This is a genomic window from Actinomadura sp. 21ATH (assembly GCF_041951345.1).
Taxonomy (GTDB): domain Bacteria; phylum Actinomycetota; class Actinomycetes; order Streptosporangiales; family Streptosporangiaceae; genus Spirillospora.
On the sequence record NZ_JBGNUR010000001.1, the window covers coordinates 217206 to 327011 of the forward strand.

At 74.0% G+C, this 109806-nt stretch carries 118 protein-coding genes (1 of these 118 cut by a window edge); 43 read left to right on the forward strand and 75 right to left on the reverse strand.

The features are described 5' to 3' along the window. Nucleotides 1-19: 19 nt before the first annotated feature. The 8 genes from ACA361_RS01000 to ACA361_RS01035 form a co-directional block, all read right to left on the reverse strand. The gene (locus ACA361_RS01000; RefSeq protein WP_375009811.1) at nucleotides 20-1384 is read right to left on the reverse strand and encodes an MFS transporter; all 1365 of its coding nucleotides are present in this window, start codon (nucleotides 1382-1384) and stop codon (nucleotides 20-22) included. Then, nucleotides 1371-1727, reverse strand: coding sequence for a Rieske (2Fe-2S) protein (locus ACA361_RS01005; protein ID WP_375009812.1), 357 nt, complete (start codon nucleotides 1725-1727; stop codon nucleotides 1371-1373). The genes ACA361_RS01000 and ACA361_RS01005 overlap by 14 nt, the downstream gene beginning before the upstream one ends. 33 nt (nucleotides 1728-1760) lie before the next feature. Further along, nucleotides 1761-3011 carry an NAD(P)/FAD-dependent oxidoreductase gene (locus ACA361_RS01010; RefSeq protein ID WP_375009813.1) on the reverse strand — a complete coding sequence of 417 codons (1251 nt, stop codon included), beginning with the start codon at nucleotides 3009-3011 and terminating at the stop codon, nucleotides 1761-1763. Further along, nucleotides 3011-3367: a Rieske (2Fe-2S) protein gene (locus ACA361_RS01015; protein ID WP_375009814.1), complete on the reverse strand. Its 357-nt coding sequence runs from the start codon at nucleotides 3365-3367 to the stop codon at nucleotides 3011-3013. The genes ACA361_RS01010 and ACA361_RS01015 overlap by 1 nt, the downstream gene beginning before the upstream one ends. 72 nt (nucleotides 3368-3439) lie before the next feature. Further along, nucleotides 3440-4159, reverse strand: coding sequence for a TenA family transcriptional regulator (locus tag ACA361_RS01020; protein ID WP_375009815.1), 720 nt, complete (start codon nucleotides 4157-4159; stop codon nucleotides 3440-3442). Nucleotides 4160-4285: 126 nt separating this feature from the next. Continuing rightward, complete coding sequence (locus tag ACA361_RS01025; RefSeq protein WP_375009816.1) at nucleotides 4286-5740, reverse strand: aldehyde dehydrogenase family protein; 1455 nt, start codon at nucleotides 5738-5740, stop codon at nucleotides 4286-4288. Between the two features lie 2 nt (nucleotides 5741-5742). Continuing rightward, nucleotides 5743-6210 (reverse strand): RidA family protein, encoded by a 468-nt coding sequence (locus tag ACA361_RS01030; RefSeq protein ID WP_375009817.1) that lies wholly within the window; start codon nucleotides 6208-6210, stop codon nucleotides 5743-5745. Continuing rightward, the gene (locus tag ACA361_RS01035) at nucleotides 6203-7873 is read right to left on the reverse strand and encodes a gamma-glutamyltransferase (RefSeq protein WP_375009818.1); all 1671 of its coding nucleotides are present in this window, start codon (nucleotides 7871-7873) and stop codon (nucleotides 6203-6205) included. Before ACA361_RS01035 ends, ACA361_RS01030 begins: the two co-directional genes overlap by 8 nt. A 272-nt stretch (nucleotides 7874-8145) precedes the next feature. Between ACA361_RS01035 and ACA361_RS01040 the strand changes: the two genes are divergently transcribed. Next, entirely contained in the window at nucleotides 8146-9750 is a 1605-nt protein-coding gene (locus tag ACA361_RS01040) for a hypothetical protein (RefSeq protein ID WP_375009819.1), read from the forward strand. Between the two features lie 23 nt (nucleotides 9751-9773). Next, on the forward strand, nucleotides 9774-10496 hold the full coding sequence (locus ACA361_RS01045) for a DUF1275 family protein (RefSeq protein ID WP_375009820.1): 723 nt from the start codon (nucleotides 9774-9776) through the stop codon (nucleotides 10494-10496). 64 nt (nucleotides 10497-10560) lie between these two features. Here the strand turns inward: ACA361_RS01045 and ACA361_RS01050 are convergent, their stop codons facing one another. The 7 genes from ACA361_RS01050 to ACA361_RS01080 form a co-directional block, all read right to left on the reverse strand. Beyond that, on the reverse strand, nucleotides 10561-10866 hold the full coding sequence (locus ACA361_RS01050; protein WP_375009821.1) for an MGMT family protein: 306 nt from the start codon (nucleotides 10864-10866) through the stop codon (nucleotides 10561-10563). Continuing rightward, the gene (locus ACA361_RS01055) at nucleotides 10850-12100 is read right to left on the reverse strand and encodes a S8 family serine peptidase (protein ID WP_375009822.1); all 1251 of its coding nucleotides are present in this window, start codon (nucleotides 12098-12100) and stop codon (nucleotides 10850-10852) included. The genes ACA361_RS01050 and ACA361_RS01055 overlap by 17 nt, the downstream gene beginning before the upstream one ends. Further along, nucleotides 12094-12834 (reverse strand): hypothetical protein, encoded by a 741-nt coding sequence (locus ACA361_RS01060; RefSeq protein WP_375009823.1) that lies wholly within the window; start codon nucleotides 12832-12834, stop codon nucleotides 12094-12096. The genes ACA361_RS01055 and ACA361_RS01060 overlap by 7 nt, the downstream gene beginning before the upstream one ends. A gap of 68 nt (nucleotides 12835-12902) precedes the next feature. Continuing rightward, entirely contained in the window at nucleotides 12903-14231 is a 1329-nt protein-coding gene (locus tag ACA361_RS01065; RefSeq protein ID WP_375009824.1) for a S8 family serine peptidase, read from the reverse strand. 1 nt (nucleotide 14232) lies between these two features. Continuing rightward, the gene (locus ACA361_RS01070) at nucleotides 14233-15057 is read right to left on the reverse strand and encodes a hypothetical protein (protein WP_375009825.1); all 825 of its coding nucleotides are present in this window, start codon (nucleotides 15055-15057) and stop codon (nucleotides 14233-14235) included. A gap of 117 nt (nucleotides 15058-15174) precedes the next feature. Next, nucleotides 15175-15369, reverse strand: a complete 195-nt coding sequence (locus tag ACA361_RS01075; RefSeq protein ID WP_375009826.1) for a CsbD family protein — start codon at nucleotides 15367-15369, stop codon at nucleotides 15175-15177. Between the two features lie 101 nt (nucleotides 15370-15470). Continuing rightward, on the reverse strand, nucleotides 15471-15659 hold the full coding sequence (locus ACA361_RS01080; RefSeq protein WP_375009827.1) for a hypothetical protein: 189 nt from the start codon (nucleotides 15657-15659) through the stop codon (nucleotides 15471-15473). Nucleotides 15660-15869: 210 nt separating this feature from the next. On the opposite strand from ACA361_RS01080, the gene moeZ reads away from it, so the two are divergent. Further along, on the forward strand, nucleotides 15870-17051 hold the full coding sequence (moeZ, locus tag ACA361_RS01085; RefSeq protein ID WP_375009828.1) for an adenylyltransferase/sulfurtransferase MoeZ: 1182 nt from the start codon (nucleotides 15870-15872) through the stop codon (nucleotides 17049-17051). A 10-nt stretch (nucleotides 17052-17061) separates the two neighbouring features. Here the strand turns inward: moeZ and ACA361_RS01090 are convergent, their stop codons facing one another. Further along, entirely contained in the window at nucleotides 17062-17817 is a 756-nt protein-coding gene (locus ACA361_RS01090) for a TetR/AcrR family transcriptional regulator (protein ID WP_375009829.1), read from the reverse strand. A gap of 246 nt (nucleotides 17818-18063) precedes the next feature. Here ACA361_RS01090 and ACA361_RS01095 point away from each other — a divergent pair, with 246 nt between their 5' ends. The 3 genes from ACA361_RS01095 (at nucleotide 18064) to ACA361_RS01105 (ending at nucleotide 21640) form a co-directional block, all read left to right on the forward strand. Next, on the forward strand, nucleotides 18064-20247 hold the full coding sequence (locus tag ACA361_RS01095) for an MMPL family transporter (protein ID WP_375009830.1): 2184 nt from the start codon (nucleotides 18064-18066) through the stop codon (nucleotides 20245-20247). Between the two features lie 43 nt (nucleotides 20248-20290). Further along, the gene (locus ACA361_RS01100; RefSeq protein ID WP_375009831.1) at nucleotides 20291-21052 is read left to right on the forward strand and encodes an SGNH/GDSL hydrolase family protein; all 762 of its coding nucleotides are present in this window, start codon (nucleotides 20291-20293) and stop codon (nucleotides 21050-21052) included. A gap of 63 nt (nucleotides 21053-21115) precedes the next feature. Beyond that, on the forward strand, nucleotides 21116-21640 hold the full coding sequence (locus ACA361_RS01105) for a hypothetical protein (protein WP_375009832.1): 525 nt from the start codon (nucleotides 21116-21118) through the stop codon (nucleotides 21638-21640). A 231-nt stretch (nucleotides 21641-21871) separates the two neighbouring features. Here ACA361_RS01105 and ACA361_RS01110 read toward each other — a convergent pair whose 3' ends face one another. Next, nucleotides 21872-22738 (reverse strand): Ku protein, encoded by an 867-nt coding sequence (locus tag ACA361_RS01110; RefSeq protein ID WP_375009833.1) that lies wholly within the window; start codon nucleotides 22736-22738, stop codon nucleotides 21872-21874. Nucleotides 22739-22854: 116 nt separating this feature from the next. Here ACA361_RS01110 and ligD (ACA361_RS01115) point away from each other — a divergent pair, with 116 nt between their 5' ends. The 6 genes from ligD (ACA361_RS01115) to ACA361_RS01140 all read left to right on the forward strand — a co-directional run bounded on the left by ligD (ACA361_RS01115) (nucleotide 22855) and on the right by ACA361_RS01140 (nucleotide 28050). Beyond that, nucleotides 22855-23829, forward strand: coding sequence for a non-homologous end-joining DNA ligase (gene ligD / locus ACA361_RS01115; RefSeq protein WP_375009834.1), 975 nt, complete (start codon nucleotides 22855-22857; stop codon nucleotides 23827-23829). A gap of 27 nt (nucleotides 23830-23856) precedes the next feature. Then, the gene (gene ligD / locus ACA361_RS01120; RefSeq protein WP_375009835.1) at nucleotides 23857-24756 is read left to right on the forward strand and encodes a non-homologous end-joining DNA ligase; all 900 of its coding nucleotides are present in this window, start codon (nucleotides 23857-23859) and stop codon (nucleotides 24754-24756) included. A 79-nt stretch (nucleotides 24757-24835) separates the two neighbouring features. Then, nucleotides 24836-26476: an FAD-dependent oxidoreductase gene (locus ACA361_RS01125; protein WP_375009836.1), complete on the forward strand. Its 1641-nt coding sequence runs from the start codon at nucleotides 24836-24838 to the stop codon at nucleotides 26474-26476. 146 nt (nucleotides 26477-26622) lie between these two features. Beyond that, the gene (locus tag ACA361_RS01130) at nucleotides 26623-27243 is read left to right on the forward strand and encodes a TetR/AcrR family transcriptional regulator (RefSeq protein WP_366620732.1); all 621 of its coding nucleotides are present in this window, start codon (nucleotides 26623-26625) and stop codon (nucleotides 27241-27243) included. A 156-nt stretch (nucleotides 27244-27399) separates the two neighbouring features. Beyond that, complete coding sequence (locus ACA361_RS01135) at nucleotides 27400-27636, forward strand: DUF3107 domain-containing protein (RefSeq protein WP_375009837.1); 237 nt, start codon at nucleotides 27400-27402, stop codon at nucleotides 27634-27636. A 129-nt stretch (nucleotides 27637-27765) separates the two neighbouring features. Further along, nucleotides 27766-28050, forward strand: coding sequence for a GlsB/YeaQ/YmgE family stress response membrane protein (locus ACA361_RS01140; protein ID WP_375009838.1), 285 nt, complete (start codon nucleotides 27766-27768; stop codon nucleotides 28048-28050). Nucleotides 28051-28136: 86 nt separating this feature from the next. Here the strand turns inward: ACA361_RS01140 and ACA361_RS01145 are convergent, their stop codons facing one another. Both ACA361_RS01145 and ACA361_RS01150 read right to left on the reverse strand, forming a co-directional pair. Then, nucleotides 28137-30092, reverse strand: a complete 1956-nt coding sequence (locus ACA361_RS01145) for a protein kinase (RefSeq protein ID WP_375009839.1) — start codon at nucleotides 30090-30092, stop codon at nucleotides 28137-28139. After that, nucleotides 30089-31957, reverse strand: coding sequence for a serine/threonine-protein kinase (locus ACA361_RS01150; RefSeq protein ID WP_375009840.1), 1869 nt, complete (start codon nucleotides 31955-31957; stop codon nucleotides 30089-30091). The genes ACA361_RS01145 and ACA361_RS01150 overlap by 4 nt, the downstream gene beginning before the upstream one ends. 558 nt (nucleotides 31958-32515) lie before the next feature. Between ACA361_RS01150 and ACA361_RS01155 the strand changes: the two genes are divergently transcribed. Then, entirely contained in the window at nucleotides 32516-34021 is a 1506-nt protein-coding gene (locus tag ACA361_RS01155) for a DEAD/DEAH box helicase (RefSeq protein WP_375009841.1), read from the forward strand. A 94-nt stretch (nucleotides 34022-34115) separates the two neighbouring features. Here ACA361_RS01155 and ACA361_RS01160 read toward each other — a convergent pair whose 3' ends face one another. Then, nucleotides 34116-34796 carry a glycerophosphodiester phosphodiesterase gene (locus ACA361_RS01160; RefSeq protein ID WP_375009842.1) on the reverse strand — a complete coding sequence of 227 codons (681 nt, stop codon included), beginning with the start codon at nucleotides 34794-34796 and terminating at the stop codon, nucleotides 34116-34118. A 70-nt stretch (nucleotides 34797-34866) separates the two neighbouring features. On the opposite strand from ACA361_RS01160, the gene ACA361_RS01165 reads away from it, so the two are divergent. Together ACA361_RS01165 and ACA361_RS01170 are read left to right on the forward strand one after the other, a co-directional pair. Further along, a complete protein-coding gene (locus ACA361_RS01165) occupies nucleotides 34867-35745 on the forward strand; it encodes an alpha/beta fold hydrolase (RefSeq protein ID WP_375009843.1) in 879 nt (292 codons plus the stop codon). A gap of 169 nt (nucleotides 35746-35914) precedes the next feature. Beyond that, nucleotides 35915-36826: an oxygenase MpaB family protein gene (locus tag ACA361_RS01170; protein WP_375009844.1), complete on the forward strand. Its 912-nt coding sequence runs from the start codon at nucleotides 35915-35917 to the stop codon at nucleotides 36824-36826. A gap of 66 nt (nucleotides 36827-36892) precedes the next feature. Here the strand turns inward: ACA361_RS01170 and ACA361_RS01175 are convergent, their stop codons facing one another. From ACA361_RS01175 to ACA361_RS01195, 5 genes are all read right to left on the reverse strand, one after another. Continuing rightward, nucleotides 36893-37783, reverse strand: coding sequence for a RecB family exonuclease (locus ACA361_RS01175; protein ID WP_375009845.1), 891 nt, complete (start codon nucleotides 37781-37783; stop codon nucleotides 36893-36895). Between the two features lie 3 nt (nucleotides 37784-37786). Further along, a complete protein-coding gene (locus tag ACA361_RS01180) occupies nucleotides 37787-38497 on the reverse strand; it encodes an MBL fold metallo-hydrolase (protein WP_375009846.1) in 711 nt (236 codons plus the stop codon). A 53-nt stretch (nucleotides 38498-38550) separates the two neighbouring features. After that, complete coding sequence (locus ACA361_RS01185) at nucleotides 38551-39957, reverse strand: protein kinase (protein ID WP_375009847.1); 1407 nt, start codon at nucleotides 39955-39957, stop codon at nucleotides 38551-38553. A 63-nt stretch (nucleotides 39958-40020) separates the two neighbouring features. Further along, complete coding sequence (locus ACA361_RS01190; RefSeq protein WP_375009848.1) at nucleotides 40021-40863, reverse strand: PHP domain-containing protein; 843 nt, start codon at nucleotides 40861-40863, stop codon at nucleotides 40021-40023. A 36-nt stretch (nucleotides 40864-40899) separates the two neighbouring features. Beyond that, nucleotides 40900-41547, reverse strand: a complete 648-nt coding sequence (locus ACA361_RS01195; RefSeq protein WP_375009849.1) for a DUF6758 family protein — start codon at nucleotides 41545-41547, stop codon at nucleotides 40900-40902. 89 nt (nucleotides 41548-41636) lie between these two features. On the opposite strand from ACA361_RS01195, the gene ACA361_RS01200 reads away from it, so the two are divergent. Together ACA361_RS01200 and ACA361_RS01205 are read left to right on the forward strand one after the other, a co-directional pair. Next, a complete protein-coding gene (locus tag ACA361_RS01200; RefSeq protein ID WP_375010874.1) occupies nucleotides 41637-42029 on the forward strand; it encodes an NUDIX hydrolase in 393 nt (130 codons plus the stop codon). A gap of 542 nt (nucleotides 42030-42571) precedes the next feature. Further along, the gene (locus tag ACA361_RS01205; RefSeq protein WP_375009850.1) at nucleotides 42572-44179 is read left to right on the forward strand and encodes a protein kinase; all 1608 of its coding nucleotides are present in this window, start codon (nucleotides 42572-42574) and stop codon (nucleotides 44177-44179) included. Here ACA361_RS01205 and ACA361_RS01210 read toward each other — a convergent pair. Beyond that, nucleotides 44148-45572, reverse strand: a complete 1425-nt coding sequence (locus ACA361_RS01210; protein WP_375009851.1) for a lysostaphin resistance A-like protein — start codon at nucleotides 45570-45572, stop codon at nucleotides 44148-44150. The two genes, ACA361_RS01205 and ACA361_RS01210, sit on opposite strands and share 32 nt — an antisense overlap. A gap of 94 nt (nucleotides 45573-45666) precedes the next feature. Then, on the reverse strand, nucleotides 45667-46608 hold the full coding sequence (locus tag ACA361_RS01215) for an HpcH/HpaI aldolase/citrate lyase family protein (protein WP_375009852.1): 942 nt from the start codon (nucleotides 46606-46608) through the stop codon (nucleotides 45667-45669). A 44-nt stretch (nucleotides 46609-46652) separates the two neighbouring features. On the opposite strand from ACA361_RS01215, the gene ACA361_RS01220 reads away from it, so the two are divergent. After that, complete coding sequence (locus tag ACA361_RS01220; RefSeq protein ID WP_375009853.1) at nucleotides 46653-47165, forward strand: hypothetical protein; 513 nt, start codon at nucleotides 46653-46655, stop codon at nucleotides 47163-47165. Between the two features lie 7 nt (nucleotides 47166-47172). On the opposite strand, the gene ACA361_RS01225 is transcribed toward ACA361_RS01220, so the two are convergent. After that, on the reverse strand, nucleotides 47173-48099 hold the full coding sequence (locus tag ACA361_RS01225) for an RNA polymerase sigma-70 factor (RefSeq protein WP_375009854.1): 927 nt from the start codon (nucleotides 48097-48099) through the stop codon (nucleotides 47173-47175). A gap of 22 nt (nucleotides 48100-48121) precedes the next feature. Beyond that, nucleotides 48122-48697 (reverse strand): carboxymuconolactone decarboxylase family protein, encoded by a 576-nt coding sequence (locus ACA361_RS01230; protein WP_375009855.1) that lies wholly within the window; start codon nucleotides 48695-48697, stop codon nucleotides 48122-48124. A 120-nt stretch (nucleotides 48698-48817) separates the two neighbouring features. Between ACA361_RS01230 and ACA361_RS01235 the strand changes: the two genes are divergently transcribed. After that, the gene (locus ACA361_RS01235) at nucleotides 48818-50200 is read left to right on the forward strand and encodes a magnesium transporter MgtE N-terminal domain-containing protein (RefSeq protein ID WP_375009856.1); all 1383 of its coding nucleotides are present in this window, start codon (nucleotides 48818-48820) and stop codon (nucleotides 50198-50200) included. Beyond that, nucleotides 50197-50694 carry a DUF1003 domain-containing protein gene (locus ACA361_RS01240; protein WP_375009858.1) on the forward strand — a complete coding sequence of 166 codons (498 nt, stop codon included), beginning with the start codon at nucleotides 50197-50199 and terminating at the stop codon, nucleotides 50692-50694. The genes ACA361_RS01235 and ACA361_RS01240 overlap by 4 nt, the downstream gene beginning before the upstream one ends. A gap of 40 nt (nucleotides 50695-50734) precedes the next feature. Here the strand turns inward: ACA361_RS01240 and ACA361_RS01245 are convergent, their stop codons facing one another. After that, a complete protein-coding gene (locus ACA361_RS01245) occupies nucleotides 50735-51190 on the reverse strand; it encodes a MarR family winged helix-turn-helix transcriptional regulator (protein ID WP_375009859.1) in 456 nt (151 codons plus the stop codon). Between the two features lie 66 nt (nucleotides 51191-51256). Here ACA361_RS01245 and ACA361_RS01250 point away from each other — a divergent pair, with 66 nt between their 5' ends. Continuing rightward, nucleotides 51257-52396, forward strand: coding sequence for an Mrp/NBP35 family ATP-binding protein (locus ACA361_RS01250; protein ID WP_375009860.1), 1140 nt, complete (start codon nucleotides 51257-51259; stop codon nucleotides 52394-52396). Between the two features lie 139 nt (nucleotides 52397-52535). Here ACA361_RS01250 and ACA361_RS01255 read toward each other — a convergent pair whose 3' ends face one another. The 5 genes from ACA361_RS01255 to sigE all read right to left on the reverse strand — a co-directional run bounded on the left by ACA361_RS01255 (nucleotide 52536) and on the right by sigE (nucleotide 57742). Continuing rightward, on the reverse strand, nucleotides 52536-52904 hold the full coding sequence (locus ACA361_RS01255; protein WP_375009861.1) for a sec-independent translocase: 369 nt from the start codon (nucleotides 52902-52904) through the stop codon (nucleotides 52536-52538). A 96-nt stretch (nucleotides 52905-53000) separates the two neighbouring features. Beyond that, entirely contained in the window at nucleotides 53001-54965 is a 1965-nt protein-coding gene (locus ACA361_RS01260) for a trypsin-like peptidase domain-containing protein (RefSeq protein ID WP_375009862.1), read from the reverse strand. A 174-nt stretch (nucleotides 54966-55139) separates the two neighbouring features. Then, nucleotides 55140-56300 (reverse strand): sigma-E factor regulatory protein RseB domain-containing protein, encoded by a 1161-nt coding sequence (locus ACA361_RS01265; RefSeq protein WP_375009863.1) that lies wholly within the window; start codon nucleotides 56298-56300, stop codon nucleotides 55140-55142. Further along, complete coding sequence (locus ACA361_RS01270) at nucleotides 56297-56965, reverse strand: anti-sigma factor family protein (RefSeq protein ID WP_375009864.1); 669 nt, start codon at nucleotides 56963-56965, stop codon at nucleotides 56297-56299. Before ACA361_RS01270 ends, ACA361_RS01265 begins: the two co-directional genes overlap by 4 nt. Nucleotides 56966-57019: 54 nt before the next feature. Beyond that, nucleotides 57020-57742, reverse strand: coding sequence for an RNA polymerase sigma factor SigE (sigE, locus tag ACA361_RS01275; protein WP_375009865.1), 723 nt, complete (start codon nucleotides 57740-57742; stop codon nucleotides 57020-57022). A 243-nt stretch (nucleotides 57743-57985) separates the two neighbouring features. On the opposite strand from sigE, the gene ACA361_RS01280 reads away from it, so the two are divergent. Further along, a complete protein-coding gene (locus tag ACA361_RS01280; RefSeq protein WP_375009866.1) occupies nucleotides 57986-58588 on the forward strand; it encodes an O-methyltransferase in 603 nt (200 codons plus the stop codon). A 99-nt stretch (nucleotides 58589-58687) separates the two neighbouring features. Further along, complete coding sequence (locus ACA361_RS01285; RefSeq protein WP_375009868.1) at nucleotides 58688-59257, forward strand: hypothetical protein; 570 nt, start codon at nucleotides 58688-58690, stop codon at nucleotides 59255-59257. Between the two features lie 19 nt (nucleotides 59258-59276). Here ACA361_RS01285 and ACA361_RS01290 read toward each other — a convergent pair whose 3' ends face one another. Both ACA361_RS01290 and ACA361_RS01295 read right to left on the reverse strand, forming a co-directional pair. Further along, nucleotides 59277-60773, reverse strand: coding sequence for a M17 family metallopeptidase (locus tag ACA361_RS01290; protein WP_375009869.1), 1497 nt, complete (start codon nucleotides 60771-60773; stop codon nucleotides 59277-59279). Nucleotides 60774-60945: 172 nt separating this feature from the next. Further along, nucleotides 60946-61113 carry a DUF3117 domain-containing protein gene (locus ACA361_RS01295; RefSeq protein ID WP_151568744.1) on the reverse strand — a complete coding sequence of 56 codons (168 nt, stop codon included), beginning with the start codon at nucleotides 61111-61113 and terminating at the stop codon, nucleotides 60946-60948. A gap of 158 nt (nucleotides 61114-61271) precedes the next feature. On the opposite strand from ACA361_RS01295, the gene ACA361_RS01300 reads away from it, so the two are divergent. Together ACA361_RS01300 and ACA361_RS01305 are read left to right on the forward strand one after the other, a co-directional pair. Continuing rightward, a complete protein-coding gene (locus ACA361_RS01300; protein WP_375009870.1) occupies nucleotides 61272-62075 on the forward strand; it encodes a PaaX family transcriptional regulator C-terminal domain-containing protein in 804 nt (267 codons plus the stop codon). Beyond that, entirely contained in the window at nucleotides 62026-62853 is an 828-nt protein-coding gene (locus ACA361_RS01305; RefSeq protein ID WP_375009871.1) for an enoyl-CoA hydratase-related protein, read from the forward strand. Before ACA361_RS01300 ends, ACA361_RS01305 begins: the two co-directional genes overlap by 50 nt. A 12-nt stretch (nucleotides 62854-62865) precedes the next feature. Here the strand turns inward: ACA361_RS01305 and ACA361_RS01310 are convergent, their stop codons facing one another. The 4 genes from ACA361_RS01310 to ACA361_RS01325 are packed head-to-tail and all read right to left on the reverse strand — an operon-like array spanning nucleotide 62866 to nucleotide 67059. Next, the gene (locus ACA361_RS01310) at nucleotides 62866-63510 is read right to left on the reverse strand and encodes a response regulator (RefSeq protein WP_375009872.1); all 645 of its coding nucleotides are present in this window, start codon (nucleotides 63508-63510) and stop codon (nucleotides 62866-62868) included. Continuing rightward, a complete protein-coding gene (locus ACA361_RS01315) occupies nucleotides 63498-64748 on the reverse strand; it encodes a sensor domain-containing protein (RefSeq protein WP_375009873.1) in 1251 nt (416 codons plus the stop codon). Before ACA361_RS01315 ends, ACA361_RS01310 begins: the two co-directional genes overlap by 13 nt. Next, entirely contained in the window at nucleotides 64745-65863 is a 1119-nt protein-coding gene (locus tag ACA361_RS01320; protein ID WP_375009874.1) for a glycosyltransferase family 4 protein, read from the reverse strand. Before ACA361_RS01320 ends, ACA361_RS01315 begins: the two co-directional genes overlap by 4 nt. Continuing rightward, nucleotides 65848-67059, reverse strand: coding sequence for a glycosyltransferase 87 family protein (locus tag ACA361_RS01325; protein WP_375009875.1), 1212 nt, complete (start codon nucleotides 67057-67059; stop codon nucleotides 65848-65850). Before ACA361_RS01325 ends, ACA361_RS01320 begins: the two co-directional genes overlap by 16 nt. Nucleotides 67060-67280: 221 nt before the next feature. Here ACA361_RS01325 and ACA361_RS01330 point away from each other — a divergent pair, with 221 nt between their 5' ends. Then, nucleotides 67281-68048: an ABC transporter ATP-binding protein gene (locus tag ACA361_RS01330; RefSeq protein WP_375009876.1), complete on the forward strand. Its 768-nt coding sequence runs from the start codon at nucleotides 67281-67283 to the stop codon at nucleotides 68046-68048. Between the two features lie 5 nt (nucleotides 68049-68053). Next, nucleotides 68054-70621: an FtsX-like permease family protein gene (locus ACA361_RS01335; protein ID WP_375009877.1), complete on the forward strand. Its 2568-nt coding sequence runs from the start codon at nucleotides 68054-68056 to the stop codon at nucleotides 70619-70621. 6 nt (nucleotides 70622-70627) lie between these two features. Here the strand turns inward: ACA361_RS01335 and ACA361_RS01340 are convergent, their stop codons facing one another. From ACA361_RS01340 to ACA361_RS01350, 3 genes are read right to left on the reverse strand one after another with little or no spacing between them, the layout of a single operon-like run. Further along, nucleotides 70628-71206 carry a DNA-3-methyladenine glycosylase I gene (locus tag ACA361_RS01340; RefSeq protein WP_375009878.1) on the reverse strand — a complete coding sequence of 193 codons (579 nt, stop codon included), beginning with the start codon at nucleotides 71204-71206 and terminating at the stop codon, nucleotides 70628-70630. Nucleotides 71207-71215: 9 nt separating this feature from the next. Further along, on the reverse strand, nucleotides 71216-71671 hold the full coding sequence (locus tag ACA361_RS01345) for an SRPBCC family protein (protein ID WP_375009879.1): 456 nt from the start codon (nucleotides 71669-71671) through the stop codon (nucleotides 71216-71218). Next, on the reverse strand, nucleotides 71668-72126 hold the full coding sequence (locus ACA361_RS01350; RefSeq protein WP_375009880.1) for a hypothetical protein: 459 nt from the start codon (nucleotides 72124-72126) through the stop codon (nucleotides 71668-71670). Before ACA361_RS01350 ends, ACA361_RS01345 begins: the two co-directional genes overlap by 4 nt. Before the next feature lie 50 nt (nucleotides 72127-72176). Here ACA361_RS01350 and ACA361_RS01355 point away from each other — a divergent pair, with 50 nt between their 5' ends. Beyond that, the gene (locus ACA361_RS01355; RefSeq protein ID WP_375009881.1) at nucleotides 72177-72533 is read left to right on the forward strand and encodes a hypothetical protein; all 357 of its coding nucleotides are present in this window, start codon (nucleotides 72177-72179) and stop codon (nucleotides 72531-72533) included. Between the two features lie 44 nt (nucleotides 72534-72577). On the opposite strand, the gene ACA361_RS01360 is transcribed toward ACA361_RS01355, so the two are convergent. The 4 genes from ACA361_RS01360 to ACA361_RS01375 form a co-directional block, all read right to left on the reverse strand. Beyond that, nucleotides 72578-73897: an alkaline phosphatase PhoX gene (locus tag ACA361_RS01360; protein ID WP_375009882.1), complete on the reverse strand. Its 1320-nt coding sequence runs from the start codon at nucleotides 73895-73897 to the stop codon at nucleotides 72578-72580. A 172-nt stretch (nucleotides 73898-74069) separates the two neighbouring features. Then, nucleotides 74070-74669, reverse strand: coding sequence for a TIGR00730 family Rossman fold protein (locus ACA361_RS01365; RefSeq protein WP_375009883.1), 600 nt, complete (start codon nucleotides 74667-74669; stop codon nucleotides 74070-74072). A 68-nt stretch (nucleotides 74670-74737) separates the two neighbouring features. Further along, the gene (locus ACA361_RS01370; protein WP_375010875.1) at nucleotides 74738-76126 is read right to left on the reverse strand and encodes a sulfatase-like hydrolase/transferase; all 1389 of its coding nucleotides are present in this window, start codon (nucleotides 76124-76126) and stop codon (nucleotides 74738-74740) included. Further along, nucleotides 76027-76920 (reverse strand): sulfatase-like hydrolase/transferase, encoded by an 894-nt coding sequence (locus ACA361_RS01375; RefSeq protein WP_375009884.1) that lies wholly within the window; start codon nucleotides 76918-76920, stop codon nucleotides 76027-76029. The genes ACA361_RS01370 and ACA361_RS01375 overlap by 100 nt, the downstream gene beginning before the upstream one ends. Nucleotides 76921-77108: 188 nt before the next feature. Here ACA361_RS01375 and ACA361_RS01380 point away from each other — a divergent pair, with 188 nt between their 5' ends. Beyond that, nucleotides 77109-77831, forward strand: coding sequence for a TetR/AcrR family transcriptional regulator (locus ACA361_RS01380; protein ID WP_375009885.1), 723 nt, complete (start codon nucleotides 77109-77111; stop codon nucleotides 77829-77831). A 250-nt stretch (nucleotides 77832-78081) separates the two neighbouring features. Here ACA361_RS01380 and ACA361_RS01385 read toward each other — a convergent pair whose 3' ends face one another. Beyond that, nucleotides 78082-78345 (reverse strand): hypothetical protein, encoded by a 264-nt coding sequence (locus ACA361_RS01385; protein WP_375009886.1) that lies wholly within the window; start codon nucleotides 78343-78345, stop codon nucleotides 78082-78084. Nucleotides 78346-78354: 9 nt separating this feature from the next. Here ACA361_RS01385 and ACA361_RS01390 point away from each other — a divergent pair, with 9 nt between their 5' ends. Further along, on the forward strand, nucleotides 78355-78552 hold the full coding sequence (locus tag ACA361_RS01390) for a hypothetical protein (RefSeq protein ID WP_375009887.1): 198 nt from the start codon (nucleotides 78355-78357) through the stop codon (nucleotides 78550-78552). 20 nt (nucleotides 78553-78572) lie between these two features. Here the strand turns inward: ACA361_RS01390 and ACA361_RS01395 are convergent, their stop codons facing one another. Both ACA361_RS01395 and dapE read right to left on the reverse strand, forming a co-directional pair. After that, complete coding sequence (locus ACA361_RS01395; protein ID WP_375009888.1) at nucleotides 78573-79373, reverse strand: TIGR00730 family Rossman fold protein; 801 nt, start codon at nucleotides 79371-79373, stop codon at nucleotides 78573-78575. An 86-nt stretch (nucleotides 79374-79459) separates the two neighbouring features. Beyond that, nucleotides 79460-80512 (reverse strand): succinyl-diaminopimelate desuccinylase, encoded by a 1053-nt coding sequence (gene dapE, locus ACA361_RS01400; protein ID WP_375009889.1) that lies wholly within the window; start codon nucleotides 80510-80512, stop codon nucleotides 79460-79462. A gap of 156 nt (nucleotides 80513-80668) precedes the next feature. On the opposite strand from dapE, the gene ACA361_RS01405 reads away from it, so the two are divergent. Continuing rightward, a complete protein-coding gene (locus ACA361_RS01405; RefSeq protein WP_375009890.1) occupies nucleotides 80669-81031 on the forward strand; it encodes a cupin domain-containing protein in 363 nt (120 codons plus the stop codon). A 10-nt stretch (nucleotides 81032-81041) separates the two neighbouring features. On the opposite strand, the gene ACA361_RS01410 is transcribed toward ACA361_RS01405, so the two are convergent. Both ACA361_RS01410 and ACA361_RS01415 read right to left on the reverse strand, forming a co-directional pair. Then, nucleotides 81042-82358 (reverse strand): alpha/beta hydrolase, encoded by a 1317-nt coding sequence (locus tag ACA361_RS01410; RefSeq protein ID WP_375009891.1) that lies wholly within the window; start codon nucleotides 82356-82358, stop codon nucleotides 81042-81044. A gap of 172 nt (nucleotides 82359-82530) precedes the next feature. Continuing rightward, on the reverse strand, nucleotides 82531-83367 hold the full coding sequence (locus ACA361_RS01415) for a 2,3,4,5-tetrahydropyridine-2,6-dicarboxylate N-succinyltransferase (RefSeq protein WP_375009892.1): 837 nt from the start codon (nucleotides 83365-83367) through the stop codon (nucleotides 82531-82533). 44 nt (nucleotides 83368-83411) lie between these two features. Between ACA361_RS01415 and ACA361_RS01420 the strand changes: the two genes are divergently transcribed. The 4 genes from ACA361_RS01420 to ACA361_RS01435 all read left to right on the forward strand — a co-directional run bounded on the left by ACA361_RS01420 (nucleotide 83412) and on the right by ACA361_RS01435 (nucleotide 85520). Further along, complete coding sequence (locus ACA361_RS01420; RefSeq protein WP_375009893.1) at nucleotides 83412-84332, forward strand: hypothetical protein; 921 nt, start codon at nucleotides 83412-83414, stop codon at nucleotides 84330-84332. A gap of 38 nt (nucleotides 84333-84370) precedes the next feature. Further along, a complete protein-coding gene (locus tag ACA361_RS01425) occupies nucleotides 84371-84628 on the forward strand; it encodes a CopG family transcriptional regulator (RefSeq protein WP_375009894.1) in 258 nt (85 codons plus the stop codon). Continuing rightward, nucleotides 84625-85038, forward strand: coding sequence for a type II toxin-antitoxin system VapC family toxin (locus ACA361_RS01430; RefSeq protein ID WP_375009895.1), 414 nt, complete (start codon nucleotides 84625-84627; stop codon nucleotides 85036-85038). Before ACA361_RS01425 ends, ACA361_RS01430 begins: the two co-directional genes overlap by 4 nt. Before the next feature lie 116 nt (nucleotides 85039-85154). After that, nucleotides 85155-85520 (forward strand): hypothetical protein, encoded by a 366-nt coding sequence (locus ACA361_RS01435; RefSeq protein ID WP_375009896.1) that lies wholly within the window; start codon nucleotides 85155-85157, stop codon nucleotides 85518-85520. Nucleotides 85521-85821: 301 nt separating this feature from the next. Here the strand turns inward: ACA361_RS01435 and ACA361_RS01440 are convergent, their stop codons facing one another. From ACA361_RS01440 to ACA361_RS01450, 3 genes are read right to left on the reverse strand one after another with little or no spacing between them, the layout of a single operon-like run. Next, nucleotides 85822-86010 carry a DUF397 domain-containing protein gene (locus ACA361_RS01440; RefSeq protein WP_375009897.1) on the reverse strand — a complete coding sequence of 63 codons (189 nt, stop codon included), beginning with the start codon at nucleotides 86008-86010 and terminating at the stop codon, nucleotides 85822-85824. Further along, nucleotides 86007-86540 carry a DUF5753 domain-containing protein gene (locus ACA361_RS01445; protein WP_375010876.1) on the reverse strand — a complete coding sequence of 178 codons (534 nt, stop codon included), beginning with the start codon at nucleotides 86538-86540 and terminating at the stop codon, nucleotides 86007-86009. Before ACA361_RS01445 ends, ACA361_RS01440 begins: the two co-directional genes overlap by 4 nt. Continuing rightward, on the reverse strand, nucleotides 86468-86830 hold the full coding sequence (locus ACA361_RS01450; RefSeq protein WP_375009898.1) for an MmcQ/YjbR family DNA-binding protein: 363 nt from the start codon (nucleotides 86828-86830) through the stop codon (nucleotides 86468-86470). The genes ACA361_RS01445 and ACA361_RS01450 overlap by 73 nt, the downstream gene beginning before the upstream one ends. Before the next feature lie 51 nt (nucleotides 86831-86881). Between ACA361_RS01450 and ACA361_RS01455 the strand changes: the two genes are divergently transcribed. Continuing rightward, on the forward strand, nucleotides 86882-87514 hold the full coding sequence (locus ACA361_RS01455) for a uridine kinase (RefSeq protein ID WP_375009899.1): 633 nt from the start codon (nucleotides 86882-86884) through the stop codon (nucleotides 87512-87514). A 15-nt stretch (nucleotides 87515-87529) separates the two neighbouring features. Here ACA361_RS01455 and ACA361_RS01460 read toward each other — a convergent pair whose 3' ends face one another. Then, a complete protein-coding gene (locus ACA361_RS01460) occupies nucleotides 87530-88009 on the reverse strand; it encodes a carboxymuconolactone decarboxylase family protein (protein WP_375009900.1) in 480 nt (159 codons plus the stop codon). Continuing rightward, nucleotides 88006-89097 (reverse strand): dihydrodipicolinate reductase, encoded by a 1092-nt coding sequence (locus ACA361_RS01465; protein WP_375009902.1) that lies wholly within the window; start codon nucleotides 89095-89097, stop codon nucleotides 88006-88008. Before ACA361_RS01465 ends, ACA361_RS01460 begins: the two co-directional genes overlap by 4 nt. Before the next feature lie 267 nt (nucleotides 89098-89364). Here ACA361_RS01465 and ACA361_RS01470 point away from each other — a divergent pair, with 267 nt between their 5' ends. After that, a complete protein-coding gene (locus tag ACA361_RS01470) occupies nucleotides 89365-90897 on the forward strand; it encodes a GMC oxidoreductase (protein WP_375009903.1) in 1533 nt (510 codons plus the stop codon). An 83-nt stretch (nucleotides 90898-90980) separates the two neighbouring features. Here ACA361_RS01470 and ACA361_RS01475 read toward each other — a convergent pair whose 3' ends face one another. Both ACA361_RS01475 and ACA361_RS01480 read right to left on the reverse strand, forming a co-directional pair. Beyond that, a complete protein-coding gene (locus ACA361_RS01475) occupies nucleotides 90981-91649 on the reverse strand; it encodes a hypothetical protein (protein WP_375009904.1) in 669 nt (222 codons plus the stop codon). 156 nt (nucleotides 91650-91805) lie between these two features. Further along, on the reverse strand, nucleotides 91806-92534 hold the full coding sequence (locus ACA361_RS01480) for a Crp/Fnr family transcriptional regulator (protein WP_375009905.1): 729 nt from the start codon (nucleotides 92532-92534) through the stop codon (nucleotides 91806-91808). A gap of 166 nt (nucleotides 92535-92700) precedes the next feature. Here ACA361_RS01480 and ACA361_RS01485 point away from each other — a divergent pair, with 166 nt between their 5' ends. The 4 genes from ACA361_RS01485 (at nucleotide 92701) to ACA361_RS01500 (ending at nucleotide 96236) form a co-directional block, all read left to right on the forward strand. After that, nucleotides 92701-93075, forward strand: a complete 375-nt coding sequence (locus tag ACA361_RS01485; protein ID WP_375009906.1) for a hypothetical protein — start codon at nucleotides 92701-92703, stop codon at nucleotides 93073-93075. A gap of 74 nt (nucleotides 93076-93149) precedes the next feature. Further along, nucleotides 93150-93884 (forward strand): hypothetical protein, encoded by a 735-nt coding sequence (locus ACA361_RS01490; RefSeq protein WP_375009907.1) that lies wholly within the window; start codon nucleotides 93150-93152, stop codon nucleotides 93882-93884. Nucleotides 93885-94218: 334 nt separating this feature from the next. Continuing rightward, nucleotides 94219-95334 (forward strand): DUF5753 domain-containing protein, encoded by a 1116-nt coding sequence (locus ACA361_RS01495; RefSeq protein WP_375009908.1) that lies wholly within the window; start codon nucleotides 94219-94221, stop codon nucleotides 95332-95334. Nucleotides 95335-95408: 74 nt separating this feature from the next. Beyond that, nucleotides 95409-96236, forward strand: coding sequence for an SAM-dependent methyltransferase (locus tag ACA361_RS01500; protein WP_375009909.1), 828 nt, complete (start codon nucleotides 95409-95411; stop codon nucleotides 96234-96236). A gap of 2 nt (nucleotides 96237-96238) precedes the next feature. Here the strand turns inward: ACA361_RS01500 and ACA361_RS01505 are convergent, their stop codons facing one another. Next, a complete protein-coding gene (locus ACA361_RS01505) occupies nucleotides 96239-97381 on the reverse strand; it encodes an acyl-CoA dehydrogenase family protein (protein ID WP_375009910.1) in 1143 nt (380 codons plus the stop codon). 80 nt (nucleotides 97382-97461) lie between these two features. Here ACA361_RS01505 and ACA361_RS01510 point away from each other — a divergent pair, with 80 nt between their 5' ends. Then, complete coding sequence (locus ACA361_RS01510) at nucleotides 97462-98166, forward strand: MerR family transcriptional regulator (RefSeq protein ID WP_375009911.1); 705 nt, start codon at nucleotides 97462-97464, stop codon at nucleotides 98164-98166. A gap of 26 nt (nucleotides 98167-98192) precedes the next feature. On the opposite strand, the gene ACA361_RS01515 is transcribed toward ACA361_RS01510, so the two are convergent. The 11 genes from ACA361_RS01515 to fdxA all read right to left on the reverse strand — a co-directional run bounded on the left by ACA361_RS01515 (nucleotide 98193) and on the right by fdxA (nucleotide 107232). After that, nucleotides 98193-99554 carry an FtsX-like permease family protein gene (locus ACA361_RS01515; RefSeq protein WP_375009912.1) on the reverse strand — a complete coding sequence of 454 codons (1362 nt, stop codon included), beginning with the start codon at nucleotides 99552-99554 and terminating at the stop codon, nucleotides 98193-98195. Then, nucleotides 99551-100231 carry an ABC transporter ATP-binding protein gene (locus ACA361_RS01520; RefSeq protein WP_375009913.1) on the reverse strand — a complete coding sequence of 227 codons (681 nt, stop codon included), beginning with the start codon at nucleotides 100229-100231 and terminating at the stop codon, nucleotides 99551-99553. The genes ACA361_RS01515 and ACA361_RS01520 overlap by 4 nt, the downstream gene beginning before the upstream one ends. Beyond that, nucleotides 100215-100757 (reverse strand): PadR family transcriptional regulator, encoded by a 543-nt coding sequence (locus ACA361_RS01525; RefSeq protein WP_375009914.1) that lies wholly within the window; start codon nucleotides 100755-100757, stop codon nucleotides 100215-100217. The genes ACA361_RS01520 and ACA361_RS01525 overlap by 17 nt, the downstream gene beginning before the upstream one ends. 84 nt (nucleotides 100758-100841) lie before the next feature. Continuing rightward, the gene (locus ACA361_RS01530) at nucleotides 100842-102461 is read right to left on the reverse strand and encodes a polyamine aminopropyltransferase (RefSeq protein WP_375009915.1); all 1620 of its coding nucleotides are present in this window, start codon (nucleotides 102459-102461) and stop codon (nucleotides 100842-100844) included. 34 nt (nucleotides 102462-102495) lie between these two features. Beyond that, the gene (locus tag ACA361_RS01535; RefSeq protein ID WP_375009916.1) at nucleotides 102496-102924 is read right to left on the reverse strand and encodes a DUF350 domain-containing protein; all 429 of its coding nucleotides are present in this window, start codon (nucleotides 102922-102924) and stop codon (nucleotides 102496-102498) included. Further along, nucleotides 102921-104057, reverse strand: a complete 1137-nt coding sequence (locus tag ACA361_RS01540; RefSeq protein ID WP_375009917.1) for a hypothetical protein — start codon at nucleotides 104055-104057, stop codon at nucleotides 102921-102923. The genes ACA361_RS01535 and ACA361_RS01540 overlap by 4 nt, the downstream gene beginning before the upstream one ends. Next, the gene (locus tag ACA361_RS01545; protein ID WP_375009918.1) at nucleotides 104054-104458 is read right to left on the reverse strand and encodes a DUF4247 domain-containing protein; all 405 of its coding nucleotides are present in this window, start codon (nucleotides 104456-104458) and stop codon (nucleotides 104054-104056) included. The genes ACA361_RS01540 and ACA361_RS01545 overlap by 4 nt, the downstream gene beginning before the upstream one ends. 20 nt (nucleotides 104459-104478) lie before the next feature. Continuing rightward, nucleotides 104479-104988, reverse strand: coding sequence for a DUF2617 family protein (locus tag ACA361_RS01550; protein ID WP_375009919.1), 510 nt, complete (start codon nucleotides 104986-104988; stop codon nucleotides 104479-104481). Between the two features lie 3 nt (nucleotides 104989-104991). Beyond that, the gene (locus ACA361_RS01555; protein WP_375009920.1) at nucleotides 104992-105606 is read right to left on the reverse strand and encodes a DUF4178 domain-containing protein; all 615 of its coding nucleotides are present in this window, start codon (nucleotides 105604-105606) and stop codon (nucleotides 104992-104994) included. Between the two features lie 109 nt (nucleotides 105607-105715). Beyond that, nucleotides 105716-106801 (reverse strand): succinyldiaminopimelate transaminase, encoded by a 1086-nt coding sequence (gene dapC / locus ACA361_RS01560; RefSeq protein WP_375009921.1) that lies wholly within the window; start codon nucleotides 106799-106801, stop codon nucleotides 105716-105718. Between the two features lie 104 nt (nucleotides 106802-106905). Then, complete coding sequence (gene fdxA, locus ACA361_RS01565) at nucleotides 106906-107232, reverse strand: ferredoxin (RefSeq protein WP_366613636.1); 327 nt, start codon at nucleotides 107230-107232, stop codon at nucleotides 106906-106908. 113 nt (nucleotides 107233-107345) lie between these two features. On the opposite strand from fdxA, the gene ACA361_RS01570 reads away from it, so the two are divergent. Continuing rightward, a complete protein-coding gene (locus ACA361_RS01570; RefSeq protein ID WP_375009922.1) occupies nucleotides 107346-107600 on the forward strand; it encodes a hypothetical protein in 255 nt (84 codons plus the stop codon). A 3-nt stretch (nucleotides 107601-107603) separates the two neighbouring features. Here the strand turns inward: ACA361_RS01570 and ACA361_RS01575 are convergent, their stop codons facing one another. From ACA361_RS01575 to ACA361_RS01585, 3 genes are all read right to left on the reverse strand, one after another. Continuing rightward, nucleotides 107604-108389: a polysaccharide deacetylase family protein gene (locus ACA361_RS01575; protein ID WP_375009923.1), complete on the reverse strand. Its 786-nt coding sequence runs from the start codon at nucleotides 108387-108389 to the stop codon at nucleotides 107604-107606. A 123-nt stretch (nucleotides 108390-108512) separates the two neighbouring features. Next, nucleotides 108513-109385: an enoyl-CoA hydratase-related protein gene (locus tag ACA361_RS01580; protein WP_375009924.1), complete on the reverse strand. Its 873-nt coding sequence runs from the start codon at nucleotides 109383-109385 to the stop codon at nucleotides 108513-108515. Nucleotides 109386-109497: 112 nt separating this feature from the next. Continuing rightward, nucleotides 109498-109806 carry the 3' portion of a hypothetical protein gene (locus tag ACA361_RS01585; protein ID WP_375009925.1) on the reverse strand. 42 nt of this gene lie beyond the right edge of the window, so the window shows 309 of its 351 coding nt (coding positions 43-351); the start codon falls outside the window, past its right edge — the gene reads right to left on this strand; its stop codon occupies nucleotides 109498-109500.

Consider the following 109806-nt stretch of genomic DNA (forward strand, 5'->3'; position numbering starts at 1 on the left):
CCCCCCCCCCCCCCACGAGTCAACCGGGGGCGGGGTCCGGGCCGGCGAAGGAGGACAGGAGGCCCAGGGCGGCGATCGCGGCGCAGCCGGCGAAGATCGCGCCGTACGCGAGGGCCGCGTCCGGGACGGCGGCGTCCAGGACGGCGGCGACCCACGCGGCGCCGAGGGCGGAGCCGCCGAAGCGCAGCAGGTTGAACAGGCCGAGCCCGGCCCCGTACCGCCCGGCCCGGGAACGGGTCGCGCCCGCCGCGGCCGGGGTCTGCACGAGGGCCACGCCCGCGCCGGTCAGGAACATCGCGGCGAGCAGCCCGGGGACGCCGCCGCCGTACCCGACGAGGACGGCCGCCACCAGCGACTGCCCGGCCACCAGCAGGAGCAGCCCGCACCGCAGTACGGGCCGCGCCCCGAGCCTCTCCATGAGCACGCCGACGACCGGCGCCAGCACGGACATCGCGATCGGCAGCAGGAGCAGCAGCGCGCCCGCCATGAGCGTCTCGGCGTGCTTCTGCGTGGTGAGGTAGAGGGGGACGCCGAGCAGCGTCGCGCCCAGGCAGAACATCTGCGCCAGCACGGTCAGGCACGACCGCAGGTAGCGCGTCTCCAGCAGCATCCGCGGCGGCAGGAACGCGTCGGGGCGGCCGCGCTCGATCAGGAGGAACGCGCCGGCCGCCACGACGCCCGCGACCGCGGACAGCCACACGACCGGCGACGCCGGGCCGAGCGGCGCGACGGCGGACGCGGCGCCGAGGCCGAGCCCGGCGGCGAGGGTGAGCAGGACCGCGCCGCGCCATTCGAGCGGCACGGCGCGGGGCCGGTCGCGCGGGACGAGCCGCAGCGCGACGAGCGCGGCGGCCACGCCCAGCGGCAGCATCGGCCAGAACACCGACCGCCAGCCGAACCAGGTCGCCAGCCCGCCGCCGAGGGTCGGCCCGGCGGCCTGGCCGATGCCGTTCGCGGCGGCCCAGAAGCCCAGCGCCCGGCCGCGCCGCCCGCCCTCGAACAGGAGGGAGATCAGCGACATGACGGTCGGCAGCATCGCCGCCGTCGCCGCGCCCTGGACGGCGCGCAGCACCGCCAGGGTCGCCAGGTCGGGGGCCAGCGCGGCGCCGGCCGACGCCGTGCCGAGCAGGGCCGTCGCGGCGGCGAACACGCGGCGGTGGCCGTACCGGTCGCCGAGCCAGCCGGACACCGGCAGCAGCACCGCGAACGTCACGGTGAACGCGATGACCAGCAGCGACCCGGCCGAGACCGGGACGCCGAGGTCGTCGAGGATGAGGCTCAGCGGCACGTTCACGATCGTGTTGGCGAGCGTGCCGGTGAACGTGCCGAGCAGCAGCGGGACGAGCGCCACCCAGGCGCCGCGGCTCTCCCTACTGGCCGACACGCCGCCGCCGTCGGGGGCCGGGCTGCTCGACGCCCGGCGGGATCGCCACGAAGATCTGCCCGTCCTCCTCCTTCACCGGGTAGACGTCGACCGGCCGGGTGGCGGGCGGGGTGATCGGCTCGCCGTCGGCGAAGTCGAACACGCTGCCGTGGCACGAGCACAGCAGCCCGTCCTCGGTGACCTTCCCGGACGACAGCAGGCAGTCCAGGTGGGTGCAGTAGTTCGACATGGCGTGCACCTCGCCGTCCCAGCGGGCGACGGCCACCTCGGCCTCCCCGATGAAGAAGCGGCGGACCACCCCGTCGGGCACCTGGCCCGAGCGGGCCACGTACTGGAACTCCATCCGATGCTCCTCAGCTCAGCAGGCCGCCACGTCTCAGGCCAGCAGGTCGGTCAGGTCGGCGTCCTCGTCGCGCAGGACGTCCGGGTCGGGAACGGCGCGGGCGGCGACCAGCTCCCGGGCGGCGGCCACGTCGCCGCCGCGGTCCATGCCGAACGCCGCCCGCAGCACGCCGTCCGCCAGGTAGAACGCGGTGAAGTCGAAGTCCTCGATCCGGCCGCGCACGACGAGCCGGTCGGTGCCGCCCGCGTGCCCGGTGAACTGGAGGTTCCGGTCGAACTGGTCGGACCAGAACCAGGGCGCCGCGGCGTGCGCGGCGGGCCGGCCGGCGATGGTCTTGGCGGCGGCCATGCCCTGCGCGTTGGCGTTGTCGAAGTGCTCGGCGCGGATGCGGCGGCCGAAGACCGGGTGGTGGAAGCTGGCCACGTCGCCCGCGGCGTAGACGCCCTCCGCACTCGTGCGGCAGAACTCGTCCACGGCGATGCCGCCGTCCGGGGCCAGCTCGACGAGCCCGGCGGCGGGCTCGCTGTTGGGGACCATGCCCGCGCCGACCACGACGAGGTCGCCCTCGATCGCGGCGCCGCCGCTGGTGGTGACCACGGCGGCGGAGCCGGTCTCGCGGTACGACTCGACCTTCTCGCCCGTCCGCAGGTTCACCCCCGCGCCGCGGTGGAGTGCGGCGAGGGCGTCGCCCATCAGCTCGCCGAGGGCGGCGCCGAGCGGCTGCCCGGCCTGCTCGACCACGGTGACCTCGGCGCCCAGCCCGCGGGCGGTGGAGGCGATCTCCGAGCCGATGAACCCGGCCCCGATGACGATCACGTGCGCGCCGGGCCGCAGCTCAGCGCGCAGCCGGTCGGCGTCGGCCAGCGTGCGCAGGTACCGGACGCGGTCGCCCTCCACGCCGGGCAGCCGCCGCGGCCGCCCGCCGGTCGCGACCAGCACGGCCCCGGCCGGCTCGGCGGACCCGTCCGCCAGCTCCACGGCGCGGCCGGCGGCGCGGATCGCGGTGACGCGGGTGCCGAGCCGCAGGTCGACGCCGTTCTTCGCGCACCAGGCCGGGGTGAGCAGGCACAGCTCGTCCCGCTCCTGGTCGCCGGTCAGGTACTCCTTGGACAGCGGCGGCCGCTGGTACGGGGCCTCGGTCTCCTCCCCGAAGAGCGTGATCGTGCCCTCGAAGCCGCGGCGGCGCAGCGTGCGGGCGGCGACGGCGGCCGTCTGCCCGGCCCCCACGATCGCGACCGATTCGGGTACGGGCCCGGGCGCGGGCCGGAACGCGGGCTCGGGCATCACGACTCCTGCTCGTTCGACGTGCCGCCGGCGGTCAGCACGCGCGGCCGCGGATCGACGTACACGACGCCGTCCTCGACCCGCACCGCGTACACGGGCTGGCACTCCTCGCGGTCCTCGATCTCCCCGGTGGACGGGTCGATCTTCCACTGGTGGCCGGGGCAGATCACCCGGCCGTACAGCAGCGTCCCCTTGGTCAGGCGGCGCTCCTTGTGCACGCACACGTCGTCGAGCGCGTACACGTCGGCGCCGACCAGGAACAGCGCGATCTCCCGCCCGGCGACGGTGACGGCCAGCCGCTTGCGGCGGCGCACGTCCGCCAGGGAGGCGGCCTCCACCCAGTGCTCCGTCGTCATGTCCCTCTCCTCGTTCTTCTGGGACCGGCGGGCGGCGGCGGCACGGTCCCGCCGCCGCCCGCGCGGGCCTCGTCAGGCCGGGGAACCGACCAGGTCGGGCTTGACGTAGGTGTCGTACAGGCCCTGGGTGTAGGAGAAGCGCATCTCCGCGCCCCACCGGCACAGCTGGAGGCAGCGCTGCTGGAGCTGCGGGGTGTCGGCGTGGTCGAGCACGATCTGGTACCCGCGCTCGCCGTGCACCACGTCCGAGGTGATGTGCAGGTCGAAGAACTCGATCTCGTCCTCGGTGAAGCCGTACACCTCGCGGAGCGGCACGATCTGCTTCTTGTAGATGCTCGGCACCTGCGACTCCAGGCCGACGACCAGCGCGGCGGTGGCGACGACGAAGTGCTCGCGCATCGCGACCGAGTAGCACCACGCCTGGAGGCCGCGGGTGATGGCGTTCATGTTGGACGGGTCCTCGACCCGCTCCCGGGTCGTCCCGCACGCCTCCGCGAACTTGATGAGGAGGTCGGTGTGCCGGATGTCGGCCAGCTCCTCCTCGTACATGTTCTGGAGGGTGAAGTCCTTGGCCCCGGTGAACTCGTCGGGGGTGTTGGCGTAGACGTAGGCCAGGTAGTCCGCGAACGGGCCCACGTAGTGGTAATGGTTCTCCGCCCAGCGGGCGAAGTGCTCGCGCTTGAGCTCGCCGTTCGCCCATGCGAGGCTGAACGACGCGTTCTTCGCCTCCCGCCCCTTGATGGCATTCTGGAGTGCGGCCCGGAATTCGTCCTTGGAAAGCAGTTCCGCCATTTCCGGCTCCTTTCTTTGGTCTCAAGCTAAGAGGGGTCCGTACGGGACGGCCATGGCCGGTCAGCACACGGCTCGCGCCGATCGGTGTGCAGAGTGCCGCACCCGCGGCACCGCCGGGTGCCGAGGTCAGGGGGTGATGTAGACGCTCTTCTCCTGCGTGTAGAAGAGCATCATCGAGTCGCCCGCCTGCTCCTTGAATGTCTGCGTGCTGGATTCCTTGAGCCCGCCGAACGGCACCGTCATCGCCATTCCGCTGGTCGGTTGGTTGATCTTGACGAGGCCGCTGCGGACGCGGCGCGCGAACGCGAACGCGCGGTCGAGGTCGCGGGTCACGATTCCGGCGGACAGGCCGTACTCGGTGCCGTCGGCCAGCTCGATCGCCTCGTCCAGGTCGCCGGCGCTCTGGAACGCCAGCACCGGCCCGAAGATCTCCTCGCGGGCGATCCGGTCGCCGGCCGAGACGCCCGCGAAGACGGCCGGGGTGACGAAGAAGCCCGCCTCGTCCTCCAGGCGGCGGCCGCCGGTGAGGAGCTTGGCGCCCTCCTCCTCGCCGATCCGCACGTACTCCAGCACCTTCTCCAGCTGGAAGTCCGCGGCGAGCGGGCCCATGTCGACGCCCTCGCGCAGGCCGTTGCCGACCGTCCGGGACTCGGCGAGCCGGACGACCCGCTCCAGCAGCGCGTCGTGGACGGCCTCGTGCGCGATGACGCGGCTGGTGCCGGTGCACGCCTGGCCGCTCAGCCCGTACGCGCCCTTGGCGATGATCCCCGCGGCGCGGTCGAGGTCGGCGTCCTCCAGGACGATCACCGCGTTCTTGCCGCCCATCTCCAGCTGGCAGCGCCGGGACGGCCCCACGGACGCGTGGATCTTCCGCCCGGCCGCCGTGGAGCCGGTGAACGTCACCGCGCCCACCCGCGCGTCGGCGGCCAGCGCCGCGCCCGGCTCGGCGCCGCCCTGCACCAGCGCGATCGCCGTCGGCGGCAGCCCGCCCGCCAGGAGCGCCTCGACGAGCCGCTGCGCGAGCAGCGGGGTCACCGGGGACGGCTTGAAGACCACGCCGTTCCCGGCGGCCAGCGCGGGGCCGAGCTTGCGGGACGGGATGTTGAGCGGGAAGTTCCACGGCGTGATGGCGCCGACCACGCCGACCGGCTCGCGGCGCGTGTACACGAGGCCGCCGTCGTCGGCGGGGTAGCTGGTGCCGGTGATGCGGAGGGCCTCGGCGGCGTAGAAGCGCAGGTTCTTGGGCGTGCGGCCGGTCTCGACGGCCGCCTCGGCGCGGGTCTTGCCCTCCTCGCGGACGAGTTCGACCGTGAGCTCGTCCCGCCGCTCCTCCAGCCAGTCCGCGGCCTTCTCCAGGACGGCGGCGCGGCGCTCGGCGGGGGCCGCGGCCCACTCGGCGGCGCCCTCCGCCACCCCGGCGACCGCGGCGGCCATGTCCGCGGCCGTCGAGTCGGGGAACGTTCCGACGAGGTCGGCGCGGTCGGCCGGGTTGCGGCGCTCGAAGGTGCGCCCGCCCGCGGCCGGCGCCCACTCCCCCGCGATCAGGTTGAGTCCGGTGTGCTGCTGTGGTCCGGTGGGCATGGTCAGCGGTCCTCCTGGGCTGCTGCGAGGGCGGTGAGCTCCACTTCGACGGGGGCGCCGCCGGGGAGCGCCCGCACGCCGATGGCGCTGCGGGCGGGGAGCCGCGCGTCCGGGGTCAGGACGGCGAGCGCGGCGGAGGCGCCGTCGGCGACGGCCGACAGCTCGGTGACGCCGTCGGCGCAGGCGACGTAGACGGTCATCCGCAGCCAGGTGCGGACGCGTTCCACGCCTCCGGCGGCGGCGGCGACGGCGGCGACCGCGTTGCCGGCGGCCAGGCCGGCGGCCTCGTGCGCCGCGGCGATGTCCACCTCGCGGCCGACCAGCCCGGTCACGGTCAGCACGCCGTCGCGGCGCGGCGTCATGCCGGCGCTGGTGACGAGGCTCAGGCCGGGCGCGTACGGCGCGGCGACGGCGGGCACGTACGCGCCCTGCGGCGCCGGGGCGGCGGGAAGGTTCGGCGGGTCAGACACTGAGAGCGACTCCGTCCTGGCGCGGGTCGGCGGCTCCGAGCAGCGCGCCCGTCGCGCCGTCGACCGAGATGACCTGTGCGCTGCCGCCCGCGCCCCACGGGGACTGGACGGTGACCGCGTGCCCCATGCCGCGCAGCGCGCCGATCCGTTCCGTGCCGAGGCGGGACTCGACCCGCAGCTCCGGCGGCTGCCCGAGCACGTCCGCGTCGCTGCCGGGGTGGACGGTGAAGCGCGGCGCGGCCACCGCGGCCGCGGGGTCGAGGCCGTGGTCGAGCAGGTGGGAGAGCAGCTGCGCGTTCCACTGCACCTGGCCGTCGCCGCCCGGGGTGTTGCCGACGTGCAGCAGCTTCCCGGCCGCGCCGGTGACGAGCCAGGCGTTGAGGGTGTGCAGCGGGCGGCGGCGCGGCCGCACCTCGTTGGGGTGCCCGTCGATCAGGTACGCGCCGCGGCCGAGCCGGTTGTTGAGGACGACGCCGGTCCCGGGCACGGTGATCCGGGCGCCGAACGTGAACGCCAGCGAGTGGATCAGGCTCACCGCCATTCCCTCGCCGTCCACCACGACCATCGACGTCGTGTCGCCGTCCACCGGGACGGCCGGGACGGCGGGGGCCGGGAGGTCGCCGGCGGCGACGCGGCCGCGGGCGGCGGCGAGCGCGGCCGGGGCCAGCAGGCCCGCCCAGTGGTCGTTGTCGGCGCCGCAGCCCGCGTACCGGTCGGCGAACGCCAGCCGCGCCGCGCTCGCCGCCAGGTGCACGGCCTCCGCCGACATCCACGGCAGCTCCGACAGCCGCCCGTCGTTCAGGCCGGCCTGCTGGAGCACCATCCAGCCGGGCGTGGGCGGCGGCGTCTGGTGGACGGTCGCGCCCTGGTAGCGGCCCGCGAGCGCGGCGCTCACCAGCGGCTCGCCGGTCGCGGCCCACTCGTCCCCGCTGAACGGCGCGCCCGCGGCGGCCAGCGCGGACACGGCCCGCTCGGCGAGCTCGCCCGAGTAGAAGGAGGCCGGGTCGGCGGCCACGCGGCGCAGCGTCGCCGCGAGGTCGGCCTGCGGCAGCGGCGTGCCGACCGCCGGAACGCTCCCGCCGGGGAGGTAGACGGCGGCCGTGCCCGGGTCGCGGGACAGCGCGTCCCGGCGCTCCGCGATGTCGTCGCGCGTCTTGTACGTGCAGGGCATCCCGCGCTCCGCGGCCGCGGCGGCGGGCTCCCAGAGGCGCGGCAGGTCCCAGGACGCCGCGCCGGCGTGCAGCGCCGCCAGCGCCGCGACCGCGCCCGGCACGGCGACCGCCAGCGGCCCCTCCAGCGGCACGGCGGCCAGGCCGCGGCCGTCCCGGTAGAAGCCCGGCTCGCCGCCGTCCGGCCCGAAGCCGCTGCCCCCGTACGAGACGACCGTCCCGTCCGGGCGGCGCAGCAGGACGAACGCGTCGCCGCCCACCCCGCACTGGCCCGGCAGCGCGAGCCACGACATCGCGGCCATGGCCAGCGCCGCGTCCGCGGCGTTCCCGCCCGCCTCCAGGACGGCGATCCCGGCGCGGCTCACCGCCGGATGGCTGGACGAGACCATCCCGCCGTACCCGACCGTCGGCCCGCGCCCCTGGCAGCCGAGCTCGGCGACCGTTCCCGCCTCAACCCGCCCAGAAGCGAGAGATGCTGCTGAATCTGCTGGCATGCCCCCAGTCTCAGGGCCGCCACCGAGCCCCCGACATGGACGGAATGCCGAAGATCGGAGGTGAACCTTGGGCAGTGCGCACATCCGGTGCCGCGCCGGGGGCCGTCACCCGATCTTTGGGCCGGTCACCCTGCACGATGCACAAAACGACCACGTCCCGGCTGTGCACGTTCCTCATTGTTCACCCGCGGGCGATCCAGCAGATTCTCTGCATCCACCCCGTCCACTCGTGCTCGACTCGTCCCCCCGGGGTCGACGAAGGAGGTGGTGGCGTGCAGATAGGCGCCGCACACTGGGTCTTCCTGTCCGGGATCGTGGTCATCATCGCGGCCATGATCGCTCGCAAGAACGTCGTGATCCCCGCGATCGCCGCCACGTTCCTCACCGCGCTGGCCTTCGACGGCAGCCCCGTCCGGGCGCTCCAGTCCGTCTTCAACGCCAGCCTCACGGCGGCCGCCGAGCTGTTCAACATCTTCCTGATCATCGCGCTGGTGACCGCGCTGCTCGGCGCGCTGCGCGGGCTCGGCGCCGACCGCCGGATGGTGGAGCCGTTCCGGCACGTGATGCGCAGCGGCCACTCGGCGTTCTGGGTGATCGCCGGGATGACGTACCTGATCAGCCTGTTCTTCTGGCCGACGCCCGCGGTGCCGCTGATCGGCGCGATCCTGCTGCCGGCCGCGATCACCGCCGGGCTGCGCCCCATCGCCGCCGCGATGGCGATGGCGATCGCCGGCCAGGGCATGGCGCTGTCCAGCGACTACGTCATCCAGGTCGCGCCCGGCCTGTCGGCCAAGGCCGCGGGCGTCGGCACCACCGAGGTCGCCGACCGGGCCATGGTGCTGTCCCTCGTCACCGGCGGAGTCGCGCTCGCCATCGGCTACCTGATGAACCGGCGCGAGATGCGCGCGCCCGACGTCCGGCACCTGGTCGCCTGGGAGAACGGCACCGAGGAGACGGTCGTCCGGGCCCGCCGCCGCTTCCGCTCCATCCGGCGCGCGCCCGCCGAGCCGGTGCCCGTACCGGCCGGGGGCGGCGGTGCCGCGGGCGGCACCACCGTGATCGACAAGGGGCCGCCGCGGCGCGACGCGATGACCGAGCGGGCGCTCGGCGGCGGCGCGGGCACCGGCACGGACGGCGAGAGCGAGGGCGCGGTTCCCGGGGAGGACTGCGTGCGGCGCTCCAAGGCGTTCGCGGTCATCGTCCCGCTGGCGCTGGCCGGGCTGGTCCTCTACATGCTGCTCGGCAAGTTCACCGGGCTCGTCCCGGAGGTCGTCGGCGGCGACGCGGCGGCCCTGGTCGGCGGCGTCACCGTGCTGCTGCTGATCGCCGCGGCGGCGTCGCTGGACGGCCCGCGCTGCCTGGACACCTGCGCCGACCACATCGTGGACGGCCTGGTCTTCTCGGTGAAGGCGATGGGAGTGGTGATCCCGATCGCCGGCTTCTTCTTCCTCGGCAACGCCGACTTCGCCGGGAAGATCATGTCGCTGGGCGACGGGGCGCGGGCGCCCGGCTTCCTGTTCGACCTCGTCACCAAGATCCAGGGCGCGATCCCCGACAGCGGGCTCATCGTCGGCTTCGGGCTGCTGCTGATCGGCGTGATCACCGGCCTGGACGGCTCCGGCTTCTCCGGGCTGCCGCTGACCGGCTCGCTGGCCGGCACGCTCGGCCCCGCCTCCGGCACCGACCCGGCGCTGCTGGCCGCGATCGGGCAGATGGGCTCGGTCTGGGCGGGCGGCGGCGTGCTGATCGCCTGGTCGTCGCTGCTGGCGGTGGCCGGGTTCGCGCGCGTCCCCGTGCTGGAACTGGTCCGCCGCTCGTTCGTGCCCGTCGTCGCCGGCCTGGTCGTCTCGACGCTGGTCGGCATCGCGATCTTCTGAGCCCGCTAGGAGCACCGATCCCGTTGACCACCGCCACCGAACCGGCCCGGTCCCCCGAGGAGACCGGGCCGGTCCCGTCCCCCGCCCCACGCCGCGCCCGGATCGCCCTGCTGGTCGCGCTGACCTTCGGCGCCGGCGTCATCGACATCGTCGGCTTCCTGGGCATGCACCAGGTGTTCACCGCCAACATGACCGGCAACATCGTGCTGTTCGGCATGGCCGCGGGCGAGGGCGACGCCGCCGAGCTGGCCCGCTGCGGGGTGGCCACGCTCGCGTTCGCGCTCGGCCTGCTGCTCGGCTTCCGGCTGGCCGGCCGCGGCGACCCGGCCCGGCTGTGGCCCCCGGCCGTCACCCGCGCGCTGGCCGCCGACCTCGTCCTGCAGCTCGCCTTCCTGGCGGGCTGGGCCGCGACCGGCGCGCGCCCCGAGGGCGCCGTGCTGCTCGGGCTCATCGCGCTGTCGTCGGCCGCCATGGGCGTGCAGACCGCCGCCGCGCGCACGCTCGCCGCCGACGGCATCACCACCACGTTCGTGACCGGGACGCTCACCTCGATGATGGGCTCGCTCGCGATCGGCTCCGCCTCGTCCGCCGGCCTGCGCACCGCCGTCATCGGCGGCCTCGCCGCCGGCGCCGCCGCGGGCGGCGCCCTCATGCACTCCGCCCCGCTGGCCGCCGCCGCCCTGGGCCCGATCATCGTCGCCCTGGTGATCGCCGCCGCGTTCCCCCTCCACCGCCGCCCCGCTTGACTCGTGGCGAGTCGCCCGCCCGCGCCGTCCCTGAAGGGCGGACACGCCACGAGTCAACCCGGCGTCACCGGCCGTCCCAGCGGGCGCGGCGCATGTCGACGCGGCGGCCGTCGGGGCGCAGCGGGGTGCCCTCGGCGCGGTACTCCTCCAGGGCCCGGACCTCGTGGCCGTCCGGCGGGCGGCCGTCCGCGCGGATCACCCGCCACCACGGGACGCCGCCGCCGTACAGCGACATCACCCGGCCGACCTGGCGCGGCCCGCCGGTGCCCACCAGCTCGGCCACGTCGCCGTACGCGAGGACGCGGCCGGGCGGGATCCGCTCGACCGCGTCCAGGACCGCTTCGGTGTAGTCGTCAGGAGCTGTCTGCACCCGCCGATTCTGGCGCCGCCGCCCCGTCCTCCGCCACCGCGGGCGCCTCCGGCACCTCCGGCACGGCGGGCAGCCGCTTCCACCGCCGCCGCCTCACCAGCATCCACCCGGCGAACACCACCGCGCCCAGCCCCGCCAGCGCCAGCGCCCCGAACCCGCCGAGCACGGCCGGATCGTACGGGACGGCCCGGACCGTCCCCCGCCGCTCCCCGAAGTGCGCCCGGTCCTTCACCACCCCCGCCTTCGCCGCCACGGGCGGGACGGTTTCGCCGGAGAGCTTGCGCGCCGCGTTCAGCGCGCCGATCGCGTTGACGTAGCCGAAGCCCAGCTCGTGGTCGTAGCGCCCCTTGGGGTGGCGTGCCGAGGACGTGAGGGCCTGGGCGACCTGCGTCGCGGTGAGCTTCGGGTGCTCCGACCGGACAAGGGCTGCCGCGGCGGCCACCCAGGTCAGCGCGGCCGGGTTGCCCCAGAAGGTCCACGTCCTGCCGTCGGGGCCGGTCGTGGGGGTCCTGAAGCCCGGTGCGGACAGCGCGATGGCACTGCTGGAGGTGCTGTACTTCGACCGCTTCCCGTTCTCCTTCACCGCGCCGACGCCGAGGACCCCCGGCACGGCGTGCGGGTAGACGCGGGCGGCTTCGGGGGCGCCGGCCGCGACGATCAGCGCGTCCTTGCTCCGGGCGTGGGCGACCGCGGCGAGCAGCTGCTCGGCGTCGGTGCTCTCGAAGACGGAGTTGGTGCTGTACGGCTCCACCGCGATGACCTCGGCGCCCTGGTCGGCGGCGTAGCGGATGCCCTTGGCCAGGGTCTCGCTCCACTGGTTCTTCAGCTGCCAGTGGGCGCCGCCCCGCTCGTCCTCTGTGGCGTAGACCCGCACGGGCAGCAGCTTCGCCTTGGACACCACCCCGCGGACGCCGAACGGCGCGTCGGCCGTCGGGCCGCCGCCGACCAGCAGCGAGGCCATCAGCGTTCCCAGGATGCGCTCGGGCTTGGGCGTCCCGACGAGGTCGCGCCCCTTCTCCAGGGCGCCGTCGAGCGTCCCGAGGCCGGGGTCCACGCCGTCCGACAGCAGGGCGATCCGCACGCCCTTGCCGCGGGTGACCTGGTTGGCCTCCAGGAAGTCGCCCGCGAACCGGGACAGCCATTTCGGCTCGGCCGCACGCGCCGGCTCCACCGGCTGCAGGAGGGTGAGCAGCAGGGCCGCGGCGGCGAGCCCGGCACCGCTTCGCATCAGCATCGGACGCCCCGTTCCTCGCAGACGTCCGTGGTGCTCCCGAACGTCTTGATGAGCGCCTGCGTCACGTATCCCGCGAAGTCGAACGACTCCACCGTTCCGTACTTCGCCGGGCTCCCCCGGTCGGTGAGCCATCCGCTGGACCGGAAGAAGAGGTACGTCGTGCCGTTCCCCGAGTACCAGAAGTCGCTGCGGCGGGAGTCGTCGAACGACGCGGCCAGCGTCCCCTTGAACGGGACGGCGCGCACTCCCCGCGTCTTCTTGCCGCCGCGGACGCCGATCTCGCGGCTCAGTTCACCGTCGGCCTTCGCGGCACGGGCCGGATCGGGCATCGCGACGACGCTCACCGTCGTGACGAGCGTCCGGCTGCCGTCGACGTAGGTGGCGCGCAGCGCGGTACGGCACCCGTGCCGGTCCAGGATCGCGGCCACGGGCGCGTCGAAGGCGTCACGGCAGGGCGCCTCGGGTGCGATGCCGACGCGGGAGGCCGTGTGGAGCAGCTGGCCCGGGGCGGAGAACTGGCCGCGCCGGTCGACCCGGGGCGGGAAGATCTCCCCGGCGTTCAGGGCCCGCCACCGGGTGGCCGCTTCGGTGCGGCGGGCGGCCAGCAGCTCGGCCTCGGTGGGCTCGCGGATGAGGTCGTGGACGATCGCGAACCCGCCGCCCGCGATGGCGGTCAGGCCCAGCAGGGCGGTGGCGAGCACCGCGGCGAGCGGGGGTCTCGGGGGTAGGGGCACGCTGCCAGATCCAACTGGCGGCGCGTCTCATCAAGATCACGACGGCCGTCCGGAACCGGCCAGCGCGGTCAGTACGGCCCGCGCGGTGGCCGCCAGGGGTCCGGGGCGGGGCCGGCGGCGGGCGGGACGGGGCCGGGCGGGCCGGCGGTGGCGGGCGGGACGGGGCCCGCCGGCGCGAGCGCGGGCCCGGCGCGGCGCTTCGGGTTGCGGCGGTGCAGGGTGATCGTGATGATCAGCGCGATCACGGCGCCGGCGACGCCCGCGGTGGTGACGACGATGATGATCCCGTTCACCCAGGCGGGCCGCGGGATGACGCTGACCGGGCCCGGGTCCTCGGCGCCGAAGCGCTGCCGGGCGGGCTTGCCGGAGGCGCCGGCGCGGGGCTTGGTGAGGCCGTCGGCCGCGGCGAGCGCGCGGGCGGCGTTGACCTCGCCGTAGCCGACCTCGGCGTCGTAGGTGCTGCCCGGGCTGTGCCGGGTGCCCTGGATCAGCGCCTGCGCGACCAGCGTCGGCGGCATCTTGGGATGGCGGGCCCGGATCAGCGCGGCGATGCCGGAGACGAGGGCGGTGGAGTCGCTGGTGCCGTTGGTCAGGAGGTAGTCGTCGCCGGGGGCGGCGACGGGCACGCCCGCGCCGGGGGCGGACACCAGCACCGAGTAGTTGGTGTTGGAGAACGCGGCGCGCCGGTGCTCGTCGTCGGTCGCGGCGACCGCGATGACGCCGGGATAGGACGCCGGGTACGAGTACGGCGCGAAGCCGTCGTCGTCCAGCCGGGACCGCTTGTCGCCGTCGTTGCCGGCCGCCGCGACGACCACGACGCCCTTGCCGATGGCGTACCCGATGGCGTCGCGCTCCTCCGGGTTCTCGTCGTACTTGCCGAGGGAGAGGTTGATGACGTCGGCGCCGCGGTCGGCGGCGTACCGGATGCCGCGCGCCACCGCGCCCTCGGCGCGTTCGGAGGAGCGGAAGAGCGCGAAGCTGGGGTCCTCGGGCTCGGCGAGGGAGCGGATCGAGAGGATGCGCGCCTCGGGCGCGACGCCGATGACGCCGTCGCGGCGGCCGGGGCCGTGCCCGTGCCCGGCGATCAGCGACGCCATCCCGGTGCCGTGCAGCCGGGTCGGCCGGGTGCGGCCGTCGATGGCCGCCAGCATGTTGGGGCCGGTCGTGACCGAGCCCTTCAGGTCGGCCTGGTCCGCGTCCACGCCGGAGTCGACCACGGCCACGGTCACGCCCCGGCCGCGGGTGGTCTTCCAGGCGTTCTCCAGGTCCAGCGTACGGATCAGGGGCCGCTGCCGGTCGCGGACCTCGTCGGCCCCGGCCGGGGCGGCGGGCACCAGCACGGCGGCCAGCGCCAGCGCGGCCGCGGCGCCCCCGGCCGCCTTGCGCAGTAGGGGCACCTCAGCACCGCCATTCACGGCTGGAGCAGTCCGGCAGGGACTGCGTCGAGAGCGGCCTGGCGATCCCGCGCGCCACCTGCGGCGCCATCAGGAACGGCCGGGCGGGATGCTTCTTGGTGGTCACCTCGGCCGGGCGGCCGTCGGCGTACCCGGCGGTGGTGAGCATGACGTACGGCCCGCCGCGGTCGGTGCCGCGCTCCTGCCGCGCGGCGTCGGTGAACCGGGCCGCGGCCGTGCCCGGGAACGCGGCGGCGCGGACCGCGGGCCGGACCCCGCCGGAACGGTCCGGGTCCGCGTTCGGGGGCAGCTCGCGGAACGCCTTGTCGGCCTTCCACTGGTCCGGGAACGCGGCCACGCCGACCGTCACCACGACGCCCTGGAGCTGGTCGGTGTACGTGGCGCGCAGCACGCCGCGGCAGCCGTGCCGGCGCAGGACCGGCGCGTACTCCTGGTCGACGGCGGTGTCGCAGGCGGTCTGCGGCGCGATGCCCACGCGGGTGGCGAACTCGCTCTCGCCGCCGCCGCGGCTGTAGGCGACCCGCTCGGGGAAGATCCGGCCGGCCGGCCACACCTGCCAGCGGCGCGCCACCTCGGCGAGCGCGGCCTGCTGGAGTTCGGCGTTCGTCGGCTCGCGGTTCATCAGCGCCCACGAGCCGGTGAGCGCGACCCCGCTGGTCATCAGGTAGCAGCCGGCGAGGGCGGCGGCGACGGCCATCCACTGGCGCGCGCGCAGCCCGAGGACGGTCGCGGGCGCGGGGGCCGGCGGGCCGCTCGCCGAAGGGGCCGGCGGGCCCGACGGGGCCGGCGGCACGGGGGGAGGAGGCATGAACGCCACAACCGCACAGATTAGCCGTGCTTTGCCCCGTTCCGCCCTAACGTCAGGGTGATCTGTAAAGAAGGCCCCTCCGGAGAGGGGCCCTCATCGCGTACCGTTCGCGGACGATCACCGCTCGGTGCTGCGGCGCACCTCCCGGGCGGCGTCCTTGGCCTTCTCGCCGACCTGCTTGGCCCCGCCGGACATGCGGTCCTTGCGGCCCTCGGCCTCCAGGTACGGGTCCCGGGACTCGCGGCCCGCGTCCTGCTTCGCGCGCCCCTTGGCCTGCTGGGTCTTGTTCTTCAGCTTGTCGAGCAAACCCATGGGAACCTCCATCTCTCTGGTCGTCCCCTGGTCGGCGCCGGGTTTCCGGCGCTCGTCCTCCGCCTGCCCGCCATCGCGCGACTTATGCGGCGCGGCCCGCCCTAGGGGGTGTGGCGTCCGCCATGCCGGTACCGCGCGGCCTCGCGGTGGATCAGGGCCTCGGTCTCCATGAGCTTCGCCTCGGCCCGTTCGGTCCGCATCCGCGCGTGCATCTCGCGGAAGGTGGGGGTACGGCGCCCCGCCCGCCCCGTCCCGCGGCCCCGCCGCCGGAAGCGCTCCATCAGTCCCATGTTCCCGCTCCTTCCCTGGGGGTTCGCGGCCGACGGATGCCCGTTCGGGGGGCGTTCATGCGCTCGCACGTGCTGACGTGCGGCTTTCGCGGGGCGGGGCATTCGGGGAATGCGGTGCGACATGGCAAGGTTGTGCGGTGAAGGGATGAACGCGGCCGATGGCGTCCGCCCCCGTAACCCCAGCCGAGCGTCAGCACAGGAGCACTCACCGTGTCGTTGCCACCTCTGGTCGAGCCCGCAGCGGAGCTCACCCACGACGAGGTCAATCGTTACTCGCGGCATCTGATCATCCCCGACGTCGGGATGGCCGGGCAGAAGCGGCTCAAGAACGCCAAGGTCCTGTGCGTCGGCGCGGGCGGCCTCGGCTCGCCCGCCCTGATGTACCTGGCCGCGGCGGGCGTGGGCACGCTCGGCCTGATCGACTTCGATGTGGTGGACGAGTCCAACCTGCAGCGCCAGGTCATCCACCGGCAGTCGTCGCTCGGCAAGCCGAAGGTGGAGTCGGCGGCCGAGACCGTCCGTGAGATCAACCCGCTGATCGACGTCGTGGTGCACAACACGATGCTCGACCGCGACAACATCATGGACATCTTCTCCCAGTACGACCTGATCCTGGACGGCACCGACAACTTCGCCACCCGGTACATGGTGAACGACGCGGCGGTGCTGCTCGGCAAGCCGTACGTGTGGGGCTCGATCTACCGGTTCGACGGCCAGGCCTCGGTGTTCTGGGCCGAGCACGGCCCCTGCTACCGCTGCCTCTACCCGGAGCCCCCGCCGCCCGGGATGGTGCCGTCCTGCGCCGAGGGCGGCGTGCTCGGCGTGCTGTGCGCCTCGATCGGCTCCATCCAGACCACCGAGGCGATCAAGCTGCTGACCGGGATCGGCGAGCCGCTGGTCGGCCGGCTGATGATCTACGACGCGCTGGAGATGACGTACCGGCAGGTCAAGGTCCGCAAGGACCCCGAGTGCCCGCTGTGCGGCAAGAACCCGACGCAGACCGAGCTGCTGGAGGACTACGAGGCGTTCTGCGGCGCGGTGTCGGAGGAGGCCGCCGACGCGGTGAAGGACTCCACCATCACCGCCACCGACCTGAAGGCCATGCAGGACCGCGGCGACGACATCTTCCTGGTGGACGTGCGCGAGCCCAACGAGTACGAGATCGTCTCGATCCCGGGCGCCACGCTGATCCCCAAGGGCGACATCCTGGACGGCAGCGCGCTGGAGCGGCTGCCCCAGGACAAGAAGATCGTCCTGCACTGCAAGTCGGGCGTGCGCAGCGCCGAGGCCCTGGCGGTCGTGAAGAACGCCGGGTTCTCCGACGCCGTCCACGTCGGCGGCGGCGTGCTGGCCTGGGTCAAGCAGATCGACCCGAGCCTCCCGTCCTACTGAGCCGCTCCCGCTAGGGTTCTCCGCCCCCGGTCTCGTCCCGCGCGTACGAGGCCGGGGGCTCGTACTCCAGGCCGAGCACCGGCGCCAGCTCGGTCAGCATCAGCTCGAACATCGGCTCGGGGTCGTCCAGCGCGAAGTCCAGGTGCCCGAAGACCTCCAGGCTGACCGCGCCCTGGAGGCGCACCCAGCACTGCAGGAACACCTGGATGACCCCCAGCGGCAGGTCCGCGCCCGCCAGGCCCAGGTCGCGGTAGCGGCGCAGCTGCTCGCGCAGCCGCGGCTCGATGTCCTCGTCGGGGAGGACGTCGAACGGGCACTTCCCCCACAGTTCGAGGAACAGCGTCAGGAACGTCATGCCGAAGCGGCGGGCGTTCTCCTCGGCGAAGTCGGCCTGCTCGCGCTGGTCGCCGACGCCGGGCATCGGGGCGCCGAACAGCAGCCCGTACTCCGGCCGGTGCGTGAACGCCCAGCGCCGGAACGTCCGGGCCGCCGCCAGGAACTTGCCGTTCATATCGTTTTCGGGCACCTCGTGCAGCCCGGCCTTCAGCGCGGCCGTGAGGTCGGCGAAGATGTCGCCGACGACGTGCCGCAGCAGCTCCTGGTGGCTGCCGAAGTAGCGGTACAGGGCCGGCGCCGTCATCCCCATCTCGCGGGCGATGGCGCGCAGCGTCACCGCCTCGGGCCCCTGCTCGACGAGGATCCGCCGGGCGGTCTGGGTGATCTCCTGGACGGTCGCCTCGCGGAGCCGGTCGCGCCGTGACTTCACCGGCCGCCCTCTGCTTCCCGTCTCATCCCCGTCCCGTCCCCGTCTCATCCCCGCCGCATCTCCGCCTCACCTGCGTCTCACCTGCGCCCTCCCGTCACGCGCCCCGGGCCGCCATCGGCCGTTCCCGAATGATTCCCCATTCACGGCGTTGACTAAAGCTAATGCCGTATGCAAAGTTAACACCGTTCGCAAGTAAACGGCGTTCACTGACGTGACGCCATGTAGCGCAGGTGGGGAGCACAGGGCATGTTCGAGAGATGGGGAAGATGGACGTACCGGCGCCGGCGGCCCGTCCTCGCCGCCGCGCTGGTCGCGATGGTCGCCGCCGCCGTCTGGGGAACGGGCGTCTTCGGCGCGCTCGACCCGTCCGGCGGGTTCGACACCCCCGGCAGCGGCAGCGCGCGGGCCGCCGCGGTCGCCGAGCGCGAGCTGGGCCGCGACGCCGCCGACGTGGTCGTCCTGTACGACGCGCCCGGCGGCCGCACGGTCGACGACCCGGCCTACCGGACCGCCGTCGAGACCGCCCTCGCCGCGCTGCCGAAGGACAGGGTCGCCGCGGTGACGACGTACTGGAGCAGCCGGTCGCCGCAGCTGGTGAGCGCCGACCGCACCGAGACGTACGCCGCGCTCCGCCTTGCCGGGGACGAGGCGGCGCGGGCCGGCGCGTACGAGGCGATCCGCGGTGACCTGGCCGAGGTCGGCGGCGGGCTCACCGCCAAGGTCGGCGGGCAGCTCCCCACCGAGACCGCGATCAACGACCGGGTCACCTCCGACATCGGCCGCGCCGAGGGGATGGCGCTGCCGGTCCTGGTCGTGCTGCTGCTGATCATCTTCGGCGGGGTGGTGGCGGCGAGCCTGCCGCTGCTGGTCGGCGGGGTCGCGATCCTCGGCTCGTTCACCGCGCTGCACCTGCTCACGTACGTGACCGACGTGTCGATCTTCGCGATCAACATCACCACGTTCCTCGGGCTCGGGCTGGCGATCGACTACGGGCTGTTCATGGTGAGCCGCTTCCGCGAGGAGCTGCGCCGCACCCCGTCCACCGAGGACGCGCTCGCCGCCACCATGGCCACCGCCGGCCGCACCGTCGCGGTCTCCGGGATCACCGTCGCGGTGTCCCTGGCCGGGCTGCTGCTGTTCGACCAGAAGTTCCTGCTGTCCATGGGGTACGGCGGGATCGCCACCGTCTTCGTCTGCATGCTCGGCGCGCTGACCCTGCTGCCCGCGCTGCTCGGCGTGCTCGGCACCCGCGTCGACGCGCTCCGCGTCCGCCGCCGCCGGCCCGCCACCGGGGGCCGGACCGGCGCCGGCGGCGGCGAGGGCGGCTGGTGGTACCGGCTGGCGCACAGCGTGATGCGCCGCCCCGTCGTCTACGCCGTCGCGACGATCGCGCTGCTGCTCGCGCTCGGCACCCCGTTCCTGCGCGCCGACTGGGGCGGCACGGACGCCAGGGCGCTGCCCGAGGGCAACGAGCAGCGGGTCGTGGCCGAGGCCCTGGAGTCGCGGTTCCCCCGCAACGCCACCAGCCCGATCACCGTGGTCGCCGACGGCACCGCCGACCAGGCCCGGATCGCCGAGTTCACCCGGCGGCTCGGCGCCGTCCCGGGCGTCACGGGCGTCGCGCCCACCGGCGCGAAGGGCGACACCGTCCGGCTCGCGCTCCTGTACGAGGCCGAGCCCAACTCCGACGCCGCCCGCGAGCTGGTCCGCGACGTCCGGGACGTCGCGCCGCCGCCCGGCGCCGAGGTGTACGTCGGCGGCGCCACCGCCGAGGTCGTCGACCAGCTCGACAGCATGTCGGCGACGCTGCCGTGGCTCGCCCTGCTGGTCGGGGCCGCGACGTTCGTGCTGCTCTTCCTGGCGTTCGGGTCGATCCTGCTGCCGCTCAAGGCCATCGTGATGAACCTGCTGTCGCTGTCGGCCACGTTCGGCGCGATCGTGCTGATCTTCCAGGACGGCGGCCTGTCCGGCGCGCTGGCCTTCACCCCGACCGGCTCGATCGACCCGTCGATGCCGATCCTGATGCTGGCCATGCTGTTCGGGATCTCGATGGACTACGAGGTGTTCCTGCTGTCCCGCGTCCGCGAGCAGTACGACCTCACCGGCGACAACACCGCCGCCGTCGCGACCGGGCTCCAGCGCACCGGCGGCATCATCACCAGCGCCGCGCTGCTGTTCGTGGTCGTGATCGGGGCGTTCGCCACCTCCGGGATCACGTTCATCAAGCTGGTCGGCGTCGGCATGGTGATCGCCATCGTGGTGGACGCGACGGTGGTGCGGGCGCTGCTCGTCCCGGCGACCATGCGGCTGCTGGGCCGCGCCAACTGGTGGGCGCCCGGCCCGCTCGCCCGCTTCCACCGCCGGTACGGCATCCGCGAGAGCGACGCCCCGGCGGTGGAGCGGCGCCCCCTGGAGCCCGCCGGCACCTGAACCCGGTACGGAGCTCTTACCGCAGGTCAATAGCATGGTGGTCATGGCATGGACGCGATATGCAGCGATCGGCGACTCCTTCACCGAAGGGATCGGGGACCCCTATCCGGACGGCGGCTGGCGCGGCTGGGCCGACCGGGTCGCCGAAACGCTGAGCGCCCGTACCGGCGGCTTCACCTACGCCAACCTGGCGATCCGCGGCCGGCTGCTGGAGGCGATCATCGACGGGCAGCTGCCGGCCGCGCTGGCGCTGGAGCCCGACCTGGTGTCGATCTCCGGCGGCGGCAACGACCTGCTGCGCCCCGGCACGGACGTGGACGCGCTCGCCGACCGCATGGACGGCGCGGTCGAGCGGCTGCGCGCGGCGGGCGCCGACGTGGTGCTGTTCACCGGCGTGGACCCGGTCGGCTCCGCGGTGATCCGCCGCACCCGCGGCCGGGTCGCGGTCTACAACGAGCACCTGCGCGCCATCGCCGCCCGCCGCGGCGCGTACGTGGTGGACCAGTGGGCGATGGACGTGCTGAAGGACTGGCGGATGTGGGGCGTCGACCGCCTGCACATGTCGCCCGAGGGGCACCGCCGGGTCGCGCTGGCGATGCTGGAGGCGCTGGGCGTCCCCGAGCTGGAGGACTGGCGGGCACCGGAGCTGGAGCCGCTGCCGGAGCTCAGCCGGGGCGCGCGGCTGCTGTTCGACGTGCGGTGGGCGCGCGGGCATCTGGCGCCCTGGATCGGCCGCCGTCTCCGCGGCCGGTCTTCGGGAGATGAAATCTCGGCGAAGCGGCCGTCTCTCTCGCCGTTCGAGTGACGCTCCGGACACGCTCCGCAGGCATGATCGTTCCGTCCGTCAACCGACGAGAGGAACCATCGAATGCCCACGATCAGACGTGCGGCCGTCGCCTTCGCCGCGACCGGGGTCGCGCTCGGCGTCCTCGCCGCCCCGGCCGCGGCCTGCCCTGAACCGCACGGGCTCAAGGCCAAGGGGCCGACCCACGCCTACGCCAAGAAGTACAAGAAGGCGCGGACGGCCGTGCACGTCAAGAACGAGCGCGGCAAGACCACCGTCCGGTTCACGGTGACGCGGATGCCGAAGTCGGCCAAGGGCAGGACCTTCGGCGTCCACGTCCACCGCAACAAGTGCGGCCTCAAGCCGGCCGACGCGGGCCCGCACTACCAGAACCCCAACGCCAGGCCCGGCACTCCGCTGCGCGGCAAGGAGATCTGGCTGGACGTGAAGGTCGACCGCAAGGGCCGCGGGACGTCCACGGCCGTCGTGCCCTGGAAGATCGAGAAGGGGACCGCCAGGTCGGTCGTCCTGCACTCCATGCCGACGGACCGCAAGACGGGCGAAGCGGGCGACCGCCTCCTCTGCACCACGGTCCCGTTCGGCTCCTGACCGGACGGACCGCACCGGCACGCTACGCGGAAGGCGGCGAGCCAGCGGCGGCTCGCCGCCGCGTTCATCGCGGCCCCGGCCACGGCGCTCGCCTGGCGGCTCGCACCGTGGCCGTGACCGTGCGAACGCGGCATCGCTCCGCGGCCTGCCCGGTGAGGCTCGCCTCCGGCATCGCCTCACCGGGCAGGTAGCGCGGTCGCGCGACGGCTGAGGCGGTTTCGGACCGGAATGCTAAGCGGACCTGCGGCTGCGGGTTTTGGACTCGCTCTTCTTCGACGTCGACTTCGACGGGGCCTTCTTCTTGGCGGCGGGCTTCTTCGCCCCGCGGTCCTTCTTGGCGGCCTCGACGCTGGCGCGCAGCGCGCTCAGCAGGTCGGCGGCCGGCTCCTCCTCGCCCTCCGGCTCCGGCCGGGTGACCTCGCGGCCCTCGATCTTGGCGTCGATCACCGACTGGAGCGCCTCCCGGTAGGCGTCCTTGTACTCCGACGGCTCGAAGTCGCCCTGCATGCTCTCGATCAGCGAGGTGGCCATGGTGAGCTCCTGCTTGCGGACCTCGATGTCCTCCTCCAGGAACGGGAAGTCGGGGGCGCGCACCTCGTCCGGCCACAGCATCGTCTCCAGGACGAACACGCCCTCGCGCACCCGCAGGGTCGCCAGCGACTCGCGCTGGCGCAGCGCCACCTTCACGATGGCGACCTGGTCGGACTTCTCCAGCGCGTCGCGCAGCAGCACGTACGGCTTGGCGCCTTGGGCGTCCGGCTCCAGGTAGTACGACTTCGCGAAGTAGATCGGGTCCACCTCCTCCTGCTCGACGAACTGGAGCACGTCGATGCGGCGGCTGGTGGACAGCGGAAGGTCGGCGAAGTCCTCGTCGGTGAGCACGACCATCTCGCCGCTGGGCAGCTCGTAGCCCTTGGCGATGTCGGCGTACGGGACCTCCTCGCCGTCCACCGAGCAGACCCGCTTGTACTTGATGCGGCCGCCGTCCTCCCGGTGGACCTGGTGGAAGGAGACGTCCCGCTGCTCGGTCGCGGAGTAGACCTTGACCGGGATCGTCACCAGGCCGAAGGAGATCGCGCCCTTCCAGATACTGCGCATGATCCGTCCTTACCCCGGCGCCTGTGCCCCTTAGCGTCGCAAGCGGGAGCGTTTTACTCCAGAAAGACGCTCTTGATCCTTTTTTCTCCGCGCGATGGCGGGGGTAAGACGCGATTATGACCATGCCGTGGCCCGTACGCCCCATGATGGCCGCCACCGGAGACCTCCCCGACGACACCGGGCGCTGGGGACTGGAGCTCAAGTGGGACGGCGTCCGCGTGATCGCCTACGTGTCGGCCGACGGGGTGCGCGCCAGCGGGCGCCGCGTCACCGAGCTGGCCGGCCGCTACCCCGAGCTGTCCGGCCTGTCCGACCTGCTGCCGCACCACGACGTGATCCTGGACGGCGAGGTGGTCGCGTTCGAGGACGGCCGCCCGAGCTTCGAGCGGCTCCAGCGCCGGATGCACATCGCCCGCCCCGACCCCCGGCTGATCCGCGAGGTGCCGGTCCGCTACGTGGTGTTCGACATCCTGTACCTGGACGGCGAGCCGCTGCACGACGTCCCGTACACCGACCGGCGGGCGCTGCTGGCGGACCTGGACCTCGCCGGGAACGGACCGGTCGAGGTGCCGCCGTACCTGGACGGCGGCGACGCCGCCCAGGTCGCCGAGCTGATGGAGTTCACCAAGGAGCAGCGGCTCGAGGGCCTGATGGCCAAGCGGCTGGACTCGGTCTACCGGCCGGGCCGCCGGGTCGACTTCTGGCGCAAGGTCAAGAACTTCCTCACCCGCGACGTGGTCGTCTGCGGCTGGAAGCCCGGCAAGGGGCGCCGCGAGGGCGGCGTGGGGTCGCTGCTGCTCGGCGAGTACGACGGCAAGGGCCGGCTGTGCTTCGTCGGCCACGTCGGCACCGGGTTCAGCGACCGGGCGCTGGACGACCTGTACGCGACGCTGTGGCCGCTGCGCCGGCCGACGAGCCCGTACGACGAGCCGGTGCCGCGCGAGTTCGCCCGCGACGCCCAGTGGGTTGAGCCGCGGCTCGTCGGGGAGGTCGCCTACAGCGTACGGACCAGGGACGGCCGGCTGCGCTTCCCGTCATGGCGCGGCCTCCGCGACGACAAGGACCCACTCGAAGTCACCCGTGAGCACTGAGGGGATCCGTGAGTACTGAGGGGACCCGTGAGCACTGAGAAGAAGGGCGTCCGGGTGGACGGCCGCGACCTGACGCTGTCGAACCTCGGCAAGAGCCTGTATCCGGAGTTCACCAAGAGCGAGGTCATCGACTACTACGTGCGGATCGCGCCGGTGCTGCTGCCGCACCTGAAGGACCGTCCCGCGACCCGGATCCGGTGGCCGGACGGCGTCCACGGCGGGCGGTTCTTCGAGAAGAACGCGCCGTCGTACACCCCCGACTGGATCCGCACCGTGCGCGTCCCGACACCCGGCAGCTCCACCGGCCGCGAGCATCTGGACTTCGTCGTGGTGGACGACCTGCCGACGCTGGTGTGGTGCGCCAACCTCGCGGCGCTCGAACTGCACGTCCCGCAGTGGAAGGCGGGGCCCCGCGGCAAGCTGCACAGCCCGGACCTGATGGTGTTCGACCTCGACCCCGGCGAGCCCGCGACGATCGTGGACGCGTGCGAGGTCGCCCGGCTGCTGCGCGACCTGCTGGCCGCGGACGGGCTGGACTCGTACCCGAAGACGAGCGGGAAGAAGGGCCTGCACCTGTACGTGCCGGTCAAGGAGAGCGACCGGACGTCGGAGTACGCGAAGGAGGCGGCGCGGCGGCTGGAGGCCGACCACCCGGACCTGGTGGTCAGCAAGATGGAGAAGCGGCTGCGCAAGGGCAAGGTGCTCGTCGACTGGAGCCAGAACAACCCGGCGAAGACGACCGTGGCCCCGTACTCGCTGCGCGCCGCCGACTCCCCGTCGGTCTCCGCGCCGGTCACCTGGAAGGAGCTGGAGGGCTGCGACGACGCGGCGCGGCTGAGGTTCGGCCCGGACGAGGTGCTGAGCAGGGTGGACGAGCACGGCGACCTCCTCGCGCCGCTGCTGGAGAAGCACGATCGGTCCCTGTAAGTAGTCGAACGACTACATTTCCCGCCCGCTTCCGCCACCATGGGTGATCGACCGGTAGCGGAACGGGAGGGCGGGCACGGTGGGACAGGATCGTCGCTTCGACGTCATGGTGCTGGGCGGGGGCGCGGCGGGCGAGCTGGTGGCCGCGGCGGCGGCGCGCGCGGGACGCTCGGTCGCGGTCGTGGAGGAGCGCCTGGTCGGCGGGCAGCCGCCGTACTTCGCGTGCGTCCCGTCCAAGACGCTGCTGCTCTCGGCGCGGCGCAAGGAGAGCTGGGAGCTGGCCCTCGCGCGCCGCGACGCCGTCGCCCGGCGGCTGGACGACGGCGCGGCCGTGGCGGCGCTGGCCGCGGCCGGAGTGACCGTGCTGCGCGGCCGGGGCCGGATCACCGGGCCGGGAACGGCGGACGTGGGCGGCACGGGGTTCCGGTACGGCGATCTCGTCGTGTGCACCGGCAGCGCGCCCGCCGTCCCGGCGGTCGAGGGGCTCGGCCAGGTGCCCGTCTGGACCAGCGACGCGGCGCTCACCGTGCCCGACCTGCCGCGCCGGCTGGTGGTGCTGGGCGGCGGGCCGGTCGGCTGCGAGCTGGCCCAGGTGTACGCGGCGTTCGGCTCCCAGGTCACGCTGGTCGAGCCGGCCGGGCGGCTGCTGGCCGCGGAGGCGCCGTTCGCCGGTGAGATCCTCGCCGACGCGCTCCGCCGTACCGGGGTGGACCTGCGGCTCGGCGCCGAGGCGGGCAAGGTGGAGCGGGCCGGCGGGCTGCGGCTGTGGCTGTCGGACGGCGGTGTCGTCGACGCCGACCGGATCCTCGTCGCCTGCGGGCGGCGGCCCCGCGTGGAGGGGCTGGGGCTGGAGGCGCTCGGCGTCCCGGTACGCCCCGGCGAGGGCCTGGCGACCGACGCGGCGTGCCGGGTGATCGGGGCGGCGGGGCCGAGGGGGTACGGGGAGACCAGGGAGATCAGAGGGGCCGGCGGGACGGTCTGGGCGGCCGGGGACGTGACCGCGGCCGGCCGCACCGCGCACGCCGCCCGCTACCAGGCCCGCGTCGTCGCCGCCAACCTGCTGGGCGGGCGGCGCGCGGCCGACTACCGCGCGATCCCGCGCGTGGTGCACACCTCGCCCGCCGTCTACGCGGTCGGCCTGTCCCCCATTCGGGCCGCCGAGCGCGGCATAGACCTGGTCACCGCCGGGTACGACCTCGCCGCCACCGCCCGCGCGGCGGTGCGGGCCGACGACCGGGGCCGCGTGGAGCTGTACGCCGACCGTGCCCGCGGCGTGCTCGCCGGCGCCGCCGCGGCCGGGCCGTACGCGGAGGAGTGGATGGGCGAGATCGCGCTGGCCGTGCGCGCGGGGACGCCGCTGAGCGTGCTCACCGACGTCGTGCACGCGTTCCCGACGTACGGGGAGGCGCTGGAGGCGCCGCTGCGGGAGCTGGCCGCGCGCGTCCCTGCTCCGCCGGTGAGCGCCGGCGGCGCCGACCTGGGGAGGATGACGGAGATGAGCGAGATGAATCCGGCCGATCGGGACCCCGCCCCCACCGGGGACGGGCTGAGCGAGGAGGCCCCCGAAGCCGACGCGGCCGAGCAGCGGATCGCGGTCCAGGACGAGGAGGAGCGCACGGGCGACGGAGAGTGGCCGCAGCAGGTACCCTTCGACGCGGACGAGGCCGATGCGGCCGAGCAGGGCCGGGTGGTCGAACTCGACGAGGACGACTACCGCTGACCGGCCGGGCCGCCGCGCGGCCGACTCGTACCGATCCACCTCGGTGTTGTGGTTACCCGCGAGGTTACCGGCGCGTAGGATGAGGTGATCGGTTCCCAGCGGCGGGTACCCCTTTCCGTCGCGTTATTCGGTGATCGGAGAGTGTGGTGACCGCGACCCCGGACGCCCGCCCTCGTGGCACGCGACTGCCGCGACTGGCGCGCCGCAGGCAACTGCTCGGCGCGGCCCAGGAGGTGTTCGTCGCCCAGGGCTATCACGCCGCGGCGATGGACGAGATCGCCGAGCGCGCCGGCGTCAGCAAGCCCGTGCTCTACCAGCACTTCCCGGGCAAGCTGGAGCTGTACCTGGCGCTGCTGGACGAGCACGCCGAGGCCCTCGTGAAGACCGTGCGCGACGCGCTTGAGTCCACTTCGGACAACAAGCTGCGGGTGCAGGCCAGCATGCGGGCCTTCTACGACTTCGTGGCCGGTGACGGCGAGGCGTACCGGCTCGTGTTCGAGTCCGACCTGCGCAACGTGGCGCCGGTGCGGGCCCGGGTCGAGCGGGCCAACCAGCAGTGCGCCGAGATGATCGCCCGGGTGATCGCCGAGGACACCGACGCCCCCAGCGACGAGGCGCACCTGCTCGGCATGGGCCTGGTCGGCATGGCCGAGGTGAGCGCCCGGTACTGGCTGTCCCAGCACCGCGCGATCCCCAAGGACACCGCCGAGAAGATCATCGCCCGGCTCGCGTGGCGGGGCATCTCCGGCTTCCCGATGAACGCCTGACCGTTCCGCGCGCGTTCACCGGCGTACCCGGGCGGCCGGCGGCGTTCACTCGCAGCGAAGGCGCCGGGCGGCGAGCGCGGCGATCTCCGTGCGACCATCGGAGGCGGGACGCCCCGCCGCCGACGGCGGGGGCCGCCGGGACACAGGGAGCATCGCGTGCAGGTTCGCATCGGGGTCCAGTTCGTGCCCAAGGAGCTCGTCGTCGAGACGTCGCAGTCCGCCGACGAGGTGCAGCGCGCGCTGGCCGACGCGCTGGCCGAGGACCGCGGGGTCCTGGTGCTGAAGGACCAGCGCGGCGGCCGGGTGGTCGTTCCGGCCGACCGGGTCGGCTACCTGGAGATCGCCGAGGAGGAGGGCCGCACGGTCGGATTCGGCGGCAGCCAGTACGCCTGACGCCCGCGCCAGGACCCACCGTCTGACCTGCCTCGCGTTTGAATCCGACACAACGGGCATACCGATCGCCGACCACGGGTCGTTGGAAAGAAGGGAAAGCGACCCCCTGGAACGGATGGTGATCGACCAATGCTCGGGACGATCCTCTGGTTCATCGTCGTCGGGGCCGTCGTCGGGGCGCTGGCTCGTCTGATACTCCCCGGCCGCAACCCCATCGGGATCCTGCTGACGATCCTCGTCGGGATCGCCGGCGCGCTGCTCGGCGGCGTGGTGTCCGACGCGCTGGGCGCCGGCACGCTCGTCGCGATCGTCTTCGCCGTCGTCATCGCGGCGATCGGGGTGGCACTGCTCACCTCGTTCAACACCCGCGGCGGCGGGCGGCGGAGCTGGGGCGCCAGGCGGCACACGCACTGACGCCGCCGGGCACACCGCCCGACGTGAAGCCGGACCGGAAGGCCCCCGCGCCCTGCACGCGGGGGCCTTCCCCTGCCCGCGGACGATCAGGGGGTGGTGGACGGCGACGGCGTCGGCGTCGCCGCCCGCAGTTCCCCGGCCACGTCCGGGTTCAGGAACTGCGCGGCCTGGTCCGCCGCCAGCGTCGCGCTCGTGATCTGGCACGCCTGGCTGCTCATGGTCATGTCCAGCCCCTCCACGGAGATCGTGAACGCGAGGGCGCGCGGGCGCAGCGTCACCTGGATCGCCGACCCCGGCCGGTGCAGGTCCGACGCCCTGATCCGGAACGGCTTGAGCGGCTCCGTCTGGTACGCCCCGTCGGGGTTCAGGCAGTCGTTGCCCTGCTTCAGCACGCCGGCGAGCCTGGCCAGCCCGGCCGGCTGGAGCGTGGCCGCGGTGAAGATGTCGCCCACGCCGAGCGTCCGGCCGCTGGACAGGTCGACGACGACCGTGCTGTCGCTGGTGAAGTTCTTGACCCAGTTGCCGAAGCTGCCCGGCGCGGGGGTGACGCCGAAGCCGTAGGCGACCGAGAGGTACCGCTTGGTGTTGAACGTGACCTCGGCGGTCGAGTGGACCTCCTGGACGTCGTCGCGCCCCGCGTACTCCCTGCGGTAGGCCGCGAGCCCCCGGTCGGACGCCGCGCGCAGCGCCGCGTTGATCTTCTTCTCCAGGGCCGGGTCGGAGTGCCCGCTGATCGTCACGTACCGCTGGGTCGCCGCCGCCCCGCTCCCGCCGGCCGGCTGGTTCGCGGTCACCACCCTGGCCGCCACCGGGACGAGCCGGGGCGACGCCTGCGCGCGCGGCCCGTCGTCGCCGCCCTGGGTGCCCACGACGACCGCGCCGGCACCGCCCGCCGCCAGCGCGGTCGCGGCCACCGTCACCGCGATCTTCGTACCGGCCGCGGCGAAGAACCCGCCGCCGGACACGCCCGCCGCCGTGCCCGCGGCGCCCCCGCCGCCGGCGCCCACGGCCCCGGCACCGGCACCGCCGGCGCCCATACCGCCCGCGCCGAGGCCGCTCACCGCACCGGCTCCGCCGGCCGCGCCCGCGCCCGCCGCGCCCGCGCCGCCCGCGGCGGCAGTCCCGGCCGCGGCCGTCCCCGCCACGCCGGCCGAGGGGACCAGGCCCGCCGCGACCAGCGGGAAGAGGGCGGCCAGCGCCACCGCCGCGCCCGCCATCGCGCGGACGCCGCGCTGCTCCCAGCCCGGCCCGTACGCGTCGGCCGCCGCCCGCTCCAGCTCCGCGACGAACTCCGCCGCCCCGTGTGGGCGCTCCGCCGCGGCCTTGGCCATGCCCCGCGCGACGAGCCCGCGCAGCGGCCCCGGCACGGCCTCCACCGGCGGCGCCGTCCCGAGATGACCCTGGCGCAGCGTGGCCAGCTCCCCGCCCCCGAACGGGCGGCGCCCCGTCACGCACTCGAAGAACACGCACGTCGCCGCGTACACGTCGGTCGCGGGGGACGCGGGATCGCCGTTCCACTGCTCGGGCGCCATGTACGCGGGCGTCCCCGATCGCGACCCCTCGCCCCAGAAGCCCGCGATCCCGAAGTCGATCAGCTTGCTCAGCCCGTCGGCCCGCACCACCACGTTCGCGGGCTTGTAGTCGCGGTGCACGACGCCGACCTCGTGCGCCGCGGCCAGGCCCAGCAGCGAGCCCTTCAGCACGGTCAGCGCGGCCTCGGGGCCCAGCGCCCCGTGCCGGGCCAGCAGCTCCTTGAGCGAGACCCCGTCCACCGCCTCCATCACCAGCGCGGCGCCGTGCTCGCCCGCGACGAACTGGTAGAGGCGCACCACGTGCGGGTCGGTGACCCGGCCGAGCATGACCGCCTCGTCGCGGAGGCGCTCGATCTCGGTGCCGTCCCCGTCCCGCCGGCTCAGGTACTTGATCGCCACCGGCGTCCCGGCGGTGGCGTGCCGGGCCAGCACCACCCGGCCCTGCGCGCCGGCCCCCAGCTCCCGTACCTCCGTGAAGCCGTCGATCCGCCAGTTCCCGCTGTCCCTCATGTTCTCTCCGGACTCGGTGCGGACGGCAGCAGCGCCGCCACATCGGGTTTGATCAGCTCGCCGGCGCGGGCGTACGGCACGTTCCACGTACCGCCGCTCCAGCACTCGACCTGCGGTACGACGTAGTTGAGCCGCAGCGAGTTCGGGGTGAAGGTGATCTGCATCGGGGCGACGGCCGGCAGGCCGCGCGGGTCCGGCTCGAAGTGGGCGCGCGCCAGCGGGCCGTTCAGGCAGTAGCGGTTCTCCTCGGTGGACGGGGGCATGGCGCGGGCGACCGCCGCGATCCCGGCCGCGCTGTAGTCGCGGAGGATGTCGGCCGGGCCGAGCGCCCGCCCGGTGCGCAGGTCGACGGTCACGGTGTCCATCAGGCCCGGCGTCTCGTCGGCGACCGAGCAGCTCCGGGTCTGGAAGCTGTAGAAGACCGAGACCAGCCGGGGGCCGCTGTAGTGGACGGCGGCCTTGCTGCCCACGGTCGCGCACCGCGGCACGTTGGCGCCGTTGTGGGTGCCCGCGATGTACCTGCGGAACGCGGCGACCTGGCGGTCGAGCGGCGCCCGGAGCGCGGCGTTGGCCCGCTGGAGCACGGGGCCGTCCGGGAGGCCGCTCACCCGTACGATCTGGGCGTTCTGGACCTGGAGCGTGGGCCGCCCCGGGATCGGGCTGGACGACCGCACGGTGGAGACGGCCGCGACCGGCCGTACGGGCGGCGGGTCGTCGTCGCCGGCCGCGACGTACGCCGCCGTACCGCCCCCGGCCGCCACCACGGTCGCCGTCCCGACCGCGACCGCGACCTTGGCCCCGGTCGCCGCCAGCACGCCCCCGCCCGCCGCACCGGCCCCGGCCGCGCCCGCCCCGGCGCCCGCCGCACCCGCGCCACCGGCACCGGCCGCCGCGCCCGCTCCGGCCGCCCCACCGGCGCCCGCGCTCGCAGCGCTCGCCAGGCCCGCGGCGCCGCCCGCGCCGAGCGTCGCGGCGATGGGGAACAGGGCGGCGAACGCGACCGCCGCCACGGCCAGGGCGCCCACTCCGCGGCGCTCCCAGTCCGGGCCGTACGCCGCCGTCGCCGCCGACTCCAGCTCCGCGACGAACGCGGCGGCGCCCTGCGGCCGGGCGGCCGGGTCCTTGGCCATGCCGCGCTCCACCAGGCCCCGCACCGCCTCCGGCACGTCGCCGGCCGGGACCGGGTCGTTCAGGTGCCGGTTCATCAGGCCCGCCGCGGCCTCGGCAGTGTACGGGCGGCGCCCCGTCACGCACTCGAAGAACACGCACGTCGCCGCATACACGTCGGTCGCCGGCGACGCGGGATCGCCGTTCCACTGCTCGGGCGCCATGTACGCGGGCGTCCCCGACCGCGACCCCTCCCCCGCCAGCGCCGCGATCCCGAAGTCGATCAGCTTGCTCAGCCCGTCGCCCCGCACGACCACGTTCGCGGGCTTGTAGTCGCGGTGGACGACCCCGACCGCGTGCGCCGCCGCCAGGCCCAGCAGCGAGCCCTTGAGGACGGCCAGGGCCGCCTCCGGCCCGAGGGGGGCGTTCTCGGCGAGCATCCGCTTGAGCGAGACGCCGTCCACGGCCTCCATCACCAGCGCCGCCCCGCGGTCGCTGGTCACGAACCGGTAGACCCGCACGACGTGCGGGTCGCTGACGCGGGCGAGCATGGCCGCCTCGTCGCGCAGCCGCTCGACGGCCCCGGCGTCGCCCTCCGTACGGGTCAGGTACTTGATCGCGACGGGGCCGCCGCCCTCGTCGTGCCGGGCCAGCACGACGCGCCCCTGCGCGCCCGCCCCCAGCTCGCCGACCTCGGTGAAGCCACCGATCCGCCACCTGCCCGCCTTCTCGGAGTCCGCTGAGTCCTCGGACCGCATAGCTGCCCCACCTCCGCGCAACGGCCGTCACGGCAACGATTCCGGCGGATCCCAGGATGTCATGATCTTGGGCGATCATTGGCCGACTGTGGTCGCGCGGGTTTCCGGCGGCATCTCCCCCTGTACGGGCCAACCGCCACCGTGCCGCCCGCCGCATCCCTCGTCCCAGGAGCCCCGGCAGCCTCATATACACCACTTCCGCGGGCACGGGGAATAGCCGGTCCGGGCCAAAGCGTTCTCACAGGAGATCGGCCATTGGTGAACTCAGGCCCTGGTCGGTACACTGCGTTGCGGAGTGTGACCGCACGCAGCCACAGCGCGTGACTGCTTTCGACCCCTGACTGCGGTCGCCGAAGGAATCTTGATCGACGGCTGGTCCCTCCCGCGCGAGCGCGCGGCCACTCGACCCGGCGTGCCGCGAACCCCGCGGCACCGGGGCCACGAGCGCCGCCGCCCGGGAGCGAGGACCCCGCATATTGGAGGCTGAAAGCCCTGACTACCTTTCGTGAACTCGGGGTCGTCCCCGAGATAGCCGATGCACTCGAGACCGAGGGCATCGTGGAAGCGTTCCCCATCCAGGAGCTCGCCCTGCCGATCGCGCTGGGCGGCCACGACATCATCGGCCAGGCCCGTACCGGCACCGGCAAGACGCTCGCCTTCGGCGTGGCGCTGCTGCAGCGGATCGAGCACGGCGGCAAGCGGCCCCAGGCCCTGGTCGTCGCCCCGACCCGCGAGCTGGCCCTCCAGGTCACCGACGACCTGCTGGTCGCCGGCGGCAAGCTGGGCACCCGCGTGCTGTCGGTGTACGGCGGCCGCGCGTACGAGCCGCAGATCGAGGCGCTGCGCGAGGGCGTCGACGTCGTCGTCGGCACGCCCGGGCGGCTGCTCGACCTGGTCAAGCAGAAGCACCTCAACCTCTCCGAGGTCGGCGTCCTGGTGCTGGACGAGGCCGACCGGATGCTCGACCTGGGCTTCCTGCCCGACATCGAGCGGATCATCGAGCGGATCCCTGAGAAGCGGCAGACGATGCTCTTCTCGGCGACGATGCCGGGCGAGATCGTCGGGCTCTCCCGGCGCTACCTGACCCGGCCCACGAACGTGCGGGCCGAGGCGCACACCGAGTCCGAGGCGACGCCGCAGGTGGTCCAGCACGTCTGGCAGGCCCACCAGATGGACAAGCCCGAGATGGTCGCGCGGCTGCTGCAGGCCGAGGGCCGCGGGCTGACCATGGTGTTCTGCCAGACCAAGCGGGCCTGCGACCGGGTCGCCGCCGACCTGGCCGGGCGCGGCTTCGCCGCCGCGGCCGTGCACGGCGACCTCGGCCAGGGCCAGCGCGAGCGGGCGCTGCGCGCGTTCCGCAACGGCAAGATCGACGTGCTGGTGGCCACCGACGTGGCGGCCCGCGGGCTGGACGTCGACGACGTCACCCACGTGGTCAACTTCGAGTGCCCCGACAGCGCCGACACCTACGTCCACCGGATCGGCCGCACCGGCCGGGCCGGCAAGGAGGGCGTGGCGGTCACCCTGGTCGACTGGTCCGACCTGAGCCGGTGGAAGCTGATCAACGGGACGCTCGACCTGCCGTTCGCGGCGCCGGAGGAGACCTACTCCACCTCCGAGCACTTCTACGCGGCGCTCGGGATCCCGGCGGGCACCACCGGCAAGCTCCCCAAGGACCAGCGCGGCGAGCGCGCCGGGCTGGACGCGGAGGAGCTGGAGGACATCGGCGAGACCGGCAAGACCCGGACGCCCCGCGCCCGGGAGCACGACCGCGACCGTGACCACGACCACGAGCGCGAGCGCCCCCGCCAGCGGCGCAAGCGCAGCCGGACCCGCACCCGCGGGGGCAAGCCGGTCGAGGCGGGCGCCACCGCGGCCGCCGACGCCGAGCCCGCCCCGGCCGCCGCCGAGGCGGCTCCGAAGGCGGCGCCCAAGACGGCCCGGAAGACGGCGAAGGCCGTGAAGGCGGCCGAGGACGGCGGGGCCGTGGCCACCGAGCGCAAGCCCGCACGGACCCGCCGCCGCACCCGCGCCGGCCGGGCGACGGACCCCGAGAACAGCTGATCCCGACCGCACGCTGCGAGATCACGTCCGCGTGATCTCGCAGTGGACGCGAGCGGCGCCCGTTCCGGGGCCGCCCGGCGGCGCCTAGGGGCGCCTATGGGCGCAGCCGCAGCGCCGTCTCCGGCCGGTCGGTGATGAGCACCGCGACCCGCGGATCGGCCAGGAAGCGCCGCATCAGCGGCTCCGCGTTGACCGTCCAGACCAGGGCGGGGAAGCCGGCCCGCGCGCACCGGCCCAGCACGCCGGCGCGCGCCAGCCGGTGGTTGATCGCCACCATGTCCGCCCCGCACGCGCGGATCGCGCGCAGCGGGGCGTAGTCGCGGGTGGCCACGCCGCGCTCCCACAACCCGCGGCCCACCGACAGCGCGGTGGTGACGTCGGGGAAGCGCCGCTTGATCTGCGCGATCGAGGCCGGCTCGCGGGTGGTGACGACGACCCCGTCCGGCCCGGACGCCTCCAGCGCCAGCGCGACGCTCTCGTGCTCGCAGCCGTGCTCCTTGAGGTCCAGCTGCAAGCGCGCCCGGCCGCCGATGATCTCCAGCGCCTCGGTGACGAGCGGCACCGGCTGCGCCGCCAGCTCCCGCAGCCGCGGGTAGGTGCAGCGGTTGAGCGGCACGCCCGCGACCGTGCGGTCATGGTGGACGACCAGCGCCCCGTCGGCCGTCCGCCGGATGTCGATCTCCACGTACTCGGCGCCCGAGGCGACCGCGTCGCGCAGCCCGGACACGCCCGCCGAATCCCGGCGGTGCGCCGAGACCGCCACCCTTCGTCCCACGTCCCGTGACGCTATCAGCGCGGCATCGTGACCGGTGCCTTCGTCCGTATTTTCGGTAGGCTGGCCACCTGTGAGTACGCCCCGGTTCCTGACCCTGCCCCCCGGCGTCCGCCGGACGACGGTCGAGACCTCCCGCGGCCCCTTCGCCGCGCTGGAGGCCCTTCCCGGCTCGGGCGTACCCGAACGCTGTCCCGCCCTCCTCGTCCCGGGCTACACCGGCAGCAAGGAGGACTTCATCGCGGTCCTGCACCCGCTCGCCCAGGCCGGGCGCCGGGTGGTGGCGATCGACATGCGCGGCCAGTACCAGACCCCCGGCGGCGGCGACCCGGCCGAGTACACGCGGGCGGCCCTGGGCGACGACATCGTGGCGCTGGCCGAGGCCCTCGGCCCCGATCCGGTGCACGTGGTCGGGCACTCGTTCGGCGGCCTGGTCACCCGGGAGGCGGTGCTGACGGAACGGTTCCACCCCGCCTCGTACACGGCGATGAGCTCCGGCCCGGCGGGCGTCACCGGCCAGTCGGCGGCCAAGGCGCAGGCGCTGCGGGACGCGATCCCGCAGCTGGGCATGGCGCAGATCTGGACGCTGAGCCTGGAGCCGGACGCGGTGGGCCGCGGCGTCCCCCCGGAGATCGTCGACTTCCTCAAGGCCCGCACGATGGGCAACTGCGAGACCGGGCTGGTGACGATGGCGCAGGAGCTGCTGTCGGCGCCCGACCGGGTGGACGAGCTGGCCAAGCTGACCGGCGACACCGGGCTGCGGACCCTCGTCCTGTACGGCGAGGACGACGACGTGTGGGACCCGCGCGTCCAGGCGGCGATGGCCGAGCGGCTGGACGCCGCCAAGGTCGTGATCCCGAGCGCCGCGCACTCCCCCGCCGTCGACGCGCCGGAGACCGTCGCCAGCGCGCTCACCGACTTCTGGAACCACGCCGAGCGCTGCACCCGCTGACGGGGCGCGCCGCGTCCCGTACGCCTCTATACGGCCCTGTACGTCCCTGTACGTCCCTGTACGTCCCTGCGCGCCTCGCGTGACGCCGCTCACGTGGGGCCGGTGATGCGCGCGCGCCCATGTAATGACACACTTACTGAAGTTTGTCTCACGAGTGCGAGGTGCGTGCATGTCGGCGACGGTCCAGCCCCCCGAGAGTGTCACCTGGCGCGTCCACATCGACCGGTCCATGTGGGTCGGCGGCGTCCGCAGCCTGATGCTGCAGGCGCTGCACCCGGTGGCCATGTGGGGCGTCTGGCAGAACAGCAACTTCCAGGAGGACCCGTTCGGGCGGCTCCAGCGCACCTCCGACTTCGTCGGGCTCTGCACGTTCGGGAGCGCCGAGGAGGTCGAGGTCGCGTCCAGGCGGGTCCGCGACATCCACCGCAGCCTGCGCATCCTCAACCACGACACCGGCAGGCGGGAGCGGCTGGACCAGCCGGAGCTGCTCCTGTGGGTGCACTGCGCGGAGGTCTACTCGTACCTGACGGTCGCGCGCCGCGCCGGGCTCCCCCTCACCGACGCCATGGCCGACCGCTACCTGGACGAGCAGCGCGAGTCCGCGACGCACGTGGGCCTGCACGCGGAGGACGTCCCGGGCAGCGTGGCCGAGATGGAGGAGTACATGGCCGCCATGCGCCCGCGGCTGCGGGTGACGGAGGAGGCCGCCTCGACCGTGCGGTTCCTGATGTGGCCGACGATGCCGGAGAACCTGAGGTTCCTGGCACCGGGCAAGCCGGGCTGGTTCCCGTTCGGTGCGCTCTGCTACTACTCGCTGCCCGGCTGGGCCCGGCAGATGTACGGGGCGCTGCCCGAGGTGCCGCAGCCCGCCGTCACCGCCGCGCTGCGCTCGTTCCGGCTCGCGATGAACTCGGTCCCGGAGCGGCTCCACGACTTCGCGTTCGCCAAGAACACCCGCGAGATGCTGGAGCGGTCCCGCCAGCGCCTCGCCGCCGAGGGCTACGACACCCGCCACGGCCTGTACGGCCTGCGCGACCCCCGCCGCTGGCCCGCCGACCGCCGGGTCGCCCCCCGGCGTTGACTCGTGGCGTGTTCCCCTCCGGGGACGCGCGAGAAGGGCGGACACGCCACGAGTCGGCGCGGCGGGTCAGTCGGTGGGGAGGGCCGCCCAGGGGTCCTTGCGCGGGGCGGCCTGGAGGCCCTCGGGGCAGTGGCGGGCGAAGTCGCACCAGGAGCACAGGTTGCTCGTCCGCGGCGGGAAGACGTCGTCGTACGGCGCGTGGTCGACCGCCGCCGGGCCCTCGCCGGGACGCGGCCGCGGCACGCGGGGCCGGCTCCGGTACGCCTCGTCGGCCGCCGCCGCCTCCGCCGCGATCTGCTCGGCCCGCCGCAGGTGCCGCCGCAACGACTCGTCGGTGTGCTCCCACACCGCCACCTCACCGGACGGCAGGTGGTGCAGCTCGACGCGGCGGCACGGGCGGCGCAGCACCCGCGCGGCCGCCATCGCGTAGATCGCCAGCTGGAGCGAGCCGCGGGCGTCGTCGGACGTCAGCACGTGCCGCCCGGTCTTGTAGTCGACGACGACGAGCTCCGAGCCGCGCGCGTCCAGCCGGTCGATGCGGCCCGACACCGCGATCCGGTCGGTACGGGTCGCGACCGTGCGCTCGACGCCGATCGGCTCGTCGGCCGGGTCGAGGCGGGCGACGTACCGCTCGACCATCTCGCGGGCCCGCTCCCGCCACTCGGCGGACTGCTCGGCGTCCCGGAAGCCGTCGGTGAGCCAGCCGCGGACCAGCAGCGCCCCGGCCGACCCGACCGAGCGCTCCTCCTCGGGCAGCCGCCACCAGGCCGCCAGCGCGTTGTGCACGCTGGAGCCGACGCTGTTGTGCGCCCACGGCGCGCCCTTGGGCGGCGACGGCCGGTCCAGGTAGGTCATCCGGTACCGCCGCGGGCAGTCGAGCCAGGCGTTCAGCCGCGAGGGCGTGCAGGAGTAAAGCCGCTGGGGCATCCCGTCGAGGCCCAGCTGCTCGGCGACCATGGATCAGCCGTCGTCGCTCTCGCGGGCCAGCTCGCCCCAGCTCTCCCAGCGGGCGTCCTCGTCGCCGACCGTGGTCTCCTCGCCCTGGCCCGGCAGCACCCGCAGGTCCTTGGGCAGCGGGGTGAGCAGGGCCCCGATCGAGTTGAGCTGCCGGCGCAGGTCCTCGAAGACGCCGCCGATCGAGCCGGGCCGGCCGCGGTGCAGCGTGTCGCCGGAGAACAGCAGCCCGAGCTGCTCGCTGATCACGCAGACCGCGCCCGGGGTGTGCCCGGGGGTGTGCACGATCTCCAGCTGGGCGTCGGCGATCTCGAAGACGCCGCCGTCCTCCAGCCAGATATCGGGCTCCAGCGACCGCAGCGCCTTGGCGTCGTCCTCGTCCTCCTCGTCCTTGGCGAGGCGGCCGAAGTAGTCGCGCCACAGCAGCCGGTCGGCGCGGTGCAGCGCGATCGGCGCCCAGTTCTCCTCGTCCTCCTCGCCGGCGGCGGCGACCTCCAGCACCACGCCGAGGTGGTGCTCGTTGCCGTCGGTCAGGATGACGGCCATGACCTCCCGGTCACCGACCTCCTTGAGGATGGCGTCGGCGTCGTAGGCCGGGTCGATCACGATGACCTCGTCGTCGTCGCCGACGATGTAGGTGTTGCTCTCGACGTCGTACTCGGTGTCGTCCAGGGTCAGCGTCCCCGACGTCACAACCTGTTCGATGCGCGCGTCCACGCCCGCACCCTATCGCGCGCCCCGGACCGGATGGGCGCCGTCGCGCCGGGGCGTCACGCGGGCCGCATGATCACCTTCTGCTGGGGGGACCCCTCGGCCTCGAAGACCGCGGTCCCGTGGATGGCATCGCTGAGGGTGAGCTTGATCTGCTGGCTCTGGCCCGCCTGGAGCAGGCCGTTGGACCGGCTGAGGGACACGCCGTTCACGCTCGCGCGCCAGTCCACCGTGCCGCCCTCGGCGGTGAGCGTCACGGTCGCCTGCCTGTTCGCGTCCGCCCTGATGTCGCCGACCGGGCTGACCAGGAGGCGCGGGCCGGCGGGCTTGGACGACGAGGTCCCCGCCGCCGCGCTCCGCTGCGACGTGCCCGCCGCGCCGGGGCTCTCCCGCTCGGTCCCGGAATCCTTCGTGAGGGCCCAGAAGACCGCGCCGATCGCGACGAGGACGGCGACGGCGGAGATCGCCATGGGCAGCCAGCGACTCGCGCCGGACGGCGCCCGCGGGACGGTGGGCGGCGCGACCGGCGGCTCCGCGGGAGCCGTGTGAGCCCCGGGAGCCCCGGGAGCCCCGGGAGCCCCGGGAGCGAGGAGGCGGGTGCCGTCGGGGCGGGTGGCCGCGAGGGTGCGGCCCTCGGCCATGATCTCGGTGGGCTCGCCGCCGTGCCCGATCAGGCGCATCAGCAGGTCGGCCGCCGCGGGCCGGGCCTCGGGGTCCTTGCTCAGGGCGAGCCGGACGAGCTCGCGGAGCGGCTCGGGGGTGTCGCCCAGGGCGGGCTCGGCGTTCAGGATGCGGCCCATCACGGCCGGGATCGTGTCGTTGCCGAACGGCGGCCGGCCGGTGGCGGCGTACACGACCGTCGCGGCCCAGGCCCACACGTCGGCGCGCGGCCCGACGGACTCGGCGCCCACCTGCTCGGGCGCCATGTACGACGGCGTCCCCACGACCGCGCTGGAGCCGGTGGAGCCGGGGTCCAGCGCCTTGGCCACCCCGAAGTCGATCACGCGCGGGCCGTCCTGGCCGAGCAGCACGTTGGCGGGCTTGAAGTCGCGGTGCACGATGCCGGCCTGGTGGATGGCGGCGAGCGCGGTCGCGGTGCCGATGGCGAGGCGTTCCAGCTGGGCGCCGGGCAGCGGGCCCTTCGCCGCGACGACCTCGGCCAGCGAGAGCCCCTCGACGTACTCGCTGACGATGTACGGGCGGTCGCCGTCGATGTCGGCGTCCAGGACCTGGGCGGTGCAGAACCGGGCCACCCGGCGCGCCACCGACAGCTCCCGGACGAAGCGCGCGCGGGCCGGGTCGTCGCCGCGCAGCGACGCCTGCAGCAGCTTGATCGCCACGGGATCGCCGGACGCGCCGGCGCCGAGGTAGACCACGCCTTGGCCGCCCTGCCCGAGCCGGCCGCGCACCTCGTACGGGCCGATCCGCCGGGGGTCCTCGGGCAGCAGTGACGCCACGTCTGACATTCCGGTCCTTCCGCCGTCGACGGCAGGATCGTAGCCGCAGCGCCCCCGGCCGCGCCGCCGCGTTCAGGAGAACGCCGCCCGCGCGCCGGCCGCGTCGAGGAGGGCCTCGTAGTCCTCGCGGGCCGTGGTCTCGCAGCCGAGCCGGTCGCCGGTCATGGCGCCGTGGTCGTCGCTGGAGCCGGTGGTGAGCAGGCCCAGGGCGGCGGCCACCGAGCGCAGCCGGGCGCGGTCCTCGGGGGCGTGGTCGGGATGGTCGGCCTCGACGCCGGCGAGCCCGGCCGCGGCCAGCTCCTCGATCACCTCGTCGCCGAAGACGTAGCCGCGCCGGCGGGCCCGCGGATGGGCCAGCACGGCGGCGCCGCCGGCCTCCCTGAGCAGCCGTACGGCGCGTACCGGGTCCAGCGGGTACGGCCCGATGTGCGCGCGGCCGCCGGCGCCGATCCAGTCGCGGGTGAACGCCTCGTCCATGGTCGCGACCACCCCTGCCTCGACCATCGCGCGGGCGACGTGCGGCCGGCCGACCGACTCGCCGCCGGCCAGCTCCCGTACCCGCTCCCAGGTGACCTCGGCGCCCAGGTCGCGCAGCCGGTCGACCATGCCGCGCGCCCGGCCGAGCCGGTGCTCCCGGATCCGGGCCAGCTCGGCGGCCAGGCCGGGCTCGTCCGGGTCGAACAGGTAGCCGAGCAGGTGGAGGCTGCGGCCGTCGTACCGGCAGGACAGCTCGATGCCCGGGACCAGCGCCAGCCCCTCCGGGAGCGCGTCCCGGGCGGCGGCCCAGCCCGCGACCGTGTCGTGGTCGGTGAGCGCGAGGACGTCCAGGCCGGCGTCCCGGGCCCTCCGGACGACCTCGGCGGGCGGCCGGGTGCCGTCGGAGGCGGCGCTGTGGCTGTGCAGGTCGATCCGCATGCCCCGTTCCTACCAGGGAGGGGCGCGGGCGGGCGCTCAGTCCTGGAGGCGGGGGCTGAACGCGCCGTACGGCAGGTCCGGCTCCATCCCGGGTTCGCGCAGGTCGAGCAGGTGGGGGCGGTCCAGCAGGAACACCCCGGCCTCGGCGGGCCAGAGGATCATCCAGAGCCAGTCGCCCATGGCCTCGCCCACGTACGCGGCGCGGTCGGGCGCGGACGGCACCGCCCACATGGGCACCGAGTGGCCGCTGGTGGCGGTGGGGCCCCGGACGTCGAGCTTGCCGTGCGGCGGGCTGCCGTCGCACACGTCCCCGGGGTCGGTGGACTCCAGGCCGGCGTAGAACGCGCCGAGCCCGATGCCCGGCTCCTCGGCGACGATCAGCAGGTCGGCGGGGCCGCCGAGCAGGCCGGGGCCGGACAGCGCGACCGTGCAGGCGCGGGCGCCGCTGCGGTCGTCGCCGACCGCGCAGAACCCGGTGACCAGCCAGCCCTTGGGCAGCGGCCAGGGGACCCAGACCGGGACCCGGGCGTCGCGCAGGACCGCCGCGAGCCCCTCGGCGCTCGGCCGCTTGGGCGGCTGTCTCGGCAGTACGACGCCGTGCACGCCGCAGTTCCAGTCGCTCGACCAGAGGCTGGGCGCGCGCAGCCGCCCACCGCAGCGTGGGCACGTGGGCTCCGCCCTCATGGCTACCAACAGTGCGTGGTGGGGCGCCGTCCCGTCAAGATCTCCCAGCTCAACGCGGCGGAAAAGGGGCACAAAATAGTGTGGTGAGCATGCCGAGGGTGCGCTGCGTGGGCGGGATCGCCGTGGACGGGTCGGGCCGGCTGCTGATGATCAGGCGCGGGCACGCCCCGGCGGCCGGGCTGTGGTCGATCCCGGGCGGCCGGGTGGAGCCGGGCGAGAGCGACGCGGCCGCGGTGGTCCGCGAGATGCGCGAGGAGACCGGGCTGGACGTCGCGGTGGGCGCGCTCGTGGGCACCGTGGAACGGCCCGGCCCCGGCGGGGTCGTGTACGAGATCCACGACTACGCGGTCACGGCCGAGGGGGGCGTCCTGGCGGCCGGGGACGACGCCGCAGACGCCCGCTGGCTCACGCCCGGCGAGCTCCGCTCCCTTCCCACGGCTCCCGGGGTCATCACGGCCCTCACCGGCTGGGGCCTCCTCTAGGTCTGCACGCAGGGCGTTCGCCGGGGGTTCAACGCGGATACAGGATTCCGTGCCCGCTTATGGCCACTTGTCCTTCTTGTCTGTTTTCACCCTGCTTGCTGTGGTAGGGGAAAGCGACATTCGGGGACCTCATCATGCGTAAGACCGGGCCGCTCCTGGCGCTGCTCGCAGGCGTCCTGGCCCTCATCGCCAAGCCTCAAGGAGGAGGGCCTGTTCGCCTTCCGGGCGCCCGCCGTCAAGGCGCCCTCGGGCCTGTACCGGGCGACCTCGGCCGTACGGAACTCGCGGCTGGTCGGCGGCTGGATCGTCCTGCCCGGCGGGCGCCAGGTCGGCATCGTCAGCCTCGCCCGGACACCGCGCCCCGCCCCCTGCTCGATCCCGCCGCCGGAGCCGTCACCGTCGACGGCGTGCGGGTCCCGGTCGCCCCCGCCGACCCCGCCGGGCCCTGACCGGGCTGCACCGGCGTACCGGAACGGACGGAACGGAGCGGAACCCTGACCAATCTCACCGGGACCGGCGCTCACCAGGTCGGCCCGTACGAAGTGGTAAGGCGGCTCGGCGCGGGCGGGATGGGCGTGGTCTACCTCGCCCGCGGGCCGGACGGCGTCCCCGTGGCCGTGAAGGTCATGCACTCCGCCTGGGTCGCCGAGCCCGGCTTCCCGCTGCGCTTCGAGCGCGAGGTGGAGGCCATCCGGCGGGTCGCGCCGTTCTGCACGGCGCCCGTCCTGGACGCCGCCGTCACCGACGAGGCCGCCTACATCGTCACCGAGTACGTCGAGGGCCGCACGCTCTGGGACACCGTCAAGGCCGGCGGGCCGCTGGCCGGGGCGCGGCTGGAGTCGGTCGCGGTCGGCACGGCGCTCGCGCTGACCGCCGTGCACCGCGCCGGGATCGTGCACCGCGACCTCAAGCCGGGGAACGTCATCCTGTCCCCCGAGGGCACCCGGGTGATCGACTTCGGGGTGGCCAAGCTCGCCGGGTCCACCCCCATCACCGGGAACGTGGCGATAGGGACGCCCGCGTTCATGGCCCCCGAGCAGGCGCGCGGCGAGGAGGTCACCCCGGCGGCCGACGTCTTCTCCTGGGGCGCCGTGGTGGCGTTCGCCGCGACCGGGCAGCCGCCGTTCGGCCGCGTCACCGGGCCCGAGGTCTTCTACCGGCTGCTGCACGAGGAGCCCGACCTGGGCGGCGTGCCGGAGCGGCTGGCCGCGCTCGTCGCGCGGGCCATGGACAAGGACCCGGACCGGCGCCCGGCCGCCCGCGACCTCATCGACGAGCTGACCGGCCACCCCGTCGGGGACGCCGAGGCCGCCGGACTCACCCGCACCCGCCGGCCGGCGCCCGCGCCGTCAGAGGTCACGGAGGGCACGGAAGCCGCGAAGGGCGAGGGGCGCGCGCCGGAAACGGCCCGTGCGGCCGAGCCGGTGACCGAGCCGGGCCCCTCGGCGGTGCGGCGGCGCCCGTTCCGGCGCGGGACGGTCGCGCTGGCGGCGCTGGCCACGGCGGCGGGCGCGCTGACCGCGTACGCCGTCTTCCAGGTGCTGGACGCGGCCTCCCGGGCGGGCGGCGCCGCGTTCCACGACGGCTTCGGAAAGACCGGCGACTGGCCGCGGCAGGAGACCCCGCTCGGCACCGCGCGCTACCACCAGAACGGCTACCTGCTCCAGCTCCTGCCCGAGCAGGGGATGGCGGCCACCGCGCCGGTCGACGCGGTACGGATGCGCGGCGTCCGGGTCGCCACGGCCGCCCGGATGCAGACCGGCGGCGGGCAGTACGGCGTCTGGTGCGGCGGCAACCCCGTCGCCGACGCCCAGAACCGCTACTCGTTCACGATCACCACGACCGGCGAGGCCGGGATCGTCAAGGAGGCCCGCGGCGGCGCGCGGCACGACCTCGTCCCGCTCGCGGCCGTGGCGGACGTCGACGCCGGCGGTGAGAACCGGATCGAGGCCGAGTGCCGCTTCGAGAACGGCCGCACCCGCCTCCGGATGCTGGTGAACGGCCGCCAGGTCGCCGCGTACGACGACGTGGCGGCACCGTACGGGCCCGGCGCGGTCGGGGTGGCGGCGTCCGCCCAGGCGGGCTCCACCGTCGCCGCGACCGCGCGCTACGAGTGGTTCAGCGCTCGGCGGCTTCCTGCCCCGCGCTGAACGGCGGCGTCCCCGGCGGGGCGTCCACCGCGTCCGCGGGCGCCGCCCCGGCCGGGACGGCGGCGGCCGCCGGGTCCGCGACGGTCGTCCGGACCCGCAGCCGCCGGGCCAGCCAGGCCACGGCCGCCGCGTACAGGGCCATCGACACCACGTCGGCGGCCACGTACTGCCAGGCCACCGCGCCCTGCTCGATCGTCAGCTCGCCCACGGCCGCCGGGAACATGAACGCCATGATGTTGTTCAGGACGTGCAGCGCGATCGCCGCCTCCAGGCCCCCGGTGCGCACGGTCAGCCAGCCGGCGGCGGCACCGAAGAGGAAGACGTCCAGCATCCCGAAGCCGGTGTAGCCGTGCAGCGACATGAAGACCGCCGAGCCGGCCGCGATGCCCGGCCACGGCGTCCGGAACACCCTGCCGAACGCCTGCCCGACGCGGCTCCGCGCGTTCTCCAGCGTGCACGCGCCGATGCCCTGGAGCAGCCAGCCGCGGAACACGTACTCCTCGGCGGACGCCTGGAACGGCACCAGCGCGAGGATCACCGCGGCGGCGAGCAGGAACCGGCCCCAGCCGACGAAGTTCTCGTCCTCGACGACCGGCTCGTCCACGCTCGTGCTCGCCAGCAGCGACAGGCCGAACGACACCACGCAGAACAGCACCGCCACCCCGGCGCAGGCCAGCAGCCAGCGCCACCGCAGCCGCCCCGCCACCGACGACAGCGTGCCGGGCCGCCGCCGCTGGATCCACCACGGGACCAGCAGCACGATCGGCAGGAAGAGCCCCAGCGCGGCCAGGTTGAGCGCCAGGTCGGCGACCTGGTCGCCGAGGATCGTGCCGCCCTCGCCCGCCTCGGTGGGGAACTCTCCCGCGACCAGCGCCGCGACGACCATCGCGACGATTCCGGCCGCCATCACCAGCGCCATGCCGGCGGCCACGATGACCAGCGACCCGACCAGGGGCCGCCACCAGCGGTGCACGTCGGTCCGCGCCATGTGGTGGTACTTGGCGCCCGGCCGCGGCGGCACCGTCCAGGGGCGCTTGGCGGGCGGCGTGTAGCCGTACCCGGGGACGAACGGCGCGGCCCCGTACGGCTCCGGCTGCGGCTGCCCGTAGGGCTGCTGCGCCCCGTACGGCTGCCCGTACTGGTAGGAGTACGGCTGGGGCTGCGCTTGCGGGTACTGCTGCGGCTGCGGGTACTGCTGAGCCTGCGGTGCCTGCGCGTACGGCTGCGGCGCCTGCCCGTACTGCCCCGGGTCCGGCCAGCCCTGGGGAGCCGGCGGCTCCGGAGCCGGGTCGCTCCCGGGCCGCTCAAGGCCCTCGTGCCGCTCTGGCCGCTCTCGGGACGGGTCCCGCCCCGGATCGGGCGGAGCCCAGCCGTTGTCCGCCGGATCCGACACGCGCGACCTCCTGGAGCTGCTCACGGAAATTCCTGGCCCTGCGACGAATCGTACGTGCCGGGCGGCGCCGCCCGGCGCGGTCAGGCCCCGCGGCTCACTTCTCCGGCGGCTCGAACGACCTGGTCCGCGCCAGCCCGGCGGCCCGCCCCTTGGCGGCGATCACCAGCGCCATCTTCCGGGACGCCTCGTCGATCATCTCGTCGCCCAGCATCGCGGCGCCGCGCCCCTCGACCCGGGTGGAGTGGTCGTACGCGTCCAGGATCAGCTCGGCGTGGTCGTAGTCGTCCTGGGACGGGGAGAAGACCTCGTTGCCCGCGTCCACCTGCGACGGGTGCAGGACCCACTTGCCGTCGAAGCCCAGCGCCGCCGACCGCCGCGCCACCCGCGTGAACGCCTCCACGTCCCGGACGTTGAAGTACGGCCCGTCGATGGCCTGGAGGCCGTGCGCGCGGGCCGCCAGCAGGATGCGCATCAGGATGTAGTGGTAGGCGTCGCCCTCCGTGTAGCCGGGCGGCTGCTCCCCCACCACCAGCGTCCGCATGTTGATCGAGGCCATGAAGTCGCCGGGCCCGAACACCAGGGTCTCCAGCCGCGGCGACGACGCGGCGATCGCGTCGATGTTGACCATGCCGCGGGCGTCCTCGATCTGGGCCTCGATCCCGATCCGGCCCTCCTCGTACCCCATCGCCCGCTCGATCTGGGTGAGCAGCCGGTCCAGCCACTGGACGTGGGAGGCGTCCTGCGCCTTGGGCAGCATCACGCAGTCCAGGTTGCGGCCGGCGCCCTCCACGACCTCGATCACGTCGCGGTACGCCCAGCGCGTCTCCAGGTCGTTGATCCGGACGACCCGGGTCCTGCCCGTCCAGTCGCCGTCGTTCAGCGCGGCGACGACGTTCTCCCGCGCCCGCTCCTTCACGTCCGGCGCGACCGCGTCCTCCAGGTCCAGGAAGATCTCGTCGGCGGGGAGGCCCTGCGCCTTCTCGATGAAGCGGGGGTTGCTGCCGGGGACCGCAAGGGTGGTACGTCGCGAGCGCATGCTGCGGATGTTATCGACCGGCGCGTTATGGGAGTCTGGCGGCTATGACGGACTCCAGCGCGCTGATCGCGGAGGCGGCCAGGAAGTCCGGGCTGCTCTGGCTGCACCTGCCCGGCCTGCCGCAGCCGCGGGCGGCCTGGCACCTGTGGCACGACGGCGCCGCGTACGTGCTGACCGGCGGCGAGGGCGAGCAGCCGCTGCCCGGCCTGCCGGAGGCCGAGCGGCTGCGGGTCACGCTGCGCGGCAAGGACAAGGGCGGCCGGCTGGTCTCGTTCGTCGCGGCCTGCGAGCGCGTCGAGCCCGGCACCCCGCTGTGGGACGAGGTCACGCCGCTGCTGGCCAAGGACCGGCTGAACGCGGCCTCGCACGAGGGGCAGACCGAGCGGTGGGCCGAGGAGTCGTACGTCGTGCGGCTCACCCCGACCGACGAGGTCGTCGAGGGGCCCGGCGAGTACGGGGAGGACTACGCGAGCGTGCGGCCCGTGCCGACCCCGGCGACGACCGCCGGGCCGCCGCCGCGCATGATCGGCGGCAGGCGCCGGAAGGCGGACCGCTAGCCGCGGCTCACATCGGCAGCTCCCTGCGGTCGCCGATCGCACCCAGCTTGTCGGGGTTGGCCACCATGTGGACGGCGTGCACCAGGCCGTCGCCGCCGACGTCCAGGGTGATCGTGCCGATGGGGCCCGCCGGGCCGTCCACGACCACGCCGGGGACGCCGTTGATGTCGGCCCGCCGGATCCGCATGTCCTCGGGCTTGACGCCCGCGTACGACCGCTTCACCACGGCCGCCAGCCAGCGCGCCACCTTGTCCGCGCCGTGGACCGTCCGCAGCGCCGCCCTGACCTTGCCGCCGCCGTCGGTCCACAGCGTCACGTCGGGCGCCAGCGCCTCCATGAGCGCGTTGAGGTCGCCGCCCAGCGTCGCCTCCAGGAACCGCTCGGTGACGGCCCGGCGCTCGGCCCGGTCCGTCCCGAACCGGGGCCGGCGCGCCTCCACGTGCTTGCGGGCCCGGGTGCCGAGCTGCCGGACGGCCGCCTCGGACCGGTCGACCGCCGCGGCGATCTCCGCGTACGGGAAGCCGAAGACCTCCTTGAGGAGGAACACCGCGCGCTCCAGCGGGCTGAGCGTCTCCAGGACCACCAGCATCGCCATCGACACCGACTCCGACAGCTCGGCGTCCTCGGCCACGTCCGGCGAGGTCAGCATCGGCTCCGGCAGCCACGGGCCGACGTACGTCTCGCGCTGCGCGCGGGCGGAGCGCAGCCGGTCCAGCGCCAGGTTGGTGGTGATCCGCACCAGGTACGCCTGCGGGTCGTCCACGCCCGCCCGGTCCGCCGCCGACCAGCGCAGCCAGGCGTCCTGGACGGTGTCCTCGGCGTCGGCGGCGGTCCCCAGCATCCGGTACGCCACCGCGAACAGCAGCCTTCGATGCTCCTCGAAGTCCTCCAGCCGCCTCCCGGGCGCCTCCCGGGGCCCCTCCGGCTCCCTCATGATGCGCGGTCCTGCCCTGATGTCACCGTGCCACGGTTCCCTCCGCCGGGCGGGCCGGGATCTCGCAGCGGTCCTTGAAGCCCTGCCCGGTGAGGCCGGCGGCACCGTTGAAGCGCGAGCGCAGGTTCTCCAGGGCGATCATCATGGTCAGCTCGACCAGCTGCCGCTCGGACAGGAACCGGCGCAGCGCGGCCGTCAGCTCGTCGGTGACCTCGGGCGGGTCGGCGGTCATCGCCTCGGCGTACTCCATGACCAGACGCTCCTCCTCGTCGAACAGATCGCTGTCGCGCCAGTGCGGCACCGCCTCCAGCTTCTCCAGCGGCACGCCGCGGGTCGTCGACTCCCAGCTGCCGAAGTCGACGCACCAGGAGCAGCCGACCCGGACGGCGGTGGCCATGACCGCCAGGTCCTTCAGCCGGTGCGGCACCGCCTTCCAGCCCAGCGCCTGAGCCTCCAGGATGGCGTACGCGGTGGCAACCCCCATGTGGTGCCCCATGGCGCGGGCCGGGTCCAGCTCGGCGCCGAACTTGCGGCGCACCAGCCAGTTCGCGAACCGGTAACGCAGGGTACGTGGCGGGTCGAGGGAGATGCGGGACATGTCGGTCCTCCGTTCCGTCGCTGTCACCCCAAGGACGGGCGCCCCCGTACGGATGTGACATGCCCTCCGTTCACCTTCCGGTTCCGGGTGAGGTCCAAGATCGTGGGTAATGTCCCTCCCATGACCGGGACTCCGACGCGGGTGTTCGTCGCGCGGCTCGCCGGCATCGCCGTGTTCGACCCGTCCGGCGACCAGGTGGGCCGGGTCCGCGACGTCGTGGTGGCGCTGCGCCTGGGCAGCAGGCCGCCGCGGGTCCTCGGCCTGGTGGTGGAGGTGTCGCCGCGCCGCCCGGTGTTCCTGCCGATCACCCGGGTGACCGTGATCGAGGCGGACGCGATCGTCTTCGACGGCCGGCTGAACGTGCGCCGCTTCCACCAGCGCGAGTCCGAGACGCTGATCCTCGCCGAGATGCTGGACCGGACCGTGGAGCTGACCGAGACCGGCGAGGCGGTCGGCGTGGTGGACGTGGCGATGGAGCCGACCCGGACCCGCGACTGGCTGGTCTCCAAGGTGGCGGTGCGCCGGGGCCGCGGCCGGGCCGGGCGGAACGGGCGGCCCGGCCGGATGCGCGGGCCCGGCCTGCGCCGCGGCGGCGAGACGTTCGTGGTCGACTGGGACGCCGTGCACGGCTTCTCGTCCGTCGAGCACGGCCAGGGCGCCGCCGGGCTGCTCGCCGCGTTCGAGAAGATGCGCCCCGCCGACCTGGCCGGCATCGTGCACGAGCTGCCGGAGAAGCGGCGCGGGGAGGTCGCCGCGGCCCTGGACGACGAGCGGCTGGCCGACGTCCTGGAGGAGCTGCCGCAGGACGACCAGATCGAGATCCTGGGCCGGCTGGAGGCGGACCGGGCCGCCGACGTCCTGGAGGCGATGGAGGCCGACGACGCCGCCGACCTGCTGGGCGAGCTGCCCACCGAGCAGCGGGAGCGGCTGCTGACGCTGATGGAGCCGCAGGACGCGGCCCCGGTGCGGCGGCTGCTGACGTACGCCGAGAACACCGCGGGCGGCCTGATGACCACCGACCCGGTGATCGTCCCGCCGGACGCGACCGTGGCCGACGCGCTGGCCCACATCCGCAACCCGGACCTCAACCCGGCGCTGGCCGCCCAGGTGTACGTGTGCCGGCCGCCGACCGCCACGCCCACCGGCCGCTACCTGGGCACCGTGCACTTCCAGCGGCTGCTGCGCGAGCCCCCGCCGACCCTGGTCGCCGGGATCGTGGACAGCGACCTGGACCCGCTGCGGCCGACGATGCCGCTGCAGGACGTGGCGATCTACCTGGCCACCTACAACCTGGTGGCGGGCGCCGTGGTGGACGACAACGGCCACCTGCTCGGCGGCGTCACCATCGACGACGTGCTCGACCACCTGCTGCCGGGCGACTGGCGGGAGGCCGTCATGGACGCCTCCGCCGAGCTGACCGGCGATCCCGAGGAGGAGGCCCTGCGCGGCGGCCGGGCCGGCCCGGGCGAGCCGAGACCGACCGATCGGGGGACGCCACCATGACGACGCCACGCCTGGACCAGCCGCGGGAGCTGCGCCGCAGCCTGCTGCCCCGCCCGCACTACGACCCCGAGTCGTTCGGCCGGCTGTCGGAGCGGATCGCCCGGTTCCTGGGCACCGCCCGGTTCCTGGTCTACATGACGGTCTTCGTCGCGGTCTGGATCGGCTGGAACCTGCTGGCGCCGCCCGCGCTGCGCTTCGACGAGTACCCGTTCATCTTCCTGACGCTGATGCTGTCGCTCCAGGCGTCGTACGCGGCGCCGCTGATCCTGCTGGCGCAGAACCGCCAGGACGACCGCGACCGGGTGCAGTACGAGCAGGACCGGGCCCGCAACGAGCGCACGATCGCCGACACCGAGTACCTCACCCGGGAGATCGCCGGGCTGCGGCTGGCGATCAGCGAGGTGGCCACCCGGGACTTCCTGCGCTCGGAGCTCCAGCAGATGGTCAGGGAGCTGGACGGGGAGCGCAAGGAATCGCACTCGACGCTCTCCTAGTGCCGGACCCTGAGGCGGCGGGCCTTGCGGTGGCGGGGCCTCACGCCTCGTCCGACAGCTTGGCCAGGACGCCCGCCAGCGTCCGCAGGTCGGTGTCGTCCAGGCGGCTCAGCACGTACTCCCGCACGCCCCGCTGGTACGTGGGCGTCGCGGCGTCCAGGCGCTCCCGGCCCGGGCCGGTGAGGACCGCGTACAGGCCCCGCGCGTCGCTGGGGCAGGACTCGCGGACCACCAGGCCCTCGCGCTGCATCCGGTCGATCAGCCGGGTCAGCCCGCTGCGCGACAGCAGCACCCGGTCGGCGAGATCGTTCATCCGCAGCCGGCCGCCCGGCTGCTCCCCCAGGTGGACGAGCACGTCGTAGGCGGCCAGCGCCAGGTCGTGCCCCGCCAGCAGATCGGCCTGGAGGCGGCGCGAGATCCGTACCTGGCCGCGCAGCATGGCGCGCCAGACGGTCAGCTCGGCGGCCGAGACGAGGGTGCCGGACGGCGTTGTCACGACCCGAATGGTACGCGCGCGCGGGGCGGTGCGCGGGCACCCCCGCGGAGTTCATACCATGGGTACATGGCCTCCCAGTTGACGATCGAGCAGGTGACCGAGGCGCTCGCCACGGTGAACGATCCTGAGATCCGCAAGCCCATCACCGAGCTCGACATGGTCAAGAACGTCGACATCGCGCCGGACGGCGCGGTCCGCGTCGGCATCTACCTGACGGTGGCCGGGTGTCCGATGAAGGACACGCTGACCAGGACCGTCACCGAGGCCGTCGAACGGCTGGACGGCGTCGCGTCCGTCTCCGTCGAGCTGGACGTGATGAGCGAGGAGCAGCGCAAGGCGCTGCAGACCAAGCTGCGCGGCGGCGAGCCCGCCAAGGAGATCCCGTTCGCCAAGCCCAACTCGCTGACCAAGGTGTACGCCGTGGCCAGCGGCAAGGGCGGCGTCGGCAAGTCGTCGGTGACCGTCAACCTGGCCGCCGCGCTGGCCGCCCAGGGCCGCAAGGTGGGCGTGGTCGACGCCGACATCTACGGCCACTCGGTGCCGCGGATGCTGGGCGTGGACGCCCCGCCGACCAAGGTCGCCGACATGATCATGCCGCCGTCGGCGCACGACGTGAAGGTGATCTCCGTCGGCATGTTCACCGCCGGGAACCAGCCGGTCGTCTGGCGCGGCCCGATGCTGCACCGCGCCCTCCAGCAGTTCCTCGCCGACGTCTACTGGGGCGACCTGGACATCCTGCTGATGGACCTGCCGCCCGGCACCGGCGACATCGCGATCTCGGTGGCGCAGCTGCTGCCGTCCGCGGAGATCCTGGTGGTCACCACGCCGCAGCAGGCCGCCGCCGAGGTGGCCGAGCGGGCCGGCGCCATCGCGGCGCAGACGCACCAGCAGGTCGTCGGCGTGATCGAGAACATGTCGTACCTCACCTGCGCGCACTGCGGCGAGCGCCAGGACATCTTCGGCGCGGGCGGCGGCCAGACGGTCTCCGACGCGCTGACCCAGACGCTGGGCACCCGGGTGCCGCTGCTCGGCCAGGTGGCGATCGACCCGCGGCTGCGCGAGGGCGGCGACGCGGGCAGGCCGCTGGTGCTGTCGGACCCCGACGCCGAGGCGGCCAAGGAGCTGCGCAAGATCGCCGATTCGCTGGGCGGCCGCTCCCGCGGCCTGGCCGGCATGTCCCTCGGCATCTCCCCCAAGCGCCGCTAGCCGTCCCCGGCAGAACAGAGGCCGCACGCGAACGGCCCCGTCCAGGAGTCCTGGACGGGGCCGTTCGCGTCGAGTGCTCTCAGGCGACCTCAAGCGGCCGCGGGCTGCCTCGGGTGGCCACAGTGACCTCGGATCGGCCTCAGGTGGCCTCGTTGTCGAAGGGCGGGCGCTCGCCGTACTCCAGGCCGCCGGCCGCGGCCGCCGCGTACGACGGCTCGTCGTCGAACAGGCCGCCGGAACCGCTGCTGCCGTTGGCCCGCAGGTCGTCGTCGTGGTCTTCCAGCAGGTGCTTGCGGACGAACGTCTTGGGGTTGAGGTCGGCGACGTCGAAATCCTTGAACTCCGGGCCGAGCCCCTCCTGCAGATCCGCCTTGGCGCTGTTGGCCATCTGCCGCAGCTGCCGCAGCGCGCGGCCCGCCTGACCGGCCGCCTGGGGGAGCTTGTCCCCGAAGATGACCAGGGCGAGCACGACGAGTACCAGCATCTCGCCCAGTCCGACGTCGAACAACCCGACCTCCACGCGCCAAGGGGGCCGGACCCCGCGGTCCGGTCCCCCCAGCGTATCCCCGGTCCGGACGAACCGGACCCCCGCCTCGGCAGGCCGTCAGTTGGCCTGGCCCAGCGTCACCTCTACCGTCGTCTCCTTGCCGTCCCGCTGATACGTGACCTTCACCTTGTCGCCGGGACCGCGGCTGCTGATCTGGGCCGACAGGTCGGCCGGCCCCTCGATCGGCTGGTCGCCCAGCTTGGTGATCACGTCGCCGGGGCGCAGCCCGGCCTTGTCGGCCGCGCTGCCCTTGACGATCGGCTGCACGCCCTGCTGGGCCTGCGTGGCGATCTTCACGCCCGGGCCCGAGTACTGCTGGTCCATCCCGATGCCGAGCTGGGCGCGGCGGGCGCCGCCGGTGTTGATGATCTCCTGGGCGACCCGCTTGCCCTGGTTGATCGGGATCGCGAAGCCGAGCCCGATGCTGCCGCTCTGGCTCTCCCCGCCCAGCCCGCGGCCGCCGAGGGTGGCGATGGCGGTGTTGATGCCGATCACCCGGCCCCGGCCGTCGACCAGCGGGCCGCCGGAGTTGCCGGGGTTGATGGCCGCGTCCGTCTGGATGGCGTTGAGGACCGAGGCGTCCCCGCCGCCCTCGCCGCCGGTCGGCACGGCGCGGTTCATCGAGCTGACGATGCCGGTGGTCACCGAGCCCTGGAGGCCCAGCGGCGAGCCGATCGCGATCACCGGGTCGCCGACCGCCAGGTCGTCGGAGTTTCCGAGCTGCAGCGCGGGCAGCTGGTGGGCGCCCTCGGGCTTGAGCACGGCGATGTCCGAGCTGGGGTCGCGGCCCTTGATCGTGGCGGGCAGCGTCTTCTTGTCGTTGAAGACCACCTGGATCTCGCCGCCGGAGCCGCCGGCCGACACCACGTGGTTGTTGGTGATGATGTAGCCGCCGTTGACGATGAAGCCGGTGCCGCCGGAGCCCTCGCCGCCGGCCGAGGCCACCCGGATCATCACGACGCTCGGCAGCACCTTCTGCGCGATGCCGGCGACCGAGTCCGGCGGCCGGTTCTTGGCCTGGCCGCCGCTCGAACTCCCGCCCAGGCTGACGCTGCCCGGGTCGTCGCCGTCGCCGGTCGCCAGCACGCCGATCCCGGCGCCGAGGCCGCCGGCCACCAGCGCCACGACCAGCGCGACCACGGCCAGCACGCCCAGGCCGGGCCCGCCCCGCGAGGCGGACGGCAGCGAGGGCACCGGCGCCCAGTTGGGCCCGCCGGGCGGCTGCCCGGGAAGACCGGGCTGCCCCATCGGGCGGGCTCCGGGCGGGCCCATCGGCACCGCCCCGGGCGGCGCGCCGGGCGGCGGGCCGGCCAGCGGCGGGGCGCCGTGCGGCGGCCGCTGCGACTGGTGGGGCGGCCACCCGTACGGCGTGCCCTGGCCGGGCTGCCCGGGCTGCCCTGGCTGCTGGTGCGCGGCCATCCGGGGGTCCTGGTCGTACCCGTGCGGGACGAATCCGGGCCGCTGCCGGGCCGGGTCCCCGCCGGGCGGCATCGCGGCGGCGGCCGCCTCGCCGCCCGCCGCGTTCCCCGCCATGGGGTTGCCCACCGCGGGGCTCCCCATCGCGGGTCCGTCCGGAACCGGCCCGTCCGGCACGACCCCGTCCGGCACGACGCCCTGCACGGGCGCCTCGCCCGGGCCGGGGACGGCGCCGGGGTCGCCGGGGACGGACCCCTGCGGCACGGGCTGGTCCACCGCCGTCGGGGACGGCGGGGCCGGGATGTCGTCGTCGCGGCCGTACGAGTCGGGCGGGGCGAAGCCCGCCACCAGCCGGTCGGAGATCCCCGGGGACTCCTTGCCCAGCGCGACCGGCTTCTCCGTCACCGGAGCGCCCGGGTCCCGGAGCTCGTCGGCATCGTCGCGGTCGTCCGGGACCGCGGCGGCCCCGCGATCGTCCTGGGGATCGTCCACGGCCTCCTGCGCGCCACCGGCGCCGGCCGCGTCCTCCCGGGCCCGCCCGGCCTCCTGGTCCAGGTCGTCATCGTCCAGTGACGACCTGACCGGCCCGCGGCTGTCTTCCGTCATCCCCATCTCTCCTACCGAGCATGGTTCTCGTCATCGCGCTCATCGTGCCCAGCGGGGCATGTGATGAGCATAAAAGGCCCTCAACCCCGTTCGCGGGAGCCCATCTTGCTATGTATGGCGCTAAAACGGCGTACCAGGTTCCATGACATCATTCCCGGGATCGGCCCCGCGCCATCAGCCGGCCGGATCGATCCAGGAAAGCAGCCGCCGGAAGCCCCGCGCCACTCGCGTCCGGATCGCCCCCTCCCTCCCGGGCAGCGCCGCCGCGACGGCGTCGGCGGTGCCGGGCGGGGCGTCGGTGAGCACCGTGAACACGTACCCGTCGCGCGCCCGGACGGCCCAGTGCTCGATCGCGTCCCGGCGGAACACGGTACGGCCGCCGCTCCCGGTGCGCCGCCAGCCGGCGAGGCGGCTCTCGTCGAGCCGGCCGCGCTGGACGAAGACCGACACGCCGGTGAGCCCGTCGGAATAGCTGAGGTGGACGGCCTCGCCCGCCTCGCCGGTGGTGGTGCGGCGCGCGTCGTACAGCGCCAGGCGGCCCGGCAGCGCGCCCGGAACCGGCCAGCCCCGCCCGCGCAGCGCCGCCAGCTCTCGCCCGTCGAGCCGGTCCGGCCACGGCACGGCGGCCTGTGAGGCCCCGGCGGCGGTCGCGGCGGGGGTGGTCGCGGCGGGGGCGGCCGGGTCGTGGACGCGCATCTCGGTGAAGCCCGTGGCGGAGACCCGCCGGCCGGCGGCGTCGAGCAGCTCGCGGCGCATCATCAGGCCGGTCTCGGCGTCGAGCCAGAACCGGCCGGCGGCGGAGCCGTCCGCGCGCCGCGCCTCCACGATCCGGGCCGTGCGGCCGCAGACCGCGCCGTCGGGGCGCCGGACGAGCGTGTAGTTGCGGACCAGGAGCCGCAGGGTCTCCGCGGTGAAGCCGACGCCGCCGGTCCACACGGGGAGGGTGTCCGGCTCGTACGTCCGGCTCCGGGACGCGGCGCCCACCTGGACGGCCGCGCCGCCGGTGGCGCCCGCGGGCGGCTCGGGGGTGAAGTAGGTGCCGTCGCCGGGCACGTGCTCGACCCGGACGCGCCGGGACGCGGCGGCGGTGCCGGTCCAGGCCGTGACGGACTGGAGGCCCTCGTAGCGCACCCGGCGCGCCGCGTCGGCCGAGGCCCGCAGCAGCCGCTCGGCCTCGGGGTCGCCGCCGCCGCGGCGGCGGACGGGCGGCTCGGCCGCCGGCGCGAGGCCGAGCGCGAGCGCCGCGGCGAGGCCGCACGCCAGTACGGTGCGCAGCCGCCCTGGCCGGGGCGGCCGGCGGCGCCCCGGCCCGCGGGCCGGGGAGCGCCCGATCACGGCCCGGGCGCGGGCGGTACGGAGGTGCGGTCGTCGACCGGCTCGGTCATCGGCACGTCTCCGGAGGTGAGCGCGTGCTCCACGGCGAACCGGTCGAACGCCGGGGTGACCGTGGGGATCTCCCGCTGGCCGCCGGCGGCGTACGAGGCGGCGCCGAGCCCGAGGACGAGGGTCGCGGCGCCGACGGCGAGGTAGCGGCGGGAGGGCCGGTGGAGGGCCGCGGTGGCGCCGGCGCCACGGCCGCCCGGGCGGGTGGCGCGGCCGGCCGGCCGGTTGTCGCGGGGCCGGGACGCGGCGGGCCTGGCCTGCGGGGCCGCGGACCGGGCCGGCACGGTGCCCGAGGACACGGGCCCGGCCGGGACCCGTGATCGTGCGGGCCGGGCGGGCGGCGGCGGGCCGTCGGGGCCGTCCGGGCCGGCCGCGGGGCCGCCGGGCGCGCCCATGCCGCGCAGCCTGGCCATGAAGTCGGGCGTGGGAAGATCATCGGCGCCGTCGGACGCGGGCAGGCCGCCCAGCCCCCGGAGCCGGCCCTTCAGGCTGCGCAGCGCGTCGGCCTCCGAGCGGCAGCGCTCGCACAACGCGAGATGGGCCAGCGCGCGGTCGCGCTCCTCATGCCCCAGCTCACCGTCGACCAGAGCGGTCAGACGCTCCCCCAGACAACTCACGCGGCTCCCTTGTCGATCAGATGGTCTCGCGCAGTCTCTCGCGCGCCGGTCTCGCTACGCGCCCCCGGGCCCGCCCGTCACGGCCGGCCCTGCCACCGCCTCCACGGCGCCGGCGGCGGTGGCACCGGCGAGCTCGCCCGTCCCGGTGCCGGCGGCCGCGGGCCCGCGGCGGCGGAGCGGCGCCCGGTGCTCCAGGGCGGCCCGCAGCTGCGCGCGGCCCCGGTGGATACGGCTGCGCACCGTACCCAGTTTGACACCCAGCGTCGCCGAGATCTCTTCGTACGACAGGCCCTCGATGTCGCACAGCACCACGGCCGCGCGGTACTCGGGGGCCAGGGCGTCCAGCGCCGCCTGGACGTCGGCGTCGAAGTTGGCGTCGTCGAACGCCTGCGCCGGCGTGGGCTCGCGGCCCTGGAGCCGCTCGGCGGCGTCGTCGGCCAGGCCCTCGAAGCGGATGCGCTGGCGGCGGCGGGCCATGTCGAGGAACAGGTTGGTGGTGATCCGGTGCAGCCAGCCCTCGAACGTGCCGGGCGTGTAGTTGGACAGCGACCGGAACACTCGGACGAAGACCTCCTGGGTGAGGTCCTCGGCGTCGTGCTGGTTGCCGGTCAGCCGGTAGGCGAGGCGGTAGACCCGCCCCGAATGCTCGCGGACCACCTCGTCCCAGGACGGAGGCGCCCATTCCGCCTCGGGTGCGTTCTCCCGCGCCGCCGCGGCCTCCCGGCCGCGCCCGGCGGCGGCGGACAGGCCGCCGCTCTGCCGGGGGCCTACCCCCACAGCGCCCTTAAATGTAAGTGCTGCCACTCCCATGGTGCCGGGTTGTTCCTCTCTGATGGCCAACGCTGTCGCTTTGGAACGACACGGTCGCGCCTGGGCTGGGGCGGTTGTGGACCGACGTCAAGTAGAACGTCATGAAAGGCCAGTTGGTTCCCGACCAGCGATATGGTCTTTCCAGCATGAGCCAGGCGGGGGTCCCGCGAGGAGGCAGCCATCAACGCCAGTCAGGCCACCCTGGCCTACGTGGAGGAGTTCCTCCCCGAAGACGAGCCATTGCTGAACGCGCGCCGGCGCGGCCAGGAGGTCGGCGCCGCGCCGATCGGAGCGGCCGGCGGGGCGGCTTTGCGTTTCCTGGCGACCCTGATCAGCGCCCGGACGGTGGTGGAGGTCGGCTCCGGCTGCGGCGTCTCGGGGATCTGGCTGCTGCGCGGCATGGCCAAGGACGCGGTGCTGACCAGCGTGGACGTCGAGCCCGAGCACCAGCGGCTGGCCAAGCAGGCGTACGCCGAGGCCGGGCTGGGCGCCTCCCGCACCCGCATGATCACCGGCCGGGCGCTGGAGGTGCTGCCGCGCCTCACCGACGGCGCGTACGACATGGTCTTCTGCGACGCGCTCAAGCACGAGTACCCGGAGTATCTGACGGCGGCGCTGCGGCTGCTGCGGCCGGGCGGCGTGGTGGCGTTCGACAACGCGCTGTGGCACGACCGGGTCGCCGACCGTTCCGTGCGCGACCCCGACACCATGGCGATCCGCGAGGTGCACGCCACGATCCGCGAGGACGAGCGGCTGGTGCCCCTTCTCCTCCCGGTGGGCGACGGCCTATTGTGCGCGGTCAAACGCGATTGACGCCTCCCGGAGCGAGTGAGCCCCCATATGGACGGAACCAAGCCCCCCGCATCCGCGCGGGACGTGCCCGCGGATAATGGCGCGGCAACGCCTTTTCAGGTGCGGGTAAAGGCGACCTGGCGCGGGGGCGGGCAGGTGTTCGCGTTCCTGGTCCTGGTGCTGGCCTCGGCCGGTTTCGTCGCGGGCGGGCTGGCGGGATCCGGCACGGCCGCGGCGGTGTTCGTCGTGCTCGGCGCGCTCGGTGCCGCGCTTTTCGGTACGGGCCTGCTCTCCGCCGCCGGCCGCGTGTTCGGGCGGCGGCCCGTGCTGGAGCTGACCTCGGAGGGGGTCCTGCGCCCGGCCCGCTGGCCGCTCCCCCGCCGCGCCGACCGTACGCTGCCGTGGTCGGAGGTGGCGGCGATGACCGCGCTGCGCCGCGGGGTCCCGGGCACGCGCCGCGGCGAGCAGGACTACCTGGTCTTCCTGCCGTCCGCCGAGCTGGTCGAGCTGGCCCGCACGGCGGAGCGGCCGAGGCTGGTGGCGCTCACCCTCACCGACGTGCCCGCGACGGCGCCGGCGGCCGCCTGGTGCTTCGCGGTCGACGCGGCCTGGGACGCCTCCCTCAAGGAGGTCGTCTCCCAGGCCCGCCGCCGCGCCGAGATCCCGGTGATCGACCGCCGCCGCCGCTGACGGGCCGCCCCTGGGTCCGTCAGGCGGTCAGCCAGGAGAGCAGGAGGCGGGTGCCGAAGCCGGTGGCGCCCTTGCTCAGATCGCCGTCGTCGGCGGTCGAGCGGCCGGGACCGGCCACGTCGAGGTGCGCCCACGTCCGGTCGCCGACGAACTCGCGCAGGAACAGCGCGGCCATGATCGAGCCGCCGCCGAAGCCGCGCCGCTCGATGTTGGCGACGTCGGCGACCTCGGACTCGATGCCCTGCCGGTACTCCTCGACCATCGGGAGCCGCCAGACGGGCTCCCCGGCGGCGGTCCCCGCCCCGGTCAGCGCGCCGGCGAGGGCGTCGTCGTTGGCGAACAGCGCGCCGTGCCGCAGCCCGAGGGCGACCTTGGCGGCGCCGGTCAGGGTGGCGACGTCGACGACCACGTCGGGGTCGAGCTCGGCGTCGGCGTAGGCCAGCGCGTCCGCGAGGACGAGCCGTCCCTCGGCGTCGGTGTTGAGGACCTCGGAGGTGGTGCCGCCGAAGTGGGTGATCACGTCGCCGGGCCGCATGGCCGACCCGGACGGCATGTTCTCCGCGGCGGCCACCAGGCCGGTCACCCGGTCCCGGACGCCGAGGTCGCGCAGCGCGCCCAGCACCGCCATGATCACGGCACCGCCGGCCATGTCGGTCTTCATCGTCTTCATGCCCTCGTTGGGCTTGAGCGAGAGTCCGCCGGTATCGAACGTGATGCCCTTGCCGACGAGCACGACGTGCCGCCCGCTGCCGCCGCCCTCGGGCTCGTACGACATCTCGATCAGCCGGGGCGGCCGGGACGACCCGGCGCCGACCGCCAGCAGCCCGCCGAAGCCGCCCTCGACGAGGTCCTTCTCGTCCCGGACGCGGACCGTCAGACCGGACTCGGCGGCGATCTCGCCGGCCCTGGCGGCCAGCCAGGACGGGTCCTTCTCGCGGGCGGGGGTGTTGGCCAGGTCGCGGGCCAGCGCGGCGGCGCGCGCGATCCGGCCGCCGCGCCCGGCGGCCGCGTCGATCGCGGCGGTGTCGGGCCCGGCCAGCGCGAGGGTGCGCAGGGCGGGCCGCGGCGGCGCGGCGCCGATCCGGAAGCCGTACGAGCCCAGCAGCGCGCCCTCGGCGAACGCCGCCAGGTCGCCGTCCGGGACCGCCGCGACCAGCGTCTCGCGGCCCTTGCCGCGGCGGGCGAGCGCGGCGCCCGCCCGGCGCAGCGCGGCCGGGGAGGCGTCGCCGACGCCGTACAGCAGCAGCTCGCACGGCCGGTCGCCGATCCGCGCGGTGGTGGAGGTCAGCTCGCCGGGCTCGCCCTTGGCGCGGTGCAGGGCGAGCAGCTCGTCCAGCGTGCAGGGCAGCGCCTCCCCCAGCGCCCCTTCCAGGGTCCCCTTGAGCGGCCCGGCCACCGCCGGCTCGGGCGCCTGCCGGCCAGGGCGAACGGGTACGGCCACCGCCTCGGCCGCCAGCCGGCCGGCCGCCTCCAGGACGTCCGTCCCGGCGGCCTGGATCCGGGTCTCGATGGGCATGGCGGTGTTCCCCCCTGGGCTCTGGTCGTACGGAAAGGGTCCTGCGGAACGGCGGGGGTCCCGGCGCGCGTGCCGGGACCCGTGACCGTTCAGGAATCCCGGTCGGGCTCTGGCCGGGGAGCGGCCCCCGGTCCCCCGGCGAGATCGACCGGCGTTCCTGCGTGCAGCGGGCTCAGCCCACGACTTCCTTGAGCGCGTCGCCGAGTTCCTTGGCCTCGTCGGCGGAGAGCTCGACCACGAGGCGACCGCCGCCTTCGAGAGGGACCCGCATGACGATTCCGCGTCCCTCCTTGGTCACTTCGAGCGGACCGTCTCCCGTCCGCGGCTTCATCGCCGCCATGCGTGCATCCCCTTCCTGCCTAGGGCCGCGTGGGGCCTCCGGGCACCGTTGGCCGCGTGGCCGCCTGTCGCATCCGCGTCATCAGTAATGGTTCATTATCCCGTGTTCGGAGCGCGAAGTGGTAACGATCAGCGAGCGGGGGCCTGGAGACTGGCTCCATGAACGCTCGTTCGGCGCTGTTCGATCTGTACGGCGACCATCTCCGGGAGCGCGGCGGAAGGGCGCCGATCGCCGCGCTGGTCAGGCTGCTGGCCCCGCTGGGGGTGGCCGCTCCCGCCGTCCGCACGGCGGTCTCGCGGATGGTCCGGCAGGAGTGGCTGGAGCCGGTGCGGCTGCCGCGCGGGCCCGGCTACCGGCTCACCCCGCGGGCCGTCCGGCGCCTGGACGAGGCCGCTCACCGCATCTACCGCGATCTGGGGCCCTGGGACGGCCGGTGGCACCTGCTGGTGGTCGAGCGGGTCCGCGAGCGCGCCCGCCGGGACCGGCTCGCGGCGGGGCTGTCCTACCTCGGCTACGCGCGGCTGGACGAGACCACGTGGATCGGCCCGCGCGCCAACCCGGAGCTGGACCCGCTGCTGGCCGCCGAGTCCGTCCGGGCGGAGCGCTTCGGCTCCTGCTACGAGGGGGACGCGCACGGCCTGGTCGCGCGGGCCTGGGACCTGGACGGCCTGGCCCGCGCGTACGAGCGCTGGCTGGCCGACGCGGAGGAGCTGCTGGCCGAGGCGCCGGCGGAGACCGACGAGCAGGCGTTCGCGGTACGGAGCCGGCTCGTCCACGAGTGGCGCAAGTTCCTCTTCCAGGATCCGGGGCTGCCCCCGGAGCTGCTGCCGGACGGCTGGCCGGGCATGCTGGCGGCACGGTTCTTCGACGACGCGGCGGCCCGGCTCTTGCCCGCGGCCAGGCGGTTCGTCGATGGTTGCCTGGAGGATCCACGTGGAGATTGCGAGGACGACGGTGTCTGACACGGTGCTGTACGACCTGACCGACGGTGTGGCCACGATCACGCTCAACCGTCCGGACGCGATGAACTCGCTGACGGTCGAGATGAAGGAGGCCTTGGGCGAGGCGGTGCGGCGCGCGGCGGGCGACGACGCCGTGCGGGCCGTCCTGCTCACCGGCGCCGGGCGGGCCTTCTGCGCCGGCCAGGACCTGCGCGAGCACGCCGCGAACCTGGCGGCCGGCAAGGGCCTGGACGACACCGTCCGCAAGCACTACAACCCGGTCGTCGAGGGGCTGGCGGGGATGCCGAAGCCGGTGGTCGCGGCCGTGAACGGCGTCGCGGCCGGGGCGGGCGCGGCGCTGGCGTTCGCCTGCGACCTGGTGATCGCCTCGGAGAAGGCGTCGTTCGCGACGGCGTTCACGAAGATCGGGCTGGCGCCGGACAGCGGGATGTCGTGGACGCTCCAGCGGCTGGTGGGCCGCGCGAAGGCCGCCGAGCTGCTGCTGCTCGCCGAGCCCGTGAAGGCGCCCGAGGCGCTGGAACTGGGGCTGGTCTCCCGGCTCGTCCCGGCCGGCGAGCTGGCGCCGGCCGCCGTGGAGCTGGCCCGCCGGCTGGCCGCCGGCCCGACCCGCTCGTACGCCGCGGTGAAGGAGGCGCTGAGCCACGCGGCGAGCCACGACCTGACCTCGTCGCTGGAGACGGAGGCCGTCCTCCAGGACCGGTGCGAGAGGACCGAGGACCACCGCAACGCCACGGAGGCGTTCCTGAAGAAGGAGCAGCCGGTCTTCCAGGGCCGCTGAGGCCCGGCGGCGTCAGCCGGCCCGCAGGTGGGTGAGGACGGCCAGGACCCGGCGGTGGTCGTCGGGGGTCTGGTGCAGGTCGAGCTTGGTGAAGATCGAGCCGACATGCTTGATCACGGCCGCCTCGGAGACCACCAGCGCGCGGGCGATCGCCCCGTTGGAGCGGCCCTCGGCCATCAGGGCGAGGACCTCGCGCTCGCGCGCCGTGAGCCGTTCGATCGGGGCGTCCCCGGCGCGCCGGGCCAGCAGCCCGCGGACCACGTCCGGGTCGATCACCGTGCCGCCGCCGGCCACCTCGACCAGCGCCTCGACGAACTCGGCGACCTCGCCGACCCGGTCCTTGAGCAGGTAGCCGACCGCGCCGCCGGTCTGGAGCAGGTCGGCGGCGTACGACTGCTCGACGTACTGCGACAGCACCAGCACCGGCAGGCCGGGCCGCTCGCCGCGCAGCGCCAGCGCGGCGCGCAGCCCCTCGTCGCGGAAGCTGGGCGGCATCCGGACGTCGGTCACGACGATGTCCGGCTCCTGCTCGGCGACCGCGGCGGCCAGGCCGGGGGCATCGGCCACCGCCGCCACGACCTCGTGGTCGAAGCGGGCGAGGATCTGGCTCAGGCCCTCCCTGAGCAGCACCGAGTCCTCGGCGATCACGACGCGCACGGAATCTCCACTCGCAGGATCGTAGGGCCGCCGGGCGGGCTGGACACCCGCAGCGTCCCGTCATGGACGGCGACCCGGTCGGCCAGCCCTTGCAGGCCGCTTCCCTTGGCGGCGTCCGCGCCGCCCGCGCCGTCGTCGCGGACCTCGACGACCAGCGCGTTCCCGGCCGTCCGCAGGACGACCCGGGCCCGGCTCGCGCCGCTGTGCTTGGCCACGTTCGCCAGCGCCTCCGCGACCACGAAGTACGCGGCGGACTCGACGCTCTCCGGCGGCCGCGCGGGCAGGTCGGCGTCCACCTCGACCGGTACGGCCGACCGCTCGGCCAGCGACTCCACGGCCGCCGCCAGGCCGCGGTCGGTCAGCACCGAGGGGTGGATGCCGCGGACCAGGTCGCGCAGCTCCTCCAGGGCGGCCCTGGCCTCGCCGCGCGCCTTCTCGATCAGCGCGGGGTCGGCGGCGTCCAGCCTCGCCAGCCCGAGCGTCATGATCAGACCGGTCAGCCGCTGCTGGGCGCCGTCGTGCAGGTCGCGCTCGATCCGGCGGCGCTCGGCCTCGAACGCGTCCGCCATCCGGGCCCGCGACGCCCGCACCTCGACCAGCTCCTCCTCCACCGGCCGGACGAGCAGCGCCCGCGCCAGCGCGGCCCGCGCCCCCGCCAGCGCCGTCATCGCGTACAGGCCGAGGACGAGGAGCGCGACCCCGGCCACCGCGACCGTCCACGACTCCGCCGGGGTGTCCGCGGTGGCCTCCGGGCCGAACACGAGCGGGTCGCCCTTCCCGGCCATCATGGGCGCCCCGGCGGACACCGTGGACCCCACGAACACCACGAACGGGACGATGACGTCGATGACCGCCAGCAGCGTCGACAGCAGCGCGTACCCCAGCTCCCGCCAGGTCGCGGTCTCCCGCAGCCGGAAGCCGAGCCAGGGCCGGAGGCCGGGGCGCGGGGGCGGGCGGTGCGGGGAGGGCGCGGGGCGCGGGTCCACCAGGCGCAGGCGCCGCCGCTCGACCGCGGCGTACCCGGCCGCCGACGGCGGGACCAGCGCCAGCAGCACCAGCCCGACGACGAACGGCGCTGTGAGCGTCCCGACGACGACCAGGCCCGCCACCACGGCCAGCCAGCCGGCCGACAGCGGATAGCCGGCCACCAGGAAGAGGACCGAACGCCAGGGCCAGGGCGAGAACAGGAAGCGCAGCGGGTTGCCCGCCATCGCCCGCCAGACCGTCCCGTTCGTCACGTGCCGACCGTATTCGATGCGCGGAGCAGGAGATCTCGGAGGCGCTCGTACGAGGCGTCCCAGCTCCACTCCTCCCGGACCCACGCCCGGCCCCGCTCGCCCATCGCCCGGCGGGTGCCGCCGTCCTCCAGCAGCCGGATCAGGCGGCCGGCGATCTCGGGCACGGAGTCGCCGTCGACGACGTGCCCCGTCTCGCCGTCCCGCACCGCGTCCGGGGCGCCGCCCGCGTTCCCGGCGATGACCGGGAGCCCGGCCGCGGCCGCCTCCAGGTAGACGATGCCGAGCCCCTCCGTCTCCAGCCCGAGGCGGCGCGACCGGCACGGCATCGCGAACACGTCGGCGGCGGCGTAGAACGGCGGGATCTCGGTGTGCGCGTGCCCGCCGGCGAACACCACGCCCTCCCCCGCCATCCCGTGCAGCCAGAAGTCCTGCGGCCCCGACCCGACGATCAGCAGCCGGGCGTCCGGCACGGCCTCGCGCACGGCCGGCATCGCGCGGATGAGCCGGTCGTTCCCCTTGCGCGGGACGAGCCGGGCGACGCTCAGCACCACCGGTGCGTCCCCCAGCCGGTGGCGCCGCCGGATCTCCGCGCGGGCGCGCGGGTCCGGCCGGAACGCCTCGGCGTCCACGCCCGGGACGAGCCGTGCCGTGCGGGCGCGCGGCCCCAGCGCCGGCGCGATCCGCGCCCGGGTGTGCTCGGTGAGGTACGTCACCACACCGGCCCGCGACCCGATCCGCCGCAGCACCCGCCGGAACCCGGGAACGCCCGCCCACCAGATCTCGTGGCCGTGCGTCGTGGCGACCGACGGCAGCCCGATGGCGTCCGCCAGCAGCCCGAGCGGCGCGGCGGCCCCGAACCACACGCCGTCGCAGCCGTGCGCCGCCGCCAGCCGCCGCGCGTTCCGCGCCACCCGCGGCGTCGGCAGCAGGGTCCGCGACCGGTCCCGGAACACGGGGAACGGCAGCGCCGCGTCGAACGCGGCCGCGCCCGGCTCGTCCGAGGTGTAGACGACCACCTCGCCGGGCGGGAACCGGCGGGCCAGCTCGTACACGAAGGTCTCGATGCCGCCCCGCCTGGGCGGGAAGTCGTTGGTGACGATCAGGCAACCAGGCACAGCTCGTCCTCCTGCTTCTGGGTGGGTGCGGGCGCGGCCAGGTGCGCCCAGAGGGCGAGGACGGCCGGGTAGACGAGGTAGCCCCAGCGGGTGGCGGGCATCAGCGCCATGGCCAGCAGCAGCCCCAGCGACAGCCTCAGCGCGGCGGAACGGGCGTCCCGCGGCGGCCGTACGGCCAGCGAGACGGCCATCCCCAGTGCCGCCAGGCCGAGCAGCGCCAGCGCGGCGGCGTGCCCGTACGCGCCGAGGTCGGCGAGCAGCCGTCCCGGCAGCGGGCTGGCGGCCGGCGAGTCGACCCCCGCCAGCCCCAGCGGGAAGCGCACCACGTTCAGGAAGAACCCCTGCGGGTCGATCGCCGCGGGCACCAGCACCCCGGCCGCGACGACGGCCCCCGCCGCCGCCGCGAACACCGCCGGCGGCCCGGCGGAGCGGTGGCGGGCGGCGACCAGGACGAGGCAGACGGCCAGCGCGGGCCAGGCGGTGGCCTTGAGCGCGGCGGCGAAGCCCATCGCCAGGCCGGCCGCGGCCGGACGGTCCCGTACGGCCAGGGCCAGGCCGAGGCAGGCGAGGGCGATGACCGGGAGGTCGTCGCCGCCGACCGCCAGGGGCAGGGCCACCAGGGGCGAGGCGGTGATGAGGAGCAGGCGGGCGTCCCGGCGGGCGGCGCTCGCGGCCAGCAGGCCGAGGAAGAGCAGGCCGAAGACGGCGCGGGCGTCGATCCCGGCGAGCGCGTGCGGCAGGCCGAGCAGGGCCATGCCGGGCAGGTACGGGTTGAACGCCTCGTACCCGCCGTGCGCCGCCGCCTCACCGGGGCTCAGGTAGGGGGTGTCGTGCTCCAGCAGGTGCGCGGCGGAGCGGTGGACGACGTCCACCTCGGGCTGGGCCTGGCCGAGGGCGGCGAGGACGGCCAGCGGCAGGACGACCGCTCCCGCGAGGACGGCGCCCGCGACCGAGGCCGGGCGCTCCCGGCCCCGGCGGCTCAGGGCGGCGAGCGCGCCGAGGGCGTACGCGGCGGCGGCGACCGCGCCCCACGTGCGGTGCGGCGCCAGCGCGGTCACGGCCGCCGTCGCGGCGGCGAACACCGCGCACGCCAGGTAGACGGCGGGTATCGGGACGGACCGCGGCCACGGCCGCGCGGCGGCGGCACGCGCGCGGGCAGGGCCGTGGGCGGGTGCATGGGCAGGGGACAGCGGCATCGGATTCGCTCCGGCGGGTCGGTGAGCTGGGCTTTCTCGCACCACCCAGGGAACCGCCGGAGCACCCCGGAGATCATTGGACCTGACCGCCGACCTCGCGGTAGACCTGGCCCTACCCCCGCGCTCGACCTGACGGGAGCCGACGGTAGGGAAGACCCCAGGACGGGCTTTCGGGATCACGCCAATGTGCCGGGACCCCGGTCCGGGATTGGCTGTACGGCATGGCACCCACACCCTCCGCACCGCCGCTCGCGCACGTCCACGAGGACCGGGTAGCGGCCGCCGTCGACCTCGTCCGCACCTACGGCTCCGGGGACGGCGCGGTCACGGCGCTGCGCGGCGTCTCCGTGGCGTTCGCGCGCGGCCGGTTCACCGCGATCATGGGCCCGTCCGGGTCCGGCAAGTCCACGCTCCTGCACTGCCTGGCGGGGCTCGACCAGGTCACCTCGGGGCGGGTGCTGGTCGGCGACGTGGACCTCACCCGGCTGTCGCGGACCCGGCTGGCGAGGCTGCGCCGGGACCGGCTCGGCTTCGTGTTCCAGTCGTTCAACCTGCTGCCGATGCTGACCGCCGAGGAGAACATCCGGCTCACCGGCCGGCTGGCGGGCCGCCGCGCCGACCGGGAGTGGTTCGGGACGCTGGTGGACGCGCTGGGCCTGAGCGAGCGGCTCGGGCACCGGCCCGCGGAGCTGTCGGGCGGGCAGCAGCAGCGGGTCGCTGTCGCGCGGGCGCTGCTCGGCCGGCCCGAGGTGCTGTTCGCGGACGAGCCCACCGGCAACCTCGACTCCCGCTCGGGCGCCGAGGTGCTGGGCTTCCTGCGGACCGCGGTGGACGACTTCGGGCAGACGGTGATCATGGTGACGCACGATCCGGCGGCCGCCGCGCACGCCGACCGGGTGCTGTTCCTGGCCGACGGCCGCATCGTGCACGAGCTCGACGCCCCCACCACCGACGCCGTGCACGCCGCGATGCGCCGGCTGGAGGGCTGACGACGATGTGGCTCATCGCCCGCCGGTCGTTCGCCGAGGGCTGGGTACGGCTGATCGCGACCATGCTGGCGGCCGCGTTCGCCATCGGGCTGATCGCCGGGTCGATCCAGTTCGCGATGCGGGCGCAGGCGGCCGTGTCGGGCAGCGACGCCAGCGAGTACGCGCGCGCCGACGTGCTCGTGCAGGGCGGGCAGGCGGAACCCGACGACCTGTACGCGCCGCCCTCCGGCCGCGTCCGGCCCGAGCGGGTCGCGGGACGCCCCGGGGTCGCCGCCGCCACCGGGGACGCCATGGTCGAGGCGGCGGTGTCCGGCCCGGACGGGAAGCCGATCCTCGCGCCCGCCGGCGGCCGCACGCTGCTGCGCCCCTGGGTGGACGACGCGCGGCTCAGCCCGTACACGCTCGTGTCCGGGCGGGCCCCGGCGGCGGCCGGCGAGGTCGCGGTGGTCCGGCACGTGGCGCGCGCCGGCGGCCTCCGTACCGGGTCGGACCTGACGATGGCGCTGCCCCGCTCGACCGTCCGCGCCAAGATCGTCGGCGTGGTGACCGTCCAGGGCCGGGACGCGGTCGCGGCCGGGGACCTGGTGCTGGCGCCGCCCGCGGCCGTCCGGGCGGCCGCCGGGCTGCCCGCCGGCACGTGGCAGAGCGTGTGGGTGAAGGCCGCGCCCGGCACGAGCGCGGCCCGCCTCCGCGCCGACCTGGCCCGCGACCTGGGCGGCGAGGTCACCGTACGGACCGCCGCCTCGCTCCGGAACGCGCAGGCGAGCGAGATGCGGACCGTGGGAGTGTCGGTCGGCGGCGCGATCGGGATGCTGGCGTCCGTCGCGGTCTTCGTCGGGCTGTTCGTGGTGGCGAACACGTTCGGCACCCTCGTCCGGCAGCGCACCCGGCGGCTGGCGCTGCTCGGCGCGATCGGCGCCACGCCCCGCCAGATCAAGCGGCTGATCCGGTTCGAGGCGCTGGTGCTGGGCGCGGTCGGCGCGGTCGCCGGCGTCGCCGTCGGCTACCCGGTCTCGGCCCTGCTCACCCGGCTCTTCGCCGCGGACGGCTTCGACATCTCGGCGGCGGACGCGCAGTTCGGCTGGATCCCGCTCGCCGTCCCGGCCGCCGCCGGAATCGCGGTGACCCAGCTGGCCGCCTGGCGCGCGGCCCGCCAGGCCGCCCGCGTCTCCCCCATGGAGGCGATCCGGTCGTCCTCCGCCGAGTCCGCCAAGCGGCGCTGGCCGCGGCTGCTGGGCGCCCTCGCCGTCTTCGGCTGCGCCTGGATGTTCTTCGGCCCCGCGTTCGCGATCGGCAACGAGGAGCCGCCCGGGCCCGAGCGGACCATCGGGCTCGCGGCCGTCCTGACGATCGGCGCGATGGTCACGGTCGCCGCGCTGGCCGTGCTGGCGCCGTTCTTCGTCGGCCCGCTGGGCGGCCTCGTCGGCCGGGCCGGGATGCTGCTCAGCGGCGAGGCCGGGCGGCTGGCCCGCGCGACGATCACCCGCAGCCCGCGCCGGGTGTCCGCGGCGGCCTCGTCGCTGATGCTGGGCGTGGCGCTGGCCGCCGCCACCGCGCTGATCATGCTGTCGGTGCAGGACCGGTTCGACGAGGCGGGACGGCAGGTCATGAAGGCCGACCGCGCCGTCGCCGCCGCGGAGAACGTCCCGCTCCCCCGCGACGTCGCCGGCCGCGCCGGAGCCGTGCCGGGCGTGGAACGGGCCGCCGCCCTCACCCAGACGCCGGTGAACCTCGTCAGCCCGCGGCCGCGCATTTACGGCTCCGAGGACACGACCCCGGTCTCGTTCACGGTCAGCGGCATCGACCAGGCGGCGCTGCCGCACGTCCTCGACCTCGGCGGCCGGCTCCGCGCCCTGGGCCCCGGCGAGATCGGGCTCTCCTCCGGCGTCATGGAGACCGCGCGGGTGAGGCCGGGCCAGAAGATCGTCGTACGCGGCGCCCAGGGCCGCGCGGAGCTCACCGTGGCCGGCGCCTACCACGACCCGTCCCACCTGTTCGCCGACCAGGCGCTCGTGGCGCCCGCGACGATGGACCGCCTCGACCCGGCCGCGCCGGCGCAGGCCGTCCTGGTCAAGGGCGGCGACCGGGCCGCGCTCGCCGCGGCGGTGGCGGACCTGCCGGGCGTGCGGATCCTGGACCGCCCCGCCTACGTCGACCTGGCCGCCGGCGCGTACACCAGCGGGCTCACCGTCGTGTACGGCTTCATCGGCATGTCGCTGCTGCTGTCGCTGTTCGGCATGGCCACCACCGTCTCGATGAGCGTCGGCGAGCGGACGAAGGAGTTCGGCCTGCTCGGCGCGGTCGGTGCGACCGTCGCCCAGATCCGCGCGATCGTCCGATGGGAGGCGGCCACGGTCGTGCTGCTCGGCACGCTCCTCGGCCTCGGCACGGCGATCGGCACGGTCGCGCTGATCCAGGCGGCGACGGGCAGCTCGTTCCTCGACCCGGTCCCGCCCTGGTGGCTGCCGATCGCCATCGCGGCCGGCGCCGCCGCCGTCACCCTCGCCACCACGGCTTTCCCGGCCCGCCGCGCATCGGACGTCCCCGTCCTGGAGGCCGCCAAAGCGGAGTAACCGGTCTCAGGAGGTGTAGGCGCCGCGGCGGTGGCAGCCGGTCAGGTGGTCGTCGACCAGGCCGCACGCCTGCATCAGGGCGTACGCGGTGGTCGGGCCGACGAAGCGGAAGCCGTTCCGCTTCAGCTCCTTGGCCAGGGCCTTGGAGCCCTCGGTGAACGCCGGGACGTCGTCCGCGTCCGCGTGCGCGGGGGCGCCGGGGTCGGCGTACCGCCAGGCGGTGGCGGCGAGGCCGCCGGGCAGGTCGAGGGCGGCGCGGGCGTTGGCGACCGCGGCCTCGATCTTGGCCCGGTTGCGGACGATGGCCGCGTCGCCCATCAGCCGCTCCACGTCGGCGGGCCCGTACGCCGCGACCTTCTCGGGGTCGAACCCGGCGAACGCGGCGCGGAACCCCTCCCGCTTGCGCAGGATCGTCAGCCAGGACAGCCCCGACTGGAACGCCTCCAGGCACAGCCGCTCGTAGAGCCCCTGGTCGTCGCGGACCGGACGGCCCCATTCGTCGTCGTGGTAGGCGATGTAGTCGGGCGCCGACACCCCCCAGGGGCAGCGGGCCAGCCCGTCCTCGCCGAGGATCGCGGTGGTCACCGCCCCGTTCTACCTCAGCGGTACGACAGTTCCGTCCGCCTCGGCGAGCCGGGCCAGCCGGCGCAGGCCGAGGGCCATGAACGCGCGGAACGCCGGCCCGGCGGCGATCCAGCCGGCCCGGCCGAGCGGCCCGAGCGGCAGGTCGAGGCGCTCGGCCCAGCGGATCCGGCTGCCGGCGCCGGGCAGCGGCGCCACGTCGAAGAACGCCTCGCCGCGCACCAGCCGCCCGGTGTGCCGGACGGCCACCCGGCGGCCGGACCGCCAGCCGGTGATCACCATCGTGTCGGTGAAGCCGAGGGGGCCGACACCGGTCCAGCCCTCCAGCTCGGCGCCGACGCCGTGGCCGCCGCGCGCCTCGGTGAACGGCATCCACTCCGCGTGCCGCGGCCAGTCGGTGAGCAGGGCGAAGACCTTCTCGGCGGGCGCGGCGGACTCGGCGTCGGCGTGCACGGCGATGCCGCTCACGAGCGCGCCTCCCGGGCCGCGTCGTGCTCGGGCTCCTCCAGGAACGCGTCGTCGTCCCCGAACTCGTCCTCGTCGCGGCGGTCGCGCTCGTCCTTCGTCAGGTCGATGGGCGGCCAGCCGGCGTCGGGGGCCGGCGGCCCGGACCGCTCGTTCAGCCTGCGGTGCAGGTCCGCGACCTGCTCCTCCAGGGCGGCGAGCCGGGCGTCGCGCTCCCAGACCGCCTGCCGGAGCTGCCCGATCGCATGGTCGGTGACGTCGGTCTGGTAGCCGAACATCGCCCGCGGCAGCCGCGGCGGCGCGCCGCCGGGCCGCGGGAGCAGCCCGTCCTCCGCGGACGGCAGCGGCGGATGATCGGGCCGCGGCCAGGTCAGCTCGCCGCCCCGGCCCAGGGCCAGCGCCACGACGGCGCCCAGCACGGCCAGGCCGGCCAGGACGAGGACCACAACCACGATCATGCTCCGATCTGTCTACGTGTCCGTAGGACGATCGTGCCACGCTTGGACGCATGGAGTCGCATGAGCCTTGGGTCCTGCCGTACGGCGCGCCCGTTCCGGCAGGTACGGCCGATGCCGGAACCGCGCCTCCGGCCGCGCTGGTGGAGGAGCTGGTCGCCGCCGGACGCCCGGTGCTGGTGACGCTGGCCCCCGCGGACGGCGGCGGAGACGGAGACGGGAACGCGAACGGAGGCGGCGGCGAGCCCGATCCCGGGATGCTCGCCGCCGCCTCCGTGTACGCCTGGCTGGGGGTGCGGGCGTTCCGCGCGCCCGAGAGCGCGCTGCCCGCGCTGCGGCAGGTCCTGGACATGGTCGCCGCCATCCAGGGCGCCCGCCCGCCCGCGCTGGCCCGCCGCGGCCTGGCCTGATCCCGGCGGGACCGGGCCGGGCCGCGCGGGGGCGCGTGGCCGCGTCAGTAGCGGACGCGGTGCCAGGGGCCGGTGATCGCGAACGTGATGCCCGGCGTCTGCCGGTTGGCGAACAGCGTCCGCCCGTCCGGGGAGAACGTGACGCCCGTCATCTCGCTGTCGTTGAACGCGTTGCGCGCGAACGCGAACGGCTCGCCCTTGCGGGTGGTGCCGACGAGGTACTGCTCGCCGTCGCCGTCCTCGGCCAGGATCACGCCGCCGCCGTACGGGGAGACGGTGATGTTGTCGGGGCCGTCGAACCGCCCGCCCGGCTTGAAGACCAGCTCCAGCTCGATGGTCTGCCTGCGCGGGTCGTACGCCCAGACCTGGCCGGCGTGGTCGGCGGCGGCGCCGTCGCCGGTGTCGGAGAAGCTGGCGACGAAGTACGCCTTGCCGTGGCCCCACCAGGCGCCTTCGAGCTTCTGGCTGCGGGTGATCTTCTCGTCCTCGAACTGCTTGCGGATCGAGGTCCGCGCCGCCGACGGGTCGGGCACCCGCACCCACTTGACGCGGAACCGCTCGCCCGGCTCCTGCACGACCGACAGGTCCGGCAGGCCGGGCACGTACATGGCCTCCAGGCGGCCGCCGTGCAGGTACGTGCCGTACTGGCCGCGGTGCGAGCGCGGCGAGAACCGGTAGAACAGCCCGAACGGCCCGGACGCGTCCTCGGTCAGGTACGCGACGTGGCTGTGCGGGTCGATGGCGACGGCCTCGTGCGCGAAGCGGCCCATGGCGGTGATCGGCTCGGGCCGGGTCCGGCGGCCGGTCGGGTCGACCTCGAACACCCAGCCGTGCGACTTGGTCTGCGCGCCGAAGCCCTCGGTCTCCTCGCAGGTGAGCCAGGTGCCCCACGGGGTGCTGCCGCCGGCGCAGTTGGTGGCGGTGCCGGCGATGCTGACCTCCTGGTCCAGCACGTTGCCGTGCCGGTCCAGCTCCAGCGTGGTGGTGCCGCCGTACGCGGCCGGGTCGTACACCAGGCGCTCGGGCGCGGTCGGCTTGACGCCGCTGGCGGTCTGCTCGTGGTTGCGGACCATCCGGATCGTGTCGCGGCGGCCGCCGGGGAACATGGCGGTGCCGTCGTGCTTGCCGGGGACCTTGCCGCCGCCGGGCATGGCGTCGCCCTCGGCGGAGATGGCCTTGTACGAGAACCCCTTGGGCAGGTCCAGGACCCCCTTGGGGTCGGGGACCAGCGGGCCGTAACCGTAGGCCTCCCCGACCTCGGCGCCGGCCGAGGTCTGGAAGACGGTGTCGAGGCTGCCGGCCAGGGCGATGGACAGGGCGCCCGCGGCGCCGCCCTTCACGACCCCGCGACGGGACACGGACATGGAGACTCCTTCACATCATTGCGATCAGCGAGGAGCCTGGTCCGCCGCCCTGAACCGGCGGTGAACGAGCCAGGTCCCATGGACAAACCCCCAGGACACAGTTCCGCAATGCGGACATGACCCGATGGGCTCGTCACGCGGTGTGATCAGAGCCCGTGGTCAGAGCCCGTGGTCAGAGCTCGGCTTCGGCGTAGTCCTCGGGGGTCGCCTCGATGCGGGGCTGGGAGCGCTCCAGGAGGTCGAACGCCTCGGTGACCGAGTCCGTCCAGCCGATCGCGTCGAAGATCTTCGCGCGGGCGAAGCCCTGGTCGGCGAGCGAGACCATCAGCTCGCGCAGCGGGTCGTACACGCCGGTCGGGTCGAGGATGACCACCGGCTTGGTGTGCATGCCGAGGACCCGCGCCGTCCAGATCTCGAACAGCTCCTCCAATGTGCCGATGCCGCCGGGCAGCACCAGGAACGCGTCGCTGCGCTCGTCCATCTGGCCCTTGCGGGTACGCATGTCCGGGGTGACGATCAGCTCGTCGTTGGCCTCGTCGGAGATCTCCACGCTGACCAGGCCCTCGGGGATCACTCCGACGGTGCGGGCGCCGCCGGCGCGGGCGGCCCGCGCGACGGCGCCCATGCAGGAGACCTGGGCGCCGCCGCTGACCAGGCTGTGGCCGCGGCGGGCCAGCTCGGCGCCGGCCTCCGCCGCCAGCTCCACATGCCGCTTGTCGATCTTGCTGGAGGACGCGCAGAACACGCAGACCGCGAGGGACGGACGTTCCAAGGCCACAGCCACCTTCACCGGGACGAGAGCAGGGACCTCCACTCTATTGAAGGGCGCCCCGGCCCGGCTCAGTCCAGGACGATGTCGACCCGTTCGATCTCGCCGCCCGCGAAGGGGAACGCGGGCGGGTGGTCGCCCACCGGCGAGCCGGTGTTCAGGCCGATGTCGAAGGTCTCGTCGATCGAGAAGATCGCGGGCGGGGTCGCGGCGAGGTGAGCGCCCGCGACCCGCGTCCCGTCCGCGGTGAGGACGAGCGTCCCGCCGCGCCCGATGCCGTCGCTGTCAGCGGTGAAGTCCACCCGGAGCACGTGCCGCCCGGGCTCCAGCGCGAGGCCGGGCGCCAGCTCGGCGACGGCCAGCTCGAACGTCCGGTAGACGAAGACGGGCCGGGCGGCGGTGTCGACGTACAGCGACCAGCCCGCGGCCCGCCCGCCCATCGTGGCGATGACGCCGCGCGGCCGGTCGCCGGTCTCCAGCGCCGCCGTGAGCGTCCACGACCTGCCGAGCATGCGGGGCGCGTTGCTCTCCGGGATGCCGACGGCGCCGGGGTAGTACGTGAAGCTCTTGCGGCCCCGGGCGAGGTTGGGCATGCGCGTGCGGGACACGCGGGCGTCGCGGAGCGGGAGGATCCCGACCCGGCCGGCCTCGCGCTCGAAGAGCCGCTGGAGTTCGGCGAGCCGTCCGGGCTCCGCCTCGGCGAGGTCGTTCGCCTGGCTGAAGTCCGCCTCCAGGTCGTACAGCTCCCAGACGTCGTCCTCGAACGGCCGGTCCTTCCCGGGGAGGCCGACGCCCCACGGGACGCCGCCGTGGTGCGCGGAGGCCATCCAGCCCTCGTGGTACAGCGACCGGTGGCCGTACACCTCGAAGTACTGGGTGGTGTGCCGCTCCGGCGCGTCCGGGTCGTCGAAGCTGTAGACGAGGCTCGTGCCGTGCATCGGCTCCTGGACGACGCCGTTCACGGCCTCGGGCATCGCCAGCCCGGCCGCCTCCAGGATCGTCGGCGCGATGTCGTTCACGTGCGAGAACTGGGTGCGCAGGCCGCTGCCGGAGATGCCGTTCGGCCAGGTCACCGCCATCGGGTTGCGGGTGCCGCCGAGGTGCGAGGCGATCTGCTTGACCCACTGGTACGGCGCCGTCATCGCCCAGGCCCAGCCCGCCGGGTACTGCGGGTACGACTCCGCCGTGCCGATCTCGTCGAGCCGGGCGAGGGTGCCCGCCGGGGACTCGTTCATGCCCTGGAGGGCGCCCATGTAGTTGATGCTGCCGGGCAGGCCGCCCTCGGCGCTGCTGCCGTTGTCGCCGACGATGTAGACGAAGAGCGTGTCGTCGTGCAGGCCGCCGCGCCTCAGCTCGTCGATCAGCCGCCCGACCTGGACGTCGGTGTGCTCCAGGAAGCCGGCGTACACCTCCATGAGGCGCTCGGCGACGCCGCGCTCGCGTCGGGCAGGCTCTCCCAGCTCGGGATCTCCTCGGGGCGCGGGGTCGTCCGCGTCCCCTCCGGTACGACGCCGCGCTCGATCTGGCGGGCGAGGATGGCGTCCCGCTCGGCGTCCCAGCCGTGCGCGAACCTGCCCCGGTAGCGCTCGCTCCACTCGGCCGGCACGTGCAGCGGCGCGTGGGTCGCGCCGGGCGCGAGGTAGAGGAAGAAGGGGCGGTCCGGCGTCATCGCGTGCTGCATCCGGATCCAGCGGATCGACTGGTCGACCAGGTCCTCGGTCAGGTGGTAGCCGGGGGTGTCCGGCGGCTCGACGGGCGCGGTGCCCTCGTACAGCGTCGGCTGGTACTGGTGCGTCTCCCCGCCGAGGAAGCCGTAGAACTTCTCGAACCCCTGCCCGGTCGGCCAGCGGTCGAACGGCCCCGCCTGGGACGACTCCCACGGCGGCGCGAGGTGCCACTTGCCGACGCAGGCGGTGCTGTAGCCGTGCTGCCGCAGGATCTCGGCGACGGTCGCGCACTCGGGGCGCAGCACGCCCTCGTACCCGGGGTGGGCGTTGGCGCTGTTGAGGACGGTCCCGACGCCGGCCGCGTGGGCGTCCCGGCCGGTCAGCAGCGCCGCGCGGGTCGGCGAGCAGATCGCCGTGGTGTGGAAGCGGTTGTACGCCAGGCCCTCGGCGCGCATCGCGTCCAGCGTCGGGGTGCGGATGGGGCCGCCGAACGTTCCGGCCGCTCCCCAGCCGACGTCGTCCAGGAGCACGACGACCACGTTCGGCCGCCTGCGCGGGGTCCCGGCCCCGGTTCCGGTCGCGGTCATCGGCGGGCCTCCTCGCGGGCCTGGGCGACCCACATCCGGCTGATACGGAAGTTCACCTGCGCCATGAGCGACGGCTCGTCGGCGGCGCGCCGCTCCAGAACGAAGTTCCATGAAGCCTAAGACGCATGTCTTAAGTGGTCAAGGAGTGCCTCCACGATCATCGGAACGGACTGAGTAGGGTGGTCGCCGTGAGCAGGGGCGAGACGGCGCCGGCGCCGGGCGGCGAGCGGACGGCGGCCGCGCAGGACACGCGCGCCAGGCTCATCGACGTCGCCGAGCGGCTGTTCGCCGAGTACGGGATCGAGCCGGTGTCGCTGCGCCAGGTCGGCATCGAGGCGGGCCAGCGCAACAACTCCGCGGCGCAGTACCACTTCGGGTCCAAGGAGGGCCTGGTCAACGCGATCATCACCAATCGCTCGCGGGCCGTGGACGCGCGCCGCGCGGACCTGGTCGACGCGCTGCGCCGCTCCGGCACGCCCGCCACCCTCACCGAGCTGGTCAACCTGCTGGTGCTCCCCCTGATGGAGACGATCGGCAGCTCCAGCGGGCGCACCTGGTACCTGCGCTTCCTGGCCAACGTGATGGACCACCCCATGGCCGACGCGCCCTGGCACGCGGCCCGTACCGCGCCCTCCGGGCCGGGCGCCGCGCCGTCCCTGCCCGACCCGCCGGACCCGCCCGGCCTGCGCTACATGCGCAGGGAGCTGAGGCGGCTGCTGCCCGGCCTGCCGGACGAGGAGTTCGAGCGGCGGATGCGCTGGCAGGTGATGATCACGTTCCGGGTGCTCGCCGACTACGAGCGGCACCGCGCCGCGGCGGCGCCCGGCGGCGGCCCCGCCGCCGCCCAGGTCGTGTCGGACCTGAACGCGATGCTGGTCGCCCTCCTGCGCGCCCCGTACCCCGCCGCCTGACCCCACCCGGGCACACCTCAGGCCCCCGGCCGCGCCACACGGTTAAGTAACGCTTCTTAACAATGCCGTCGACCGGCCGCGCAATCTCCTTTTCCCATCGCCTGCGTGGACAATACGTCCCGTCCCCCTGAACGGGACGCGCCCTATACAGCCCGCACCGCGCATTGGTTTCAAAGAGCGCCGACCGGCTCCGAGCAATCAGCGGCCATCGAATTCCCACCCCGAACGTAGGATCCCATGGCGCTCGATCTCAATCCCCCGGCGGCGCCGGGCTGACGGCGACCGAGTACTCGCTGTGGACGGCGCCGCTCGGCCTCGTGCCGATGTTCGCCGGCCCGCTCGGCGGCTTCCTGGCCAGGCGGATCGACGCCCGGCGGGTCCCGGTCGCCGCCGCCGCGTTCTTCCTCCTGACGATGTACCTGGGCGCCGGGCTGCCCGCGGACCAGGTGGGGGTCGGCGCCATGAACTCGCTGCCGGCCGCGTCCATGGGCAGCACCCTGACCGGCGTCGTCATGCCGGCCACGTGGTCGCCACCGACCCGGAGACGCACGCCGTGGTGCACGACCCGAGCGCGTTCACCAGCGGCTACCTGTACGCGGCGATCGTGGGCACGGTCGGCCTGGCCGTCGCCCTGCTGATGAGGCACGGCCGCAGGCCCGCGCAGGGCGGCCTGGCCGAGACCGGCGGGACGGCGCCCCGGACGGCGGCCGTACCGACCTGATCGTATCTACGCCGGGGAGGTCAGTCCTGGGCCTCCTCGGCGGCGGCCGCCTGGGCGCGCCGCTCGATCAGCTCCTGCTCGGCCCGGGTGTGTCCCTCCACGATGTACCGGACGGCGTCCTCCGGGTCGTCGGTCAGGTGGAACAGGTCCGGGTCCTCCGGCGAGATCGTCCCCTTGGGCAGCAGCGTGCCCTTGATCCAGTCCAGCAGCGGGCCCCAGAACTCGGTGCCCATCAGCACGATCGGGAACCGGGTGATCTTCCCGGTCTGGACGAGCGTGATCGCCTCGAACAGCTCGTCCAGCGTCCCGAACCCGCCCGGGAGCACCACGAACGCCTGCGAGTACTTCACGAACATCGTCTTCCGCACGAAGAAGTAGCGGAACTCCATCCCGATGTCGAGGTAATCGTTCAGCTTCTGCTCGAACGGCAGCTCGATGCCCAGCCCGACCGACAGCCCGCCGGCGTCGTCGCAGCCCTTGTTCGCCGCCTCCATGATCCCGGGCCCGCCGCCGGTGATCACCGCGTACCCGGCCTCGTGCAGCCGGGCGCCGATCTCCATGCCCAGCTCGTACTCCTCCGACCCGGGCTTGGTCCGGGCGCTGCCGAACACGCTGACCGCCTTCGGCAGCTCGGCCAGCAGTCCGAACCCCTCCACGAACTCCGCCTGGATCCGCAGCACCCGCCACGGATCGGCGTGCAGCCAGTCGGACGGGCCGCGGCTGTCGAGCAGCCGCTGGTCGGTCGTGGTCGGGGGGACGGCCTGGCCGCGCAGCATCGCGGGCCCCTGGCGGCGGGCGCGCGGACTCGATTCGGATGTCATGCCCATCACCGTAGCCAAGCCCGCAGGTCACCGGCCCCGCATTTCCGCGCGCGGAACCCCGCGTTCACCCGTCCACCGGGACGGAGTCAGCCGAGCCAGGCGAGCATGCGGCGCTCGCAGTCGGTGATCAGGGGCGTCTCGACGTACTCGTCCTTGGTGTGGGCCAGGGTGGGCTCGCCGGGGCCGTAGTTGACGGCCGGGACGCCCAGTTCGGAGAAGCGGGCGACGTCCGTCCAGCCGAGCTTGGCGCGGACCTCGGCGCCCGTCGCCGCGACGAACGCGGCGGCGGCCGGGTGGTCCAGGCCCGGCCGGGCGGCGGCGGCCGCGTCGACGATCTTCACCTCGAAGCCGGCGAACGTTTCGCGGACGTACGCCTCGGCCTCGGCCAGGGACTTGTCCGGGGCGAAGCGGTAGTTGACGGTGACGACGCACTCGTCCGGGATCACGTTCCCGGCCACGCCGCCGCGGACGAACACGGCGTTGAGGCCCTCGTGGTACTCCAGGCCGTCCACGACCGGGCGGGTGGGCTCGTACGCGCGCAGGACGTCCAGGATCGCGGCCGCCGAGTGGATCGCGTTCGACCCCATCCAGGCGCGGGCGCTGTGGGCGCGCTCGCCGCGGGCGGTGATCTCGGCGCGGAGCGTCCCCTGGCAGCCGCCCTCGATCAGCGCGCCGGTCGGCTCCATCAGCACGGCGAAGTCGCCGGCGAGCAGCTCGGGCCGGGTACGGACGAGCCGCTTCAGCCCGTTCCGCTCGGCCTCGACCTCCTCGCACTCGTAGAACACGTACGTGATGTCGCGGCTCGGCGCGGTGAGCGCGGCGGCCAGCTTCAGCGCGACCGCGACGCCGCTCTTCATGTCGGTCGTCCCGCATCCGTAGAGCCGGTCGCCCTCCACGCGGGACGGCAGGTTGCCGTTCAGCGGGACGGTGTCGAGGTGGCCCGCCAGGACGACGCGCTCGGAACGGCCCAGTTCCGTCCGCGCCACCACGGTGTCACCGTCGCGCACCACGTCCAGGTGCGGCAGCGGCGCCAGCGCCTCCTCGACGGCGTCGGCGAGCGCCTTCTCGTTCCCGCTCACCGACTCGACGTCGACGATCGCCGCCGTCAGTTCCACCACGTCCGCGTACAAGTCGAGCATGGTCAGCAAGCGTACGCACCCCGGCCGCGCCCGCGGGACCCCGGCAGGACATTGCCAAAAGTATGCGCTCCGGCCGCACCGAACGGAGTTACCGTCGATCCGACGGCAAGTTACGCAAAGTCACCGAAGACCACAGTTAGTAAACGGGAGGCAAAGATGGCCACCATCGAGATCAAGAGCTTCCGGCAGCCGGACGAGACCCGGAAGTTCGAGGGGAACGGGCAGGCCGACGTGGTGACGATGGCCGGCCGGCCGGTCGCGCGCGGCACGTTCGAGCCGGGCTGGCGCTGGTCGGACAACGTCCGGCCGATCGCGGGGACCGACCTGTGCGAGGTGTCGCACCTCGGCTACTGCCTCTCCGGCCGGATGCGGGTGCGGATGTCCGACGGCGCGCAGGAGGAGGTCGGGGCCGGCGACGTCGTCGCCATCCCGCCCGGCCACGACGCCGAGGTCGTCGGCGACGAGCCCTGCGTCCTGCTCGACTTCGGGGAGATCGCCGAGTACGCCAAGCGCTCGTGAGGCCGGCGGGTCAGCGCCGCACCGGCACGTGGTCGTTCAGCTGGACGGAGATCCGGTGGACGCTCGACGGCCGCGCCGGGACGTTGAGGACGTCGGCGTGGCCCGCGCCGCCCCGCGGGCGCGACACCACCGAGATCGTCCGGCGCTCGCCCGCGGGCATGAAGAGGTCGATGCCGGTCATGAACGGCTGCGCGAAGAAGTCCGGGATCGGGGCGGTCAGATCAGTGGCGCCGTCCTTGCCCGCGTCGTACGCGAAGACGCCGATCGCCCGCTTGGCCCGCGGCGCGTTGGCGGCGTTCAGCACCTCGCGGCCGTTGACGCGGAGCGAGTCGCCCGCCGCGCCCTGGTCGCCCCACCACTCCTTCTGGCGGCTGAACGTCAGCGCGGAGTGGCCGTCACCGACCTCCATCCGGGCCGCGAGCCCCTCCCCGGGCCGGCTCGTCAGCACCCGGACGAGGTTGTCGCTGCGGAGGAACGGCTGGAAGTACGTGTGGTGGACGGACGTGCCGTTCCACACCACCGCGAACTCGTAGTGCGCGCCGCCGTGCGCCCTGAACGGCCCCCACGATCCGTCGCCGGACAGCCGGTACGCCGCGTCGGGCCGCCGGGCCAGGCGCTCGCCCGTACGCGGGTCCACCCGGTAGATCTCCAGGCGGGCGCCCGCGGCGCCGGTGTTCGCGGGGAACAGCACGGCGCGGCCGGACAGCAGCGCGTGCCTCTGCGGGACGATCGCGGTGGTGCGCGGCGCCCGCCCGCCGTTGAAGAACGCGTAGAAGTGCCGGAACGTCTCGGCCGACGTCACCACCTGCGTGTGGGCCTGGTCGGACAGGTAGACGTTGGTCGCCCCGCCGACCGCGCGCTCGGTGGACCCCTCGCCCCAGACCGCCAGCGTCGGCACGCCGCCCGGCCGGTCGGGCGAGGTGGCACCGTCCAGGTTGACGTAGTGCGCCACGGTCGCGGCGCGCTCGGGGGAACTCCGCAGGTACGCCTGCATGAGGCCGGTTCCGAGCGAGTGCGCCAGCAGGTCCACCCTGTCCGTGCGGGCCTTCGCGCGGAGCCGGGCGATGCGCCGGTCCAGGGACGCGTAGACCTCGTCGCGGGTGTTCTCCACGAACAGCGAGTCGTACTCGTGGGCCTCGATCAGCCCGGCCGGGAAGCCGTTGCTCGCCAGCCGCCGCGCCTGCGTCTCGAACTGCTGGCCCGACCCGCTGAACCCGTGCACGAAGACCACCGGCCGTACCCGGCCCGGCGGCGCGGCCGCGACGGGCGCCACCGCGGTGAGCACCAGCAGGAACGCGGACACCAGGGTGGCGAACCGTCGGAACATCGCGTGACCTCTCTCCGCAGCCGGCCCCCGATGACCCGTCCACAGCCTCCGATCACCCGCCGCCGCGGTCAAGAGATCTCCGGCTCCGCTGGGGAACCCCACAACGCCCGCCGCCGGTTCCCACAGGAAAGGCCCGCGGCGCCGTGCGCCGCGGGCCCTTCGCTCGTCCAGGTCAGGTGTTGATGCCGTGGTCGCGGAGGATGTCGTTCAGCTCCGCCTTGTCGTGCCGCCGGCCCTCTTCGAGGCGCTTGAGGATCAGCACGGCCGGCAGGCCGAACGTGCCGCCCTTGAACTCCTTGTAGCGGGTGCCGCCGACGGCCACGCACCAGTCGGGGATGCGGCCGCGGCTGATCTCCTCGCCGGTCTCCACGTCGATCACCGGCATCGAGGCGGACAGGTTCGTCCCGGAGCCCACCACGGCGCCCTTGCCCACCCGGGCACCCTCGACGATCATGGAACGGCTGCCGATCATGGCCTCGTCCTCGATGATCACGGGGACCGCGTTCGGGGGCTCCAGCACGCCGCCGATGCCGACGCCGCCGGACAGGTGGACGTTCTTGCCGATCTGCGCGCACGACCCCACGGTCGCCCACGTGTCGACCATGGTGCCGGAGTCCACGTACGCGCCGATGTTGGTGAACGAGGGCATCAGCACGACGCCCGGCGCCAGGTGCGCGCCCCAGCGGGCGATCGCGCCCGGGACCACGCGGACGCCGTCCAGCCGGGTCTTGAGCGGGATGCGGTCGTGGTACTGGAAGTCGCCGACCTGCGAGCGCGCCATGCCGAGCACCTTGAAGCTCATCAGGATGGCCCGCTTGGCCCGCTCGTCCACCACGACCTGGTCGGTCGCCGGGTCGACCTGCGCGACCCGGGCCTCGCCGGAGTCGATCTGGTCGACGGCCGCGACGATGGCCGCGCGGGCGTCGGTGTCGTCCGGCGTCAGGTCGGCGCGCCGCTCCCACAGCTCGTCGATGGTGCCGGAGATCGGGCTGGTGAACGTTTCGGTCATGGACCCTGAGCTTACCGGGGGCCATCTCCCGGTACGGTCTTCGCGTGGGTGCATGGGCGAAGTTGAAGGCACGCGCCGGGTCCGGGCGCCGCCACCCGTGGCGCTGGACCGGCGTGGCGGTGGTGATCGTCATCGCGCTGGGCGCCGGCGGCTACGCGGCGTTCCACCGCGCCCGCCCCTACCTGCACGGATCCAACTGCGAGGTACGGACCACGAACGGCAAGATGCCGCTGGACCTCGAACAGGCCGCCAACGCCTCCACCATCGCGGCCGTGGCGTTCCGCAAGCGCCTCCCCGAACGCGCCTCGGTGATCGCGTACGCGACCGCGATCCAGGAGTCGCACATCCGCAACCTGCCCGGCGGCGACCGCGACTCGGTCGGGATGTTCCAGCAGCGCCCGTCCCAGGGGTGGGGCAGCCCCGAGAAACTGCGCGATCCCGTCCAGGCCACCAGCAAGTTCTTCGACGCCCTGGTCAAGGTGAAGGACTACCTGGACCGCGACCTGCACGACGCCGCGCAGATCGTCCAGCGCAGCGCCGACGGCGACGCCTACGCCCAGCACGAGCCCCAGGGCAAGATCCTCGCCCGTGCCTTCACCGGCCGCGAGGCCGCCTCCGTCCGCTGCTGGTTCCCGCCGGGCGAGAAGACCGCCCCGCGCCGCGCCGAGGCCCTGCGGGAGATGCGCCGCGCCTTCGGTGGAAGGCTCCAAGTGGACACGCCACAAGCCTCCCTCACCCGAACCGAAAACCAGGCCATCAGCCCGGCGTCCTCCCCCGGCCACGACGCCGTGAAGGTCACCACCGCCCGTACCGGCTGGGCCGTCGCCCACTGGGCCATGACGCACGCCCAGGCGTACGGCCTCACCGAGGTCCGCCACGGCGGCAAGCGCTGGCTCGCCGCCGCCGGCCACGACGGCTGGACCCCCGACAAGACCGCCCCCACCGACCGAGTCCTCATCCGCTGACCCGGCGCATCGGTAGCCTCCGAGGTAGGATAAAGAGCATGAGCGAGCCCACCCAGAAGTACTCGATCACTCTGCCTCGCGACATCGCCGAAGCGGCGCGTGCTCGCGGTGGGCGCTCCGGCCTGTCCTCCTACGTCGCCGCAGCCGTTGCCCGCCAGCTGGAACGAGACCAGCTCAACGAGCTGATCATGGTCGCGGAGGCGGAACACGGCCCGATCGGCGACGAGGAGATCCAGGCCAAGCGGGACGCGCTCCAGCACGCCCGTGACGAGCAGAGCGGCTCCAGCGCGGCATGAACCGCGCGGGAGCCACCCCGGCGGGAACGCTCGTCCTCGACGGCGAAGGCCTGGCCAAGGCCGTCCTGCGCGACCGTGAGGTGACCGGCTGGCTGGCCCTGGCCCTGGCCGACGACCTGCGGGTCATCACCAGCGCCGCGACGCTGGTCGAGGTCATGCACCCCGGCATCAACCGCGCGGCCCTCGAATGGACGCTGTCCCGCATCGTCATCGAGCCGGTCACCGACACCATCGCACGGCAGGCCGCCGCGCTCCTGGCCGACGGAGCCCGGCACGGCCACAAGCACGCCATCGACGCCATGCTCTCGGCCACCGCCCTGGCGTCCGCGGGCCCGGTCACCGTGCTGACCTCCGATCCGGACGACATCGTCCATCTGTGCGGCCCCCGCGTCACGGTGATCAAAATCTGAGGGCGCCGGCCAAACGGTACAGCGTGGAAACAGCCTGAAGCCGATCTGACAGGGATCTGAATGCGCCGGCTGCTTGGCTCGTCCCGTCAGCAAGGCGTCAGAAGGGAGCGTCCGATATGCGCGGCAGAAAGGTCCTGCTCGCCGGTCTGGTCTTCATGGCGGCCGGCGCGAGCACGGCGACGGCCGCCCAGGCCGGCCCCATAGCGTCCGGACGAGTGACTCTGCACGGAAGCCCGGCGGTGGTGACGGTCACCTACACCACCTGCGAAGATCTGGGGCAGACCCGCACGAACGGCGTCTTCACGAGCTTCACCAACGCCCCGCCGCCGGGCTGCCAGGTGGTCCTGTCCAACCGCACCGCGTCCATGGTCCTGTGCGCGGGCCGCGGCTCCATCCCGCCCGCCTTCCGCCAGGACCCCTGGCTCCAGGTCGGCCCCGGCGAGACCCGCCCCTGCGGAATCACCACCACCTCGCCCCGCTGACCGGCCGCAGGACCACGCACACCCCGGTCCCACCGGCAACGCGCACCCCGAACCACCCCGGCCCGGCCGTAACGCCACCCCGACCGGGCCGGGGTTTCCATCAGCCCGCCCCGCCTGTGCAGCACTCCTAACACAAGACCGTCCACCGGCTGGCGCGGTGACCACTCACCCTCGCCGGGGGTCGCCTCAAGACGTTGACTCGTGGCGTGTCTCTCTCCAAGAGCGCCGCGAAAGGCGGACACGCCACGAGTCAACACGGCGGGCCGGCAGGTGAACACGGTGAACGTTCTCGGTCACCGCGCTAGGACTCAAGCTCACCGCGCTTCACTCGCACGAGCAGCCCCGCGAACGCCGGACGCCCGAACACCAGGCGATCACCGTCCGGATCCTTGGAATCCCGTACCCAGACCTCACTGGCCGCCGCCGCCAACTCCACACACGCGTCATCATGCCCACCGCCACTACGGGAGCTTTTACGCCACTCGATCACTCGTACATCCTCAAGGTCTCTTTGATCAGGGCCTTGGAATCAGCCCGAGGTAGGGCAAGTGCCCCAATCTCATCGAAACGCACTTGAAGGACGGCGCTTTCGTCACTGGCTTCGACAAGCCTTCCGGCCAGTTGGGCCGCAGCGTAGGAGACCCCCTTACCTCCCACCGTCATGACCTGGAAGTTGCCCTCATGACCGGAGTGCCAGCCGGCCGTTCGTGGTACGACCCTGATGCAGACCCGGTCTCTTTCTGCCAGTTCAAGCAGGAAGCGCAACTGGCCCGCCATGACGTCAGACCCGCCCACGACGTTCTCCAGCGCTTCTTGATCGATAAGGATCCACAGATAGGGCGGATTTCTACGCTGAGCACTCCCTGCCCGAACCGGGACGAGGGCCGCGGCCCGTGCTTCGCGCGTTCCGAGACCGCGGGCCGACCGGGCGCGGCCGGGGCGGCGGGTCAGTCGCCCGGCCCGCGTGCCGTTCCGGCGAGGTACGAGGCGGCGAGGCGTTTGGGGGCCGACAGGCGCCAGGCGTCGGTGACCAGCTCGGCCAGCTCCTCGGCGTCGACGCGGTCCAGCCGGACGGCTACCCAGCCGAAGCGGCCGGACGTCCAGGACACGGTGAAGACGTCCGGGTCCTCCGCCGTGAGGGCCGCCTGCTCCTCCCTGGTGGCCTTGAGCATGGCCGTCGCCTCGGCCTCGTTCAGGTAGGCGAACCCCTTGCCGCGCACCCGGAAGCCGCTCATCTCCTCCGACCATCCCTCGCGCTGCTCGACCTCGGGCAGCGCGAGGACGGTCTCCAGGAACGTCTCGACACCCATGCACCCGATGCAACCACCCGCCTCCGACATTCGGCGGGCAGGATGGACGGTGTGCGGGTACGTCCGATAACGCCTGAGCTGCTGGTCGCGGAGCTGAGCGACCGGCTGGCGGCCGCCTCGCCCGGGGAGTGGGTGCGGGTCGCGGTCGACGGGCCGCCGCCGGCGGCGCCCGGGGAGCTGGCGGATTCGCTGGTGGGGCCGCTGCGGGAGCGGGGGCGGGACGTCCTGCGGGTCTCGGCGCGCGACTTCCTGCGGCCGGCCTCGCTGCGCTTCGAGTTCGGCAGGGACGACCCGGACGCGTTCCACGACGACTGGCTGGACACGGGCGGCCTGCTGCGGGAGGTGCTCGCGCCGCTGGACCCGGGCGGTACGGGCAAGGTCCTGCCGAGCCTCTGGGACGCGGAACGGGACCGCGCGACGCGGGCCGACTACGTGGACGTGCCGCCCGGCGCCGTCCTGCTGCTGGACGGGGCGCTGCTGCTGGGGCGGTGGCTGCCGTTCGAGGTGACCGTTCACCTGGCGATGTCGGAGTCCGCGCTGGCCCGCCGGACGCGTGCCGCGGACGCCTGGACGCTGCCCGCGTACGCGCGGTACGAGGCGGAGGCCGATCCGAGGAGGGCGGCGGACGTGGCCGTCAAGGTGGACGACCCGCGCCGCCCCGCCCTGATCGAGGATCCCGGCTAGCGGTGGCCGGGACGGTCAGGGGCGCGGCAGCATGCACATGGTGTCGAGGCCGAGGACGCGGTTGAGGCGGCCGAAGGCCAGCCAGGAGCCGATGCTCATCGACAGTTCGACGATCTCCCGCTGGGTGTAGTGGGCCGACATCCGCGTCCAGAACCCGTCGTCGAGGTTGTGGTGGTCCTCGGCGTACCGTTCGGCGTATTCGGCGGCCAGGCGGGTGCGGTCGTCGAAGCGGTCGGTGGTGCGCCATTCGGCGACGGCGGCGGCGAACTCCTCCTCGACCTTCTCGCCGTCGCGTTCGGTGCGCCAGTCGAGGCAGAAGACGCAGCCGTTGATCTGGGCGATGCGGAGCCGGGCGGCCTCGAACTCGCGCAGGCCGAGGGTGGTGTGCTCGTACACGGCCAGGGAGAGGTGGGACGCGGCGGGGCCGATGCCGGGGACCATCTCGCCCCAGACGTAGGTGATCGGGTCCTTGCCCTCGGGGACGTCGATGTTCACGGCTTGCCTTTCCGGGTCGCGCCGAGGCGTCCGACGGCGGGGCGCAGGGGGACGTCGAGGGCGTCGTAGAGGCCGGGTTCGGCGTCCAGGAGCCAGTCGATGGCGCTCACCAGGCGGCCGACCGCGGTGGCGTTGCCGCCGGCGGCGCGGTTGCCGCCCTCGTCGGTGGCCTCGACGGAGACCTCGATGCGGGGGCGGCCCTCGATGATGACGCGGTGGGCGCCGTCGCCGCCGTCGGGGGGCGTGGGCCAGTCGGGGGCGCAGGACGGGTGGATGCGGGTGACGTGCTCGATGACGATGAGCGGCTCGCCGGCCACGATGCCCTGGACCTCGAAGCGGATGGCGCCCTGGGTGCCCTCCTCGAAGTCGCCCATGGTCGCGGTGGTGACGGTCTTCTCCAGGGGGCGGCGGTCGAGGGTCTCGCGGATCTCGTCCAGCTCGACGCCGAGGGCGCGGGCCATGAGGCGGACCTGGCCGCCCCAGACCATCGTCGGCACGGTCGGCGCGATCATGGGCGGCTCGTAGTCCATCGGCTGGCCCATGCCGACCAGGTAGCGGACGGAGTCCGGCTGGTCGTAGGTGGAGTAGTCGAAGATCTCCTGGCAGCGGATCACGTCGACGACGCTGCCGAGGCCGCTGATCAGCAGCGGCAGGACGTCGTTGCCCCAGCCGGGGTCGACGCCCGAGACGAAGAGGGAGCCGCCGCCCTCCTTGATCGCCGCCAGGACCGGCTCGCGCATCTCGGGCGGCGCGTTGCGCTGGTCGTAGAGGGCGTAGAGGGCGGGGCTGACGACGACCGCGCCGGCCCGGATCGCGCGGACGATGTCGGCGAGGGCGTCGTCGGGGCGGATGTCGCCGGACGCGGCGTACACCACGGCCTGCGGCCGGGCGGCGAGCACGGCGTCGATGTCGTCGGTGGCCGCCACGCCGAGGTCGCGGCCGAGGCCGCCGAGGTCGCCGGCGTCGCGGCCGACCTTGGCGGGGTCGTGCACGATCACGCCGGTGAGGTCCAGCGCCGGGTGGGCGTCGACGGCGCGGACGGCCAGACGGCCGACGTTGCCGGTGCCCCAGACGATCGTCGAGATCATGGGCTGGACGCTAACAGGGGCGCGCTCCGGCGTACATAGCAAGTGCTTGGTTGCTTTTGGTGGCGGCACCGTGACCAGGAGTTTTCGGACATAAGTTACTAACCAGTACATAGTGACTGTGCACTGAAAGCGATGTAGAACTCGTTTCAATCCGCCGAGAGTGAGGGACGTCACATGGGCGATTCGTCCGTGCATGGCAAGGGATCCGCGCGCATCACACGCCGCGGGTTCATGGTTGGAACCGGTTCTATCTTGGGGTTGGGGATCATGGGCGGCACCGCCCGTGCCGTCGCCGGCCCGATCGGCGACGGGGCCCGCGTCCCCGTCCTCATCATCGGTACCGGGTACGGCGGCTCCGTCGCCGCCCTCCGCCTCGCGCAGGCGGGCGTCCACGTGCACATGATCGAGATGGGCCAGGCGTGGGAAACCCCCGGGAGCGACGGCAAGATCTTCGCCAATACCCGCAGCCCGGACGTGCGCTCGTACTGGCTCCGCACCCGGACCAAGCAGCCGCTCAGCAACTTCCTCGGCTTCCCGCTCGACAAGAACGTCCCCCGCTACACCGGGATCCTGGACGCCGAGGACTTCAGCGGCATCACCGTCTACCAGGGCCGCGGCGTCGGCGGCGGATCGCTGGTGAACGGCGGCATGGCGGTCACGCCCCTCCGGGAGCGCTTCAGCGCGATCCTCCCGACGGTGGACGCGAACGAGATGTACAGCACCTACTACCCGCGCGCCAACGCGGGCCTCGGCGTCAACCACATCGACCCGGCCTGGTTCGACAGCACCGACTGCTACCAGTACGCGCGCGTCGGCCGTAAGCACGCGCAGCGCTCCGGGTTCCCGTTCGTGTTCGTCCCCAACGTGTACGACTTCGACTACATGAAGCAGGAGGCGGCTGGAACGGTCCCCAAGTCCGCCCTGAACGCCGAGGTCCTGTACGGCAACAACGCGGGCAAGAAGTCGCTGCAGAAGACGTACCTCGCCCAGGCCAAGGCGACCGGCCGCGTCACGATCTCGCCGCAGCACAGGGTCACCTCGGTCGCCCCGGCGGCCGGCGGCGGCTACACCGTGGCCATCGAGGTGATCGACACGAGCGGGAACGTCACGTCCACCAAGAGCGTGATCGCCGACCGGGTGTTCTTCGCGGCGGGCAGCGTCGGCACGAGCAAGCTGCTGGTCAGGCTCAAGGCGACCGGGGCCCTCCCCAACCTGAACGCCGAGGTCGGCAAGGGCTGGGGCGACAACGGCAACGTCATGTGCGGCCGCGCCAACCACATGTGGGACCCGACCGGAACGCTCCAGTCGTCCATGCCCACCGGCGGCATCGACAACTGGGACGCGGGCGGCGCGTTCGCCGAGGTGGCGCCGCTGCCGACCGGGATCGAGACGTACGCCTCGTTCTACCTGTCGATCACCAAGAACCCGAACCGCGCCCAGTTCACGTACAACAGCGGCACGGGCGCGGTCGACCTGAACTGGCAGACGGCCTGGAAGCAGCCCTCGATCAACGCCGCCAAGACGATCTTCGACAAGATCAACAGCAAGGAGGGGACGATCTACCGGACCGACCTCTTCGGCGTCTACAAGATCTGGGGCGACCACCTCACGTACCACCCGCTCGGGGGCGCCGTCCTCGGCAAGGCCACCGACAACCACGGCCGCCTGCACGGCCACCCGGGCCTGTACGTGATCGACGGCGCGCTGATCCCGGGCAACACCAGCGTCAACCCGTTCGTCACGATCACCGCCCTGGCGGAGCGCAACATCGAGCGCATCATCGCCACCGACCTCCGCTGACCGCCTGAGGAAGCCGGCCCGCGACGCCGCCCGGACCGGCCCCCGGACGGCGTCGCGGGCCCCGCGAACGTGCCGGCGCGCGCTCAGGCACGCGCCGGCACGCCGCCGCCCAGCACCAGCCAGAGAACGCCCGCCGCAAGCAGCACCACGACGGCCAGCACCAGGAGCGCGAGGGCCGCGACTCTGCGCGTTCGCCCGGCCCCGTCCGGGCGCGCGGGCTCGGGCACGGAGCCCGCGGCAGGGTCGGAACGGACGGGGGCGTGCGTCCGGCTGAGCCAGGCGGGCGGGTCACCCGGCATCTCCGTGAAGTCATCAGGGCTGAGGTTCTGGCCGAACTCGGGTTCCACATAGCCCTTGAAGATGGCGGTGTCGACCACCGTGAGCACCATGCCCGGCGGGGCCTTCGCCAGTTCGGCCCGGATCCTCTCGCCGTCGGCCATGGCCACGGCGCAGTCGCGCCCCGGCCCGATGAGGCGGCCCAGAGTGCTCTCGCTGGGGCCGCAGGAGAACGACAGGATCGCCTTGAGCCGGGCCGCCTCGGCGGAGGCACGGTTGTGGCGGGCCAGCTTCCTGGCCAGCGACCCGGGCAGCCCCTCGACGGCCTCGTCCACGGGCGTCTCGACGGGCATCGCACAGAGCAGGCCGTCGCCCTCGGAGAACCGCTCCGCCTCCTCCGGGCGGTTCCCGGTGGCACGCAGGGCATGGTCGATGAACTCGTCGAGCAGGCGTGCCCGCTCTCTGCGCGCATGCACCGGGCAGCCATCGGCAGGGCCGAACGTCACCAGAACATGCAGCATGCTGACTGGGCCACGTCGCCCAGGCGAATCGAACATGGCGGAAGCATGCCGCGATCTCCCTAAGGCCAGGGGCGCCTGGGACGACGTTGTGCCCCGTACAGGACACAACGGTCACAGCCGCGCGTGCACGCGCAGGCGGTCCATGTCGAGCACGAAGATCACTGCTCGCCTGGTGTCGATGACGCCCTCGTCGCGCAGCGCGGAGAGGGCGGAGCTGGCGGCGTTCCGGCTGGCGTTGACCAGGGAGCCGAGCTCCTCCTGCTTCATGCCGACGTCCAACTCCCACCTGCCGGCGGCCTCACGGCCGTGCCGCTCGACCAGCTCGACCAGGGCCCGCGCCACGCGGACCTCGGCGGGAAGCGAGGCCTCCGACCGGCGCCTCACCTGGGCCCGCGTCTTCTCCATCGCGGACGCGCGGATACCTCTCTCGATCCGCGGCCGCGCCGTCACCAGCGCGGCCAGCCGGTCGAACGGCAGCTCCATGACGACGCCGTCGCGCTTGGCCGTGAGCACCGTCGCGCACCGCGCCCCGCCGTCGAGGAAGGCGAACTCCCCGACGATGTCGCCGCTGGAGCGGATGGCGTGCAGAACGGGCTTGCCCCGCGGCGGGACGGCGCCCTCGCCGGTGGAGACCTTGACGACCGCTTCGAGCAGGAGGAACACCGAATGGCCCCGGTCCCCCTGCCTCATCAGCACCTCGTCCTCGCCGCACCGGCGCGGTACACCGAGGCTCAGCATGGCCTCCACGTCGAGGTTGCCGATCCCGGCGAGGAAGCTGTCGGCCCGCCATTCCTCGCTGTACCGCGCGAGGAGGCTCCGGGCGTCATCGTTGTCGATCACTGTGCGTCCCGAGAATGACGGCGGGCCGTCCGGCCTCGCCAGCACGAGGAGCAGAAGGAGGAGCAGAACGCGCGGACTGGTCGCCGCGCGGAGTGAGTGCCCCGGGCAGGGCATACGGCGCGGTACGCCGCCACCCGCCCGGATTCTCCCGGTTAACGTGCCAAATATGACATCTCTTGTGCACCGCCTGCACACGTTCTGGCGGTTCTCCGTTCCCGCGCCGACCCTGCGGCGGCGGATCGCGGCCCTCGCGGAGACGGAGGCGGTCATGCGCGCCGCGCTGGAGGAGTCGGGCGTGCGGCCGGACGAGGCGCACCCGCGCGGCGGCGCCTCCGGCTGGTCGGCCGCCCTTCCCGCCGGCGCCGACGCGGCCTGGTCCTGGCCGAGGCGCCCCGGCGGGGGCGGCTCCTGCTCGCCGGTCACAACGAGCGCCGGATCCCCGCGGCCCGGCTCCGGATCACGGCGGCGTTCGCGATCGGGCCGGCCGCCGAAGGGCCGTTCGGGCCGCTCGGTCCCGGCCCGGACGAGGCCGAGGCGCTGAGCCGCACCGCCGCCCCGGGCACGCCCACGCCGTTCACGACCGTGCTGTCGGGCGCGCTGTACGAGGGATACGTCGTGCCGGAGTTCCGCGCCGACCTCCTCCCGGAGGACTTCGAGCCCGTCGACGCGGGCGGCGCGAAGGCGTGGCTGCACGGGTCCGGTGGTCTCGGCGACCCGGCGTCCGGCGCCGGGCACGCGGGGGCGCAGGGCGTCGCGCGGACCGCGCTGTGCGTGGCGGCGGACATCAAGGGGTGGAGTTCCCGGAGCGTTCCGGAGCAGATCCGCGCCCAGCAGGACCTCGTCGAGGTGACGCGCGCGGCGCTGCGGCTCGCGCGGCTGCCGGAACGGATCGAGCAGACCGCCGGGGACAGCGTCCTGATCATCGCGCCCAGCGGCATCGACGAGAGCGCCGTGATCCCCGACCTGCTGTACGGGATGCGCGTCGCCCTGCGCGCGAACAACCGGCCGCTCGTCCCGTCCGCCAGGCTGAGGCTCCGGCTCGCCCTCACCCGCGGGCCGGTGGTGCCGGGCCCGGCCGGATTCGGCGGCGACGCGGTCATCTCCTGCTTCCGGCTGCTCGACGGCCCGCCCGTCAAGCGCGCTCTCGGCGACGGCACGGACGCCGACCTGGCGGTGATCGTCTCCACCGACCTCTACCGCGACGTGGTCAGGCACGGCTTCCGCGGCCTGCGCCCGGAGGAGTTCCGGCGGGTCCGCTGCGAGTTGCCCGGCAAGGGCTTCGCCGAGGACGCCCGGCTGTACGTCCCCGGCCACGTGCCCGCGAGCGCGGACGAGGAAGCGTGGCTGTGAGGGACCGCGGTTGCCCGGCGGCGGAACGACAAGGAACTTCATAGTGCACAAAATGCCTTAAAAGAACATCATCGTCCCGGAAACAGAAGTGCCCGGACAAACCCGGACGCCTCCCTCCCCATCGCCGGCCACCGAGGCCTCCGCCGAGGAGACCCCGTACCTTTCAGTATCGAATCTCGTTCGATAATTCATCTCCACCGGAAGGCTTGCACGGAGCCTCAGAAATGTGGATATTAGCCGCGGCACCCGAGGCTCACGGCTACCGTGGAGGACCATGATGGAGCAGTTCGGCCGAGACGGTCGGCCTTCGGGTCCGCCGGCCGACCGGAAACGAATGATCGCCGACCTGATCGGCGATCTTCACCTACTTCGGTCGTCGGCCGGGCAGCCGTCGCTGTCCGCCATCGAAAAGCGCGCGGAAAAGCTCAAGAATTCGGGAGACCGGGTCTTCGGCGTGCGAGTCGCCGCGCTGCCCAGGTCCACGGTGCACGATCTGCTCCGCCGCGCCCGCAGCCACTCCCTCCGGCCCGAACTCGTCGAATCGATATGGGCCGTGCTGCTCCATATCGCCGCCGAGCGCGGCAGGACTCCCGACCGGCCGGAGTCCCTGCTCAGTCTGGACACACTGCGTCGGCGGCTCGAAGCGATCAATCTGCCGGAACGGGCGGCGGCCGCTCCCCCGCCCGCCGCCTCCGAAGGGCCGGCGACCTCCGGCGGGCCCGCGGGCGGCCACGGCACGGGCGCCGGTCCGCATGCGGCGCTCCACCCGTTCGGCAGGCCACCCGGGGGCGATGACGAGGACGCCCAGCGCCAGTGGCTGCTCGACGCCGCCGAGGCGGCGCCGTCCTGGTGGCCACGCGGCGCGGCGCTCGTACCCGAGTGGCTCGGGACCTACCTGACGCTCGAACCCGAGGCCGAGGAGGTCCGCGCCTACGCGCCGCATTCCCTGCCAGGGCTGCTGCAGACCCCCGACTACGCCTACGAGGCGTACCGCCGCGAGCGCCCGGGGACGAACGCACGGGATCTGGCCGCCCTGGTCCACCTGCGCATGCGGCGCCAGGAGCCGCTGCGGCGGCCGGACGCGCTGCGGCTCTGGGCGGTGATCGACGAGAGCGTGCTGCGGAACGGGTTCTGCGGCCCCAGGGTGATGCGCGACCAGCTCGGCCACCTCATCGCGCTCTCCGGGCGGCCGAACGTCACCGTCCAGGTGATGCCGCTCCACGCGCACGGCCACGACGCCACCGGCGGGCCGCTCACGCTCCTGCGCTTCCCGGAACGCGGGCTTCCCGACATCGTCTTCGTCGAGCAGCATGATCGCGGCCTGTACCCGCATAAGAGCGGCGACGTCAGCCACTACCGGGAGGTACTGGTCCGGCTGGCGATAGAGGCCATGCCGCCCGAGGAGAGCATCGGATTCCTGGAAGTGCTGCGCGCGGATTGGCCGGAATGATCCATCGGGTTGGGTGACGGGCGGGTCGTCTGTTCTCATGGAGCGACGCCGTCACGACCCCCCGGAAGGCGATCATGAGCAGTGACGACCCGGAATTCTGGAACTCGGCCGAGAAGGATCTGATGGCCGGAATCGACACCAGCGTGCCGCATTCGGCGCGGATCTGGAACTACTGGCTGGGCGGCAAGGACAATTTCCCGGTCGACCAGGAGGCCGGGGACCGCTATACGGAGGTGTTCCCGGGAATCGTGCAGGTCGCCCGGGTCTCCCGGGAGTTCCTGGGACGGGCCGTCCGCCATCTGGCCGCCGAGGAGGGCGTGCGGCAGTTCCTCGACATCGGCACCGGGCTCCCCACCGAGGACAACACCCACCAGGTCGCGCAGCGGGTCGCGCCCGAATCGCACATCGTCTACGTCGACAACGATCCGCTCGTCCTCGTGCACGCCCGCGCGCTGCTCACCAGCCGTCCCGAGGGCGCCACCCACTACGTGGACGCCGACCTGCACGATCCCGAGGACATCATCCGCCAGGCCCGGCGGCATCTCGACTTCGGGCGGCCGGTGGCGCTGATGCTGATGGGGATCATGGGGCATGTCGCCGACGACGCGGAGGCGCTGTCGATCGTGCGCCGGCTCGTCGCGGAGCTGCCGTCCGGCGGCTACCTGGTCCTGGAGGACGGCACCGACACCGACGAGGCGTTCCTGGAGGCCCAGAAGGGCTACGACGACACCGGCGCCGTCCCGTACCGGCTGCGCAGCCCCGAGCGGATCGCCCGCTTCTTCGAGGGGCTCGACCCGCTGGAGCCGGGGATCGTCTCGCTGCCGCACTGGAAGCCGGACCCCAGCCCGCTCGGGCCGCCCCCGAAGGCCCATGCCTACGGGGGCGTCGCGCGCAAGCCCTGACGTCAGACGCCGAGCGAACGGCCGATGATCTCCTTCATGATCTCGGTGGTGCCGCCGAAGATGGTCTGGATGCGGGCGTCCTGGTACGCCTTGGCGATCGGGTACTCGGTCATGTAGCCGTACCCGCCGTGGAGCTGGACGCAGCGGTCGACGACGCGCTTGAGCAGCTCGGTGTTCCAGTACTTGAGCATCGACGCCTCTTCGGCGGTCAGCTCGCCCTTGCTCTCCTTGACGATGCACTCGTCGGTGAACGAGCGGCTCACGGTCAGCTCGGTCTTCATCTCGGCGAGCGTGAAGCGGTTGTGCTGGAACTTGCCGATCGGGCGGCCGAACGCCTCGCGCGTCTTGCAGTACTCCAGGGTCTGCTCGAACGCCGACTCCGCGCCCGCCATGGCGGTGGCGCCGATGGACAGGCGCTCGCGGGCGAGGTTCTGCATGAGGTAGATGAAGCCCATGCCCTCCTCGCCGAGGAGGTTCTTCGCGGGCACCCGGACGTTGTCGAAGAACAGCTCGGCGGTGTCCTGGGCGTGCATGCCGACCTTGTCGAGGTTGCGGCCGCGCTCGAAGCCGGCCATGCCGCGCTCGACGGCCAGCAGGCTGACGCCGCGGGCGCCGGCGGACGGGTCGGTCTTGGCGACGACGATCACGAGGTCGGCCAGGATGCCGTTGGAGATGAACGTCTTGGAGCCGTTCAGGACGTAGTCGTCGCCGTCCTTGACCGCGGTGCTCTTGATGCCCTGGAGGTCGGAGCCCGCGGCGGGCTCGGTCATCGCGATGCCGGTGATCAGCTCGCCGGAGCAGTAGCCGGGGAACCAGCGGGCCTTCTGCTCGTCGTTGCACAGGCTGCGGAGGTACGCGCCGTTGATGTCGTTGTGCACCGAGAAGCCGGGGCCGTGCACGCCGGCCTTCGCGAACTCCTCGTTCATGATCACGTAGTAGCGGTAGTCGTCGTCGCCGCCGCCCCCGTACTCCTCGGGCATGTCGATGCCCAGCAGGCCCTGCCGGCCGGCGGCCAGCCACACCTCGCGCGACACGACGCCGTCCCGCTCCCACTGCTCGTGGTGGGGGGCGATCTCCTTCTCGATGAAGGACCGGACCATGTCCCGGAACGCCTCGTGCTCCGCCGTGAAGATCTCGCGTGCCATCCGCCGGCTCCTTGGAGTAAGTGCATGCTGATACAGGATTAATGTAACACTGAGACTGTCACATAGCGGAGGGGCGGGGCATGGGCGAGGAGATGACGGTCGACGAGCTCGCCGCCCGTACCGGCTTCACCGTCCGCACGGTGCGGTTCTACGCCGGCCGCGGCCTGCTCCCCCCGCCCCGGCTGAAGGGCCGCACGGGCCTGTACGGGCCGGACCACCTGGCGCGCCTCGAACTCGTCCGCGAACTCCAGTCGCTCGGCCTCACCCTCGCCGCGATCGAGAAGCAGCTGGAACGGATCCCCGCCGACGCCCCGCCCGACGACCTGGCCCTGCGCCGCGCCCTGCTCTCCCCCTGGGCCCCCGAGGAGACCGAGGAGCTCGACCGGCACGAGCTGGACCGCCGCGCGGGCCGCCACCTCGACGACGGTGCCCTCGCCAAGCTGGAGGCCCTCGGCATCGCCGAGCGCACCCGGGCCGGCACGGTACGGGTGATCAGCCCGGCGCTCCTGCAGATGGGCGCCGAGCTGTCGGCGATGCCCCTGGACGCCCTGGTGGCCGCGCACGCGGCGGTCGAGCGCCACACCACCGAGCTGGCCGCCGAGCTCCAGGCCGTCTTCCAGGAGACGGTCGTCCGCCCCTACCGCGAGCGCGGCCGACCGCCCGAGGACCGCGAGCGGCTCCTCGACCTCGCCGCCAAGCTCAAGCCGCTGATGATCCAGTCCCTGGTCGGCTCGTTCCAGCGCGCCGTCGACCGCGCCATCCGCCGCTCCGTCCCCGACGACTAGCCGCGCCGGCCGCCGCGCTCACCGGCTCACTGGGTACGCAGCCGCACGGGCGAGGCCGCGCGGGCGAGCAGCCGCCCGGACGCGGCCGTGACGGCGACCGCCGCCGCCACCGCGAGGACGGTCATCACCACCGCCTCCCCGGCCGACCACGCGACCGCCGCCACGGACTTCTCGGTGACGAAGACGCCCGGGCCCATCCCGACGACCGCCGCCAGCGCGGAGACCACGCACACCGGGGCCGCCGCGATGACCGCCTGGCGCCGGGCCGAGCGGCGCAGGGCCGCGAGCGGGGCGCCGCCCGCGGCCAGGACCGCCATGGAACGGCCGCCCTCCAGCAGCGACTCGGCGCGGTGGACGACCAGCGCGGTGACCGCCACCAGCAGGGCGACCAGCAGCGCGAGGTGGGTGAGGCCGAAACTCACCAGCCAGAAGAGGTCGACGGGCACGTCGCCGGCGTTGGCGTTGTGGACCACGTCCCCCTGGACCGCGCCGGTGCCCGTCCCGAACGCGACCACCAGGCCGACCACCGCCATCGTCCGCCCCCAGGCGCGGGGGTCGTCCTCCAGCGCCCGCGCCGCCAGGAGCGTCTCGGGCGAACGGGCCCAGCGCCCCGCCAGCCGGGCCGACTCCAGCACCAGGCGGCCGGCCGCCGCCATCACGCCGACGACCGTGAGGGCCCCGCCCGCGAAGTACAGCGGCACCCCGACCTTGTCGGCGGGCTCCGTGGACGTGCCCGCGACCATCAGCAGCACGCCCGCGGCGAGCGGGACCAGCGTGTACGGGGACGGCCGGGTCCGGGATGCGCGCCGGGCCACGTGCAGCGGCGAGGTGACGACATGGCGGGACACCCGGAGGCCGACGCCCACCGCCGCGGCCGCCACCAGCAGGACGGCGGCCGGCAGCGTCCAGAGCGGGATCGCGAACCGCGCCGGATTCCCCACGTCGAGCCAGGCCATCGCCGCGCGCTGCGCGGGCACGTACAGGACGCACGCGGCGGCGGCGCCGAGCGCGCCGATCCGGACGGCCTCGGCCATGCCGAGCAGGCGGACGTCCCGCGGCGTCGCGCCGGCCAGCCGCAGCGCCGCCAGCCACCGCTCCTGGGTGGCCTGCGCGACCCGCCCGGCCTGGTGCAGCAGCGCCAGCGCCGGGACGACGAGCAGCGCGAGCGCCAGCGCGGTGCCCGGCCGCAGCCCCGGCTCCGTGACCAGGCCCGCGTAGCGGGAGGTGGTGCTGCCCCGGATCAGCAGCACGTTCCCCGCGGCGAGCAGGAAGAACGTGGCCATGGCCGCGGCGGCGGTCATCAGCCGGCGCCGCCGCCGTTCGGCCCGCGAGGCCCCGCGCGCCAGCATCGCGACGACGGCCGCGAGAACACGGCCCCGCCCGTTCATCGGGCCACCGCCGGGGACCCGGTCGTGGCGCCGTCGCGGACCACGATCTCGCGGTCGGCGAAGGCCGCGATCCGGTTGTCATGGGTGACCAGGACCACGGTCGTGCCGTGCTCCCGGGCGGTCGAGAGCAGCAGCCCGAGCACCTCCTCGCCCGCCACGCTGTCGAGCGCGCCGGTGGGCTCGTCCGCGAAGACCACCTTCGGGCCGGTGGCCAGCGCCCGGGCCATGGCGACCCGCTGCGCCTGGCCGCCGGACAGGTCGCCCGGCCGCAGCGGCGCGCAATCGTCCGCGCCCACGCGGCCGAGCCACTCCATCGCGGCCCTCGACGCCTCGGCGCGGCGGGCGCCGCCGAACATGAGCGCGACGGCCACGTTCTCCTGGGCGGTCAGCTCCGGGACCAGCCCGCCGAACTGGAAGACGACGCCGAACGCCTCGCGGCGCAGCCGGGTCCGGGTGTCCTCGTCCAGCTCGTCGACGCGCGTCCCGCCGTAGCGGATCTCGCCGGCGTCGGGGACGAGGATGCCCGCGAGGCAGTGCAGCAGCGTGCTCTTCCCCGAGCCGCTCGGGCCCGAGACCGCCACCACCTCACCGGCGCCGATCTCCAGGGACGCGCCGCGCAGCGCCCGGGTACGGCCGAACGACTTGCTGACATCACGCGCTTCAAGCAGGGGACTCATCGGCTGATCTCCTAGTCAGGTCGGCCAGGCGGCGCGTGGCGAGTTCCATCCACCGCAGGTCGGCGTCCAGGTGGAGCAGTGCGTACTCGGCGGCGAGGACCTCGGCGGCGGACGCCCCGGAGGCCGTCTTGGCGCGCGTCAGTTCCCGCATCCGTTCCAGGTGGGCCGCGCGCTGCCGCTCCAGGCCGGCGCGGGGGTCGTCCCCGACGGCCAGCGTCATGAGCGCCCGCGCGAACAGCGCGCCCGTGACGAACGGCGCGGGCGGCTCGGTCCCGGCGAGCCAGGCGCGCATCCGCTCCGCGCCCTCCGGGGTCAGCTCGTACATCGTGCGGTCGGGGCCGCCCTCCCGGTCCACCCCGGCGACGGTCACGTACCCGTCGCGCTCCAGCCGCTGCAGCGTCGAGTACACCTGCCCGTACGGCAGCGGCTTGGCGCCCGGCAGGCGGTCGTCGTGCTCCCGCTTGAGCTCGTACCCGTGCTTGGGCCGCTCCGCGAGCAGGGCCAGCAGGATCTGCGGTGTGGACATGGCGCGACTATACACTCAGTGTATGTACTGAGTGAATAGTCACTTCCGAAGGCGTGCCGCCGCCTGGGAGAGCCCAGGGCGCCGCTAAGCGTCCTTCCATTCGTCGCCCTCGTACTCGACCAGGCGCGGGTGGACGAGCGTGTTCGGCTCGACGTCGCGATGGCGCAGGTCCTTGCCGAAGACGGCGGCCGAGCGGAGCACGTCGGCGTCCAGGAAGCGGAGCCCGCCGGGGAGCGCGGCGGGCAGTTCCAGCTTCGGCGGCCCGGCGGTCGGGGTGGCCAGCACGTACCCCCAGTCGCCGAAGCTCGGCACGTCCACGTGGTACGGAACGGTCGCGAACCCCGCCTCGCCGATCGTCTTCTCGATGCACCAGAACGACTTGGGCGCGAAGAACGGCGAGCCGGACTGGACGACCATCCGCCCGCCCGGCTTGAGCGCCTGCTTGACCAGGCCGTAGAACTCGACCGAGTACAGCTTGGCGGTGGCGACGTCGTCCGGGTCCGGCATGTCCACGATGACCGAGTCGTAGCGCCGGTCGAGGGAACGCAGCCAGGAGAAGGCGTCGGCGGTGACCGTGCGGACGCGTGAGTCCTCGAACGCGCGCCCGTTCAGCCGGGCGATCTCCGGGTACGTCCGCGCCAGTTCGATCATCTTCGGGTCCAGCTCGACCAGCGTCGCGCTCCGCACGTCCTCGTAGCGCAGCACCTCGCGCAGCGCCAGCCCGTCGCCGCCGCCGAGGATCAGCACGTCGCCGCGCGCCCCCGCCATCGCCGGATGGACGAGCGACTCGTGGTACCGGTACTCGTCGACGGACGAGAACTGGAGGTCCCCGTTCAGGAAGAGCCGCAGGTCGGGACGGCCCGACAGCGCGACCTTCCGGGTGACGACGATCTCCTGGTAGGGGGTGCGCTCGGCCAGCGCGATCGGGTCCCGGTAGAGGACCTGGCGGGCCGAGATCTCGAAGCGGTCTGCCAGCGCGTACGTGCCGCCGAGCACGGCCAGCACCGCCGCCATCCCGGCCCACAGCCCGATCCGCAGGCCGCGGCCGATCTGCCGGCGGAACAGCCACAGCACCACCGCGATGCCGGCGACCGCGTTCACCGCGCCGACCAGCAGCGTGCCCTTGATGTGCCCGAACAGCGGCAGCAGGAAGAACGGGAACGCCAGCCCGCCGATCAGCCCGCCCACGTAGTCGGCGGCGAACAGGTCCGCGACCGCGCTGCCCGCGTCCTGCCGCCGGATCCGCTGCAGCAGCGTCATCAGCAGCGGGATCTCCGCGCCGATCAGCGCGCCGACGCCGAACGCAGCGACGACCAGCGCCGGGACGTACAGGTCGAGCCAGGCGAACGCCGCGTACAGCGCCAGCACCGACAGGCCGCCCAGCAGCGCCAGCGCGCCCTCCACGATCGCGAACGCGGCCACCGGGTAGCGCTGCAGCGGCTTGGCGGCCAGCGACCCGACGCCCATCGCGAAGACCATGACCGACAGCACGATCGACGCCTGGGTGACCGAGTTGCCCATCAGGTAGCTGCCGAGCGCGACGAGCGCCAGCTCGTACACCAGGCCGCACGCGGCGCAGGTGAACACGGCCGCGAGCACCAGTGCGCGCGCCGCCCGCGCCGGCAGCCGCAGCGCCGCGGGGGCCTCCGCGGTGCCGGTGGCCTCCGCGGCCTCGGGCTCGGCCGTTTCGGTCGTTTCCTGCAAAGGGACCTCCCCCGGTACGGTCCCGAGGCGTCGCTCAGGAGATGGCCGCCGCCACGATCGCGGCGGTCGCCAGGTCGGCCGCGGCCACCACCCAGCAGGACGGGTGCAGCTCGCGCTCGTCGACCACCGTCGCGCCGAGCTTGCCCGGCGTGAGGAGGTCGAGCAGGTAGAACGCGACGGTCATCAGGACCATGCCGATCAGCGCGTACACGACGGTGCTGAGGATCCCGGCCGCCAGGTCGTCCTCGCTGGTGGCGATGGCGGTGGTGACGATCGCCCCGACGCCCAGCAGCTTCGCCGCCAGGATCAGGGCGGCGCCGCGGTTGCGCTCGGTCCAGATCTGCTGCCCCAGCTTGCCGGGCGTGGTCACCTCGACCAGCAGGTAGCCCAGGGCGAGCAGGGCGATCCCGACGGCGCCGTACGCCAGCGTGGCACCGCTGCCCTGAAGGATGTCGTCGATCATGAGCTGGTGCTCCTCCGGTTCCGGACGGCGGCGACGGTGACCCAGACAGCGCCGAGCGCGATCAGCGCGATCCCGACGCCGGTGAAGATGTTGCGCGCGGTGAACTTCGACTCGGAGATCCGGTCACCGGGCGGCGGCGGCGCCACCCGTTCGGCCTGCGCCGGGACCGGCGGGGCCAGGCCCTCCTGGGCCACCAGCATCGGCACCGCGCCGATCTGGTCGGCGAGCCGCGCGATGCCCTGCTCGCCGTTGATGTCGTCGGTGTCCTCGCTGCTGCCGAGGTCCTGGCCAAGCATCCGCTCGAAGTCCGTGATCGACACGTCCAGGTCGCCGAGGTTGCCGTCGATCGCCGTGGTGCCGGACGACCACTCCTGGTACTTGTAGGAGTAGAGGTAGTCGGCCTCCAGCACCACCCACTTCGGGCAGCGGTCGGGGACCTGGCGCGGGTCGATGCCGATGCCGAGGTTGGAGCCGTACTCGACACCGGTGTCCTGGAGGTTCTCCAGGTCCCTCTCCATCTCGGCGCGCTCGTACTCCGACATCGTGCTGGACGGCGCGGGCGCCGGCGACGTGCGCGGGCGCCGCGGCGCCGGCGTGGCGCCCTGGCCCGGGACGGTCGGGCGGGCCGTGGCGGTGGTGCGCGCGGTCGGCTGGGCCTGCGGCCGGGTGGTGGCGGGCGCGGTCGGCCGGGCGGACGGCTGCCGCGTGGTGGGTCGAGTCGTGGGCCGCGTGGTGGGCTGGACTGCCTCCGGGCGGAACGTTCCGCTGTACGACGGCGTCACCTTCGGGATCTGCCGGGACCGGCCGGAGTCGATGACCCAGCCGTAGCAGACGCCCTGCGCCTTGGACGCGTGCGAGAGCCGCTCGACCAGCCGCCCGGCGTCCTTGGGGCCGAAGACGGGAGCGGTCTCCATGGCCTTGTCGTGGCCGTCGAACACGCCCTCGTCGTACAGGCTCCACAGGACCGGCAGGACGAACACGACGAGGACGATCGCGACCAGGCAGCCGCATCCCGCCGCGTTGCCCCCCTTGGTCTGCGCGTTCTTGTTCTGCGCGTTCTTCTTCTTGTTCTGCGCGCCGTTGTTCTTGTTGTTCTTCTTGTTCTGGTTCTGGTTCTGGCCGCCGCCGCTCACTTGCCCTCCCCGGGGCCGCCGCCGCGGAAGGACGTGGCGCGCCCGCCGCTGCCGCCCCAGCTGCCGCCCACGTGGGAGTGGTAGCGGGCGTAGCCGCGCGCCGGCGCGTCCAGCGTGATCTTGGAGCCGCGGCCCTCGGGCAGGATCCCGACGACGGCGTTGTGGTAGCGCAGGAACACCCCGGTCGGCGTGTACACGCGGTCCTTGGTGCGGTTCCTGCGGACGATCTCCCTGGCGACCGCCAGCGGCGCCTTCGGGGACGAGTACGTCCCGGCCGACACCTTCTTGTAGTTCTTCGCGATGTAGCCGCGCGGCGAGGTCTTGCCGCCGAGCAGCGCGATCAGCAGGACGATCACGCCGAACAGGGCGACCAGCCCCGCCCCGATCACGTGTCCCTTCATGGCACCGCGGCGCGCGGCGCTCATCGCGTCCTCACCAGACGGCTGCGCGTCATGACGATCTCCCTGGTCTGGGGGTAGGCGTGCCAGGTGTGCCAGCCGGTCCGCCCGGCCGGGCTGGGGTCGGTGGTCAGGGCGAGGGCGGTGACGGCGTGCGGCGAGCCCGGGAACGTTCCCGTCAGCGCGTCCGCGCGCCCCTCGAGCCGCGCGAGCAGCTCGTCCACGGCCCGCCCGAAAGCCGCGTCGCCGTCGTGGGTGGCGGTGGCGGCGGTGAAGTCGTACGCCCATCCGCCGCGGTCGCCGCGGAACCGCTCGGGCAGCGGCTCGGGGTCGCCGGGCAGGCACGCCACCGTCTCGCTGAACCCGGGCTCGACGAGCACCTGGTGGGAGGCGCCGAGCAGGCGCAGCTCCAGCGCCAGGCCGCCGCTCCGCACGGGCAGCACGGCGAGCGCGTCCAGCGGGGGCAGGCCGAGCGCGAACGACAGCGCGTCGGCGCGCGTGTCCGCGTAGGGGGTGTCGAGGGAGGCGAGCAACGATCAGCTTCCGGGGTAGATCGTCAGCGTGCCGTTCGGCACCCGCTCGCCGGTGCCGGCCTCCCAGGCGCCGCCGCCGAACCGCTCGAACGACAGGTAGCGGCCGCCGGGGGCCTCGTAGTCGACGTACTCGACCCGGCCCTTGTCACCGGCGCCGGTCGTGCCCTCGCTCGCGTAGTCGGCGGTGCCGTGCTCGTCGCGGCGGTACTCGACGCCGTCCAGCGTCAGCGTCTTGCGGTCGGGGGTGAGGTCGCCGACGTCCTGCTCGGTCCACCAGACGACCTCCAGGTCCGGGTCCTCCTCGACGGAGATCCAGACCTTGGTCCCTTCGATGGTGTCGGCGTCCAGCAGGTGCTCGCTCCAGGTGAAGCCGCCCTCGCGGAGCCGCAGCGAGCCGCGCACGAAGTAGCGGACGCCTAGGTACTCGACCATGTCGCCCGCCTTGAGCGTCCGCGGGTCCCCGCCCACCTGGTCCTCGGCGGCGAACGGGTCGCGCGGCGCCGGCGGCGCCGCCTCGGGGGCGGGCCCGGCCGAACGCCGCCGCACCATCAGGACGATGATGACGAGCAGAGCGCACAGGATGAGCGCCAGCAGGACGGCAATCACTCGCCCGTCCACGGGCACCTCCAGCGAAAATACAGAATCCGGGCAACGCGCGGGATCCTACCGACAATGACCCCAAATGACTATCCGCGTCTCGGACGTCACGGAAGCGTGACCGGTTCCCTCAGAGGCGGGCGGCGCCCTCCTCGACCCGCTCGTCGGTCGCCGTGAGGGCGATCCGGACGTGCCGGCCGCCCGCCGGGCCGTAGAAGTCGCCGGGGCCGACGATGATGCCGAGGTCGGCGAGATGGCCGACGGTGTCCCAGCACGGCTCGTCCCGGGTCGCCCACAGGTACAGGCCGGCCTCGGAGTGGTCGATCCGGAACCCGTGCTTCTCGAACGCGGGGCGCAGGATCTCGCGGCGCCGCGCGTACCGGGCGCGCTGCTCCTCCACGTGGGCGTCGTCGTCGAACGCCACCGTCATCGCCGCCTGCACCGGCGCCGGAACGATCATCCCGGCGTGCTTGCGGACCTCCAGCAGCCGCTTGACCAGCGCCGGGTCGCCCATCACGACGCCGGCGCGGTACCCGGCCAGGTTGGACCGCTTGGACAGCGAGTTCACCGCGAGCAGGCCCTCGTGCGAGCCGCCGCACACGTCCGGGTGCAGCACCGAGATCGGCCGGCGCTCGTCGTCCCAGCCGAACTCCAGGTAGCACTCGTCGCTGACCACGGTCACGCCGCGCTCCCGCGCCCAGGCGACGACCTTGCGCAGGTGCTCGGCGGGGAGCACCTTGCCGCTGGGGTTGGACGGCGAGTTCAGCCAGAAGATCTTCGGTACGGCCGGGCCGAGGGCCAGCAGCGAGTCGGCGGCGACCGGGTCGGCGCCCGCCAGCCGCGCGCCCACGTCGTACGTCGGGTACGCCAGCTCGGGGAAGACGACCTTGTCACCGGGACCGGCGCCGAGCAGCGTCGGCAGCCAGGCCACCAGCTCCTTGCTGCCGATCACCGGCAGCACCGCGGCCGGGTCGGCGCCCGGCACGCCGAGGCGGCGGCGCATCCAGCCGGCGACGGCCTCGCGCAGCCGTGGCGTCCCGTACGTCTGCGGGTAGCCGGGGGCGTCGGAGGCGGCGGCGAGCGCGGCCCGTACCGGTTCGGGGGTCGGGTCGACGGGCGTGCCCACCGACAGGTCGACCACGCCGCCGGGGTGCCGGGCGGCCCGCTCCCTGTACGGCGTGAGCCGGTCCCACGGGAAGTCCGGCAGCGTCTGCAACTCGCTCTCCTCCTGCGAAAAGCCCTGAGGGCCGCGGCCTCCACGTCTGCGGAGACCGCGGCCCTTAGGGTGCGCAACCCTTGGTTCCGGGAACGCTCCCGGTCTTACTCGTCGTGCTCCTGGGGAGGCAGCGCGGCGACGATCGGGTGGTCCTTGTCGATCTTCCCCACCTTGGAGGCACCGCCCGGCGAGCCGAGGTCGTCGAAGAACTCCACGTTGACCTTGTAGAAGTCCTTCCACTGCTCGGGGACGTCGTCCTCGTAGTAGATGGCCTCCACCGGGCAGACCGGCTCGCACGCACCACAGTCGACGCACTCGTCCGGGTGGATGTAGAGCTGGCGCTTCCCTTCGTAGATGCAGTCGACCGGGCATTCCTCAATGCATGCCTTGTCGAGCAGGTCCACGCAGGGCTGCGCGATGACGTAGGTCACGTCAGTGACTCCTCTCGGGTTACCGGCCCCGCCGCACGTCACGGCTCACCGCACGCTCGCTGTGAATAGTATTGCCACCACGGCTCAGACGATTCGACACCGGGGGTCCTCACATGTCCGGCCACTTCGCCGCGCGGCTGGTCGTGTCCATCACGCCGGCGGACGTCGGCCAGCGGATCTCGCTGCGTCGCCGTCTGCCTACGGGAGAGTACAGCGACGTGGTGGGCGTCCTCGAATCGTGGTCGGACGGGCTCCTCCGGGTGCGCCGCCGCACCGACGAGATCGTCGAGGTTCCCGAGGCCATCATGGTGGCGGGCAAGGTCGTCCCGCCGATGCCGCCGCCGCGCCGCCGCCGCAGGCAGGAGTGACTCCTACTGCGCCAGCGTGGGGCCGGTCGCGCCGAGTTCGGTGTACTTGCCCCCGGGCTTGAGCCGCTGGCCCTGGAAGAGTTCCGTCACCGTCACGAGGGTGAACCCTCGCTTCTTCAACCCGGCCAGGATCTCCGGCACGGCGGTGACCGTCGGCTTGTGGATGTCGTGGAAGAGCACGACACCGCCCTTCTCCGGCTCGCTCACCCCGGCCCGCACGTTCTTGCGCACGTTCCGGTGCAGCCAGTCCAGGCTGTCGACGCTCCACAGGATCTGCGGCATCCCGACGGCCTTGCCCACCCGCGCGTCCGTGGACCCGTACGGCGGCCGGAACGACGTGGGCGCCACCCCCGACGCCTGCTTGATGGCGTCCTGCGTGCGCTTCACCTCCGACCGCACCGCGCCGCTGGACAGCCCGGTCATGTCGGCATGCGACCAGCTGTGGTTGGCGACCTCGTGCCCTTCCAGGGCCATCCGCCGCACCAGTCCCCGATGCGCCCCGACGTTCTGCCCGAGCATGTAGAACGTGGCCCGCACGCCATGCCCGCGCAGGTCGTCCAGCACCTGCCCGGTGTACTCCCCCGGCCCGTCGTCGAACGTCAGCGCCAGGCACTTCACCCGGACGCAGTCGATCCGCCGCGGCGGCGGCGGTTTGGGCGCCGCCTTCTTCTTCAGCGCGACCTGCTGCCGCACGGCCGCGGCCCGGCGCTCCTCGCCGCCCTGCCCGGCGCACCCGGCCGCGAGCAGCGACCCCGCCGCCAGAGGAATGAGATAAGTACGTATTCGCACCACGCACCCCCGAAACGTGTTGCCTGGCGCGCTACATACCCTCCGTCCCGATAGTCATACACATAGTGATTACTCCTGACCGCCGCACACAGCCCACCATGAGGCTTTTCGGCGGTCAGCGCACTAGCGCACGGGCCAGTCCGGGACCTCGGGCGGGAGGTCCTTGCTGACCTTCATGGGGAAGGCGGCCTCGCGCTTCTCCAGGAACGAGGTCACGCCCTCGATCGCGTCCGGGGCACCGCCCATCGCGGCCATCAGGCGGGAGTCGGCGACGTGGGCGTCCCACGGGGACGGCGCCGACAGGCCCGACCAGATGAGGCGGCGGATCGCGGCGACCGACACGGCCGAGGTGTTGTCGGCGATCTCGCGGGCGAGCGCGTACGCGGCGGGCAGCAGCTCGTCCGGGGCGTACAGGCGCGACACCAGGCCGCCGTCCCGAGCCTCCTGGGCGCCGAAGACGCGGCCGGTCGCGGCCCACTCCATCGCCTGCGCGACGCCGACCAGGCGCGGCAGGAACCAGCTCGACGCGGCCTCGGTGACAATGCCGCGGCGCGCGAACACGAACCCGAACTTGGCCTTCTCGCTGGCCAGCCGGACGTCCATGGGCAGCGTCATCGTGACCCCGACGCCGACGGCCGCGCCGTTGAACGCGCCGATGACCGGCTTCAGGCAGCGCGCGATTCGCAGCGCGACCGTGCCGCCGCCGTCGCGCGGGGTGCCGTCCTCCAGGACGTCGTCCTCCCCGGCGAACATGTCCTGCGACTTGTCCTTGTCGAACGTGTCGCCGCCCCCGCCGAGGTCGGCGCCGGCGCAGAAGGCGCGGCCGGCGCCGGTCACGACCACCACGCGCACGTCGTCGTCGGCGTCGACGCGGTCGAAGGCGTCGAGCATCTCCGCCCGCATCGTCCACGTGTACGCGTTCATCCGGTCCGGACGGTTCAGGGTGATCGTGGCGATCCCGTCCCGGACCTCGTACTCGATCTCGCTGTACGACACTGCGGTCCCTTCTCGCGCGCCTCCCGGCCACCGGCGTGACCAGAACCGCATTCTAGGAAGGCCGCCCACGCGAACCGCACCCGCCCCGGCGCCCGCCTTCCGGCCGGTCCGCTCAGGACTGGGCCGAGGGGAACAGGGCGAGGAGGACGTCGCGGTGCCAGTCGGGCGCCGCGACGGGCGGGGCGGGGACCAGCTCGCCGTCCTCGGCGTCCAGGACGATCGTCACCCCGGAGCCGAGGGCCAGCTCGGCCGGTACGGGCGCCGCGGGGTCCAGCGCGGCGAGGCGCTGGGCGAGGAGGCCCAGGACGCGGGCCCAGCCCTGCCCGAGGTACGGCGGCAGGCCCGACACCCGCAGCTCCGGCCGGCCGCGGGCGGCCAGGCCGCGGGTGCGCAGCTCCAGGCCGTCCGCCAGTTCCGCGCC

What these genes read in the sequence shown, in the direction of transcription:
- ACA361_RS01005 (WP_375009812.1), bottom strand. Translation starts at nt 1,727, where the DNA reads ATGGAGTTCCAGTACGTGGCCCGCTCGGGCCAGGTGCCCGACGGGGTG.
- ACA361_RS01010 (WP_375009813.1), bottom strand. Translation starts at nt 3,011, where the DNA reads ATGCCCGAGCCCGCGTTCCGGCCCGCGCCCGGGCCCGTACCCGAATCG.
- ACA361_RS01015 (WP_375009814.1), bottom strand. Translation starts at nt 3,367, where the DNA reads ATGACGACGGAGCACTGGGTGGAGGCCGCCTCCCTGGCGGACGTGCGC.
- ACA361_RS01020 (WP_375009815.1), bottom strand. Translation starts at nt 4,159, where the DNA reads ATGGCGGAACTGCTTTCCAAGGACGAATTCCGGGCCGCACTCCAGAAT.
- ACA361_RS01025 (WP_375009816.1), bottom strand. Translation starts at nt 5,740, where the DNA reads ATGCCCACCGGACCACAGCAGCACACCGGACTCAACCTGATCGCGGGG.
- ACA361_RS01035 (WP_375009818.1), bottom strand. Translation starts at nt 7,873, where the DNA reads ATGCCAGCAGATTCAGCAGCATCTCTCGCTTCTGGGCGGGTTGAGGCG.
- ACA361_RS01055 (WP_375009822.1), bottom strand. Translation starts at nt 12,100, where the DNA reads ATGCTGATGCGAAGCGGTGCCGGGCTCGCCGCCGCGGCCCTGCTGCTC.
- ACA361_RS01070 (WP_375009825.1), bottom strand. Translation starts at nt 15,057, where the DNA reads ATGCCTCCTCCCCCCGTGCCGCCGGCCCCGTCGGGCCCGCCGGCCCCT.
- ACA361_RS01075 (WP_375009826.1), bottom strand. Translation starts at nt 15,369, where the DNA reads ATGGGTTTGCTCGACAAGCTGAAGAACAAGACCCAGCAGGCCAAGGGG.
- ACA361_RS01080 (WP_375009827.1), bottom strand. Translation starts at nt 15,659, where the DNA reads ATGGGACTGATGGAGCGCTTCCGGCGGCGGGGCCGCGGGACGGGGCGG.
- ACA361_RS01095 (WP_375009830.1), top strand. Translation starts at nt 18,064, where the DNA reads ATGTTCGAGAGATGGGGAAGATGGACGTACCGGCGCCGGCGGCCCGTC.
- ACA361_RS01100 (WP_375009831.1), top strand. Translation starts at nt 20,291, where the DNA reads ATGGCATGGACGCGATATGCAGCGATCGGCGACTCCTTCACCGAAGGG.
- ACA361_RS01105 (WP_375009832.1), top strand. Translation starts at nt 21,116, where the DNA reads ATGCCCACGATCAGACGTGCGGCCGTCGCCTTCGCCGCGACCGGGGTC.
- ACA361_RS01110 (WP_375009833.1), bottom strand. Translation starts at nt 22,738, where the DNA reads ATGCGCAGTATCTGGAAGGGCGCGATCTCCTTCGGCCTGGTGACGATC.
- ligD (WP_375009834.1), top strand. Translation starts at nt 22,855, where the DNA reads ATGACCATGCCGTGGCCCGTACGCCCCATGATGGCCGCCACCGGAGAC.
- ACA361_RS01140 (WP_375009838.1), top strand. Translation starts at nt 27,766, where the DNA reads ATGCTCGGGACGATCCTCTGGTTCATCGTCGTCGGGGCCGTCGTCGGG.
- ACA361_RS01145 (WP_375009839.1), bottom strand. Translation starts at nt 30,092, where the DNA reads ATGAGGGACAGCGGGAACTGGCGGATCGACGGCTTCACGGAGGTACGG.
- ACA361_RS01150 (WP_375009840.1), bottom strand. Translation starts at nt 31,957, where the DNA reads ATGCGGTCCGAGGACTCAGCGGACTCCGAGAAGGCGGGCAGGTGGCGG.
- ACA361_RS01170 (WP_375009844.1), top strand. Translation starts at nt 35,915, where the DNA reads ATGTCGGCGACGGTCCAGCCCCCCGAGAGTGTCACCTGGCGCGTCCAC.
- ACA361_RS01175 (WP_375009845.1), bottom strand. Translation starts at nt 37,783, where the DNA reads ATGGTCGCCGAGCAGCTGGGCCTCGACGGGATGCCCCAGCGGCTTTAC.
- ACA361_RS01185 (WP_375009847.1), bottom strand. Translation starts at nt 39,957, where the DNA reads ATGTCAGACGTGGCGTCACTGCTGCCCGAGGACCCCCGGCGGATCGGC.
- ACA361_RS01190 (WP_375009848.1), bottom strand. Translation starts at nt 40,863, where the DNA reads ATGCGGATCGACCTGCACAGCCACAGCGCCGCCTCCGACGGCACCCGG.
- ACA361_RS01195 (WP_375009849.1), bottom strand. Translation starts at nt 41,547, where the DNA reads ATGAGGGCGGAGCCCACGTGCCCACGCTGCGGTGGGCGGCTGCGCGCG.
- ACA361_RS01200 (WP_375010874.1), top strand. Translation starts at nt 41,637, where the DNA reads ATGCCGAGGGTGCGCTGCGTGGGCGGGATCGCCGTGGACGGGTCGGGC.
- ACA361_RS01215 (WP_375009852.1), bottom strand. Translation starts at nt 46,608, where the DNA reads ATGCGCTCGCGACGTACCACCCTTGCGGTCCCCGGCAGCAACCCCCGC.
- ACA361_RS01220 (WP_375009853.1), top strand. Translation starts at nt 46,653, where the DNA reads ATGACGGACTCCAGCGCGCTGATCGCGGAGGCGGCCAGGAAGTCCGGG.
- ACA361_RS01225 (WP_375009854.1), bottom strand. Translation starts at nt 48,099, where the DNA reads ATGAGGGAGCCGGAGGGGCCCCGGGAGGCGCCCGGGAGGCGGCTGGAG.
- ACA361_RS01230 (WP_375009855.1), bottom strand. Translation starts at nt 48,697, where the DNA reads ATGTCCCGCATCTCCCTCGACCCGCCACGTACCCTGCGTTACCGGTTC.
- ACA361_RS01235 (WP_375009856.1), top strand. Translation starts at nt 48,818, where the DNA reads ATGACCGGGACTCCGACGCGGGTGTTCGTCGCGCGGCTCGCCGGCATC.
- ACA361_RS01240 (WP_375009858.1), top strand. Translation starts at nt 50,197, where the DNA reads ATGACGACGCCACGCCTGGACCAGCCGCGGGAGCTGCGCCGCAGCCTG.
- ACA361_RS01250 (WP_375009860.1), top strand. Translation starts at nt 51,257, where the DNA reads ATGGCCTCCCAGTTGACGATCGAGCAGGTGACCGAGGCGCTCGCCACG.
- ACA361_RS01260 (WP_375009862.1), bottom strand. Translation starts at nt 54,965, where the DNA reads ATGACGGAAGACAGCCGCGGGCCGGTCAGGTCGTCACTGGACGATGAC.
- ACA361_RS01290 (WP_375009869.1), bottom strand. Translation starts at nt 60,773, where the DNA reads ATGCCCATCGAGACCCGGATCCAGGCCGCCGGGACGGACGTCCTGGAG.
- ACA361_RS01295 (WP_151568744.1), bottom strand. Translation starts at nt 61,113, where the DNA reads ATGGCGGCGATGAAGCCGCGGACGGGAGACGGTCCGCTCGAAGTGACC.
- ACA361_RS01300 (WP_375009870.1), top strand. Translation starts at nt 61,272, where the DNA reads ATGAACGCTCGTTCGGCGCTGTTCGATCTGTACGGCGACCATCTCCGG.
- ACA361_RS01305 (WP_375009871.1), top strand. Translation starts at nt 62,026, where the DNA reads ATGGTTGCCTGGAGGATCCACGTGGAGATTGCGAGGACGACGGTGTCT.
- ACA361_RS01325 (WP_375009875.1), bottom strand. Translation starts at nt 67,059, where the DNA reads ATGCCGCTGTCCCCTGCCCATGCACCCGCCCACGGCCCTGCCCGCGCG.
- ACA361_RS01330 (WP_375009876.1), top strand. Translation starts at nt 67,281, where the DNA reads ATGGCACCCACACCCTCCGCACCGCCGCTCGCGCACGTCCACGAGGAC.
- ACA361_RS01335 (WP_375009877.1), top strand. Translation starts at nt 68,054, where the DNA reads ATGTGGCTCATCGCCCGCCGGTCGTTCGCCGAGGGCTGGGTACGGCTG.
- ACA361_RS01350 (WP_375009880.1), bottom strand. Translation starts at nt 72,126, where the DNA reads ATGATCGTGGTTGTGGTCCTCGTCCTGGCCGGCCTGGCCGTGCTGGGC.
- ACA361_RS01355 (WP_375009881.1), top strand. Translation starts at nt 72,177, where the DNA reads ATGGAGTCGCATGAGCCTTGGGTCCTGCCGTACGGCGCGCCCGTTCCG.
- ACA361_RS01360 (WP_375009882.1), bottom strand. Translation starts at nt 73,897, where the DNA reads ATGTCCGTGTCCCGTCGCGGGGTCGTGAAGGGCGGCGCCGCGGGCGCC.
- ACA361_RS01375 (WP_375009884.1), bottom strand. Translation starts at nt 76,920, where the DNA reads ATGACCGCGACCGGAACCGGGGCCGGGACCCCGCGCAGGCGGCCGAAC.
- ACA361_RS01385 (WP_375009886.1), bottom strand. Translation starts at nt 78,345, where the DNA reads ATGACGACGCCGGTCAGGGTGCTGCCCATGGACGCGGCCGGCAGCGAG.
- ACA361_RS01395 (WP_375009888.1), bottom strand. Translation starts at nt 79,373, where the DNA reads ATGACATCCGAATCGAGTCCGCGCGCCCGCCGCCAGGGGCCCGCGATG.
- dapE (WP_375009889.1), bottom strand. Translation starts at nt 80,512, where the DNA reads ATGCTCGACTTGTACGCGGACGTGGTGGAACTGACGGCGGCGATCGTC.
- ACA361_RS01405 (WP_375009890.1), top strand. Translation starts at nt 80,669, where the DNA reads ATGGCCACCATCGAGATCAAGAGCTTCCGGCAGCCGGACGAGACCCGG.
- ACA361_RS01410 (WP_375009891.1), bottom strand. Translation starts at nt 82,358, where the DNA reads ATGTTCCGACGGTTCGCCACCCTGGTGTCCGCGTTCCTGCTGGTGCTC.
- ACA361_RS01415 (WP_375009892.1), bottom strand. Translation starts at nt 83,367, where the DNA reads ATGACCGAAACGTTCACCAGCCCGATCTCCGGCACCATCGACGAGCTG.
- ACA361_RS01425 (WP_375009894.1), top strand. Translation starts at nt 84,371, where the DNA reads ATGAGCGAGCCCACCCAGAAGTACTCGATCACTCTGCCTCGCGACATC.
- ACA361_RS01430 (WP_375009895.1), top strand. Translation starts at nt 84,625, where the DNA reads ATGAACCGCGCGGGAGCCACCCCGGCGGGAACGCTCGTCCTCGACGGC.
- ACA361_RS01435 (WP_375009896.1), top strand. Translation starts at nt 85,155, where the DNA reads ATGCGCGGCAGAAAGGTCCTGCTCGCCGGTCTGGTCTTCATGGCGGCC.
- ACA361_RS01450 (WP_375009898.1), bottom strand. Translation starts at nt 86,830, where the DNA reads ATGGGTGTCGAGACGTTCCTGGAGACCGTCCTCGCGCTGCCCGAGGTC.
- ACA361_RS01465 (WP_375009902.1), bottom strand. Translation starts at nt 89,097, where the DNA reads ATGATCTCGACGATCGTCTGGGGCACCGGCAACGTCGGCCGTCTGGCC.
- ACA361_RS01470 (WP_375009903.1), top strand. Translation starts at nt 89,365, where the DNA reads ATGGGCGGCACCGCCCGTGCCGTCGCCGGCCCGATCGGCGACGGGGCC.
- ACA361_RS01485 (WP_375009906.1), top strand. Translation starts at nt 92,701, where the DNA reads ATGACATCTCTTGTGCACCGCCTGCACACGTTCTGGCGGTTCTCCGTT.
- ACA361_RS01495 (WP_375009908.1), top strand. Translation starts at nt 94,219, where the DNA reads ATGATCGCCGACCTGATCGGCGATCTTCACCTACTTCGGTCGTCGGCC.
- ACA361_RS01500 (WP_375009909.1), top strand. Translation starts at nt 95,409, where the DNA reads ATGAGCAGTGACGACCCGGAATTCTGGAACTCGGCCGAGAAGGATCTG.
- ACA361_RS01505 (WP_375009910.1), bottom strand. Translation starts at nt 97,381, where the DNA reads ATGGCACGCGAGATCTTCACGGCGGAGCACGAGGCGTTCCGGGACATG.
- ACA361_RS01510 (WP_375009911.1), top strand. Translation starts at nt 97,462, where the DNA reads ATGGGCGAGGAGATGACGGTCGACGAGCTCGCCGCCCGTACCGGCTTC.
- ACA361_RS01515 (WP_375009912.1), bottom strand. Translation starts at nt 99,554, where the DNA reads ATGAACGGGCGGGGCCGTGTTCTCGCGGCCGTCGTCGCGATGCTGGCG.
- ACA361_RS01520 (WP_375009913.1), bottom strand. Translation starts at nt 100,231, where the DNA reads ATGAGTCCCCTGCTTGAAGCGCGTGATGTCAGCAAGTCGTTCGGCCGT.
- ACA361_RS01525 (WP_375009914.1), bottom strand. Translation starts at nt 100,757, where the DNA reads ATGTCCACACCGCAGATCCTGCTGGCCCTGCTCGCGGAGCGGCCCAAG.
- ACA361_RS01535 (WP_375009916.1), bottom strand. Translation starts at nt 102,924, where the DNA reads ATGATCGACGACATCCTTCAGGGCAGCGGTGCCACGCTGGCGTACGGC.
- ACA361_RS01545 (WP_375009918.1), bottom strand. Translation starts at nt 104,458, where the DNA reads ATGAAGGGACACGTGATCGGGGCGGGGCTGGTCGCCCTGTTCGGCGTG.
- ACA361_RS01570 (WP_375009922.1), top strand. Translation starts at nt 107,346, where the DNA reads ATGTCCGGCCACTTCGCCGCGCGGCTGGTCGTGTCCATCACGCCGGCG.